At 68.1% G+C, this 102,340-nt stretch carries 99 protein-coding genes; 46 read left to right on the top strand and 53 right to left on the bottom strand.

The window, feature by feature from the left end:
- The coding region (locus HMPREF0591_RS18855) for an aldehyde dehydrogenase family protein (protein ID WP_007170243.1) at positions 1–380 on the top strand (380 nt) is incomplete at its 5' end.
- On the opposite strand, the gene HMPREF0591_RS18850 is transcribed toward HMPREF0591_RS18855, so the two are convergent.
- The gene (locus HMPREF0591_RS18850) at positions 381–1,994 is read right to left on the bottom strand and encodes a PPE family protein (protein WP_007170242.1); all 1,614 of its coding nucleotides are present in this window, start codon (positions 1,992–1,994) and stop codon (positions 381–383) included.
- Between the two features lie 305 nt (positions 1,995–2,299).
- On the opposite strand from HMPREF0591_RS18850, the gene HMPREF0591_RS18845 reads away from it, so the two are divergent.
- The 3 genes from HMPREF0591_RS18845 to HMPREF0591_RS18835 all read left to right on the top strand — a co-directional run bounded on the left by HMPREF0591_RS18845 (position 2,300) and on the right by HMPREF0591_RS18835 (position 4,634).
- The gene (locus HMPREF0591_RS18845; RefSeq protein ID WP_007170241.1) at positions 2,300–3,322 is read left to right on the top strand and encodes a CobW family GTP-binding protein; all 1,023 of its coding nucleotides are present in this window, start codon (positions 2,300–2,302) and stop codon (positions 3,320–3,322) included.
- A gap of 23 nt (positions 3,323–3,345) precedes the next feature.
- Positions 3,346–4,182 carry an acyl-CoA thioesterase gene (locus HMPREF0591_RS18840; RefSeq protein ID WP_040623103.1) on the top strand — a complete coding sequence of 279 codons (837 nt, stop codon included), beginning with the start codon at positions 3,346–3,348 and terminating at the stop codon, positions 4,180–4,182.
- 221 nt (positions 4,183–4,403) lie between these two features.
- On the top strand, positions 4,404–4,634 hold the full coding sequence (locus HMPREF0591_RS18835) for a DUF6400 family protein (RefSeq protein WP_244268956.1): 231 nt from the start codon (positions 4,404–4,406) through the stop codon (positions 4,632–4,634).
- A 606-nt stretch (positions 4,635–5,240) separates the two neighbouring features.
- Here HMPREF0591_RS18835 and HMPREF0591_RS18830 read toward each other — a convergent pair.
- From HMPREF0591_RS18830 to HMPREF0591_RS18820, 3 genes are all read right to left on the bottom strand, one after another.
- On the bottom strand, positions 5,241–5,621 hold the full coding sequence (locus HMPREF0591_RS18830; protein WP_040623363.1) for a type II toxin-antitoxin system VapC family toxin: 381 nt from the start codon (positions 5,619–5,621) through the stop codon (positions 5,241–5,243).
- Entirely contained in the window at positions 5,618–5,875 is a 258-nt protein-coding gene (locus HMPREF0591_RS18825; RefSeq protein WP_040623102.1) for a ribbon-helix-helix domain-containing protein, read from the bottom strand. The genes HMPREF0591_RS18830 and HMPREF0591_RS18825 overlap by 4 nt, the downstream gene beginning before the upstream one ends.
- Before the next feature lie 700 nt (positions 5,876–6,575).
- Positions 6,576–7,190: an LGFP repeat-containing protein gene (locus HMPREF0591_RS18820; protein ID WP_040623101.1), complete on the bottom strand. Its 615-nt coding sequence runs from the start codon at positions 7,188–7,190 to the stop codon at positions 6,576–6,578.
- A 266-nt stretch (positions 7,191–7,456) separates the two neighbouring features.
- Here HMPREF0591_RS18820 and HMPREF0591_RS18815 point away from each other — a divergent pair, with 266 nt between their 5' ends.
- Positions 7,457–7,846: a TA system antitoxin ParD family protein gene (locus HMPREF0591_RS18815; RefSeq protein ID WP_007170234.1), complete on the top strand. Its 390-nt coding sequence runs from the start codon at positions 7,457–7,459 to the stop codon at positions 7,844–7,846.
- A gap of 22 nt (positions 7,847–7,868) precedes the next feature.
- Entirely contained in the window at positions 7,869–8,447 is a 579-nt protein-coding gene (locus tag HMPREF0591_RS18810) for an ATPase (protein WP_007170233.1), read from the top strand.
- Positions 8,448–8,519: 72 nt separating this feature from the next.
- Here HMPREF0591_RS18810 and HMPREF0591_RS18805 read toward each other — a convergent pair whose 3' ends face one another.
- Positions 8,520–8,807, bottom strand: a complete 288-nt coding sequence (locus HMPREF0591_RS18805; protein WP_244268954.1) for a YgaP family membrane protein — start codon at positions 8,805–8,807, stop codon at positions 8,520–8,522.
- 227 nt (positions 8,808–9,034) lie between these two features.
- Here HMPREF0591_RS18805 and HMPREF0591_RS18800 point away from each other — a divergent pair, with 227 nt between their 5' ends.
- Both HMPREF0591_RS18800 and HMPREF0591_RS18795 read left to right on the top strand, forming a co-directional pair.
- Positions 9,035–9,463, top strand: coding sequence for an MmpS family transport accessory protein (locus tag HMPREF0591_RS18800; RefSeq protein ID WP_007170231.1), 429 nt, complete (start codon positions 9,035–9,037; stop codon positions 9,461–9,463).
- The gene (locus HMPREF0591_RS18795; RefSeq protein ID WP_007170230.1) at positions 9,460–12,369 is read left to right on the top strand and encodes an MMPL/RND family transporter; all 2,910 of its coding nucleotides are present in this window, start codon (positions 9,460–9,462) and stop codon (positions 12,367–12,369) included. Before HMPREF0591_RS18800 ends, HMPREF0591_RS18795 begins: the two co-directional genes overlap by 4 nt.
- 141 nt (positions 12,370–12,510) lie before the next feature.
- On the opposite strand, the gene HMPREF0591_RS18790 is transcribed toward HMPREF0591_RS18795, so the two are convergent.
- Positions 12,511–14,787, bottom strand: a complete 2,277-nt coding sequence (locus tag HMPREF0591_RS18790) for a putative bifunctional diguanylate cyclase/phosphodiesterase (RefSeq protein WP_040623099.1) — start codon at positions 14,785–14,787, stop codon at positions 12,511–12,513.
- Positions 14,788–14,998: 211 nt separating this feature from the next.
- Between HMPREF0591_RS18790 and HMPREF0591_RS18785 the strand changes: the two genes are divergently transcribed.
- Entirely contained in the window at positions 14,999–15,493 is a 495-nt protein-coding gene (locus HMPREF0591_RS18785) for a hypothetical protein (RefSeq protein ID WP_244268952.1), read from the top strand.
- A gap of 23 nt (positions 15,494–15,516) precedes the next feature.
- On the opposite strand, the gene HMPREF0591_RS18780 is transcribed toward HMPREF0591_RS18785, so the two are convergent.
- Both HMPREF0591_RS18780 and HMPREF0591_RS18775 read right to left on the bottom strand, forming a co-directional pair.
- Entirely contained in the window at positions 15,517–16,452 is a 936-nt protein-coding gene (locus tag HMPREF0591_RS18780) for an SAM-dependent methyltransferase (RefSeq protein ID WP_007170227.1), read from the bottom strand.
- A gap of 136 nt (positions 16,453–16,588) precedes the next feature.
- Entirely contained in the window at positions 16,589–17,674 is a 1,086-nt protein-coding gene (locus tag HMPREF0591_RS18775) for a methyltransferase (RefSeq protein WP_007170226.1), read from the bottom strand.
- 555 nt (positions 17,675–18,229) lie between these two features.
- Between HMPREF0591_RS18775 and HMPREF0591_RS18770 the strand changes: the two genes are divergently transcribed.
- Positions 18,230–18,529, top strand: a complete 300-nt coding sequence (locus HMPREF0591_RS18770; protein WP_007170225.1) for a hypothetical protein — start codon at positions 18,230–18,232, stop codon at positions 18,527–18,529.
- 95 nt (positions 18,530–18,624) lie between these two features.
- On the opposite strand, the gene HMPREF0591_RS18765 is transcribed toward HMPREF0591_RS18770, so the two are convergent.
- From HMPREF0591_RS18765 to HMPREF0591_RS31080, 3 genes are all read right to left on the bottom strand, one after another.
- Positions 18,625–19,434 carry a PPOX class F420-dependent oxidoreductase gene (locus tag HMPREF0591_RS18765; protein ID WP_040623359.1) on the bottom strand — a complete coding sequence of 270 codons (810 nt, stop codon included), beginning with the start codon at positions 19,432–19,434 and terminating at the stop codon, positions 18,625–18,627.
- Positions 19,435–19,559: 125 nt separating this feature from the next.
- Positions 19,560–19,793, bottom strand: a complete 234-nt coding sequence (locus HMPREF0591_RS18760; protein ID WP_007170223.1) for a DUF167 domain-containing protein — start codon at positions 19,791–19,793, stop codon at positions 19,560–19,562.
- 328 nt (positions 19,794–20,121) lie between these two features.
- The gene (locus HMPREF0591_RS31080) at positions 20,122–20,442 is read right to left on the bottom strand and encodes a hypothetical protein (protein ID WP_083212430.1); all 321 of its coding nucleotides are present in this window, start codon (positions 20,440–20,442) and stop codon (positions 20,122–20,124) included.
- 169 nt (positions 20,443–20,611) lie between these two features.
- On the opposite strand from HMPREF0591_RS31080, the gene HMPREF0591_RS18755 reads away from it, so the two are divergent.
- The gene (locus tag HMPREF0591_RS18755) at positions 20,612–21,322 is read left to right on the top strand and encodes a DUF899 domain-containing protein (protein WP_040623357.1); all 711 of its coding nucleotides are present in this window, start codon (positions 20,612–20,614) and stop codon (positions 21,320–21,322) included.
- A gap of 9 nt (positions 21,323–21,331) precedes the next feature.
- On the opposite strand, the gene HMPREF0591_RS18750 is transcribed toward HMPREF0591_RS18755, so the two are convergent.
- The gene (locus HMPREF0591_RS18750; protein WP_208857781.1) at positions 21,332–23,596 is read right to left on the bottom strand and encodes a putative bifunctional diguanylate cyclase/phosphodiesterase; all 2,265 of its coding nucleotides are present in this window, start codon (positions 23,594–23,596) and stop codon (positions 21,332–21,334) included.
- A 189-nt stretch (positions 23,597–23,785) separates the two neighbouring features.
- Between HMPREF0591_RS18750 and HMPREF0591_RS30365 the strand changes: the two genes are divergently transcribed.
- The gene (locus HMPREF0591_RS30365; protein ID WP_157137517.1) at positions 23,786–24,286 is read left to right on the top strand and encodes a hypothetical protein; all 501 of its coding nucleotides are present in this window, start codon (positions 23,786–23,788) and stop codon (positions 24,284–24,286) included.
- A gap of 63 nt (positions 24,287–24,349) precedes the next feature.
- Here the strand turns inward: HMPREF0591_RS30365 and HMPREF0591_RS18740 are convergent, their stop codons facing one another.
- Positions 24,350–24,661, bottom strand: coding sequence for a DUF732 domain-containing protein (locus HMPREF0591_RS18740; RefSeq protein WP_050790087.1), 312 nt, complete (start codon positions 24,659–24,661; stop codon positions 24,350–24,352).
- 387 nt (positions 24,662–25,048) lie between these two features.
- On the opposite strand from HMPREF0591_RS18740, the gene HMPREF0591_RS18735 reads away from it, so the two are divergent.
- On the top strand, positions 25,049–25,609 hold the full coding sequence (locus HMPREF0591_RS18735) for an FKBP-type peptidyl-prolyl cis-trans isomerase (RefSeq protein ID WP_007170218.1): 561 nt from the start codon (positions 25,049–25,051) through the stop codon (positions 25,607–25,609).
- A 48-nt stretch (positions 25,610–25,657) separates the two neighbouring features.
- Here HMPREF0591_RS18735 and HMPREF0591_RS18730 read toward each other — a convergent pair whose 3' ends face one another.
- Complete coding sequence (locus HMPREF0591_RS18730; protein ID WP_244268950.1) at positions 25,658–27,946, bottom strand: SpoIIE family protein phosphatase; 2,289 nt, start codon at positions 27,944–27,946, stop codon at positions 25,658–25,660.
- Positions 27,947–28,231: 285 nt separating this feature from the next.
- Between HMPREF0591_RS18730 and HMPREF0591_RS18725 the strand changes: the two genes are divergently transcribed.
- A complete protein-coding gene (locus HMPREF0591_RS18725) occupies positions 28,232–28,882 on the top strand; it encodes a biliverdin-producing heme oxygenase (RefSeq protein ID WP_007170216.1) in 651 nt (216 codons plus the stop codon).
- Between the two features lie 142 nt (positions 28,883–29,024).
- Here HMPREF0591_RS18725 and HMPREF0591_RS18720 read toward each other — a convergent pair whose 3' ends face one another.
- A complete protein-coding gene (locus HMPREF0591_RS18720) occupies positions 29,025–30,458 on the bottom strand; it encodes an FAD-dependent oxidoreductase (RefSeq protein ID WP_007170215.1) in 1,434 nt (477 codons plus the stop codon).
- A gap of 241 nt (positions 30,459–30,699) precedes the next feature.
- On the opposite strand from HMPREF0591_RS18720, the gene HMPREF0591_RS18715 reads away from it, so the two are divergent.
- Entirely contained in the window at positions 30,700–31,383 is a 684-nt protein-coding gene (locus tag HMPREF0591_RS18715) for a GAP family protein (protein ID WP_007170214.1), read from the top strand.
- Between the two features lie 136 nt (positions 31,384–31,519).
- Here HMPREF0591_RS18715 and HMPREF0591_RS18710 read toward each other — a convergent pair whose 3' ends face one another.
- Positions 31,520–32,755: an osmoprotectant NAGGN system M42 family peptidase gene (locus tag HMPREF0591_RS18710; protein WP_007170213.1), complete on the bottom strand. Its 1,236-nt coding sequence runs from the start codon at positions 32,753–32,755 to the stop codon at positions 31,520–31,522.
- Positions 32,756–33,371: 616 nt separating this feature from the next.
- On the opposite strand from HMPREF0591_RS18710, the gene HMPREF0591_RS18705 reads away from it, so the two are divergent.
- A complete protein-coding gene (locus HMPREF0591_RS18705; RefSeq protein ID WP_007170212.1) occupies positions 33,372–34,118 on the top strand; it encodes a sensor domain-containing protein in 747 nt (248 codons plus the stop codon).
- Positions 34,119–34,127: 9 nt separating this feature from the next.
- Here the strand turns inward: HMPREF0591_RS18705 and HMPREF0591_RS18700 are convergent, their stop codons facing one another.
- Positions 34,128–35,009 carry an HpcH/HpaI aldolase/citrate lyase family protein gene (locus HMPREF0591_RS18700; protein WP_007170211.1) on the bottom strand — a complete coding sequence of 294 codons (882 nt, stop codon included), beginning with the start codon at positions 35,007–35,009 and terminating at the stop codon, positions 34,128–34,130.
- Positions 35,010–35,140: 131 nt separating this feature from the next.
- Here HMPREF0591_RS18700 and HMPREF0591_RS18695 point away from each other — a divergent pair, with 131 nt between their 5' ends.
- Positions 35,141–36,064 (top strand): class I SAM-dependent methyltransferase, encoded by a 924-nt coding sequence (locus tag HMPREF0591_RS18695; protein WP_007170210.1) that lies wholly within the window; start codon positions 35,141–35,143, stop codon positions 36,062–36,064.
- 9 nt (positions 36,065–36,073) lie between these two features.
- On the opposite strand, the gene zwf is transcribed toward HMPREF0591_RS18695, so the two are convergent.
- On the bottom strand, positions 36,074–37,579 hold the full coding sequence (gene zwf / locus HMPREF0591_RS18690; protein WP_007170209.1) for a glucose-6-phosphate dehydrogenase: 1,506 nt from the start codon (positions 37,577–37,579) through the stop codon (positions 36,074–36,076).
- A gap of 172 nt (positions 37,580–37,751) precedes the next feature.
- On the opposite strand from zwf, the gene HMPREF0591_RS33160 reads away from it, so the two are divergent.
- Complete coding sequence (locus HMPREF0591_RS33160; RefSeq protein ID WP_007170208.1) at positions 37,752–37,922, top strand: hypothetical protein; 171 nt, start codon at positions 37,752–37,754, stop codon at positions 37,920–37,922.
- On the opposite strand, the gene HMPREF0591_RS18685 is transcribed toward HMPREF0591_RS33160, so the two are convergent.
- The gene (locus HMPREF0591_RS18685; protein WP_007170207.1) at positions 37,919–39,418 is read right to left on the bottom strand and encodes an FAD-dependent monooxygenase; all 1,500 of its coding nucleotides are present in this window, start codon (positions 39,416–39,418) and stop codon (positions 37,919–37,921) included. The two genes, HMPREF0591_RS33160 and HMPREF0591_RS18685, sit on opposite strands and share 4 nt — an antisense overlap.
- 112 nt (positions 39,419–39,530) lie before the next feature.
- Complete coding sequence (gene hrpA / locus HMPREF0591_RS18680; protein WP_007170206.1) at positions 39,531–43,439, bottom strand: ATP-dependent RNA helicase HrpA; 3,909 nt, start codon at positions 43,437–43,439, stop codon at positions 39,531–39,533.
- A gap of 116 nt (positions 43,440–43,555) precedes the next feature.
- Here hrpA and HMPREF0591_RS18675 point away from each other — a divergent pair, with 116 nt between their 5' ends.
- From HMPREF0591_RS18675 to HMPREF0591_RS18665, 3 genes are all read left to right on the top strand, one after another.
- Complete coding sequence (locus HMPREF0591_RS18675; protein WP_007170204.1) at positions 43,556–44,329, top strand: enoyl-CoA hydratase/isomerase family protein; 774 nt, start codon at positions 43,556–43,558, stop codon at positions 44,327–44,329.
- On the top strand, positions 44,314–44,679 hold the full coding sequence (locus HMPREF0591_RS18670) for a DUF3253 domain-containing protein (RefSeq protein ID WP_007170203.1): 366 nt from the start codon (positions 44,314–44,316) through the stop codon (positions 44,677–44,679). The genes HMPREF0591_RS18675 and HMPREF0591_RS18670 overlap by 16 nt, the downstream gene beginning before the upstream one ends.
- Before the next feature lie 105 nt (positions 44,680–44,784).
- On the top strand, positions 44,785–45,462 hold the full coding sequence (locus tag HMPREF0591_RS18665) for a cutinase family protein (protein ID WP_007170202.1): 678 nt from the start codon (positions 44,785–44,787) through the stop codon (positions 45,460–45,462).
- A gap of 4 nt (positions 45,463–45,466) precedes the next feature.
- On the opposite strand, the gene HMPREF0591_RS18660 is transcribed toward HMPREF0591_RS18665, so the two are convergent.
- Positions 45,467–46,141, bottom strand: a complete 675-nt coding sequence (locus HMPREF0591_RS18660) for a hypothetical protein (RefSeq protein ID WP_007170201.1) — start codon at positions 46,139–46,141, stop codon at positions 45,467–45,469.
- Positions 46,142–46,167: 26 nt separating this feature from the next.
- Positions 46,168–46,725, bottom strand: a complete 558-nt coding sequence (locus HMPREF0591_RS18655; RefSeq protein ID WP_007170200.1) for a CsbD family protein — start codon at positions 46,723–46,725, stop codon at positions 46,168–46,170.
- A gap of 231 nt (positions 46,726–46,956) precedes the next feature.
- On the opposite strand from HMPREF0591_RS18655, the gene HMPREF0591_RS18650 reads away from it, so the two are divergent.
- The 5 genes from HMPREF0591_RS18650 (at position 46,957) to HMPREF0591_RS18630 (ending at position 49,643) form a co-directional block, all read left to right on the top strand.
- Entirely contained in the window at positions 46,957–47,211 is a 255-nt protein-coding gene (locus tag HMPREF0591_RS18650) for a hypothetical protein (protein ID WP_007170199.1), read from the top strand.
- A 163-nt stretch (positions 47,212–47,374) separates the two neighbouring features.
- Entirely contained in the window at positions 47,375–47,869 is a 495-nt protein-coding gene (locus tag HMPREF0591_RS18645; RefSeq protein WP_040623092.1) for an SRPBCC family protein, read from the top strand.
- 17 nt (positions 47,870–47,886) lie between these two features.
- Entirely contained in the window at positions 47,887–49,107 is a 1,221-nt protein-coding gene (locus HMPREF0591_RS18640; RefSeq protein ID WP_007170197.1) for a zinc-dependent alcohol dehydrogenase, read from the top strand.
- Complete coding sequence (locus tag HMPREF0591_RS18635; RefSeq protein ID WP_007170196.1) at positions 49,104–49,346, top strand: DUF6480 family protein; 243 nt, start codon at positions 49,104–49,106, stop codon at positions 49,344–49,346. The genes HMPREF0591_RS18640 and HMPREF0591_RS18635 overlap by 4 nt, the downstream gene beginning before the upstream one ends.
- 45 nt (positions 49,347–49,391) lie before the next feature.
- Entirely contained in the window at positions 49,392–49,643 is a 252-nt protein-coding gene (locus HMPREF0591_RS18630) for a hypothetical protein (RefSeq protein WP_007170195.1), read from the top strand.
- A 21-nt stretch (positions 49,644–49,664) separates the two neighbouring features.
- Here the strand turns inward: HMPREF0591_RS18630 and HMPREF0591_RS18625 are convergent, their stop codons facing one another.
- The 4 genes from HMPREF0591_RS18625 to HMPREF0591_RS18610 form a co-directional block, all read right to left on the bottom strand.
- Positions 49,665–50,465, bottom strand: coding sequence for an MOSC domain-containing protein (locus tag HMPREF0591_RS18625; RefSeq protein WP_170826164.1), 801 nt, complete (start codon positions 50,463–50,465; stop codon positions 49,665–49,667).
- 117 nt (positions 50,466–50,582) lie between these two features.
- The gene (locus tag HMPREF0591_RS18620; RefSeq protein ID WP_040623090.1) at positions 50,583–51,755 is read right to left on the bottom strand and encodes a glycosyltransferase; all 1,173 of its coding nucleotides are present in this window, start codon (positions 51,753–51,755) and stop codon (positions 50,583–50,585) included.
- A 79-nt stretch (positions 51,756–51,834) separates the two neighbouring features.
- Positions 51,835–53,217: a PPE family protein gene (locus HMPREF0591_RS18615; protein ID WP_007170192.1), complete on the bottom strand. Its 1,383-nt coding sequence runs from the start codon at positions 53,215–53,217 to the stop codon at positions 51,835–51,837.
- A 47-nt stretch (positions 53,218–53,264) separates the two neighbouring features.
- A complete protein-coding gene (locus HMPREF0591_RS18610) occupies positions 53,265–54,680 on the bottom strand; it encodes a PPE family protein, SVP subgroup (protein ID WP_007170191.1) in 1,416 nt (471 codons plus the stop codon).
- 1,051 nt (positions 54,681–55,731) lie between these two features.
- On the opposite strand from HMPREF0591_RS18610, the gene HMPREF0591_RS31075 reads away from it, so the two are divergent.
- On the top strand, positions 55,732–55,899 hold the full coding sequence (locus tag HMPREF0591_RS31075; RefSeq protein WP_007170190.1) for a hypothetical protein: 168 nt from the start codon (positions 55,732–55,734) through the stop codon (positions 55,897–55,899).
- Between the two features lie 75 nt (positions 55,900–55,974).
- Positions 55,975–56,982, top strand: coding sequence for a class I SAM-dependent methyltransferase (locus HMPREF0591_RS18600; RefSeq protein WP_007170189.1), 1,008 nt, complete (start codon positions 55,975–55,977; stop codon positions 56,980–56,982).
- Between the two features lie 16 nt (positions 56,983–56,998).
- Here the strand turns inward: HMPREF0591_RS18600 and HMPREF0591_RS18595 are convergent, their stop codons facing one another.
- The gene (locus HMPREF0591_RS18595; protein WP_040623085.1) at positions 56,999–58,504 is read right to left on the bottom strand and encodes an FAD-dependent oxidoreductase; all 1,506 of its coding nucleotides are present in this window, start codon (positions 58,502–58,504) and stop codon (positions 56,999–57,001) included.
- A gap of 46 nt (positions 58,505–58,550) precedes the next feature.
- Entirely contained in the window at positions 58,551–59,393 is an 843-nt protein-coding gene (locus HMPREF0591_RS18590; RefSeq protein WP_007170187.1) for a hypothetical protein, read from the bottom strand.
- A gap of 123 nt (positions 59,394–59,516) precedes the next feature.
- On the opposite strand from HMPREF0591_RS18590, the gene HMPREF0591_RS18585 reads away from it, so the two are divergent.
- The 3 genes from HMPREF0591_RS18585 (at position 59,517) to katG (ending at position 63,602) form a co-directional block, all read left to right on the top strand.
- Positions 59,517–60,803, top strand: a complete 1,287-nt coding sequence (locus HMPREF0591_RS18585; protein ID WP_007170186.1) for a L,D-transpeptidase — start codon at positions 59,517–59,519, stop codon at positions 60,801–60,803.
- An 84-nt stretch (positions 60,804–60,887) separates the two neighbouring features.
- The gene (locus tag HMPREF0591_RS18580; RefSeq protein ID WP_007170185.1) at positions 60,888–61,328 is read left to right on the top strand and encodes a Fur family transcriptional regulator; all 441 of its coding nucleotides are present in this window, start codon (positions 60,888–60,890) and stop codon (positions 61,326–61,328) included.
- A 33-nt stretch (positions 61,329–61,361) separates the two neighbouring features.
- Complete coding sequence (gene katG / locus HMPREF0591_RS18575; RefSeq protein ID WP_007170184.1) at positions 61,362–63,602, top strand: catalase/peroxidase HPI; 2,241 nt, start codon at positions 61,362–61,364, stop codon at positions 63,600–63,602.
- Positions 63,603–63,772: 170 nt separating this feature from the next.
- On the opposite strand, the gene HMPREF0591_RS18570 is transcribed toward katG, so the two are convergent.
- Complete coding sequence (locus tag HMPREF0591_RS18570) at positions 63,773–64,432, bottom strand: DUF1906 domain-containing protein (RefSeq protein ID WP_244268989.1); 660 nt, start codon at positions 64,430–64,432, stop codon at positions 63,773–63,775.
- A gap of 123 nt (positions 64,433–64,555) precedes the next feature.
- Positions 64,556–66,109, bottom strand: coding sequence for a GMC family oxidoreductase (locus HMPREF0591_RS18565; RefSeq protein ID WP_007170182.1), 1,554 nt, complete (start codon positions 66,107–66,109; stop codon positions 64,556–64,558).
- Between the two features lie 292 nt (positions 66,110–66,401).
- On the opposite strand from HMPREF0591_RS18565, the gene manT reads away from it, so the two are divergent.
- The 3 genes from manT to mmpH are packed head-to-tail and all read left to right on the top strand — an operon-like array spanning position 66,402 to position 69,482.
- Positions 66,402–67,667, top strand: coding sequence for an MMP alpha-(1->4)-mannosyltransferase (gene manT, locus HMPREF0591_RS18560; RefSeq protein WP_007170180.1), 1,266 nt, complete (start codon positions 66,402–66,404; stop codon positions 67,665–67,667).
- Positions 67,661–68,419: a class I SAM-dependent methyltransferase gene (locus HMPREF0591_RS18555; RefSeq protein ID WP_007170179.1), complete on the top strand. Its 759-nt coding sequence runs from the start codon at positions 67,661–67,663 to the stop codon at positions 68,417–68,419. Before manT ends, HMPREF0591_RS18555 begins: the two co-directional genes overlap by 7 nt.
- The gene (mmpH, locus tag HMPREF0591_RS18550; protein ID WP_040623084.1) at positions 68,406–69,482 is read left to right on the top strand and encodes an MMP endo-(1,4)-3-O-methyl-alpha-D-mannosidase; all 1,077 of its coding nucleotides are present in this window, start codon (positions 68,406–68,408) and stop codon (positions 69,480–69,482) included. The genes HMPREF0591_RS18555 and mmpH overlap by 14 nt, the downstream gene beginning before the upstream one ends.
- A gap of 33 nt (positions 69,483–69,515) precedes the next feature.
- Here the strand turns inward: mmpH and HMPREF0591_RS18545 are convergent, their stop codons facing one another.
- The gene (locus tag HMPREF0591_RS18545) at positions 69,516–70,196 is read right to left on the bottom strand and encodes a class I SAM-dependent methyltransferase (RefSeq protein ID WP_007170177.1); all 681 of its coding nucleotides are present in this window, start codon (positions 70,194–70,196) and stop codon (positions 69,516–69,518) included.
- A 174-nt stretch (positions 70,197–70,370) separates the two neighbouring features.
- On the opposite strand from HMPREF0591_RS18545, the gene HMPREF0591_RS18540 reads away from it, so the two are divergent.
- Positions 70,371–70,988 carry a cutinase family protein gene (locus tag HMPREF0591_RS18540; protein WP_083212431.1) on the top strand — a complete coding sequence of 206 codons (618 nt, stop codon included), beginning with the start codon at positions 70,371–70,373 and terminating at the stop codon, positions 70,986–70,988.
- Position 70,989: 1 nt separating this feature from the next.
- Here HMPREF0591_RS18540 and HMPREF0591_RS18535 read toward each other — a convergent pair whose 3' ends face one another.
- Positions 70,990–73,434, bottom strand: a complete 2,445-nt coding sequence (locus HMPREF0591_RS18535) for a plasma-membrane proton-efflux P-type ATPase (RefSeq protein WP_050790085.1) — start codon at positions 73,432–73,434, stop codon at positions 70,990–70,992.
- A gap of 335 nt (positions 73,435–73,769) precedes the next feature.
- Positions 73,770–73,976, bottom strand: a complete 207-nt coding sequence (locus HMPREF0591_RS18530) for a hypothetical protein (protein WP_139093922.1) — start codon at positions 73,974–73,976, stop codon at positions 73,770–73,772.
- Positions 73,977–74,236: 260 nt separating this feature from the next.
- Between HMPREF0591_RS18530 and HMPREF0591_RS18525 the strand changes: the two genes are divergently transcribed.
- Positions 74,237–75,085 (top strand): glycoside hydrolase family 16 protein, encoded by an 849-nt coding sequence (locus HMPREF0591_RS18525; RefSeq protein ID WP_007170173.1) that lies wholly within the window; start codon positions 74,237–74,239, stop codon positions 75,083–75,085.
- Between the two features lie 9 nt (positions 75,086–75,094).
- Here the strand turns inward: HMPREF0591_RS18525 and HMPREF0591_RS18520 are convergent, their stop codons facing one another.
- A complete protein-coding gene (locus HMPREF0591_RS18520) occupies positions 75,095–75,943 on the bottom strand; it encodes a class I SAM-dependent methyltransferase (RefSeq protein ID WP_007170172.1) in 849 nt (282 codons plus the stop codon).
- Between the two features lie 29 nt (positions 75,944–75,972).
- On the bottom strand, positions 75,973–76,647 hold the full coding sequence (locus HMPREF0591_RS18515) for a hypothetical protein (RefSeq protein ID WP_007170171.1): 675 nt from the start codon (positions 76,645–76,647) through the stop codon (positions 75,973–75,975).
- Positions 76,648–76,699: 52 nt separating this feature from the next.
- Between HMPREF0591_RS18515 and HMPREF0591_RS18510 the strand changes: the two genes are divergently transcribed.
- On the top strand, positions 76,700–77,710 hold the full coding sequence (locus HMPREF0591_RS18510; RefSeq protein ID WP_040623082.1) for an NADP-dependent oxidoreductase: 1,011 nt from the start codon (positions 76,700–76,702) through the stop codon (positions 77,708–77,710).
- On the opposite strand, the gene HMPREF0591_RS18505 is transcribed toward HMPREF0591_RS18510, so the two are convergent.
- Genes HMPREF0591_RS18505 through HMPREF0591_RS18495 form a run of 3 tightly spaced genes read right to left on the bottom strand, consistent with a single transcriptional unit; the run spans position 77,697 to position 79,479 of the window.
- Positions 77,697–78,548 carry a class I SAM-dependent methyltransferase gene (locus HMPREF0591_RS18505; RefSeq protein WP_007170169.1) on the bottom strand — a complete coding sequence of 284 codons (852 nt, stop codon included), beginning with the start codon at positions 78,546–78,548 and terminating at the stop codon, positions 77,697–77,699. The two genes, HMPREF0591_RS18510 and HMPREF0591_RS18505, sit on opposite strands and share 14 nt — an antisense overlap.
- Positions 78,549–78,597: 49 nt before the next feature.
- Positions 78,598–78,822, bottom strand: coding sequence for a DUF2905 domain-containing protein (locus HMPREF0591_RS18500; RefSeq protein ID WP_007170168.1), 225 nt, complete (start codon positions 78,820–78,822; stop codon positions 78,598–78,600).
- A 9-nt stretch (positions 78,823–78,831) separates the two neighbouring features.
- Entirely contained in the window at positions 78,832–79,479 is a 648-nt protein-coding gene (locus HMPREF0591_RS18495) for an SOUL family heme-binding protein (RefSeq protein WP_007170167.1), read from the bottom strand.
- A gap of 253 nt (positions 79,480–79,732) precedes the next feature.
- Between HMPREF0591_RS18495 and HMPREF0591_RS18490 the strand changes: the two genes are divergently transcribed.
- Positions 79,733–79,987, top strand: a complete 255-nt coding sequence (locus HMPREF0591_RS18490) for a hypothetical protein (RefSeq protein ID WP_007170166.1) — start codon at positions 79,733–79,735, stop codon at positions 79,985–79,987.
- Between the two features lie 67 nt (positions 79,988–80,054).
- On the opposite strand, the gene HMPREF0591_RS18485 is transcribed toward HMPREF0591_RS18490, so the two are convergent.
- The 4 genes from HMPREF0591_RS18485 to HMPREF0591_RS18470 all read right to left on the bottom strand — a co-directional run bounded on the left by HMPREF0591_RS18485 (position 80,055) and on the right by HMPREF0591_RS18470 (position 83,462).
- Positions 80,055–81,509, bottom strand: coding sequence for an aldehyde dehydrogenase family protein (locus HMPREF0591_RS18485; protein WP_007170165.1), 1,455 nt, complete (start codon positions 81,507–81,509; stop codon positions 80,055–80,057).
- Between the two features lie 168 nt (positions 81,510–81,677).
- Entirely contained in the window at positions 81,678–82,088 is a 411-nt protein-coding gene (locus HMPREF0591_RS18480; RefSeq protein WP_007170164.1) for a VOC family protein, read from the bottom strand.
- A gap of 4 nt (positions 82,089–82,092) precedes the next feature.
- A complete protein-coding gene (locus tag HMPREF0591_RS18475; protein ID WP_007170163.1) occupies positions 82,093–82,539 on the bottom strand; it encodes a helix-turn-helix transcriptional regulator in 447 nt (148 codons plus the stop codon).
- 20 nt (positions 82,540–82,559) lie between these two features.
- Positions 82,560–83,462 carry an NAD-dependent epimerase/dehydratase family protein gene (locus tag HMPREF0591_RS18470; protein ID WP_040623080.1) on the bottom strand — a complete coding sequence of 301 codons (903 nt, stop codon included), beginning with the start codon at positions 83,460–83,462 and terminating at the stop codon, positions 82,560–82,562.
- Between the two features lie 197 nt (positions 83,463–83,659).
- Here HMPREF0591_RS18470 and HMPREF0591_RS31070 point away from each other — a divergent pair, with 197 nt between their 5' ends.
- Positions 83,660–84,373 carry a PE family protein gene (locus HMPREF0591_RS31070; RefSeq protein ID WP_007170161.1) on the top strand — a complete coding sequence of 238 codons (714 nt, stop codon included), beginning with the start codon at positions 83,660–83,662 and terminating at the stop codon, positions 84,371–84,373.
- Positions 84,374–84,390: 17 nt separating this feature from the next.
- Here HMPREF0591_RS31070 and HMPREF0591_RS18460 read toward each other — a convergent pair whose 3' ends face one another.
- Positions 84,391–85,575: an acyl-CoA dehydrogenase family protein gene (locus HMPREF0591_RS18460; RefSeq protein WP_007170160.1), complete on the bottom strand. Its 1,185-nt coding sequence runs from the start codon at positions 85,573–85,575 to the stop codon at positions 84,391–84,393.
- Positions 85,576–85,716: 141 nt separating this feature from the next.
- On the opposite strand from HMPREF0591_RS18460, the gene HMPREF0591_RS18455 reads away from it, so the two are divergent.
- Positions 85,717–86,097 carry an NYN domain-containing protein gene (locus tag HMPREF0591_RS18455; protein ID WP_040623341.1) on the top strand — a complete coding sequence of 127 codons (381 nt, stop codon included), beginning with the start codon at positions 85,717–85,719 and terminating at the stop codon, positions 86,095–86,097.
- Positions 86,094–87,050, top strand: coding sequence for an NAD(P)H-dependent flavin oxidoreductase (locus HMPREF0591_RS18450; protein WP_007170158.1), 957 nt, complete (start codon positions 86,094–86,096; stop codon positions 87,048–87,050). Before HMPREF0591_RS18455 ends, HMPREF0591_RS18450 begins: the two co-directional genes overlap by 4 nt.
- A gap of 174 nt (positions 87,051–87,224) precedes the next feature.
- Here HMPREF0591_RS18450 and tpx read toward each other — a convergent pair whose 3' ends face one another.
- On the bottom strand, positions 87,225–87,719 hold the full coding sequence (gene tpx, locus HMPREF0591_RS18445) for a thiol peroxidase (RefSeq protein WP_007170157.1): 495 nt from the start codon (positions 87,717–87,719) through the stop codon (positions 87,225–87,227).
- A gap of 109 nt (positions 87,720–87,828) precedes the next feature.
- Here tpx and HMPREF0591_RS18440 point away from each other — a divergent pair, with 109 nt between their 5' ends.
- Both HMPREF0591_RS18440 and HMPREF0591_RS18435 read left to right on the top strand, forming a co-directional pair.
- Positions 87,829–88,788, top strand: a complete 960-nt coding sequence (locus tag HMPREF0591_RS18440; protein WP_007170156.1) for a GlxA family transcriptional regulator — start codon at positions 87,829–87,831, stop codon at positions 88,786–88,788.
- Positions 88,789–88,807: 19 nt separating this feature from the next.
- The gene (locus HMPREF0591_RS18435) at positions 88,808–89,551 is read left to right on the top strand and encodes a DJ-1/PfpI family protein (RefSeq protein WP_007170155.1); all 744 of its coding nucleotides are present in this window, start codon (positions 88,808–88,810) and stop codon (positions 89,549–89,551) included.
- 18 nt (positions 89,552–89,569) lie between these two features.
- Here HMPREF0591_RS18435 and HMPREF0591_RS18430 read toward each other — a convergent pair whose 3' ends face one another.
- The gene (locus tag HMPREF0591_RS18430) at positions 89,570–90,046 is read right to left on the bottom strand and encodes a nuclear transport factor 2 family protein (protein ID WP_040623078.1); all 477 of its coding nucleotides are present in this window, start codon (positions 90,044–90,046) and stop codon (positions 89,570–89,572) included.
- Between the two features lie 54 nt (positions 90,047–90,100).
- Between HMPREF0591_RS18430 and HMPREF0591_RS18425 the strand changes: the two genes are divergently transcribed.
- Entirely contained in the window at positions 90,101–90,871 is a 771-nt protein-coding gene (locus HMPREF0591_RS18425) for an SDR family oxidoreductase (protein WP_007170153.1), read from the top strand.
- Here HMPREF0591_RS18425 and HMPREF0591_RS18420 read toward each other — a convergent pair whose 3' ends face one another.
- The 3 genes from HMPREF0591_RS18420 to HMPREF0591_RS18410 form a co-directional block, all read right to left on the bottom strand.
- Positions 90,872–91,645, bottom strand: a complete 774-nt coding sequence (locus HMPREF0591_RS18420; RefSeq protein WP_007170152.1) for a YqjF family protein — start codon at positions 91,643–91,645, stop codon at positions 90,872–90,874. It lies immediately after the preceding gene.
- 139 nt (positions 91,646–91,784) lie between these two features.
- Positions 91,785–92,150: a SpoIIAA family protein gene (locus HMPREF0591_RS18415; RefSeq protein ID WP_007170151.1), complete on the bottom strand. Its 366-nt coding sequence runs from the start codon at positions 92,148–92,150 to the stop codon at positions 91,785–91,787.
- 129 nt (positions 92,151–92,279) lie between these two features.
- A complete protein-coding gene (locus tag HMPREF0591_RS18410) occupies positions 92,280–92,936 on the bottom strand; it encodes a hypothetical protein (RefSeq protein WP_007170150.1) in 657 nt (218 codons plus the stop codon).
- Positions 92,937–93,042: 106 nt separating this feature from the next.
- Between HMPREF0591_RS18410 and HMPREF0591_RS18405 the strand changes: the two genes are divergently transcribed.
- Entirely contained in the window at positions 93,043–93,894 is an 852-nt protein-coding gene (locus HMPREF0591_RS18405; RefSeq protein ID WP_244268981.1) for a bile acid:sodium symporter family protein, read from the top strand.
- Between the two features lie 14 nt (positions 93,895–93,908).
- On the opposite strand, the gene HMPREF0591_RS18400 is transcribed toward HMPREF0591_RS18405, so the two are convergent.
- The 4 genes from HMPREF0591_RS18400 to HMPREF0591_RS18385 form a co-directional block, all read right to left on the bottom strand.
- On the bottom strand, positions 93,909–94,589 hold the full coding sequence (locus HMPREF0591_RS18400) for a GAP family protein (RefSeq protein ID WP_007170148.1): 681 nt from the start codon (positions 94,587–94,589) through the stop codon (positions 93,909–93,911).
- Positions 94,590–96,914: an arylsulfatase gene (locus HMPREF0591_RS18395; RefSeq protein WP_007170147.1), complete on the bottom strand. Its 2,325-nt coding sequence runs from the start codon at positions 96,912–96,914 to the stop codon at positions 94,590–94,592.
- Between the two features lie 90 nt (positions 96,915–97,004).
- Positions 97,005–98,237: an EstA family serine hydrolase gene (locus tag HMPREF0591_RS18390; protein ID WP_007170146.1), complete on the bottom strand. Its 1,233-nt coding sequence runs from the start codon at positions 98,235–98,237 to the stop codon at positions 97,005–97,007.
- A gap of 77 nt (positions 98,238–98,314) precedes the next feature.
- Positions 98,315–100,150, bottom strand: coding sequence for a fatty acyl-AMP ligase (locus tag HMPREF0591_RS18385; RefSeq protein ID WP_007170145.1), 1,836 nt, complete (start codon positions 100,148–100,150; stop codon positions 98,315–98,317).
- A 243-nt stretch (positions 100,151–100,393) separates the two neighbouring features.
- On the opposite strand from HMPREF0591_RS18385, the gene HMPREF0591_RS18380 reads away from it, so the two are divergent.
- Entirely contained in the window at positions 100,394–100,861 is a 468-nt protein-coding gene (locus HMPREF0591_RS18380; RefSeq protein WP_007170144.1) for an SRPBCC family protein, read from the top strand.
- 53 nt (positions 100,862–100,914) lie between these two features.
- On the opposite strand, the gene HMPREF0591_RS18375 is transcribed toward HMPREF0591_RS18380, so the two are convergent.
- The gene (locus HMPREF0591_RS18375; RefSeq protein WP_007170143.1) at positions 100,915–102,078 is read right to left on the bottom strand and encodes an LLM class flavin-dependent oxidoreductase; all 1,164 of its coding nucleotides are present in this window, start codon (positions 102,076–102,078) and stop codon (positions 100,915–100,917) included.
- Positions 102,079–102,340 lie beyond the last annotated feature (262 nt).

Below are 102,340 nucleotides of genomic sequence, written 5' to 3'. Positions count from 1 at the left end.
AGCAAGCCGGTCCCGGCTCGTTCTATCCGCCCACCGTGTTGACCGACTGCACCCCCGACATGCTGGTCATGCGCGAAGAGACGTTCGGTCCGATCGCGCCGGTGCGGGTGGTCCCGGATTTCGCCGCCGCGGTGGCCGAAGCCGCCGACGACCGCTACGGGCTGGCCGCCACCGTGCTGACCGCCAACATGGCCCATGCCCAGGAGGCGTGGCGCAGCCTTCCGGTGGGGACCGTGAAGATCAACGCCGTCTTCGGCGGCGCACCCGGCGGAGCCTCCGAACCCCGGCGGGCCAGCGGCACGGGCTTTGGCTTCGGGCCCGAACTGCTCGACGAGATGACCGCCATGAAGGTGGTGCACTGGTCGGCGCCCGGCGGCTGATCAGCGCTCACGCGAGGCTGGCCCACCGGGCAGCATCGGGACCGTCGGTCCGCCGCCGAATCCGCCGCCGGCCAGCCTGGTCAGTCCGGCAGCGCTCCGTGTGGCCGCAGTGCCCGCGGAGCCCAGCGGCCCCGCCCCCCGGTCGGAGACCGTCGCGGAAGCTAGAGGCATGTCACTCGGGGCGCCGAATTCCGGCTCCCCGTCCAGGAATTCGTAGCGATAACCCCGGTGTGTGCGGCCGGGTACCGCCCCGCGGCCACGTCGGGACTGCCGGATCTGGGCGACCGGCGCCGGCGCGGTGGCCTCGGCGCCGGCGGCGGCCAGGGTCGTTTTTCGCGCCTTCTGGGCAACGCTGGACTCCGACCCAGCGCCAAGCGCCCCCACCAGGTACGGCGACACGACATTCTGGGCGGCCATGGCGCTTTCGGGCCCGACGACGGTGGGCGGCGGGGCGGGCGGCGCCACGGGACTGGCGGCGGCGGCCGGCGCGGGCGCCGGTACTGGGGTGGCCGCGTGCAACGGAACGGCGCTGACCGTCGGTGCCGCGGAGACCGCGGGAATCGGCGGGGCCTGGGCGAGCGGAATCGTCGCGGGCGGCAACGGGATCGGCGCCGCGGCGGGGACCGGCGTCGCCGCCGTAAGGCCGGCCAGCCCCGCCAAGCCGCCCGCCGCTCCGGCGGGAACCGCCAGCACCGGGGTGACCAGGCTGAGGGCGTAGACGGGATTGCTCAGAAAGAAACTCAGCAGACCGGCCGGATTGAACAGCAGCAGGTTGATCAGCACGAGCGTTCGGTGAATCACGAACTGCAGCGCCAGCATCACGATCGTCTCGAATAGCTGCGCGGGGTTGTGCGCGTACATGGGAATCAGGGTCTCCGCCCGCGAGAGGAACATCGACAAACTCGGGTGCATCGACCAGCCCTGCGGCGAAAAGGGATTGAAGGGGAACAGCGCCTGAAGCCACTCTTGGAGGTTTTGGGGTAGTGAGGTGCCCATGATGTAGGGGTTGCCGCCGCTCATCCCGGAGCCACCGTTCATTCCCGAACCCGACCCCATGCCGCTCGTGCCCATATCGGCTTTCATGATTGGCGGCGTCGCCGTGGCGGGCGGTGCCGCGGCGACCGCCGTAGTCGACACGGCCTGATAGGTGCTCATCGTCGTGGCGGCCTGGACCCACATGCGCGAGTAATCGGCCTCGTTCAGCGCGATCGGAATCGTGTTGATGCCAAAGAAGTTGGTAGCCACCAGCACCGCATGCGTCGCGTGGTTGGCGGCAAGCTCGGCAAGCGTCGGCATCGCGGCCAACGCCGTCGTGTACGCGCCCGCCGCCACCTCCTGCTGGGCGGCCATTGCTGCGCTGGCCGCGCTGGACCGCGTCAGCCAGTCGAGATACGGCGCGTGGGCGCCAAGGTACGCGGCCGCGCTCGGCCCGTCCCAAGACCCGGCCGAAACCTCACCGAGCAGCGAGGTGAGTTCGCCGGCGACCGCGGCGTACTCGGTGCTCAGTGCGTTCCACGCACCCGCCGCGGCCAACAACGGTCCAGGCCCCGGCCCGCTGGACAACAGCATCGAATGGACCTCCGGCGGAAACGCCATCCAGATCGGCGCCGTCATCGTCGGCCCGTCCGCGCGGGGCGGCGCCGCACCCGCGTCTCGCCGTCGAGGCAAAGCACCGCTGGCTCCTTCCGACTCAATTAGCCGCCGAATAGGAGTCTACGGTCATTTCCAGCCGCATATACGGAGTTATTGCTGACAATTGACTGTATATACGGACTACAGATGCGAGGGTGCGCGCCGACGGCGTCATCGAGCAGGGTCGATCCGGGCGTTGTACGGCACCGAACACCCCGGGCGGCAGGTCGTGCATCCCGCGCCGGTTAGCATTCGGGAGGTCCGGATGGCGATGTGGAGGGTGCGGCTTGACTGCGATACCCGTCATCGCGCTCACTGGTCATCTCGGGGCCGGCAAGACGACGTTGCTCAACCACCTCTTACGCCAACCTGGCACGCGAATCGGCGTGGTGGTCAACGACTTCGGCGACATCAACGTCGACGCCGGTTTGGTGGCCGGCCAGGTCGACGAGCCGGCCTCGATCGCCGGAGGCTGCATCTGTTGCCTGCCCGACGGTGGTGGGCTCGACGAGGCACTCATCAAGCTCGCCGACCCGGTTCGCCGCCTCGACGCGATCATCGTCGAGGCCAGCGGTCTTGCCGATCCGGTCGCAATCGCGCGGCTCATCGCCTTCGGTGAGATTCGCGGAGTTCGACCGGGCGGGCTCATCGACGTCGTCGATGCCGTGAATCATTTCGACACCGTCGACTGCGGCGCACTGTCCCCGGTCCGCTACGGCGCGGCGTCGCTGATCGTCGTCAACAAGCTCGACCAGGTGCCTGAGGGGGAGCGGTCGGCAGTGGTGCGACGCGTCACACAGCGTGCGACGCAACGCAACCCGCGCGTACACGTCGTGGGCACGACGGGTGGCCGGATAGACCGAGGGCTGCTATTCGACGCGTCCGCGGCGTCCGAAGTGGTAGGGCAGCTTTCGTTTCTGGATCTGGCGTACGAGCGCGACGATGACCACGTCCATGACCATGCCCATGCGGATGCCGTTACCGTCAGTAGCCGTGGTTGCGTCGACCCCGATGCCCTGTTCGACCTTCTCGAAGACCCGCCGGCGCGGGTGTTCAGGCTGAAAGGCGTCGTGGCGGTGCGGCATCGCACGGCCGTCCACGAGTACGTCGTCAACATGGTGGGGAGCGCAAGCCATATCGGCAAGGCACCGCGGGGCACCATGGCCAACTGCCTGGTGGCGATCGGGATGGATCTCGACATCGACGGTGTCCGCGCGCGACTTGACCACGCGCTGCAGCCCGCGTCGGGGCGGGCGTCGGCGCAGGGTCTCCGGCGGCTCGCGCGGTACCGGCGCCTCAGCGCGGGATGATCGATCCGGCAAGATACGAATCGATGTCATCTTCGCTCGGCGACGTGCTCGCCACATTGGAGCTCGAGAGGGTCGGCCGATGGCTCTTCGTCGGGCAGCAGTTGCCCGCGCCCGCCAACCACATTCTCGGCGGGCATATTTCGGCTCAGGCCTTGTTGGCGGCAAGCCACACCGCGCCGGGTCGCCTACCGCACAGCGTCCACACGTACTTTCTCCGCCCCGGCGATTCACGCCGACCCGTGGACTTCGAGGTTGTCGACCTCCAAGAGGGCCGGACGTTCTCGGCGCGACGGGTCACCGCGCGCCAAGACGGCAAGGTCCTGATGGAAGCGATGTCCTCGTTCAAAGCCGCCGACTCTTCGCCCGCTCAGGTCGTTTACCAACCGCCCATGCCAGAGGTTCCCGGCCCGGAGTCCCTGCCGTGGGTAGCGCCACACCTGGCCGAGTCCGACGAGAGCTCTCAAGGGCGGTGGGCGAGCCTGCGCTGGTTCGAGCGCCGGATCATCGACACCGAGGTCGCTCCACCCGCGCGAGCGCGCATGTGGTGGCGACCCGAAGGGCAGGTTCCCGATGATCCGGTGCTGACCGCCAGCCTGGTGGCCTATCTGTCGGCGGTGACGTTGACCGAGCCGGCATACGCGGCACGCGGTGGTGTCGGGGCCTCAGCTCAACGTGATCATTCGGTGTGGTTCCACGGTTCGGCGGTGTTGTCGGACTGGCTTCTTTACGATCGGTCGTCGCCGAGCAGCGCTGGTCCGCTGGCGCTGGCCAGTGGGACGATGTTCAACCGCAGCGGCGCGCTGGTGTGCACGGTGGAACAAGAGATGTACTTTCCGCCGCGGGTGGCCGTGTCGGGCTAGGCGGGCGATCTGTAGGTGCTTCGCCAATAACCCTGCAGCGCAGCATTATTCGTCACAGTGACGTATTGCCTGGTTGGTGGTTGGCCGAAGGCGAACGGGGGACAGGGGCCCCTGTGTGACGAACGTCAACCGAAGACAGTGACACGGGTCATAGCCCGATCGGCGCCGAACGGGTCATGCTGGCCATTCGTTTGCTTATCTATCTAATGGCTGGGAGCGCGATGGCCGACCTCGACTTCGCCTATGACCTGACACTCGACGAGGCGCGCAGACGCAGCGCGATGTTCGCGGCGATCGGTGACGACTATGACCCGATCGCTGTACTCGGCGCGGAACAGCAGGCCTACGAAATGCTGTACTCGAATCTGGACGAGGAGCAGCAACGGGTCTATGACGAGTTGGTCCGCGCCGGCGTGCTGCCCGAACGGACGACAGCTCGTGTTACCGATTGATCCGACCGCCGACCGTGGCCGCCGCGCATGGCTGCCCTGTCCGCGCTGCGATCACGGCGCCAAATGTGGTGTGTGCCGAAGTAGTCGCAACTGCGACACGCACTGGCAATACCTCCTGAGCAACAAGGGCACCCTGGTGCACTTGCAGTGCTCGGATTGCGGCCACCTCTGGTCGACGGACACGCATCGCCGCACGCGCCCCAAGCGCTGGGGGCACAAGCTGAACTAAAGCGTGGCCGCCCGCATCCAAATAGTCCTGCGCCGCACTGCAATTCGTCACGGTGACGTATTGATGGCGATGGGCGGGGAGGAGAGGGCCGGTGCCGGTATAGACCGGTGCCCGGCCGCGGACAAGGTAAACGCCCCGCGCCCGGGTCATTGCCTTGATCGTTGACGCCAACCATCACGACGGTCGCGCTGGCGGGGCGTGGTCACGTGGGTGGAGAACTCGCCGGCGTCCCAAATCGCCTGGTGAGCCGCTCGATCTGGGCGGCTGGCAGTGCGTTCGCGCGAACGCGGTGGTCCGCGTTGTGCCGATAAGCGACATTATGTCAGGTAACGTCCACGGTATTGCATTGCTGGTCAACGACTTTCAATCGCTCCTCCTCAGAGGGCGAATGGCGGCCGCAGGTTCTTGAACATCGGGAAATGCTTCACGTTCAACGTCGCCGCTTGATAGCCCTTCACGTCGGCAGTCGCGGCGAGCAGATAGTCACCCAGGCCAATGCTTGAATGACTCGCCCGGTATCGCCGCCTGAAGTCGCCGGCCCGGCGCGCGATGATCTCGGTGGCTGGTTCGGTGCGAAACGACGCCAGCAGCCGCCACACTTCTCGTCGCTCGGCGCTTCGCATCCCACCGACGAGCTCCGCGATTGACACCACGCTGATAGCTAAAGGCCCCTCCTGTCGAGCTTGGACGAGCCAATGCCGTGCCGCGTCCAGGCCGCGAAGGTGAGCGATGAGGATGTCCGAGTCGACCAGGATCACGAGGTGCGGCGCCACATTCGGTCGAGGTGCTCCTCGCGGCCGCCGGGACGGCGATCGGGCGATTCCACATCACGAAGCGCGCCGAACGACTCTTCAATCGCATTCAGGTCAGATTCGAGATTGTCGTCGGAGTTGTTGAGAGCCGTGCCTAGCAATTGGCGGATGAGCTCGGCACGCGAAACGCCCTGTTGCTCGGCCAACTTGTCGAGATTGGCCGCCTGCTCCTCATCAAGGTAGATGTTGGTGCGCTTCATACACCAGATCATACACCACATTCAGCCAAGAGTAGCGCCCTAACGCTACCCTTCAGCAAACCTACCGGTCGGTGAACCACGCCCGATCATCTCGAGCGGCCCACCCCGGGCTCCGCGGTGGTGGGTTCGCGGTGAATACCGGAGGATGAAAAGTCCTACTGTTCGGCTAGTGCGATCCGCGGCAGCAGAGTGCCGTCGGCTTCGGGAGGAGAGGAGTCCAACGTGAAGGCGAGAGTATTGATAACCACTGTCGGTGGTCTAGCAGCAGCCTTGACCGCCGGTGTCGTGTGGGCCGCACCATCGGCCCCAGCTAGCGACTTTTGCGATTCGCTTGGCAATCCCGCGCAAGTTCACGATTGCAACTGCGGTGCCGATAACGTCCCGGGTAGTCCGGAATACCAGCAGTGCCTGCACGGAACTGCGGCTTTGCCCGGGACGGCCAAGTCCCCGGCGCCCGCGCCATCCCCCTGATCCCTACCGCGCCCGGCTCGCCACCGGTGCGGTGACCCGCGAGCGCCCATCCCACCTCCGGAGGCTCGGGGAGAATATGCACGAATCAAATATGGAGGGTTACCGGTAGCGGTCGCCGTATCCGTAGTCGCCTTATGCGCCAATTGATTTCGTAGCGCGATCGAGCGCCGATAATTTTGCGATTCGTACTTCGGCGAGCCTGCCGCCGACACATTCACCGGGTTCGTGACTACAGCCCCGACGGCACGGCCTTGCCGTTGACCGTCACCTCGACCTGGCCAGTCTTGAGGTCGTACTCGATCTTGCCGTGCTCGAAGTTGGCCAGGAGCTGACCGTCGACGGCGTTCACGTCGCTGGTCGGAAAGCCCAGCGGACCTGCCGAACCGTTAGTGCCGGTGGTGATCGCGGGCACGCCGTTCGGGTCGCGCGGGACATTCCATGCTTCCCGGATCCTGCCCGTGGTGATAAACGCAGGCGTGCCCGGCTCGTCGTTCTTCGCAGTGATCACGCCGCCTTGGAACTGCTGGAATACCAAGCCACTTGCCCGTTTTCCCGCATTGCGGTCACCTGTCAGCGGCTTGCCGAGAGCATTCTTCTGATCCTCGGTTGCCGACGAGTACTTGGCGGCGATCGGGCCGGTCAGGGCCACCTCGACGCCGCCCTCCCCGATGAGCTTGACCTCGGTGGGCCGCGCCGGGGCTTGAGACGTGGAGATGGCATGCGCACCGACCTGAGGTGGTGCCGACCCGTCGACGCTCTTGCCATTGCTGCAGGCCACAGCGATGAGCGCGACGACGGCGGCCAGGCCGACCACTGCCGGGTGGCGACATGCGATCGTTCTCATGGGCTCCTCCCCGCGTCGTCCTGTGGTGTGGGTCGAGTTTGCCGCTGACCTACGCGCCCGGGCCGGACCATGACCGAACCGCTCGAGTTGGCGCGGGTGGCCGCGGTGGCTCCCAACGAACTTACGCCGCGGTGATCGACGGCACGCCAGCGCACCCGGGGAAGGATTGCCGGTGCAAGCTTCTCGCCGGCAGGCGCCCGAGGGCCCAGGGACTAACCTTGTAGCATTCCGCTACAAGGCGTAGCATTCTGCTACAGGAGGTATATATGACCAACGTCGCCGACCGCGTCACCCGGGTTGCCGCCGACCTGGTGGACAGCGCGGCCGCCGAGGGTGCTCGCCAAAGTCGTTCGGCCAAGCAGCAACTCGATCACTGGGCTCGGGTAGGCCGGGCGGTGTCGAGCCATCAGACCGCCTCGCGTCGCCGCATCGAGGCCGCGCTGGCCGGTGATCTGGACACCGGCCAGCTGTCCGACGATGAGGGGCTCGTCTTCAACGCAGAGATCTCGGCCGCTATCGAGGAGTCGCTCGCGACCGCCCATTACGGTGACATGCTGTCGGCGCGTGGCATCACGACAGTGGCGCTCAACGACGACGGCGAAATCGTCGAATACCGGCCCGACGGCACTACCTCGGTTGTGCACGTCGACGGATGAGCCGTGACTTCGCGAGGCGGCGGTGAAGCGGCTCGACCTCGTCGTCGGCCCGAACGGCGCTGGTAAGTCGACGTTTATCGCGTTCACGTTGGCCCCGTTGTTGCCACGCAGCGTATTCGTCAACGCCGACGAGATCGCCAAGCAGCGTTGGCCCGACGAGCCGGCTGGGCACGCCTACGACGCGGCGCGGATCGCTGCCGACACCCGCGCCAAGCTGATCGATGCCGGCGTCTCGTTCATCGCCGAGACCGTCTTCTCCCATCCGTCGAAGCTGCAGCTGATCCGCTCCGCTCACGATGCGGGCTACGTCACCGTCCTGCACGTGATGCTGATCCCCGAGGAGCTCGCCGTCGAACGCGTGCGGCGGCGCGTCCGCCACGGCGGTCACGACGTTCCCGAGGGCAAGATCCGCGAACGGCACCGCCGACTATGGCACTTGGTGGCCGATGCGATCGAGATCGCCGACACGGCAACGGTCTACGACAACTCACGCGTGAGTGGGCCCCGAATCGTCGCGCAACTGACCGCCGGCACCGTCATCGGCGCACCGACGTGGCCGGCATGGGCGTCCGAGGAGCTATGCCAACGCTGGCCGGGCTAACTGCGCTTGGCTCAAGCCGTCCACGATCAGCTCCCTTCTCCCCCGCGCGGTTATTGCATCGGTGTCTGTCGATCACGCCGCGCATGAGCGATCCTGCGCACGCTCGGCCTCCGTGGGAATGCCCAGGCGATGCAATAGCAGACTGGTTGGACACCATCCGATGGCGGCGTCCAACAGCAGGTTGGCACCGACGAACCCCGTCAGCGCGCGCCACCGGCGCGACCGCTCCCGCCCCAGCAGCAAACTGGTGAGCACCACGGTTCCCGCTAGCAGGTTCACGACGCGCTCGAGAGTCCATCCCTGCGGCTTGGGCATCCCGACCGCTCCGTAGTCCATTTCCGGCCGGTTCCGATGGTTCATCACTGTCTCCTCCTGTCGGCCGCCGCGCGGCCGTGCGATCTGGCAAGCCCGTACCCGTGCCCGCATGGCTGAAACGTTGGTGTCGACATTTGTTCCGCGGTCCCAGGTTTGGGGAACGATTTCGGGGGCAAGCTGCGGCTGGCACGCCGCGCACCGAGTTCCAAAGAACCCGGCCTCCCGGATAGCACGACCGCGGGTGCCAATGATGATGGCAAAAAGGGGTTTCGATGGTAGGGCTACTCAAGCGAGCATGGGTGCCGCTGGCCGTAGCGCTAGTTCTTGGGTTTGCCGGCCTTTCGGTCTCGCACCTGCGCGGCATGTTCGGCTCGCACCAGAAAAGCTCGGCCGGCGATGTCGCAGCCGTGATCGAGCCCGTGATCCACAAACAGGTGACCTACGAGATCTATGGCTCGCCAACCACTCTGGCAAGCATCAATTATCTGGATGCGGGCGCCGCGCCCCGCGACGTCGAGGTCCGGAGTCTGCCGTGGTCGTACACGATAACCACGCGGCTCCCGGCCGTCTTCGCCAACGTGGTGGCGCAAGGCGACGGTGACCGCATCGGCTGCCGGATCATTGTGAATGGCGAGGTCCGAGACCAGCAGTCCACGAACGGCAAGCACGCCCTGGCGTCCTGTCTGGTGAAGGCGGCGTGAGCGCCGACGGGGGCGGGCGCCGGCGGCTGGCGCGGATTGTCCGCCGATTCGCGATCCCCATCATCTTGTTCTGGGTCGCCATCACGGCGCTGCTGAACCTCGCCGTCCCGCAGTTGGAAGTCGTCGGGCGCGAGCATGCGGTCGCGCTCAGCACCAAAGACGCGCCCTCGACGCAGGCCATGAAGCGCATCGGCAAAACCTTCCACGAATACACCTCCGACAACGTGGCGATGCTTGTCCTGGAAGGCGAAAAACCGCTCGCAGCCGACGCGCACCGCTACTACAACGACGTCATCAAGGAACTGTCCCGGGACAAGAAAGACGTACAGCACGTTCAGGACCTGTGGGGAGATCCGGCCACAGCGGCCGGTGTTCAGAGCCGTGATGGCAAGGCCGCATACGTTCAGTTGAACCTTGCCGGCAATCAAGGCGGAACCGCGGCCAACGAAGCCCTCACCGGCGTCCGCAAGGTCGTGGCGCGCATCCCGCCGCCAAACGGGGTCAAGGCCTACGTCACCGGATCGGGAGCGCTGAGCGCCGATCTGCTCGACGCCGGAGACAAAAGCATGATCATGATGACGACAATCAGCATCGTCGTCATCGCGATTATGATGTTCATCGTCTACCGTTCGCTGTCCACCGTTTTGATTCTGCTTGCGCTCATGGGAATCGGCGTGGGCGCGGCACGCGGACTGGTTGCCCTCCTCGCCGACCAAAACGTGTTGGGGCTGACGTTCTTTGCAACCAATCTGCTGACGACCCTCGCGATCGCGGCCGGGACGGACTATGGCATCTTCTTCATCGGCCGCTACCAGGAGGCCCGCCAGGCGGGCGAGGACCGAGAGACGGCCTACTACACCACTTTCCGTAGTGTGTCGCCAATCGTCTTGGGCTCGGGCCTGACCATCGCCGGTGCGATCTCGTGCCTGAGCCTGACGCGACTCAATTACTTCAACAGCCTGGGGATTCCGGCGGGAATCGGCCTGGCCGTTGCCGTCCTGGTCGCGCTCACCCTGGCGCCGGCCGTTCTCAGTGTAGCGAGTCGCCGCGGTTTGCTCGACGCCAAACGCACGATCAGCACCCGTCGGTGGCGGCGGATCGGCACCGCGGTCGTTCGTTGGCCCGGGGCCGTGCTGGCCGCGGCTCTCGCGGTGTCACTGGTCGGCCTGCTGGTATTGCCGAGTTACAAGACCAGTTACGACGACCGCCATTACATCCCGACCAGTACGCCGGCCGACCAGGGAATCCAAGCCGCCGACCGCCATTTTGCGGTGGGCCGGCTGAATCCGGATATGTTGCTGGTCCAAACCGATCACGATATGCGCAATCCGACCGACATGCTGGTGTTGGACCGGATCGCCAAGAGGATCATCCGGGTGGCCGGCATTGCCCGGGTGCAAGGGATAACCCGCCCGCTGGGGGCACCGATCGAGCACAGTTCCCTGGCCTTTCAGATAAGCGCGCAAAGCAGCAGCATGGTCGAGAACCTCGGCTATCTCAAAGACCGGTTGGCCGATATGTTGAAGATGGCCGATGAGCTCGGCGGAATGATCAGCACCGTCGAACGCATGCAGGTCCTGATGCAACAGCTGTCCGGCACGACTCACCGCATGGTCGGTGAAATGGCGGAACTGAAAAACACTACCGACCAAATACGGGATCATATCGCCGATTTCGATGACTTCGCCCGACCGCTGCGCAGGTACCTCTACACGGAACGACACTGTTACGACATTCCGGTCTGTTGGGCGGTGCGGTCGGCGTTCGACGCCACGGACGGGGTGGACGAGCTAAGCGAAAACCTGCACAAGTTCCTCGCGGACGCGCGCGACTTCGACAAGATCATGCCGCAAACGGTGGCGTTGCTGCCGCCGATGATCACCACCATGCGAGACCTTCGGGCACTGCTACTGATACTGCACAGCACCCTGTCGGGATTGGTCGCCCAGCTGCAGGCGATGAGCGATAACGCCGCGGCCATGGGCAAAGCGTTTGACGGCGCAAAAAACGACGACACCTTCTATCTACCCCCTGATGTGTTCAGCAACAGCGACTTTCAGAAGGGCCTGAAGCTGCATTTGTCGCCGGACGGCACGGCTGCTCGCTACATCATCACCCAAAAGGGTGATCCCGCGACGCCGAAAGGCATCGCGCCCGTTGGTCCCATAAAGCGGGCGGCGCAGGACGCCGTGAAGCAAAGTCCCTTGGCGACCGCCGACATCTACCTGGCCGGCACCGCGTCGACGTACAAGGACATGCAAGACGGCGCCAAATACGACCTCATGATCGCCGTATTGGCAGCGCTCGGCCTGATCACGGCGATCATGCTGACCCTGACCCGAAGTCTGGTCGCCGCACTCGTCATCATGGGCACCGTCGCGCTGTCGCTGGGCGCGTCTTTCGGCCTATCCGTGCTCATCTGGCAGCACCTGCTCGGGCTGGAACTGCACTGGCTGGTACTGGCTTTCACCCTCATCGTGCTGTTAGCGGTCGGCTCGGACTACAACCTGCTGTTGGTTTCGCGCTTCGAAGAGGAGATCGGCGCGGGGATCAAGACGGGGATCATCCGGTCGATGGGCAGTACGGGCGGGGTGGTGACGGCGGCCGGACTGGTGTTCGCCTTCACCCTTGGCGCCATGGCCAGCAGCGACGTGCGTGTCGTCGGCCAGATTGGTACCAGCATCGCCATTGGCCTGCTCTTCGACACCCTGGTCGTGCGATCGTTCCTGATGCCGTCCATCGCGGCCCTGCTGGGGCGCTGGTTCTGGTGGCCGCAGATCGTGCGCTCCCGCCCCGCCAGCCAGCTCCTGCGGCCCTTCGGCCCCCGCGCCGCGGTGCGCTCCTTGTTGTTGCCGAATGCCGAGCGGGCGGCGGCCGCCCACACCGCTGACGGGCATACTTCCTGAGCCCGCCCTATTGCCATTTCACGTCGTCGCCGACGGGTTGGGCCGCCCTTCGCGTTGAGGGCCATATTCCTATCATGCTGTCGAGCAATATCATTGCCCCGGGTGGACACACCTCCCGCCGGATGGAGCGCCCCGCGATCCTCACCTACTCCCCTTCGCCGACGAGACGATGTCGGTCAGCCCGGAGGCTGCCCCGAACAAGTGGCCTTGCGCCAATCCGCAGCCGGCCTGAAAGACCGTCTGCGCCTGCTCGGCGGTTTCGATCCCTTCTGCGATCACCTTGAGCCGCAGCGCTTCGCATAAGCCGATGACCGATCGATACAGCGTGAGGTTCCGTCCCGGTTGGACGCCTGCGGCCAGGCCACGGTCGAGCTTGACGACTTGCACGGGCAGCTCGTGCAGGTAGGTCAGCGAGTTGAAACCCGTGCCGAAATCGTCCAGGGCCACCCTGATGCCCAGTTCGTTCAAACGCCTGATGGCGGCCGCTCCCTCGACGAGATCGACGATGGGAACTGTTTCGGTGATCTCCAGGACGAGCCGTTGCGGTGACAATCCGTGCCGCGCCAGGGTGCGGCTGACGGCATGTTCGAAATCAATGCTGCCGAGCCGCGCGGCGCCGATGTTGACGTGAAGGTCCAGATCGAGGCCCGCGTGCTGGATCTGCGCACAAGCCTGATCGAGCACCAGCGCGTCGAGCTGTGCCCCCATGCCGTTGGCTTCGGCAAGCGAGACGAAGGTTTGAGGAGGAATCTGCACCCCGCTCGGCGCCCGCCACCGCGCAAGTGCCTCCACCGCGACCGGCGTCCCGTCTGGCAGGGCCACCACGGGCTGATACTTGAGCTGAAAGCCCTGCGGGACAGCGCCATTCGCGAGCCGCAGCGCCGTCGTGAAGTCTTCGGAAGCGCTGAACGCCGGGCGGTACACCACGGCGGTGTCTTTGCCCAGCCGCTTCCCCGTGTACATCGAGATGTCGGCCTGCCGGAGCAGATCGTCGGAGGTCGGCGGGCCGTCGTGGTGACCGGGACTGACCAGGCCCATGCTCGCACGCACCCGCACCGACGTCCCATGCACCGAGAACGGACTTCGCAGGGCCACCCGGAGTTGGTCGGCGACCATCTCCGGTGCGTCGACAGCACCGGCCGTGAGGATGGCGAACTCGTCTCCCCCGATCCGCGCCAGCGTGTCGGACTGGCCGAGGCACTCTTGCAGACGTGCACTGATCGCGCAGAGCAACTCGTCGCCGGCGGCATGCCCGAAGCGGTCGTTGACCTCTTTGAAGTCGTCGATGTCGACGAAGATCAAGACGAACGGGCCGCCGCGGATGGCTTCGTCCAGCCGCTCGGCCAACAGCAATCGATTCGGTAGGCCGGTCAGTGCATCGTGGTGGGCCTGATAGGCAAGCCGGCGCTTGGCGGCGACAAGCTGTTCGGTCAGCATGCGCTGCACCCGCATCGCCACCACGTAGCGGGTCGCGACAAGCAACGCCAACGCCAAGTAGGTGCTCGCGAAGAGCGGGTCGATCCCTCGACCGACCAGCACCTGAAACGTGAGTAGGGCCGTGCTGCCCATGAACCCCACATAGGGCAGGGTCAACCGTGCCCAGTTGGTTGGCTGCTCGTCGTCGTGGGGGCGGGGCCGCGGAGGCAGGACGAGCAGACTCCATGCGATCAACAGCGGGGACAGGACGAACCCGACGCCGACCCACAGATTCAGCGTCGTCACACCGACGCTCCGCAGGTAGGCGAGCAGCCTGTCGGAGGACGTCAGGGTGATCACCGCGGCCGCCAGAAGCATGTAGTTCGCCCGGCCCGGCCGGTACGGCGGATACCACATCGCAAGGAGAACCGCGCCCACCACCGTGACGAGCTCCACCGCGGCGATCCCCCAAACGACCGCGGAATTGGTCGACCGCGGCAGCGCGGCGCCGTCCATGGCTCCCAAGCGGGCGACGTACACCAGGTGGAAGAACGCCAGCGAGCTCACCAGTCCGTCGAGAACGGTCGTGACGACCCCCGGCCACACGCGCACCGGGGTGCGGACGTCGTGATCGCGGCCCGCGCGCACCAGCAACAGCATCGCGACGACGAACAAGAGGCCAGCGACGAAGTAGCCGATGACCGCGGGCACCGGGGCCGTCTTGCCGGTGCCGGCGGTACCGCGAAGCCGTGAGAGAGACTCGGCGGCCAAAAACGTGGAAATCGCCGCCAGAAGGGCGACGCGCCACCACCGGGAGAGGCCTGCCACCCGCACCGCGACCACAAGCCCGACGAGCAATGCGCCGACACACAGCGTCGCTTCGAGGACAAACTGCACGTGTTGCGCGGTCGCCGCTCCCCAGGGGGCGAGCGCGTTCAACACCGCCGCAGCGACGGCGACGATAGATAGCCCGAAACTCAGGCGGTGACTCTGAAACGACAACGCTTCCCCTCCGGCCCCGGCGTTGACGCTCAATCCTTGCAGATCAGGTCTTTCGCTGGACCGTTATCGCTTACCTAGGCGACCCCCGACGTTCAATCGCAAAGCTTCTGGCTTGGACCACTTGGTCACGGTGCTCGGGACTGCTGGGTCGGGGCGGCCGATCGCCGGCGAGCCGGTGCCGCGCGGCGCGACCACCGATTAGGTTGGTCGCGTGGCCGCGAACAGTCTCCGTACGCGCAGGACCGCCCGGCGGTTGCTGACGATCGTGTGCGCGGCCGTGGCCGCCGCGGGTCTGGTCGTCGCGTGGCGCATCGACGAGCGCGCACAACCTTGTTGGAGTGTGCGGCAATTCATCGATTTCAACCGCGACATGCAGGCCTCGTTGAAGGCGAAGACGCGGTTCGCGCCGCCGGGCTCCTACGAACAGGACTCGCTACCCGCTGAGGCCGATTACCAGGCATGGCTGGACGGCCTGCAGCAGCGCGCCGACCGGGTGACCGCGCCTGGCCTGGCGCCCCACGCCCAACGAGCCGCGGCGCTGGCGCGAGAATTCATGAAAGATGCCAAGCAGGTCAACGACGACCTGGGCAAACAAGACCCGCTGAAGGTGGAACTGCCGCCATCGGCGAAAGCCGCGGGCCGGGTCAACCGCGAGTTCGGCGACGAAATGGCAACTCTGGCACGCGCCTGCCCCAGTGGGCGCTGAACGCCGCCTCCCGACCGGCGCCCCTAAAGGCGATTACCCAGCGTCGACGTGTAGTAGGTGACGCCGTTCATCGTCCGCCGATCGTCGTCGGCCCGCGCGATCGCTTCCAACCCGTGTCCGGCGAGCAACTCGGCCATTGGCGTTGCGACCGATGTCCAGCCGCACGCCTCGAGGTACGAGCCGACGTCGTGTCGCTCGCCTTCGAACGCGATCACGTCGAAGTCGAGTTCGAAGCCGTACTCGCGCCACTTCGCCGTCGCCTCACGCATGCGGTCGCGCGCTGCGCCGGGATCCATGTCGGCCGTATTCGGCACGGCCTCGCTCGCGAGGCGGCTCCCTGGGGCGCTGAGCGCAGTGACGGCATCGAGCAGCCGATCCTGAGCCTCGGGCGCCAGATAGCCGAACAGACCCTCGGCGATCCAGGCCGTGGCCTTGGTGGTGTCCAGGCCCGCCTTCGCCACTGCCGTCGACCAGTCCTCGCGCAGATCGGTCGCGACCGCGCGCACATCGACCTTCGGTTCGGCGCCAAGCGCGGCCAGCGTTGCGGATTTGAACTCGATGACGGCCGGCTGATCGAGCTCGAACACCGTCGTCCCCTTCGGCCAGTGGAGTCGATAGGCACGAGTATCCAGGCCCGAAGCGAGGATGACGGCCTGGCGGATGCCCGCCGCGGTGGCATCGGCACAGAATTCGTCGAAGTACCGCGTGCGGGCCGCAATCGATGTAGGCATTTGCGCCAAACCCCATGGGCTGCCCTCGGTGTCGAGGTCCGAGGCGACCAGCTCGCCGCTAGCCCAGCGAGTCAGAAACGTCACACCAACCGCGCGCACCAACGGCTCGGCGAATTCGTCGTTGATGATCCCGTCCCTGGTGGCGACGGCCCTTGCCGCCGCCGCCAGTGTGGCCGTGGTTCCGACGCCGGTGGCCGGACTCCAGACGTCGTCGTTGGGTTGTGTCATCGCAAACCTCCGAAAGTCGCCTGGATACCATACAACTGGCTGTCCGGGCGCTCCGCGTGCAGCGGCGCGAAGTCGAACTATGTTGCGGCGCAGGCGGGCTCGACAAAACGTGGCCAGCTGCGCAGGCGCCAACTGCCTACACCGCGATCCCCTCGATGATGCTGAGCGGCGAAACGGTGTCGACAACCCGGTTCAGCCGGAACCCGGCTTGGTCGAACAACGAGCGGTACTCCTCGGCGGTGCGTTCGCGGGCGCCGGCGACCACCAGCATCTCGATGTCCACCCACTTGCCGTGGAAGTCGCGGTCATGCTCGGGAATGACGAACTCGCAGAGCAGCAGTCGCGCGCCGGTGGGAGCCGCGGCGCGAACGTTCTTCAGGATGCGGACCGCGTCCTCGGCCGGCCAGTCGTGGATGACGTTCTTGAGCACATACGCGTCGCCACCCTCCGGCGCGGATTCGAAGAATGAGCCCTCGTCGACGCGGACGCGGTCCTCGACACCGTATTTGCGAAGCAGCTCCGGGGCGCACGCCACGACGTCCGGAAGATCGAACAGGACGCCGCGCGAATTGGGGGCCGTCTCCAGGATCGCCGCCAGCAGCCGACCGTGGCCGCCGCCGACGTCGACGATCGTGCCGAACGCGCTGAAGTCGTAGGCCGCGGTCAAGGGCGCGATCGCGAACTCGGACACATTGGTCATGGCGGAGTCGAAGACCCTGGCCAGCTCCCCCTCGTCGGCCAGGTATTCGAAGATCGGCTTGCCGCGAAGCTTTGGGACGACCGGATTCCCGGTGCGGATCGCGTCGCTGAGGTGGCTCCAGTGTTCGCGGTGTTGAGCCGACCCGACCCACCGCGCCATCCCGGCCATCGACACGGGCGCGTCGGTGCGCAGTGTCGCCGCGACCGGGGTCAGCGCGTAACGCCCGTCGCTGCCCCGGCGGAAAACACCGATACCGATCAACGCTCGCATGAGTCGCCCCAGGGCGTCGGCGTCCGCGCCGACCCGTTCTGCCAGTGCCTCGCCGGACAGAGGGCCATCCGCCAGGGCATCGGCCACGCCGAGGTCCGCCGCGGCCGCGATGGCCTGAGCCACCCACGCGTTCAGGATCAATTCCATCATCACCGCCGCGGGCGGAGCGGAACGTTGGCGCAGCCGCGACAACTGGTGGCGGGCCCGCTCAACGGCCCGTGCCACCTTGGTCGGCGGAACCTTAGACGTCACGTCACTCCCCTACTCGTTCGCATTCCCATCATGGCCGCGCGTTGGGCGGGCGACGCCCACCGAGCCTAGAGTGCAGCCGCTATGCACGCCCTGGGTACCCTGCCCGACCGATCGATCCGTCCGCACAGGACTATGCCCGCAAACCGCCGCGATTTCAATAACTGTTGAAATAAACGCGCGATCCGGTTAAAGTTCTGACAAGGGGGCCGGATGAGCGGAGTCGCCATGTCACGTCTAGTCACAAAGGTCATCGTTGCGGCGATCCTCGCGCTTGCCGCGGTAACGGCGACCGGATGCGTTCCCACCGCCACGAGCGTGGTCACGCCACCCGACGGGGTCGCAGCGGGCTAACGCTGCATTCGCGCCGAATGCCAAGCGGCACTAGGTATACGCAGGCCCAGTGCGCGGCGCCCCAGTCGTCTGGGCGTGTTGTGCCCGGTCGACAAACAAATGAACTGTGGCCGGTGTCTGGCGTCGTGCGCGAGCGCGGAGATACAGTAGATCCGTTGGTCGCACCAGGCGCGAATCCAGTTTCGGTATGGGCGGTGAGAGACAATGACCGGCACACTGCACAACGAGCATCTCCAGCACGAGCACGTCCATGGCGCGGGCTGCGGTCACGTCGCGATCCCCCATGGGGATCACGTCGACTACGTGCACGACGGTCATGTTCACCGGCAGCACGAGAACCACTACGACGAATGTGAGCCCGCCGGCCACGAGGTGCACGAGCCGCACGACCATCGGCACGGCGACGGGTGTGGTCACGTCGCGATCCCGCACGGGGATCACGTCGACTACGTTCATGACGGCTGTCGGCACGCCGCTCACGACGAACACTACGACGAGCACTGACGCCCGAGCTTGAGGGGACTCAGTCCTCTCTGCCGTGCGCCCCTTTGCCGCGTTCCGCTGTGAGTGCGCCGAAGTCGAATATCGAAAGTTGTTGTCTAACTCTGAGAATCATCAAGCGGGGTCAGCTCCGCGTGAATCGTGCGGCCGAACTTGGGCCGCAAGAGCCGGTGCGCCGAGGGCACCAGCACACCATGCAGGAACGGATATTTCCGCCGCAGCAGGCGGGCCGCCTTCTGATACTCGGCCCCCTCGAGCAGGCGCACGCGTGCAGGCAGCGCGGACCCCGTGGGCTTGCCCGATGCCGTCGCCGGGGCGATTTCGACGTTCGGGTTGCGGCGCATCCGGCGCACCTTGACCGCTCGCTCGAAGCTGCGGAAGTAGGCTCGGTCTCCGTCCACCGCGATGCTGACCGGGCTGGCGCCTGGGCGGCCGTCCTTGCGAAAGGTGGTGAGGCTGATGGTCTTTTGGCGGACGAACGGTGCCAGCGAGGGGTTGGCCGCGGTGCTCACCGACCCCAGAACATAGCCGAGTTGACGCAACCGCAGTACGAATGCCAGGACCAGTGCGACCGAGACGCCGCCGAGAGCCCACGCTTGGGCGACGGATCCGCCCACCTCGAGGTCGATGACGTGGTTCACCGTATGCACCGTGTTCGCCACGACGAACCCGGCCAGGGCGGTGGCCAGGGCGTCGGCCCAGATCAGGGCGAGTAGCAGGGTGACGCCCAGCCCCAGCTGGAATGCGCCCACGTCATGCAGGAAGTGCCGGTGCGCATCGAATTCGACGGCTTCGGCGAAAGAATTCGGATCGACGAGACACCACGCCCCGATCGCAGCGGTGACCGCCCCCACTGCCACCGTCACCGTGATCAGGTATACGCGCGCCGGCATACTCAAGCGATTCATCGTGCCGTCCTTTCGCCACTCCGTCCCCACCCTCTGATCGCTAGACGGAATGCGGCATCGATGTGTGACGCGACGAGCGACGCCCCCCGGAGTGCCGGCTACCCGGGCGTCGGGCGGGGCGGCACTCAACCGCTCACGCGGAAACGCTTCAGCCGTGAGGTCCTGCCGGATATCAATTCGACCCGGCTTCTTGGCAATTCGAGGTGGGCCGCCAGTAGCCCGGTAACGGCGTCGTTGGCCTTGCCGTCAACGGCCCGTTCTCGAACGTATATGGTCAGCTCGCCGTTAGGGCCCTCCTCGACGAGCGGGCCCTTGCGACTGCCGGGTTTGACCCTGACCGCGACGACGGAGTCCTGCATGGCGCGTAACGCTACCGGCGGGACTGGTGCGCAGGGCCGCTCTGCCGCCGGATCACGGCGGCGACTCCTATCGCGGACGAACGAACGTGTGCGGCTCTGGCCTGGGTCGCTCGACGGGCTGGGTTCGCGGACGTTGTCGCGCCCACCAGGCGCGCAAGGTCCGAGCGTCGATGGGCGCGGTCGGTTCGTCGAAGGGCGATGGTGCGGTGTACATAGTGCCTTCGTTCCCAGAGGCGGAGTAGACGCTCTCGTCCACTATTGGCTGTGAGCATACTATGCATCGCGAATGAACGCTATCGTCTACTAAAATTCTGTGGGACCATCGCCCCTAGTCCGCCGGCGGCCCAACTGGGGGGCGGCATTCATTGGCGCCGGGATCCCACCACCAGCCGTTGTCGCACGCAAGCGGTTGCGGCCCGACGCCGAGGGGCCGGCATACGTTGGCCGTCGGGTCCCACCACTGGCCCGGGTCGCAGGCCAGGGGTTGTGGCCCCACCCCCAGCGGTCGGCAGACCTTTCCCGTGGGGTCCCACCACTCGCCGTCCCCGCAATCGGCCGAACTCACCGCCGGCGTCGCGATTGCCGCGGCGGTCATCGACGCGAACGCCATCATGGCGACGACCACGAGGTGACGAACCAACGTCCTCATGGTGGGCCTCCGCTCTCGCTAGCCACCATCGAACCGAGTCCGGGCATGCAGGTCAAGACGTTTGCCGCGGGCGCCGGGACATTCGGGACAGCGACACCCCCCGATGAATTCCGGACGCTTGGCCAGTCAGACCTTCCAGACGAACGAACCGAAAGCGAAGGTCGAACCCATGTCCTCACAGAACACGGCATTGCCACCCGTCGTCGATCAGCAGACCTGGCGCGCCGCGCTCGACGAGCTGCGGAAACGTGAGAAGGCCGCCACTCGCGAACTGGATGCGATCGCCGCCCAGCGCCGCCGCCTGCCGATGGTCCGGTTGCCCGACTATACCTTGGTCGGCGCCGACGGGCCCATCCGCCTGGTCGATGTGTTCGGCGGCCGCTCGCAACTGATCGTCTATCACCACATGTGGTCCGACGGCGCGGAGTGGCAGTGCAGCGGCTGCACGGGCTTTACGTCGCAATTCACCCGGCTGGAGTTCCTGGACAACTACGACGCACGGTTCGTCATCGTCACCAACGGACCGATCGACGAAGCCCTCGCCTACCGGCACAAGGTCGGCAACCGCATGGAGTGGTATTCGTCGTCGCAGAGCCAGTTCGCCGCGGACATGGACGCACCGGCCGGCGGCGGCTTCGGGGTCAACGTGTTCCTGCGCGACGGCGATACCGTGTACCGCACGTGGCACACCAACGGGCGAGGCACCGAGCAGCTCAGTCACACGTTTGCCCTGATCGACCTCCTGCCGTGGGGGCGCCAAGAGGAATGGCTCGATTCGCCCGCAGGTTGGCCCTCGCGGCCCACCTATTCGGGGTGGGCAGGCTCCCCCGAGATCGCCGCCGCCTACGGACTCAAGCATCTCGATGACGCCGGCAACTGAACCCGGCGACTACTGCGTCGCGAGAACCGAATTCGCGGGGACTCGCGGGATTTTGGAAGCGGGCAACGGGCGGCAGAAGAAGTTCCCTTGCACGGCGTCGCACCCATACTCCTTGAGCCGCTGCGCCGTTGCCCGATCTTCGACACCTTCGGCAACGGTGGCGATGCCGAACGTGGATGCCAACTCGATGACGGAGCGTGCGATGGTCGCGGCGCGGTCGTCGTGCAGGATCGGGGCGATGAATTCACGGCCGAGTTTGATCTCGTCGGCCGGTAGCTCGCGAAGATACGTCAGCGTGGCGTAGCCGCTGCCGAAGTCGTCGATCGCGACCTGGATGCCGTTGTCCCGAAGACGATTGAGCACGGTGCGGGCCTTGGCCAGGTCGGCCACCACCAGGTCCTCCGTTATCTCGATCGTGAGGGAACTGGGAGACATCCCATATCTGTTCAGCACGGACATGATGCGGTCGGGCAGCGCATCCTGGTCGAGGGACGGCGCCGCCAGGTTGACCGCGACGGGGATCGGGGCATCCGCGTCCTGCCACGCGGCCGCGTCAGCGATCGCCTGGGAGAGCACCAGATCGGTGAGCGCATCCATCAACCCGTGTTCGCGGACGAGCGGCAAGAACTGGGCAGGTTCCAGCACGCCGAATCGCGGGTGCTGCCATCGGACCAGCGCCTCTGCCCCGCGCACGGAACCGGTCCACATGCTGAACTTCGGCTGGTAGAGCAGGGTCAACGAGCGGCTGTCGATCGCCCGCCGTAGCTCTCCGAGCAGTTGCAACCGAGCCATGGCACTGTCGAACGCCGGCGCCTCGCCCAGCTGGACGACCATTTCGGGGGTGTACGTCTGCACATTGGTCGATCCCGCCAGGTGGGCATAGAAACGTGCGGCATCGGCCTGCTTGATGAGATTACCCGGCGACGGGGCGGTGACGATGGCCGAATCGGCCGACGCCACACCGATACTCACGCGAACATCGAGGCGGTGATCGTCGATGTCGACGGGCTCTTCGAAGGATCGGGCCAGCCCGTTGGCAAGGTGTATCGCGACACCGGGACGGTCTTCGACCAGGATGGCGAATTCGTCCCCACCCATCCGCGCAACGGTGTGGCTTTCGTCGACGTTGGCCTGGATCCGCTCGCCGACGCCGCGCAGAAGCTTGTCGCCCACGTCATAACCCAGCGTGTCATTCACCAGCCTGAAATCGTCCACCCCGACGGTCAGTACGCTGACCGGCACGCTGTGGTGGACGTGCAATCGCAGCGCATGGGCCAGGCGATCATCGAATAGCCGCTGATTTGCCAACCCGGTCAGCGGGTCCCTCAGGGTGGCGTCGGATACGGCGACAAGCAATCGTTGCTTTCGTTCGAGAAGCAGGATGTGGCGGGCCAGCGTGGTGAGGAACAGCACCACACAAACGGCGAAGATGAACGCCTCGCCCCGGTCTGCGGGCCAAAAGTGCACAGCACCAACGACAATGGCCAGTAAAACCGGCAGGTACGGCAGCCACAGCGACGCCCGCGACGACGGTTGCGAAAAACCGAGGTCGGGTTCCGGTCCCGGTCGAGAAGTGAGCCCGGATAGCGCGAAGAAGTACATTCCGCCGGCACCCCCAAGAATGACGAGGTCGTCGGGCGCTCGCGCGGCGTGATTGTTGAAGACGTTGACCACACCGGCCGCCGCGATCACGGCCCACCCGAGCATCATCAGCGACGGTGAAAGTTTGCGGCCCGCTTCGGCCTTCATCACAACGATGAAGGCCAAGGCGAACAGTCCCACGTACACTCCCGCTGCGGTGGCCACTAAGATTCGTGGAACACTCAGCGCCTGCGCTATGTGCGCCGAGCGGCCGAGCGGCAGAACCACGAAAACGACCAGGAGCGACGCGGCGACGAGAATGCCGTCCAGCAGCAGGCCTATTCCGAAGCGGGAGTCGTCCCGACTGGGAATCACGATTGCTCCGGCCAACGCGCAGAACGGCAAGATCAGATAGCCCAGGTTGGTCGCCGACATACTGGCGACCGGAAGACCGCCACCGAGCACGACGTGGCACCACACCGCTTCACCGGTAGTCCAGCCCACCAATCCGGCCGACATGGCCGTCCACGCGAGGCGTTGGCGGCCTCGGGACCGCCGGGCGGCCCTGACCGAACAGGCGGTCGCGAATACGCCCGCAATCACCGAGCCCACCGGGGCGACTGCCGCTCTTCCCGGAGCGCCGTGCGAGCTGACCAACATCGCCGCGAACACGAGTAGCGCGACCGTCGCCAACACGATCACCGCTTGTCGGCTTCGGGTCAGTGACAACTTTTCCCTTACTCTGCCGGGTGCGGGTCGCAAGAAGGATAATTCACACCGCAAAAGTGGGGTCGCAGATTTACTTACCTGTTTCTCGGTAATTACGGGCCGGAACGCGCGCTGAACGTCACATTAGTCGGGGTGTGCGCCGCGGACCCGCGTTTGAACGACGCGCCGTTGTGCGTTCAGATGTCAGCGATGGACACGGTCGCTCCGGTATCCACTGAGGTCATGATCAACACCGTGACGACCGTCGTCGTCGCACTGCTGGGCGTGCACATCATCGCGAAGTTCTTCTTCTTCGCACTGCCCTACGCCAAACGACGCCGCGCGCTCGACGCGAGCTACGGCGACCGCCCGTCCGCCACCTCCACTGCGGACTGGGTCCTGCTGATTTTCACCATCCTGCTGTGCGCCCTGCTGCTGTGGCGCGGAGTCGAAGCCGTAAGTTTCCTCGGCGGCTTGTGGATCGGTGCCACCCTGATCCAGTTGTATTTTCACCGCTTTCACGATCCGGTGCCCGCCGAGCGCGCGGCGCCGCCACCGGCCTCTCCGCTCAAGGAGATGTCGTATGCGATTCAATCGTGGCCCTGGCGTGCGTGGCCGCAAATGGCGGTGCTCGCGGTGCTCGTCGCCTGGAACTTGACGCTGATATTGCACTGACGGGCGCGACACAGAACGCGGATCGCCCGACGTCGGTGGGTCATGCGGGTCGGCCGAATGGGGTTACGTGCACAGGGTAGGGGCGTCGCACACGTTGCCGGGGCAATAGATCGAATGCGCGGCGTCGACCATGGTTCCGACGTCCAACAACGTGACTCCCCTGGCGTCCAGGTGGGCGTGGACGTCGTCGGCGATCTGTTGCGGCGTCCAACCCCAGGTGAGGTCGTAGCAGATGAGGTGCGCCTCCCCGATGAGTGCCTCTTCCGTCCTGGGTGGCCAACTGAGACCGACGGCGCGCAGCTGCGCGAGGTAGGCGTCATCTTGGGGGGTATTCGCGCTCGCAACCGCGGCGCTACCCAGGAAGGCGGCGGCCATCACGGGAATGGTAAGTCCGGCCAACCGGCGGGGTGAGGGCATCGATTCGCTCCCTTTCTGCGAGGCCGCCAGCAGCTCGCGGGTCCACAGCAGAATAACCAAACTTCGCAAAGGTGGCTCGTCGTGATTCTCGCGACGAGCCCCTATCCATTCGGTGACGCAGGGGCGAACAATATTGCCCCGGCGCGCCGCTCACCCGCATGGAACTGACCATCTGTCTGCCATCGCTTTTCGAGCGATTCCCGCAATTGGCCCTGGCGGCGCTGACCGGCTGAAGACGGAAATGGCGAACGACAAAACACCACCGAGTACGCGCGCGACGCCCCGCCTTCGCGCGTGACGGCCACGGCGGGGGCACGAGCAACGGACTGACTGGCCGGCTGTAGCGTGACGGCCGTGAAGTCCTCCCTGGTGTATTCCTCCGTCGCGGCCTGTGTCGCGGCGACCGTCCTGGCGATCGCCGCGTCGGACAACGCAACCGCGGCCGGCTCGTGCCCGACCGCGGTACCGCAGAGCGGCGGAACGCCCGATTGGACGTTGACCGGGACCACCGGCAGCGTCGCGGTCACCGGATCGACGGATACGACGGCCCCGCGCATCGACGTGACGGCGCCGTTCAGCGTGACCCAGACCCAGGTGCACACGCTGCACGCGGGAGACGGACCGGTAGTCCCCACCACCGCCCGGGTTTCCGTCTGCTACATGGGTGTCGACGGACGCGACGGGTCGGTGTTCGACAACAGCTACGAACGGGGCGCCCCGGTCGACTTTCCGCTCAACGGAGTCGTGCCCGGCTTCCAGAAGGCGATCGCGGGGCAAAAGGTGGGGTCCACGGTCGCCGTCGCGATGACCTCCGCGGACGGCTACCCCAACGGTCAGCCCAGCGCGGGAATCCGGCCCGGTGACTCGCTCGTCTTTGCGATCAAGATTCTCAGCGCCTCGGGCTAGCCCCGCACGTCAAACGCCGTGTCGCGCAACGGCTCCGGCCGAGCGACATCAGGGACGGCGCAGGGTGATGATGGTGACGTCGTCTTCGATATGGCCCGACGCCATCGCCGTCCAGATTCGGGACGCGGGCGTCTCGCCCGCGCGCCCAAGGGTTTCCGCCAACCGGTCGAGCCCGTCGTCGATCGCCTCGCCGCGACGCTCGACCAGGCCGTCGGAGTACAGCACCATCCCCTGGCCGGGCTCCACGGTGAAAGTGTTGGGCGCGTAGGTCACGCCTTTGATCCCGATGGGCGGTGAAAGCCGGATCGGCGCGGGGACGGCTGTGCGGAGCGTGCCGGTGAGGAACGGCATCAAGTGGCCGGCGGAGGCGGCCTCCACGTGGCCCGAGGCCAGGTCGACCCGTGCGGCGATGACGGTGGCGAAGGCGCCCGGCAGCATGTGCAGACAGAACTCGTTGAGATGGTCCAGCGCCTCGGCGGGCGCCGCCCCGACGAACAACTGAGCGCGCAGGGCGTTGCGCAGCGCCGCCATGATGCCCGCGGCGGCGATGCCGTGCCCGGCGACGTCGCCGATCAGCACGATCAGCCGGCCATCGCGCAGCTCGAACGCGTCGTACCAGTCGCCGCCGACGTTATCGCCGGCGGCCGGCTCGTAATGCGCCGACAGCTGCCAGCTTTCGAGCGTCGGTATCACGTCGGGCAGCAGGCTGCGCTGGAGCGTCTCGGCGACCCGCAGCGCGCCGCGCGTGCGCCGGTACAGCGACTCCACCAGGTGGCGGCGCAACGCCCCGGCGGACTCCGTGTCGCTCAGCGTCCATGGCTCGCTGCGCCGGCGAACGACCTCGCGCCATCGGTCGAATGACTTGCGGGGGCTGAGCCGGACCGCTCGACCATCCCGGCCCTCGCTGACCGCGATCGACTTGTTGTGCGGATCGCCTCCCCAATCCACCGAGCGCAGCACCTCCCGCCGGAACCAGACGGCGTACTGCCCGTCGGGCAGGTTGATCGCGACCGCGCCGGCGGCCAGTTCGGGGTCGAGGCCGAGCTCGGGCAGCTCGAGTGACAGGCATTCGGTGATGGCGATTTCGTCGTCGGCGTCGCGCGCCCACTCCATGACCGCGGCGACGACCTCTGGCGGCGGAACCGACCCGCGCACCCGCCGGTCCCCCTGGATGTCGACGACGACGCCGTCGGCGGGCACCAGATCGAGCAAATCGGGCGCCCCGAGCAGCGACCCCGTCAGCGGTTCGCTGTCGTTCAGCGTGGCGGCGGTGAGCTTGCCCAGCACCGCCTGTGCGGCCAACCGCTTGTGCAGCTGCTCATCCTCGAAGCGGTCGACGAGCCGCAGCGACAGGGTCGAGCCGAGGAACTCGGCCGCCGCCCGGGTGCCGAACGGCGGCAGGTGCGGACCGGCGTAATGGTGACAGGCGATGAGGCCCCACAACCGGCCCTGCCGCAGCAACGAGATCGACATCGAGGCGTGCACGCCCATGTTCTGCAGGTACTCGATGTGAATCGGCGAGACGCTGCGCAGCGTGGCGAAGGTGAGGTCCAGCGGCGTGCCGCTCGCCGGGTCGACGCCCGGCACCAGCGGCGCCGGTGTGTAGTCGACGTCGGAGATCAGGCGGATCCAGTTCTTCTCGTACAGCGCGCGCGCCTGCGCGGGGATGTCGGTGGACGGGTAGTGCAGACCGAGGAACGAGTTCAGGTCGTGGCGCTTGGATTCGGCGACGACCTCGCCGTTGTACTCCTCGTCGTAGCGGTACACCATCACGCGGTCGAAGCCGGTCAGTTCGCGGACCGCACGCGCCGCGGTTTCGTACAGCTCGGGCAGCGTGGAGGCCCGGTTCAGCTCCTCCACCGCGCCCCGCACCGCCTGGTAGGTGTTCGGGAACGAGAACGGCCGCTCCCCGTAGGCGATTTCGAGTTCCACCAGCAGCACACCGCCGGGGTCGCGGTGCATGATGGCGTCGAAGGCCCGCGGCTCGCCGGCAACGTCGATCGCGCATTCGATCGGGTTGTGTTGGCGGAGATCGCGGGAGGTCCGCGCCGTCCGCTCGAGGCGGGCGGCCTGTTCCGCGCCGACGAGTGCCGACAGGTGCCGGCCGACGACGGCGTCGGCGGGCCGGCCGAGCAGCTGGGTGACGTTCGCGCTGACCTGACGGACCTCGAAGTCGCCCTCGCGCACCACCGCGAGCACACCGCGCGGCTGGATGCTTCCCGGAATGTGGATCGGTTCGCGGGCGCAGTTGTCGAGGTCGATGGGCGTGCCGACGGGGACGAGGTCGTCGATCGGTTGCCTCTCCACCGGTGTCGGGACGTGTGCCGGGCCCTTCACGCAGTCCGCTCGGTCGGCTCGCTGACGGGCAACAGCATCGGCCAGTGAGGTGTCAAAACCGAATCCCTAACGCGCCCACGCCGTCTCCCCTTTTGCCGCATCCACCCGCGATGGGATGGGCATGTGCACCGGCGGCGGCTTCCCGCCGGTCACCATGCCGGTTTGACCGCCCCACCGACTCTGCGATCCTCTGGTTGCATTCATGTCAATTACGTCGAGCCTAGGCGTTGCGGTGTCCCGCCGTCACCTCGCTCGCAGCAATCACCAATGTAATCTGAGCAGGACATGCGCCAGATCGACATTCCAACACGCCGCCGCTTGTCGGTTGCGATGAAGGAGGGATCAGCGGCGGAACACGTCGCCGCCGAACAGAGCGTATTCATCTCGGAATTGCTGGCCGGCCGGGTCACCGCTCGCGGCTATTCCGAATACCTGCTTCGGCTGCGGGTGGTCTATGCCGCGCTCGAAGACGCCATGGAGGCCCGCCGCGACGACCCGATGGTCGCCGCCGTGTACGACCCGGCGCTGGAGCGCGTGACGGCCATCGACGCCGACCTGCGGCACTGGCGCCCCGACGGCACGCGCGACGTCGACTCCCCCGCCGCGACGGCATACGGCGAGCGGCTCGCCGCGCTGACGTGGGGCGGTGCGCTGGTGGCCCATCACTACACGCGCTATCTCGGAGACCTTTCCGGCGGCCGGGTCATTCATCAGGCCCTCAGTCGCCGATTCGGCCTTCGGGGCGACGGGCTTGCATTCTATGAATTCCCGATGCGGGTCAAGCTGTACAAGGACTCCTATCGGGCCCGCCTTGACGCGCTCCGCCCCGGCGCGGACGAAACCGAACGCATCGTCGACGAAGTCAAACTGGCCTTCGGCCTGAATCGCGCCTTACTCGACGAGCTCGCCGACCACGTCCCCGCCCGTCGGGGTTGACGCTCGTTTGGCGGCCGCGCCCACCTACATCGGTCCGGGCGGACGTCGTCGTCCATCGCGACGCTGTCGCGATCCAGCGTCACCTTCACCGCATCGGCCATGCCGGGGATCATGGCCCGACGTCAGACGCGCGCGCCACTCACTAGAAGTTCAGTCCCGAGAACATGATCCGGCTCGGATCGTACTTCTGGCGCACGGCGGTGAGCCGGGACAGGTTCGAGCTGAAGTACCGCGACGCGGGTTGGTTCGCTTCGATGTAGTTGACGTAACCGCCGACCGAATACGGTTGCACCGCTTGGTGTGCGGTGTTGAGCCAGTTGGTAGCGGCCGCTACATCACCGGTTTCGACGTACCACTGCACGAGCGCGTACTGGCGTCGCCACGGGAACGCGGTTGCTCCGGGCGCCACGTCGGCGAGGGCGCCGTCGAGCGCGTGCATGATCGCCAACATGCGGCCCGCTCCGCGGGGGAATGCGTCGACCGCCTTTGCGATCCCCTGAGCAGTGGCCGCGTTGACCACTGGCAGCACATCGGATCCGCCGACATATCCCAGTGGTGACGGGTTGAGATTGCCGACGGCGAGGTAGTTCACCAGGTCGAGATAGTTGAAGGTGTGATTCTCGGTCCCGGTCGGTTGGACCCCAACGGCTTTGGTGATGGCCGACCCGACGCTGCTCCCCGACCCCACCGGGCACGTCGCCATGATGCGGCAGTGCGTCCCCATCGGATCCACGGTGGCGTCGGCCAGTGCCCAGCTGTTCCGGTCGGCGGTGCGTAACCAGTTCTGCCAACCGACCAGAACCTGCGCGAACGCCTCCGGCGGGAAGTTCAGGTTGACCACGTCGAGGTCCGTGGTGGGGAACGTGGCGAAAGTCAGCGAGGTGGTGACGCCGAAGTTGCCGCCGCCCCCGCCGCGCAGCGCCCAGAACAGGTCGGGATTGCTCGCGTTCGACGCGGTCACCGCCTGGCCGCCGGGCAGGACCACCGACGCCGACACCAGCTGGTCCGAAAGCAGGCCCGCGTGGCGGGAATTGGCGCCCAGTCCCCCGCCGAGCGCGTGCCCGGAGGCACCGACCGACGGGCAGGTGCCCGTCGGGATACCCCGCCCGGCGCCGGCCAGCGTCTGGTGCATCGCATGCAGGCTCGTCGCGGGCGTCACCGTGACGTGCCCGGTGCCGGCGTCGTAGTCCACCCCACCGGGCAGTTGCCGCAGGTCCAGCACCATGACCCCGTTCGCCGTGGACGCACCGATGTAGGAATGGCCGCCGCTGCGCGGGGCCACCTTCAGGTTGTGGGCCGCGGCGAAGGCCATCGCCTTCTGCACGTCCGCCGGCGATGACGGGGTGACAATCGCGGCGGGCGTCAGGCCGTTGTAGTTGGTGTTGAACACCTGCTTGGCCGCCCCGAAGCCGCCGCTGTCCGGCAGCAGCACCTGCCCGCCGATGGCCGTCGACAGACCCTCCCAACCGGTGGGGTTGGGAGCGGCGGTGGCCCGTGCCGAGCCGAACACCGTGCGCGCGGCCAGCGCTCCGGCGGCTCCCCGCAGAAGCGTCTGGCGTGAGAATTCACGCGCCACCGTCGGGCTCCCGCGTCTGCCTCATGTCCCGCATTGTCGAACGGCCGCCCACGAAACCCGCGGTCCCCCATGCCGTGTGACCGGATCGAAACCCATACGAGCTGCCCCGGTGACGTGCCCCCGCGCGGGTCGGGACCGCCTCAGACAGACACGCCGCCCCGTGGCTCGTATTCTCTGCACCATGATCGCCGCTTCGACGCTCGCGCCCGGCAAAGCCGGTCGGTAGGCGGAGTTCGGGCGCGTGGGTGCTCTCGTGCTGGCGCTTGGCGGCCTGGCATTGCTCGATTCGCTGAACGTCCTCAACGTGGGGGTGGTCTCGGCGGTCATTTTCGACAGCCGGTTGAGTCGCCGGTCCCCGATCCCCGGCGCCCTCAGCTTCATCGCGGGCGTGTTCGCCGTGACGACGACGTTCGGGCTGTGCACCGTTCTGGGCCTGAGCTTTTTGACCCATGGCGTCGGATTCCACGTGACACCGGCCATCCGTTTTCGCGGCGAGCTGCTGCTCGGCCTGCTGCTGACCGGCCTGGCCTACTTCCCGTTGACCGCCCAATCAGCGGCTCCGGGCTGGGCGTTGGCCGCAATGCGCCAACGCCCCTGGCTGCTCGGCTTTCTCGGGCTGGCGGTGGGTAGCGGCCAAGCTCCCACCGCCATCCCGTATCTCACCGGCTTGGCCATGCTCGTCGCGCTGCATCCGCGGCCCCCACTGTGGCCGCTGATCATCACCGCCTACTGGGCGGTCGCGCTCTCTCCCCCGTTGCTGATCCTTGCGCTGTCGATGAGGCGAACCGTGCGGGCCAAGCGCATTCAGCGTCGCCTGGTCCGTGCCCTCACCCGCTACGGCCCGATATCGGTGCGAGCGTTGTTCCTCGTGTTCGGAATCGGACTGGTGGCTGACGCGCTCGTCAATCACAGTGCGCTGTGGTGACCACGATTCCATGCTCACGCCTTGCATGGGGAGCCGAATTACGTTGGCGGGTATGGCCGATCGGCACCAACGCGCGACGTCCCGGCGCTGGCGCGCCGACCGAATCCCCCGCGGCTGACCGACGGGGCATAGTGTCTCAGGCCTGCGGACCTTCCGACGGCGGCCAGACCGAGCCCGGCGAGACCTCGCCAGGCGAATCGTGTTCCCCGCGGGCCAGTGGCACCCACCGCTCGCTGGGCGCGGGCTGCTTGGACGACGGGAAGTCGCGCAGCTTGCCCGAGGGCTTGGCGTCCCATTTGGCGAACGTCAGCGGCGTCTGCAGCCAGGCATGCAGCAGGCAGTACGCCGCCTGCAGCGAATCCAGGTGCGTCCGCTCCCAGCCGTGGCTGCCGTCGAGCCCAAACCCGACGAGGGCGGCGCGCGTCCCCGCGCCCGCCTCGATCGCCGCGGCTGCGTCGGAGCGGTAGAACCGGAACACATCTCGCGCGCACGGGACGCCCAGCTCCTCGGCGAGCTTGCACAGCTTGCGGGTCAGGTGATAGTCGAACGGCCCGTGCAGATCGGCCATCGGGATCGTCACGCCGTCCTCGATGGAGTGCTGGCCCGGTGCGCACACCGCGTTGTCCACCGAGATCAGCTCGGCGACGTCGGCGGGCAATCCGTGGCTTGCGCCGTGGCCGACCTCCTCGGTGATGGTGATCATGAGCATGGTTCGGTGCGGCAGCACCACCTTGTTCTCGGCGAAGTGCTTGGCCAGCGCGAGCGCGATCGCGACGCCCGCCTTTCCGTCGAGGTGACGGGAAACGATGTAGCCGTCGGCGGTGAGTTCCGGGCTTGCGATGAAGGCGACGAAGTCGCCGACCTGCAGGCCGAGCCGGATGAGGTCCTCCCGCGAGGACACCTTGCGGTCGACACGGACCTCGACGTGTTCCCAGTCGGTTGGCTGTAGGTCGATCTCGTCACCGAAGGCGTGGCCGCTGGCCTTCAGCGGCAGGACCGTGCCGGTGATGAATTCGTCGGGGTCGTCGGAGAAGATGCGTACCCGGGCACCGGCCGCGAAACGGGCCGAGAAGGTGCCGACCGGAATCACCTCGAGACGGCCGTTGTCCTTGAGTCGACGCACCATGCAACCGATGGTGTCGGCGTGCACCACGAGCGCGCGGTCGGTGGTCGCCGACTCTCCCGGGAGTTCGGCGGTCAGTGCCCCGCGCCGAGTCAGCTCGAACGGCACGCCGAAGCCATCGAAGATGTCGCCGATGAGCTGCATCACCGCGTCAGTCCGGCCAGCCGGACTGGGCGTCTGCAGCAGCGCGAGCAGCGTGTCGACCATCCACGTGCGATCGGCCTCGGCCATGGCCGCGGTGTGACGCACCGTGTCTCCTCTCGAGTCGTCCGGAACCGCGTTCAACCTACCGCGTGGTCACCGTTGACTCACCGGCCCGGGCTGCGCGACCCGCGCCGCAAGGGGGCACCCGTCCCCCGCTGCATCACGGTAGAGCACTTCGGATCCGGGCGCCCGATGGCCCGATCGGATCCGGCCGCGCAAAGACACCGGGCTTAGCCGATCGAGCGGTAGACAGGCATCATCGGCGTCAAGGGTTCACATGTTTGCTGCATGCACCCTATCAGTCGCACATATCGGATCGAAGCGATTGGGGCCCTATCCACCTCATCGACACATTCCACGACGAGGGGAAGGGCCATAAACCGCCCTTTTGTTGCCGTCGGAAACCCTTGATCTGCGAAAGCTTTCGTTCTATGCGGCGCATGCGGGCCCTGCGCCGGAGTGAAATTGTCCTGTTCCAGCGTCGGTCGACCCGGAATGTCGCAACCGGGGAGGGTTTGGACCAATGAACACTTTACGATGAATCACGCAATTTGCTGCCGAAGCGGTTAGGCTTTCGTCCACTCCCCGCTTTTGGACAGTGGGAGCGCTGGCCGCGCGGAGGCTCGACGGCGCAACGCGAGCACGAAGGACGAACAGCCACATGCGCCGACTATCAGCCGCCGTCTCCGCCGCCGCGATCGGAATCCTGGTTGCAGGGTGCGGCGGCAGCAACGGCGGCACTCCCGGCTCGTCGACCACAACGTCCACCCCGCCCCCGGTCGCGCAGGCCGCGCTGCCCGGCTTGCTGCTCACGTCCGCGGATCTCGACAGCGCCCTGGGTGCCACCGGATCGAGGAGCAAGGAAAAGAACGACAAGCTGAAGGACGACGCCGCGAAGCAGCCGTGGCCCGCGGGCTGGCAATTCCCGGACGACTGCGTCTACGCCATCGGCCCCGGGCAAGCTCCCGTATATGCCGGCAGCGGCTACAGCGCGGTCAGCGGCGACGACGAAGTTGCCTCCCTGCCCCCGAATTCCGACGAACCCGACCCCGAGGTGGAGCAGGTGCTGGTGCTGTTCCCGACCGCCAAGGAAGCCAACGCCTTCTACACCACCTCGGTCCAGCGCTGGCCGGCCTGCGCCAACCGCCAATTCACCACTCCGGCCGGGCAGGACACCCCCGAGACGGGGTGGCAGGTGGGGCCGGTCTCCAACGCCAATGGGATGTTGAGCACGACCCTGACGATGACAATTCGCGATAACGGCAACGTCGTGCTGACCATGACGTGCCAGCGCGCGCTGACGGTCCGCAACAACGTCGCGATTGATGTCAGCGCGGTCCGCAAGGACCCGGCGGACCTGGCCGTCAAGCTAGCCGGTCAGATCGCCGGCAGAGTTGACAAGCGATAAGCAGAACGCCTACGAGGCGGACGCCAACTCCGCGATGAGGTCCGCGAGGGCGAGGAGCCGCTCAGCGTTGCGGACGTGCAAGCTCTCGATCATCCGACCATCCACCGTGATGACACTGGCGCCCGTAGCCCGCGCCTCCTCGTAGGCCGCGACAACCTTGCGGGCGTCGGCGAGTTCCTCCTGCGACGGCCCGAACACGTCGTTGGCCGGGCCGATCTGGGCGGGATGGATCAAAGTCTTGCCGTCGAAACCCATTTCGCGGCCCTGCCGGGCCTCGGCCCGAAACCCGTCTTCGTCGGTGATGTCGTTGAAGACGCCGTCCAGGATCACCTTTCCCGCCGCCCGGGCGCCCAGCACCGCCAACCCCAACGCGGGCACGACCGGCGCGCGTCCGGGCACATGTAATCCGTGCAGGTCGTTCACCAGGTCGTTGGTGCCGATCACCAGCGCGGCCAATCGATCGCTGGCCGAGGCGATCTCCTCGGCCCTCAGGAACGAACGCGGCGTCTCCATCATCACCCAGAGCCGCAACCCCTCCGGCGCGCCCAGCCCGTCCAGCGTGGCCGCCAGCGTTCGCACCTGGTCACCCGACTCGACTTTCGGCACCAACACCCCGTCGGCGGCGGAACCGGCCACGGCCGCCAAGTCCTCGTCGTGCCATTCGGTGTCCAAACCGTTGATGCGCACCACGACCTCCCGCCGGCCGTAGCTGTCCGACGAGATCGCCTCGCACACCGTGGCCCTCGAATCGGCTTTGGCATCGGGCCCCACGGCATCCTCGAGGTCGAAGATGACCACGTCGGCGGGCAGCGATTTGCCTTTCTCCAAGGCGCGAGGCTTGTTGCCCGGCAGGTAGAGGGCGGAGCGCCGGGGGCGCAGCGTCGGTGCCATCGAGTGATTCGCCTCCTGTCGACGGGCTCAGCGGGTGCGTGGTGAGCGCGGCATAGGCAGAAAGTACCCTTCGCACTCAGGAGGTTTGTCGCGCAGCCCGGCGGCGGCCGAGGTCCAGGAGGGAGCGGCGAGTGTCATCATTTGGTTCGGCGCGCACAGACGGCGACAGTTGGGATTTGGCTTCCAGCGTCGGGGCGACCGCGACGATGGTCGCCGCGTCCCGGGCATTGGCCTCCCGCGAGCCGGATCCCCTGCTCGACGACCGGTTCGCCGAGCCTTTGGTGCGCGCGGTCGGTCACCCGTTCTTCGTCCGAATGCTCGACGGCCAAATCCCGCTCGACAGCGACGAAATGCCCCTGACGTTGCAGCAGCGTCGCGAGCAGATCGCCGCGCGCACCAGGTTTTTCGACGACTTCCTGACGGTGGCGACGAGCGGCGGGATCCGTCAGGCCGTCATCCTGGCCGCCGGGCTTGACGCCCGGGCCTACCGGTTGCCGTGGTCGGCGGGCACGGTGGTTTACGAGGTGGACCAGCCCGAGGTCATCGCCTTCAAGAGCGACGCGCTGGCCCGGATCGGTGCCGAACCGACCGCCGAACGCCGGACCGTGGGTATCGACCTGCGCGATGATTGGCCAAAGGTGCTGCGCGACAGTGGCTTTGACGTGACCGCGCCCACGGCGTGGATCGCCGAAGGCCTGCTCCCCTACTTGCCGCCGCAGGCCCAGGATCGTCTGCTGGACAACATCACGGCGCTCAGCGCGCCGGGCAGCAAGCTGGCCACCGAAAACATCACCGACATGGCCGTCTTCACCGACGAGCGCGCCCGCGCCATGCGCAGTGCCTGGCGCAAACACGGACTCGATATCGATGTCGCCGAACTGGTCTGGCAGGGGGAACGCCAACCCGCCGGCCAGCACCTGGCCGCCGCCGGGTGGGCCGTCACTGCGCATCCCACCGAGCAGTTATACGCCGACTACGGCTTCACCCTTCCCGACAACGAGCTGCTCAGGCAGTTCCGGCACGCCATCACCTACATCAGCGCCGAACGGAGCTGACCCCTACGCTCAGCACTCCGGCCTGGCATCGCGCCATTCCCGCTCGAACGGCAACCGCCACGCGTTGGGTGCGATCAACTGATGAATGGCGTTGGGGCCCCAGGTGCCCGGCTGGTACATCTTCGCCGGCGGTGGGTCGTCGAGCAGCTCCTGCGAACGCTCCCACAATGATTCGATGCCCTCGGCGGTGTTGAACAACGTGTGATCGCCGCGCATCGCGTCCAGGATGAGCCGTTCGTAGGCCTCGAGCACATCCACGACGGTGTCGATCTCCTGCGAGGAAAACTGCATGGACAGCTTGTCCAGCTTCATGCCCGGACCTGGCCGCTTGCCGTAGAACGACAGCGACACCTTCGAGTTGTCGGCGAGGTCGAACGTGAGGTGATCGGGGCCCTGGGTCCCGACGCCCGAGCCGGGCGGAAACATCGTCCGCGGCGCCTCCCTGAACGCGATCGAGATGATGCGGATGCCCTCGGCCATCTTCTTGCCGGTACGCAGATAGATGGGCACACCGGCCCAGCGCCAGTTGTCGATGCCGACCTTGAGGGCGATGAACGTCTCGGTGTCGGAATCCTTGGCCACGCCTTCCTCGTCGCGGTATCCGTTGTACTGGCCGCGCACCACGTTGGACGGCTTGACCGGCAGCATCGACCGGAACACCTTGTTCTTTTCTTCGCTGATGGCAAAGGGTTCGAGCGCCGTCGGCGGCTCCATGACCACGAACGCCATCACCTGGAACAGGTGCGTCACCACCATGTCCTTGTACGCGCCCGTCTCCTCGTAGAAGCTCGCCCGCTGATCCAGGCCAAGGGCTTCGGGGATGTCGATCTGAATGTGGTCGATGAAGTTGCGGTTCCAGATCGGCTCGAACAGCCCGTTGGCAAAGCGGAACGCGAGGATGTTCTGGGCCGCCTCCTTGCCGAGGAAGTGGTCGATCCGAAAGATCTGGGATTCCTCGAACGTTTCGTGCACGAAGTCGTTGAGCGCGACCGCGCTGGCCAAATCGGTCCCGAACGGCTTTTCCATCACCACCCGCGAGCGGTCGACGAGCTTCGCCTCCCGCAACACGGAGATGACTTCCCGCGCGGCTTTCGGCGGCACGGACAGGTAGTGCAGCCGCCTGACCTTGGGACCCAGGTTGGCTTCGGCCTCGGCGACGGCCTCGGCCAGAGCTTCCGGCCCGCGTCCCTGCGGAACATAGGTGACGATCTTGGCGAAGTTGGCCCACTGTTCGTCCGAGAGCTTGTGGCTGCCGAACGAATCGACCGCTTCCTTCGCGAGCTCCCGAAACCCGTCGTCGGTGAGGTCTTCCAAAGACGTCGCGACGATCTGGATGTCGGGTGCGAGCTCGGACTGGTCAAGGTAGGCCAGCCCCGGGATCAGCTTGCGTTTCGCCAGATCCCCCGTCGCGCCGAACAGGACGATGACATGGGGGTCGAGCGGCTCGGTTTCGTGACGGCGCGGACGCCCGCCGGCCGCCGGGTACGAGATGGTCTGCGGTTTCTTGTCGGCCACTCTTGCGATACTTCCACCGCCACGGCCGGATGTCGCGTCCGTCACCGCTAGCTCGGCCGACGGCCGCCGCGACCGCGATAGGAGGATCACAGCGCCCGCCCGGTTACCGCCCGGCGGACGGGGTATTGAATAGCGACAGGTCGGTAGCCGGCCACAGTCGACGGAAAGCGATATGACGAAACCCGACAAAGACTTGCGCGGTCACTCTCAGAAGCTGGAAGACATCGTCGACCAGCTCGAGGAGAAGGTCGCCGACGACCGGGAGGCCGAAGGTGTCGCCGGCAAGCCCAGCGACCGCGAAAGCGCTCCCACCCTCGGCTCGGAGAACGAGCCCCCGGATTAAGGCGCAGCCCCCGATGGGGTGCCGAACCAGGTTGTGAGCGCTTCCTGAAGCCGGGAATCGCCTCGGTCCCCCACCCAGGCGACGTGTCCGTCTGGCCGAATCAACACCGCGTCGGGGCCCTGCACGGCGCCGACCGCCGGGAGCTCCCAATCGCCGGCGTATACCGCGTCGACGACCCGGACCCACCCGGCGCGGGACGCGCCGTCGAATCGGCCGGCTCCGCCGAGGTTGAGCAGCACCGGGCGGGCCGCGTGTAACAGGGTGAACACGCGCCGCGGGCCGGTCGCGGTGACCAGGTCGAGATCGGGCATGCGGCGCCCGAGCAGCGGGTGTCCGTCACCCAGGTCATAGCGGATGTCCAGGCCGGACATCATGGCGGCGAACCGTCTGCGGGGTTCATCCGTGCCGAGCAGGTCGGCCACGACACCGCGCAGCGCCTTGGTGCGGTCGTCCGGACGAAGCAGCGCCATCTGCGCGATTGCGTTACGCAATACCCGCGCGGCGACGGGATGCCGTTCGGCGTGGTAGGTGTCCAGCAGGCTGGCGGGCGTCGCCCCGTTGGCCACCTGCCCCAACTTCCAGCCCAGGTTGACGGCGTCCTGCACGCCGGTGTTCAGGCCTTGCCCGCCCACCGGGTGATGGACGTGCGCGGCATCACCGGCCAGCAGCACGCGCCCGCTGCGGTAGGTGGCCGCCTGCCGCGCCATGTCAGTGAATCTGGAAAGCCAAGCGGGACTGCGGATCCCGTAGTCCGTTCCGTAGACGGCGATGAGCCCTTCCCTCAGATCGGCCAGTGTCGGTTCGCCGCTGGATCCCAGGAGCCGTTCGGTGACCATGACGCGCACCAGCCCCCGGTCCCCCGAGGGGGCGAGGGAATGGACGCCGAGGGCGTCGTGCCGGATGCCCCACTCCGGCGCCTCGCCGGTGCCTGGGTCGATTTCGGCCTCCGCGAGTAGGTAGCTGGTGGTCGGCTCCCATCCCGGGAACTCGATGCCGGCGCCTTTGCGCACCACGCTGCGTCCGCCGTCGCAGCCGACAAGGTACCCCGCGCGCAGCGATCGGCCGTCGGACAACGCGACGTCCACGCCGGTCCCGTCTTGCGCGATGCCCGCCACCTCACGTCCGCGATAGAACCGCACCCCGAGCTCGTTCACCCAGTCGGCGAGTATGCGTTCGATCTCGTTCTGCCACAACGCGAGTCCGTACGGATGCCGGGTGGGAAAGTCGCTGATGTCGAGACGGATCTGCGAGAAGCCCGCGACTTGGGCGACCTCGCCCCGGGCGAGAAACCGGTCGGCGATTCCCCGCTGATCGAGGACCTCGATGGTGCGCGCATGCAGGCCGCCGGCCCGTGCGCCGATCAGATCCTGACTCTCGCGCCGTTCCACTATCGCCACATCGATGCCCGCCAAAGCCAATTCACCGGCCAACATCAGCCCCGTCGGTCCTCCCCCGGCGACCAGCACCGCATGGTCTACGCAATCGTCGGTCGGCATTCTTTACCCCCTGTAAGCCAAAAGCGTTTTCGCCCAGCGATTGTGCGGCAGCACCCCGGCCTTGCCGCAAGCCCACCGGTACGCTATAGGTTGAGAGTGGGAGGGCGTTGATTCACGATCCGTCCCGCAGCGCGTCGATGGCGCGGTAGATCCGTTGCTCGCTCACCGGCCGTGGTGTTCCCAGCTGTTGGGCCCACAGGCTCACCCGCAATTCCTCGATCTGCCGTGCGACGTCGCGGACGTCCGCCGCCGTCCGCCGGGCGGTTGGCAGCGAGTGCGCCAACTCGTCGTACGCGCGCTGCACGGCATGCACGCGCTGCATCCGCTGCCGGTCGGCGTCGAGGCCGTGCGGCAGCCGGTCGAGGCGCCGGCGGATGGCGGTCAGGTAGCGGGTGAGGTCGGCGAGGTGGGCGCGCCCGGTGGCGCTGACGAATCCCGCCGGCAGCAGCCGATCCAGCTGAGTGCGCACGTCGGCGATCGCGTCGGCCTGCGGGGGTGGTGGCCGCCCGGGCAGCAGGAGTTGCACCTCCTGCGCGGCGGCCAAGACCTGTTCCACGCGGCCCACCACGTCGGTGGTCGCTGATGCCAGCGAATTGGCCACCCGATCGCGCAACGCGGCGAACTCGTCGCGGGTCCACACCGGCTCGGGTATCAACGCGTCCGCCGCGGCGTCGGCACAGTCTTCGAGCAACGCGGTCAGGGACCCGTCGGGATTCGCACCGAGCACCAGGCGTGTACGTGGGCTCAGTTGCCGCTCAACCGCTTTGACGGGCGACGCCACGCTCAGCCGAACCAATCGGCGCATGCCCGCCGGCAGCGCGCTGTCCCGCTCCGCCGACGTCGCGAACACCCGCAGGTCGACGGCGCCGCCCGCGTCGATGAATCCGGGAAAGCCGCGCACCGCGCGTCCGCCGACCGTTCGCTCGACGACCCGCGGCAGCGCGTCGAGCCCGTCGGGCCAGCCGCGCAGGGCCGTCCGTTCCAGCTCGCCGGCGACCACCTGGGCCACGGCCCGGCGCGCGCTGGCGGCCAGCCGCTGTTGCAGCGCCGCGAGGTCCTTACCGCGGGCGAGTTCGCTACCGTCGGCGGATTCGACGGCGAAGGTCACCCGCAGATGCGCGGGCAGCTTGTCCAGATCGAACGCGTCGACCGGCACCACAATGCCGGTGCGGCGACGGAGTTCGCGCTGCAGCGCCGCCAGCAGCGGCTCGTTCCCCGGGTCGATTCCGGCCAGCACGGCACGCGCGGTGTCGGGGGCGGGAACGAAGTTGCGGCGCAGGTCTTTTGGCAGCGAGCGGATGAGCGCGGTCACCAGCTCTTCGCGCAGCGCGGGCACCTGCCAGGCGAACTCGTCGCCGCCCAACCGCGCGAGCACGTCGATCGGCACGTGCACCGTGACGCCGTCGTCCACCGCGCCCGGCTCGAACCGGTAGGTCAGGGGCAGCGTGACGCCGCCGGTATGCCAGGCGGTCGGTCGCTCGGCGTCGCCGGTTTCGCCGGTGCGCATCAGGTCGTCGCGCGTGAACGTCAGCAGGTCCGGCGTCTTGAGCCGCTGCTTGCGCCACCACGCGTCGAAGTGCCGCGCGGAGAGGACGTTTGGCGGGATGCGCGCGTCGTAGAGCGCGTAGACCTCGTCATCGCCGACCAGCAGGTCGCGGCGGCGCGCCCGCTCCTCCAACTCCTCGAGCTCGGCGCGCAGGCGGGCGTTGTCGCGGAAGAAGTGGTGACGGGTGTGCCAGTCGCCCTCCACCAGCGCGCGCCGGATGAACAACTCGCGGGCCTGGGCCGGCTCGATCCGGGCGAGCCCGACGCGGCGGCGGGCAACCAGCGGCAGGCCGTAGAGCGTCACCCGCTCATAGGCCATCACCTCACCGCGCTGGGCGTCCCAATGCGGTTCGCTGTGAGTGCGCTGCACCAGGTCGCCGGCGACCCGCTCGACCGCCTCCGGCTGGATTCGCGCGGCGGTCCGCCCGTACAGGCGGCTGGTTTCGACCAGTTCGGCGACCACCACCCAGCGCGGCGGCCGCTTGGTGAGCACCGAGCCCGGCGCGAGGACGAAGCGCGAGTTGCGTGCGCCCAGGTACTCGCGCCCGTCCTCACGGCGCAACCCCACGTGCGAGAGCAACCCGGCCAGCAGCGCCGCGTGCACCTGCCCGGGATCGGCGGGCGCCCGCGCGTCAGAGGACTCCACGATGCCCAGGTCGCGGGCGATGCCGCGCAGCTGCCCGACCAGGTCCTGCCATTCGCGGATGCGCAGATAGTGCAGGAACTCGTCTCGGCACATGCGTCGAAAGCCGCTGCCGGACAACGCGCTGCGTCGCTCGCGGAGGTAACGCCACAGGTTGAGGTAGGACATGAAGTCGGAGGTCTCGTCGGCGAAGCGGGCGTGCTTCTGACGGGCGGCCTCCTCGCGGTCGGCGGGCCGCTCCCGCGGGTCGTGAATGGTCAGCGCCGCGGCAAGCACCAGCACCTCCCGTACGCAGCCCTCGGTTTCGGCCTGCAGGATCATCCGGCCCAGCCGGGGGTCGACCGGCAGCCGCGCCAGGCGACGGCCGAGCTCGGTGATGGCGCCGTGGGTGTCGAACGCCCCCAACTCCTGCAGCAGTTGCACGCCGTCGCGGACACTCCGCCGATCCGGCGGGTCGAGGAATCCGAAGTCTTCGACGTCTCCGAGTTGCAGTGCCGCCATCTGCAGCAGTACCGCGGCGAGGTTGGTGCGCAGGATCTCGGGATCGGTGTAGCGCGGCCGGGCGTCGAAGTCCTGTTCGGAGTACAGCCGGATGCACACCCCCGGTGCTACCCGGCCGCACCGGCCGGCCCGCTGCTGTGCGGATGCCTGCGAGATCGGTTCGATGGGCAGCCGCTGTACCTTCAGGCGGCGGCTGTAGCGCGAGATGCGGGCATTGCCCGGGTCGACGACGTAGCGGATGCCGGGCACGGTCAGCGACGTCTCGGCCACGTTGGTCGCCAGCACGACGCGCCGTCCGGTGTGGGGCGCGAACACCTTCTGCTGTTCGGCGGTCGGCAGCCGGGCGTACAGCGGCAGCACCTCCGTATGCCGGAGACCGGTCAAAGCCTCTGCGGTATCGCGGATTTCGCGTTCCCCGGACAGAAAGACCAGGACGTCGCCGGGCGGTTCGGCGTCCAGCTCGCCGATCGCGTCGACGATCGCCTCGATCTCGTCGCGGGTCTCGGTGCGCACGATCTCGTGGTCCGGGTCGTCGGGATCGTCGCCGTCCCCCGACGGCACGGCGAGCTCCAGCGGCCGGTACCGGATTTCCACCGGATAGGTGCGCCCGGACACCTCGACGATCGGCGCGCCGCCGAAGTGGTCGGCGAACCGCTGCGGTTCGATGGTCGCCGAGGTGACGATCAGCTTCAGGTCGGGACGGCGCGGCAGCAGCTCGCGCAGGTATCCCAGCAGGAAGTCGATGTTCAGGCTGCGCTCGTGGGCCTCGTCGAGGATCAGCGTGTCATAGCGCAGCAGGCGGCGGTCGCGCTGGATCTCGGCGAGCAGGATGCCGTCGGTCATCAGCTTGACCAACGTGCGGTCGCTGACTTGATCGGTGAAACGCACGCTGTAGCCGACCGCCTCACCCAGGGGGCTGCCCAGTTCGTCGGCGATGCGCTGCGCGACCGTGCGGGCGGCCAGCCGCCGGGGCTGGGTGTGCCCGATGGTGCCGCGGACACCCCGCCCGGCTTCGAGGCAGATCTTGGGCAGTTGGGTCGTCTTGCCCGAGCCCGTTTCGCCGGCGACGACGACGACCTGGTTGGCCCGCACCGCGTCCGCGATCTCCCGGCGCCGCTCGCTGACCGGCAGGTCGGGGTAGACGATCGTGGGCACCGCGGCCTGCCGCGAGGCCACCAGCGCTTCGGCCCGCGCGAGCTGCTCGGCGAGCTGCCGCAGCTGCTCGGGTTTGCCGCCGCGCAGATTCTTCAAACGGCGTCCGAGGCGCGCGGCGTCGCGGGTGGTCAAACCGTCGAGGCGGGCGCGCAGTTCCGCGGGGGACAGTTCGGCCACTTGGGCCAGGATAGGCGCGCCGCCGGTTCCGTTCGCCGCCGAGCGCGGCGCCGGGGACGAGTCCGAGCGCCCGTTCCCCGACGAAGGCCCACCCTTCGCCGCCCTAGGGTGAAGCCATGAGCCTCGTCACGTATGAGCTGGACGACCACGTCGCCACCATCACCCTCAACCGCCCCGAGGCCCGCAACGCCATCAACGGCGCCCTGCGCCAGGACTTGAACGCGGCCTGGGAACGGTTCCGCGACGACTTGGACGCGTGGGTCGCCATCCTGACCGCCAACGGCGACGTCTACTGCGCGGGAGGGGACCTCAAGGACGGCGAGGGCTCGGTCGGCACCTTCGGCGGCACCTTCTGGGAGAAGCCCACGATCAATTCCTTCGAAAGCGGGATGGAGCTGTTCAAGCCCACCATCGCCGCCGTGCACGGGCCGTGCATCGGCTACGGGCTCACCGGGGTGCTGTTCTGCGATTTCGTCATCGCCAGCACCGAGGCCACGTTCTGCTACCCCGAGGTGGCGATCGGCGTGCCGACCATCGTCGGGGCCATCCGCCTGCCCCAGCGGGTCGGCTGGGCCAACGCCATGGAGCTGCTGTTGACCGGCAAGCCGATGAGCGCCGCACGGGCCAAGGAGATCGGCCTGGTGTGGAAACTGGTGGAGCCGGCGGACCTGCAGGAAGAGGCCAGATCGTGGGCCCGGACCCTCACCGAGGCCGCTCCCCTGGCCCAGCGCGCGACCAAAGAGGTGGCGTGGCGGACGGCGGACATGGGCTGGATCGAGTCGGTCCGGTTCGGCGAGACCATGCGCAAGGTGGCCGGCGCGACCGAGGACGTCGCCGAGGGGCTCCGGGCATGGGCCGAGAAGCGCAAGCCCGAATGGCGCGGCCGCTGACTGCTCCAGCGGGTGACCGATTACGCGCCGAGCTGGCCCGGGTCCTCGACGGCGGCGGCCGCGGCGCCCGCGACGCCGGGATCGCGCTGGGGAACGGGCCCGTTGCGCAGCGGCTGGAATCCGCGATCCGCGCGTTAGCCGGGCGTCGCGGGCGGCGGAGCAGCATCTGCCCCTCGGACGCCGCGCGGGCGGTGGGCGGCGGGAGTTGGCGCGCACTGATGGCCGACGCCCGGGAGGCCGCCCGGCGGCTGGCCAGAGCGGGCGAGGTGGAGATCACGCAGCGCGGCGACGTCGTCGATCCCGATGGTGACTGGACCGGCCCCATCCGCATCCGGCCGACCGCGCGCTGACCACATCCGTTGCGCCGCAACGCGACTGGTTCGAACGAGATCACATCCGCACCCCGGCGCGAACCGCCGGCGTAGCGGCGGTCGGTGGTGTGACAGGATTCCGGCATGAGTGCACGCAGATTTGCTCGCATCGTCGGGGTCCCGGTCGTCACGACGTGGGCGGCGCTGACCATCCCGGTCGGGGAACCGACGGGCCTGCCCGCCGCCTCCGCCGACGCCTGCTCCGACGTCTCCGTCGTCTTCGCTCGCGGCACTCACCAGGAGCCCGGTCTGGGCAACATCGGCCAGGCCTTCGTGGACTCGCTCACCTCCCAGCTCGGGGGGAAGTCCGTCGACGTCTACGCGGTCAACTACCCGGCCAACGACGACTACCACAACAGTGCGAACGCCGGTTCCAACGATGCCAGCGCGCACATCCAGGACACCGTCGCCAGCTGCCCGAACTCCAAGATCGTGCTGGGCGGCTACTCCCAGGGCTCGACCGTGATCGACCTGGCCACCAACGCGATGCCGGCCTCGGTCGCCGACCACGTCGCCGCCGTCGCCCTGTTCGGCGAGCCCAGCAGCGGCTTCTCCACGATGCTGTGGGGCGGCCAACCGCTGCCGACCATCAACCCGGCGTACGGGTCCAAGACCATCAGCCTGTGCGCCCCCGACGATCCGATCTGCTCAGGGGGCGGCAACATCATGGCGCACGTCTCCTACATCGACGCCGGGATGACCGCCCAGGCCGCGACGTTCGCGGCCAACAAGATCAACCAGGGTCCGGCGCCGCGCGCCTGACGCGTCAGTCGTTCGCGCGCTCCTCTTGCCGCTGCCGCCTTTCGGCGGCCGCCAGCTGCGCCACGCGGTCCGCCTCGGTGCGCTTCTCGGCGGCCTCGCCCAGCTTGTCCTCGGCTTCGTCGATCTTCGCCGCCGCGGCCTTGGACGCGGCCTTCTCGGCCGCCTGAGTCCTGGTCTCGACCTGCCGTTTGGCCGATTCCACCGTCCGCTTCTGCCGGTCCGCCGCCTCGTCGGCGCGGCGTTTCGCCGCGGCGCTCTGCTGCTGGGCCGACTGGGCCGCTTCGCGTTTGCGTTGCTCGGCGGTCTTGCGGGCGTCCTGGATCTCCTGCTGCGTCGCCGCCTGGGCTTCCCGCCGGTCCTCGATCGCCTCGTCCCGGGCGCCCTTGAGCTTCGCGTCGGCCCGTTCCTTGCGGGTTGCGGCCTTCGCGTCCAGCTCGGCCGCGCGGCCCAGCGCGTCGCTGCGGTCCACCAGCGCCGTCCCGCGTTCGACCAGCGTCGGGTCGTCGAGCACATTGCCGACCGTGGTGTCCAGCATTCCGAGCGAGCGCTCGAAGAGCAGCCGCGCGGGAGCCTCGGTCGGGATTCGGGTGACGACCCGGTCCTCGATCAACTGCAACGGGAAGCGGGCCAGCTGGTAGTGGAACCGCAGAACGGCGAACGGGACTTCGGATATCTTCATCAACTTCTCCTGTGTGTGGACCGCCGTCAGGGCAGGTCGGCTTCGTCGGTCGCGTTCCGAGCCTGGCGCCGGAGGCGGTCGGCCTCGGACTCTTCGTGCCGGGCGACCTGCACCGACGTCTGGTGCTCGGCGACGGCGTCGACGATGTCCTCCGACGCTTCCCTGATCTCGGCGCGCTCTTCCGCCTTCGCGCGCTGCACTTGCTGCTGCGCGTCCAGCTCGGCCCGGGACTTCTCGGCGGTCGCCCGCTGCAGTGCGGCCTGATCGGCAGCTCGCTTCTCGGCCGCCTCGCGCGCCTCGATCGATTCCTCGGTGGCGACGGCCTGCGCGTTGGCGGCCACCCGCTGTTGGGCGCCTTCCACCCGGGCTTCGGCGGCCCGGTCCTGTGCCCGGTTGGCCTGGGCCTCCGCGACGGCCTCCGTCGCGTTCGCCTCCTTGCGCTCGTGGGCCTGGCTCTGTTCGAGTTGCCCCTCGGCGGTCAGCGATTCGTTGCCGGTAACAGCCCCGAAGACCTCTTTGGCTTTGCCCTTCACCGAATCGATCAGGCCCCGACGCGCTTCGTCGGCTTTGTTCTGTTCGCTCATTCGACAGTCTCCTTGCGGCGTTAGCCAAGAACTCAGTTCGTTCGTGCGTGCCACAGTCAGGCATTCCACCGATGCCGCCGATCAAACATGCGTGTGACCTGGGTCACCCACCCGCGCGAGGCCAGGGTAAGGGGCCCGGTGTGAACGAAATATGCAGGGCCGCAATATGTTTGGCCGCCTGGGGCGCGGTCCCGAACGGGTCCCGATCCTGAATCCGCTACCGTCGACGGTATGTCCGAAGTCTCCGGTAACGACCTCATCGACGACGTCTCCCCTGGCGACATCATTGCCGTCGACCGCGGCTCTGGTGAACGGCCCTACAAGGTGGTGTTCAAAGACTCCACCGAGGGCGGCTACGTCGTCACCTTCGAGGACGACGACGGGGAGACCTTCCAGCTCGACATGGCCGCGGGTACCACCGTGACGAGGTCGCTCGAATCGAAGTGGGAGTCTGCGCAAAGCCCAACCCCGCACGCGGAGGCGTAGCTGCCGGCCGCGACGCCGCCTGAATAGCGTTCATCTGCAACGCGATAGCCGACGCCCTCGCGGCGGGCGGCTTCGCCCTTCGAACAGTAATTCCGTCTCCCGTTTGGGCGCGTTCTGGGCGGGAATGCAACGCCGCGACGGAGGCCGCGACGGAGGGAGTGGCGTGAACTACGTGAATTTCGCCAAAGACCAGGTGCTGGGGGCGGTGAAGAAGGTCACCGCCATGCAGCCCCGCCCCTCGGGGGGCCAGACGGTCACGATCGCGTGCCCCGTCGAGCGGATCGAGCAGTTCTGGCACGATCCCGAGCAGATGTCGATAGTGCTCGGCGACATCGCCGAGGTCGAGCTTCGAGGCCCGGACCGTTATCGCTGGCGGTTGCTCGCGGGGCCGAAAACGGTATGGGATTCGGAGCTGATCCCGGAACCGGAGGGGCTTCGATTCGTCGGTACGGGCGACGCGAAGCAGATCACGGTGACCTATCGCCCCGCGCCGGGGCAGTTGGGTACCGAGGTGACCTTGCGGGCCACTACACCGGCACCGGACCTGTTGGCCGGCGCCGCGGCGTTCAAGGTCCTCTACCGGCTGCGTGCGCTGATGCAAACCGGCGAGGTGCCGACCGTCCGAACGAACCCGAGCGCGCGAAAGTCCGCGCGGTAAGCGAAAGGCGGCGAGGCATGCGCGCGCTGTGCTGGAACGGGGTCAACGACCTGTCGGTGGAGACGGTCGACGACCCGAAAATCCTGAATCCCCATGACGCGATCGTCGAAGTCCGGCTCACCACCACGTGTGGGTCGGATCTGCATTTCATCGACGGCTACCTGCCGGGGATGAGGGAAGGTGACGTCTTCGGCCACGAGTTCATGGGCGTCGTCGTGGAGACGGGTCCCGAGGTGCGGGAGACCCGGGTGCGCGACCGGGTGGTGGTGCCCTCGTTCATCGCCTGCAACCAGTGCTGGTATTGCGACCACGAGATGTACTCGTGCTGCGACACCACCAACCCCAACGCCGAACTGCAGCAGCCCCTGCTCGGCTACCCCTCCGGGGGGATCTACGGCTACACCCATCCGTTCGGCGGCTACGCGGGCTCGCATGCCCAATACGTGCGGGTGCCGTTCGCCGACGCGAATTGCTTTGCCATTCCCGGTGACATCAGCGACGAGCAGGCGCTCTTCCTGTCGGACGCGGTGCCCACCGGTTTCATGGGCGCCGATTTCTGCGACATCGCCGGCGGGGACACGGTGGCAGTCTGGGGTGCCGGCGGCGTGGGTCTGATGGCCGCCCGCAGCGCCTTGCTGCTCGGCGCCGAACGCGCGATTGTCATCGACCGGATTCCGGAGCGCCTGGCCCTGGCGCACAGCGAATTCGGGCTGGAGACGGTCGACTACACCGCGGTCGACAGCGTCCACGAGACGCTGCGCGAGATGACCGGCGGCCGCGGGCCGGACGCCTGCATCGACGCCGTCGGCATGGAGGGCCATGGCACCGGCCTACAGCAGCTCTACGACCGCGCCAAGCAATTCCTGCGAATGGAGACCGACCGCGCCACCGCGCTGCGTCAGGCGATCCTGGCGTGCCGCAAAGGCGGGGTGGTGTCGGTGCTCGGGGTATACGGGCTGACCGACAAGTTTCCGACCGGCGTGCTGACGAACAAAGGGCTGACCCTGAAGACCGCTCAGCAGCACGGTCAGCGGTACATGTCGCGGTTGTTCGACTACGTCGAGCAGGGGGATCTCAACCCCGCCAAGCTCATCACCCACGACCTGTCGCTCGAGGAAGGCGTGCTCGCCTACGACCTGTTCAAGAACAAGAAAGACGATTGCGTTCGGGTGGCGATACGGCCCGGGGCGAAAGCCGGCGCGTCCCACGCCGAGCATTCCGGAAAGGACCAGCGATGACCGCCCATCCGCCGAACCCCGATCCGGTTCGCACGCCCGGGCTGCAGCCGGGCGGCGGCGTGCCGCCGGGGACCACGCCCCCCGCCGCGCCGCAGACCTCGGGCGTCGCCCAGCATCAACCGCCCGCGACCCGGCGGTTCACCCCGGGTTCGGTGCTCACCGTGCTCGGCGTTGGCATCTTCGCCGTGGTGTTCCTCGCGGTCGCGGTACTGCTCGTGATGAAAATGGTTGGGGCTTAACGTGAAAGGATTTCGTGCGATGCGAACCGGCACGAGGGGGCAGGCATGACCGTCAGCGCTGATGACGTCCGGCGCCTGCTGGACTCGCACGACGAACGGGCCGTTCTGGTCGCGATCGAGGGCCGCGTCGACGTCGCCTCGCCGGCGGAGTTGGACACCGCGGATTACCGTGGCGCCCTGCAGATCGCGACGCGCCAGGAGGTGCTGGAGCGGGCCGGAGGCGCGCAGCTTTCGGAACGCGAGCTGGCCGAGCAGGCCGAGGAGCTCGACACCGCGCTTCGCAACCTCGGTGCCTGACTCCGCGGCAGGCACGGCTGATCACCCGATGGCGACGCGGTCGCCGACGCGGATCACACCCGCCGCCAGCGCGGCGAGGTAAGCCCCTGCGCACGGCTGGGCGCCGTGACCGCCTGTGTCCCAACGGTTCTCGGCCGCGGGGGTGCGCAGTGCCTGCGGAGCGCGTGGCAATGGGCCGTGTTCGAGCGTCGGCACGACGCACCGTGAGGTGGCCGTCAGTGCCCGCACCCGCGCAGCGCCGATGGCGATGTCCCGACCGACCCAGTCGTTTTCGGCATAGGGCCGGTAGTCCGGTGGCGTGGTGATCACCACGTTCGGCCGGTAGCGCAATGCCTCGACGCCGATGTGCTCCAACGTTGCCGTGGTGATCGCGTGCAGCGGGGCTTCGTCGGTGAAGGCGTCGCCCGGGGTCGCCTGGGCGATCCGAAGAATCCGGCCGCCGACCTCGGCGTCCAGGCCCAACTCGAGCAACTTCTCCGGGTCCGGGCGCACCAACGTGGCGCCCTCGGGGCGCTGGGCGATCAATCGGACCGGCCGCCCCAACAGCCGTGACAGCCGGTCGTCGACGCCGGGGTCGTCGGCCGCCACGCTGGTTCCATCGGGCAGGCCGATGGTCACACGGCCGGCGTCCGCGGTCGCGGTGCACCTCAGCAGCCCCCGCCACAACCGGGCGTTCTTGGCGCTGGCCACGTGCCCGGTGTCGGCGTCGAGCAGCGCGAGGCGCCGGTCCCCGTCGGCGCCGTGCTCATCGACGAAGAGGGTCGCGACCGCTTCACCGAGCATCGACTTCACGGGGTAGCGGAGCAGGGCGTGCACGTACATGCCGTCCGCGACCAGACCTGACGAGGCCGTCGAATCCTCCACTGCGCATCCCTACCCGGCGAGACCCAGAACCTTCTACACGACCCGGCCGCTTCGCACCACTGAACGTCGGGGCGATCAGCCCGCGCGCGCCGCGTCTTCCAAGAGGTCGGCGGCCCGGGCGACGCTCTCGGCGGGCTTGGTCATCTGGGCCGCCACCTCGCGGGCCCGTGTGACGAGATCCGCGGCGAGCAGGGAGCGCAGGTCCGCGACCACCGAATCGTAGGTCGATTCCGCGAATGGTCTGGCAAGCCCCACCTCCAACCGGCTGACCGCGGACGCCCAGATCGGCTGGTCGAGCCAGAGCCAGAGCAACAACATGGGAACCCCGGCGCGCATGCCCGCGGCCGTGGTGCCGGCGCCCCCGTGGTGCACGATCGCGCGGCATGCCGGAAAAACGGCCGCGTGGTTGACCGCGTCCACGATCTTGGTGTGGGCCGCCGGCTCGAGCTGGGTGAAATCGTTGGGGCCGCTGCAAATCAACGCGCGTTCGCCCACCTGCTCGCAAGCCGCGGTGATCACCGCGACCGTCTCGGGCGGCGAGCTGACCGGTGTGCTGCCGAAGCCGAAGTAGATCGGCGGCGGTCCCTCGGCAATCCACGACAACATTTCGTCATCGCCATCGGTCGCCATTTCCAGCGTCAGCGACCCGACGAACGGCCGCCGATGTGCCGATTCGCCCCACTCGGCGCGCAGATCGGGCAGGCAGAACTCCTCGTAGGCCTGGATCTCCAGCACTTCTCGGGCCGACGGCCGGGCTTTGTCGGGCAAGCCGAGGGCTTCGCGTTGCGCGCCCTCGGCCACCGTCGTGACGGGTTCCTGGAACCCGCCGAGCTCCAGCGCCCGCGCGGGGAAGAAATGCAGCGCCGCGAACGGCATGGTGTGGAGCTCCGCGACATTGGCGGCGAGCCGCTGCTCGTTCGTCCCGGCGACCAGTAGGTCGGCACCTTCGGCCAACGACGCCAGCGCCGTACCCTTCTCCGCCCACACCCTGGTGACGCGCTCCATGACTTTCGGCAGGGCGCTGATCGGATCCTGAACGCGCTGAACGAAATCCGTGGCCGTGGTGATCTGCTCTCGCGTGTCCGGCCCATAAGCGGCGGCGGTCAGCCCGGCGGATTCGACGAAGCCGATCCTGTCCGGCGGGACGGCCATGAGCACGTCGTGACCCCGGCGGAGCAGCTCGCGCCCGACGGCGGCGCACGGCTCGACGTCGCCGCGGCTCCCGTAGCTTGCCAGCACAATTCTCATGGGTGAGACCTCATCAGTCATTAGTCGCGGTCATGCTACCGACCCCGGCTACTGCCGGCCTGCGCGAGGCCGAACAGCTTCAACGCCCGAGCAGCTCGTTCTTCAGCTTCTGGTATTCCTCGGTGTTCAAGTGTCCCTCGTCGCGGAGTTTGGTGATCTCGCGGATCCTGGCGGCGACTCCGGTCACCACCACCCGGGGCTTGACGGGCGGTGCCTGGCCATCGCTGCCGGGCACCGCGCCGCCGAAGCGAGCAACCACGCGCTGGCCGGTCACCTTGCCGCCGTCGCCGCCGCCGCTCGGGCCCCCGGCCATAGCGCGCCCGGTCATCCCCGCCACCCCCATGTCGCCAAGCATGTCGCTCGAGCCGACTTCCAGGGGCGCCACCATGGCGCTGTCGAGGCTGCTAAGCGGCGACGCCAACGCGGCAGGGCGCAGTTCCGACGCGGCGACGGTCCATGCCTGCGGCACGGACAATCCCCCAACCGCCTTGGCCTCGGCCAGGCCGGCCGACAACGTCGGCACCGCACCCGGGCTCAGGTTCGTCAGGGTCGCCGGAAAATTCCAGACGGGTGCGGGCCCGTACCCCGGCCAAACCTCTTCGCCGTTCCACCCGCTAACGATGTCGTCGGTGTGGAAACCGATGAGGGTGCCGAGGGCGGCGATGGGGAGATCGACCGGGCCGGCGATGACCACGAGCGGGAGGATTGCCGCGAAAGTGAGCAAGCTGGACGGCGCGCTGACGAAGATTGTGACCAGGTCGGCCAACGTCGAAAGCGGGTCCGACGCGGCTGCCGGCGCCGCGGTCGCCAGGCTTTGGAGCGCGGCGGGCACCGCGGAAAATGTATGGCCGACGTCGGACACGACGCCTAGTGCATCGCCGGCGGGCGCACTGACCGCCTGGCTGACCGCAGCTGCCTGGCGGGCCGGGCCGGCCGGATCGGTGTTCTGCCCTGGCGAGGTCAACGGCGTCAACGCGGTCGCGGCCGCCGAGGAACCGGCGTAGGTGTACATCGCGGCGGCGTCCTGGGCCCACATTTCGGCGTACTCCGCCTCGGTGGCGGCGATCGCCGCAGTGTTCTGTCCGAAGAAGTTGGTCGCCACCAACGCCGCCAACAGGCTGCGGTTGGCCGCGATGATCGGTGGCGGGACCGTGGCCGCGAACGCCGCGTCGTAGGCGGCGACCGCGGATGTCGCTAGGGCGGCGGTCTCCTCCGCCAGCGCAGCCATGCCGCTGAGCCATTCCAGATAGGGCGCCGCCGCAGCCGCCATCGACGCCGACGTGGGGCCCGCCCACGGTCCGGCGGTCAACTCCGCCACCACCGTTCCAAACCTGCCGGCCGCTGCGTAGAGTTCGTCGGCCAGTTGCGCCCAGGCCTGTGCCGCGGCCGACAACGGCGCCGCACCGGGACCGGCATACATCCGACCGGAGTTGAACTCCGGCGGAAACATCCCAAAATCCATTGCAGCGCATCCCTTTTCGGATAATCGCGATGTCGGCGAACGGCGGCTCAGCGACCGAGCAGTCGGTTTTTCTGTTCGGTGTACTCTTCCTCGGTCAGAATTCCCTCGTCGCGCAGCTTTGCGAATTCGCGTAGCTCGGCCGCCACTCCCGTCACCACCGCCCGAGGCGGCGTTTCCGGCGCCGCGGCTTCACCGTCCTCCGGCGCTCCCGGCGCGGTGTTGGCCTCACCCGCGGGGGCCGGCACGCGTTCGACTCCCGGCCCGTTACCGCCACCCTTACCGCCACCGGCGCCCATGGTGCCCGCGATCGCTCGCCCGGCCAGGCCCGCCAATGCCATCTGGCCAAAGGTGCTCGAGCCCGGTGCGGACGCTTCCTCGACCACACCGGCGGCGGCGGCGGTGGGCAACGCGGGCAGGGTGTAGGAGACGGGACGTACCAACGGCGTGGCGATGGTCCACGTCGCCGGCACCGACAAGTTCCCGACCGTGTTGGCCTCGCCGACACCTGCGGAGACCGTCGACGGCGGGATCGTGCCGGGGCGCAGGTTCAACAGCGGCGCAGGGAAGGGCTTGACGGGCGCTGGTCCACTGCCGGGCCAACTCTGTTCTCCGTTCCAGCCACTGACGATGTCATCGGTGTGGACACCGGTGTAATAACCGCCGATGTCGAAGGGAAGAGCCACCAGGCCAAGGGTGCTCAGCGGGACGTCGACAAAAATGCTCGCAAGTCCGGCCGGCAGGTCGACGAAGATCGAGACCAGGTCGGCCAATGTATTCAGCGGGCTCGTGGCGGTAGGGGCTGCGACCGCGAAACCCTGCAACGCGTTTGGCACCGCGGAGAAGCTTTGCTGGAGCGACGAAACGGCGTTTTGCGCCTCGCCGATCGAGGTGCCGGCGGCCCGGCTGACGGCAGCCGTTTGCCCGACCGACCCGCTCGGGTCGGTGTTCTGTTGCGCGGCGACGAACGGTGTCAATGTCGTCGCGGCTGCCGACGCACCCGCGTATCCGTACATCGCTGCGGCGTCCTGGGCCCACATCTCGACGTACTGCGTCTCGGTGGTCGCGATCGCGGAGGTGTTCTGTCCGAACAGGTTGTTCGCCACCAGCCTCGCGAACAGAGCGCGGTTCGCGGCGACCAATTGCGGCGGAACGGTCGATGCGAACGCTTCGTCGTAGGCCGCCACCGCGGCCCTGGCCCGCATGGCGGTTTCCTCTGCCTGCATGGCAGCGCTACTGAGCCAACCGACGTAGGACGCGGCCGCTGCCGCCATCGACGCGGACGACGGACCCAGCCACGGGCCGGCGGTCAGCCCTGAGATCACCGACTGATAGGCATTGGCAGCCGTGTGCAGCTCGGACGCCAGCCCCTCCCACGCTTCTGCCGCGGCCACCATCGATTCCGATCCGGCGCCGATATACATCCGGCCAGAGTTGACCTCCGGGGGGAAGATCGCGAAATCCATGTCGGTCCCTTAACTGAGTTCGAGCCGAAAAACCACGGCGGTGGATGCATCCCGACGGGCGCAGGTGCACATGGCGCCCCGGATCTCACCGCCGGCGCCGGGAAGCGCCCGAAACGGGCCTAACGCATTTGCTGCACCCACCCGACAACCAAGTCCCTTCCCGTTGCTGACTCGTTCCAGTTTGCCGCCGGGAGAATCGCCGCCCAAAGCGCTGCGGCGCCTCTTGCGTGATACAGCGGACGGCCCGACCAATTCTGGGACAGTCGGCGCAAATACGCTGCCCACCAGCGCAAAGACCTTACCCCCTCCCTGGCCCATTATGCAGCGCCGGCCAGCTTCTGGCGATCCGAAGTCGATTGCCAAGGGTCGCAATGCTAAACCAAAGGACGGTACCGAGGAAGTTGTGTCACCGGTTATCTATTTCCCGTGTCCGGGGACGTGCGGCCAGTGCCAGATTGCTACTGCACGAGCGGGCTAGCCCGACCGCAAGCACTGCGACTGCGATGGCCGGCGGGGCGGCTCGGACATCGTCGCCAGAAGGCAAGCGCTGACCGCATGGCCGGCGTCTGCTCCCGCACTGAGGTCAAGCGAATCCGCGAGCGCGTCTTTGTCCGGGGTATCAAATGCGTCCAATATCGACAGATGCCGCAGGCAATTGTTTCGCATGGATTTTGTGTGATGATGCGTCGTTTCCGTGCAGAGGGCGAATCGCTGCATTGACGGGTGCCTAGTTCCTTACGCACCGCTGGGCATTGGTTGCCAAGCATTTGCGCACCCGCGAATCGCCTGACCCTCATCGCGGGCGGGCTTGCACGACTCGCAGCCGCGTCAGCACGGCCATCGCTCGCTTCGGCGCTGCCGGCGGGGAGCCAATGCGAACGCCTCGTATCTCCCGATCACTTTGCTCTGTAAGGTCCGCGGCAATTTTCCTACATTTAATAACCGCGGCAGCGGCCCACTCATATACTGGCCGAACCTGGACACCGACAACAAAAAAGAAGGGCATCCAATGCTTCCACCGGGTTGGCTGGCCAGACCGACAACTCCCGTCATGGTTGACGCTGCCCGCACCGCAAGCACCGCGGTCGCGTCGGGCGACAGCACGGACGAGGCATACGTCGCGAAGCTGCACAACCTCGGATTCACGTGGCCCTGGTCGAGCGACGCCGACAAGACCGGCTGGGTGAGTGCGGCCGAATCCACCTACTACCCGGGCTGATCGCCCTCCCCGCACACCTTGAGCGACACAGTTGGCGCGGTGGAAGATCCACGGCCGAGCTCGTTAGAGCCGTCGATGCTGCACGAAGCGATGATCAGGCGGTTGTATCGCCGGTCGGTGGCCGAAGGCCAGATCAGGGTGCCGGCGGTGCCCGGTCTGATCGACGAATACGTCCAGATCTGCGGCAACATCTGCGCAACCCTGGGCGTCTGGCACACGGCCGAACAGTCTTCTCAGCTCAGGACCGTCCTGGAGGCGGAGCTGGCGAAGGGGTTCAAGGCCTCCCCCCGTTCGGACGTCGTCATCTCGTTCCACGCGCCCTTCGGGACCGGAGTGAACTTCCGCGTGCAAGCCGAGTGGCGGACGCTCGATGCCGATTACGACGAATGGGTGGTGCTGCGTTCGCCGCCGCTGTTCGGCACCGAGGCGGACGCGCGGGTGTTGGCCCTGGCCGCCGAGGCCGCCGACCCGGCGACCTACCGCGTGCTCGATGTCGGAGCGGGGACCGGGCGCAACGCCCTGGCGCTGGCCCGCCGGGGTCACCCGGTGGACGCGGTCGAAATGGCGGCGAAGCTCGCGGAGGTCATGCGCGCGGAGGCGGAGATTGAATCGCTTGGCGTGCAAGTGATCCAGAGCGATGTCTTCACCGCGATGGAAGGCGTCCGCGGGGAATACCAGCTGATGGTGGTCTCGGAGGTGGTGCCCGACTTCCGGACCACCCACGAGTTGCGCGGCCTGTTCGAACTCGCCGCCGACTGCCTGGCTCCCGACGGGCGTTTGGTGTTCAACGCCTTCTTGCCCCGCGAGGGCTATGTTCCCGATGCCGCGGCGCTGCAACTCGGTCAGCAGTGCAACACCATGATCTTCACCCACGGCGAGATGGCCCGAGCGGTCGCAGGGCTTCCCCTCGAACTGGACGCCGACGATTCCGCCTACGAGTACGAGAAGGCCCACCTCCCCGAAGGGGGCTGGCCGCCGACGGGCTGGTTCGAGGGATGGGCCAACGGCCTGGACGTGTTCGACGTCGAGCCCGGGGATTCGCCGATCGAGTTGCGCTGGCTGGTCTACCGCAAGGCGGAGTGAGTCCTTCGCACCGGCCTCAGGCCGTCAAGTCGCGGGTCGCGGGCCCCTCCAGCAGGGTGCCATCTGGGGCGAACCGCGACCCGTGCAGCGGGCATTCCCACGCCTCGTCGGCGTCATTCCAGTTCACGATCCCACCGAGGTGCGGGCAGACCGGCGACACCCGGTGCTCGGTGCCGCCGACGCGGCAGCGCGCCTCCAGGTGCCACGGCGGGCCGCTCACCACGCCGCCCTCGTCCGCGCCGGGGCTGCGGCGGCCGGTGCGGAGCAGCGGGGTGAGCCAGCCCTTGGCCAGGTCGAAGCCCACCTCGAGGTTGGCCTGCAGTGCCGTCGGCAGGCCCGACAGCTCGTGCGGGCTCCAGCTGGCGAACGCCCTGGCCCAGTCCATTCGCCCACCAAGCATGCGGCTCGACAAAGCCAACGCCGCGGCGGCGCCGTTCGTCATCCCCCACTTGTTGAATCCCGTTGCCACAAAGATGGTTTCGGTTCCCGGCAGGATGGGTCCGACGTAGGGCAGCTGGTCGATGGGCGTGTAATCCTGCGCCGACCAGAAGTGAGTCTGCTCGGCACCCGGATAGTGCTTGCGGGCCCACGACGCCAGTTCCTCGAGGGCCTTCGACGGGCTCTTCTCGCGGCCCACGGTGTGGCCCGCCCCGCCGACGATCAGGCGCTCCCCGTCCGCGACGGGCGCATACCGCACCGAACGGGTGGGCGAGTCGGTGGAAATCATCATCGGCCGGGTGATGTCGCCGGGGACCTTGAACGCCAAGCAGTAGGACCGGCTCGGCTTCACGCGAGCGAAATAGCCGCCGCGGTCCAGGATGGGGATGCCGGTCGCGAGGACCAGCTGCCCGGCTCCGAGCTCGACGTCGCGCTGGTCGGCGTCGTTGACGTGCACCCGCACGCGGTCGCCGCGGGTGGACACCCGCCGGACCCGGGTGTGCTCGACGAGCCGGCCGCCGCGGCCGAGGAGCTCCGTGGCCAGCGCGTCCAGGAACGGCATGGGATCGAACTGCGCCTGATCGGGCAGCCGCACCCCGCCGTGGTACGGGAACGGCACGTCGGCGTCGTCGTCCCAGACGGCGGGCAACCCGACCGCTTGGCACGCCTTCAACTCCAGGCGGGCGGACGGCACGCCCGTGGCGGACTGGGCGTAGCTGTAGGCGTCCTCGCGCTGCACCGAGATGTCATGGGACCGGCAGTAATCGATCACCCAGTCCTGGCCCTCCCGGTTGCCCTCCAGGTAGGCGCGGGCCAGTTCCCTGCCGTGCCGGGGCAGGATCTTCGAGAGGTGGGTGCCTTGCAGCAGGCTGATCTTGGCGGTGGTGTTCCCGGTGGCGCAGGCGCCGACGGTGCGCGCCTCGAGCACCAGCACGCCCTTGCCGGCGCGGGCCAGCAGAACCGCGGTCATCAGCCCGGTGATGCCGGCGCCCACGACGATGACATCGGCGGATCGGGGGCCGTCGTCAAGCTTGCTTGCGGCCCAAGGTTGTTCGGCTCGGTCGGCCAACCATAAAGACGTCACGCGTGGCCTGATACCCGGGTTGGCCCCGGGGAAACACCGTCCCGGCCTACGCGCGCCTCAGCTGCGCTTTCGCCTCCTTGACCGCTTCCTCCGCGGCGCGAGCGGCTTGCTCGGCCCGGTCGTAACCCTGCTCGACACGTTCGAGTTCGCGCTCGGCGGTGCGCAGAGCCGCGAGCGCCTCGTCGCGACGCTGGCGCGCCGCGGTGCGCTGCGCTCGGCGCTCCGAGAGGGCGGCGTCAGCGTCCGCTTTGTCCCGCTCGGCGGCCGTCATGGCCGCGGTCAGCTTCTCGCGCCGTCGTTGCCCGGCGGTGTCCCGTGCGGTTTTCTTCCTTGACTGCGCCCGGGCCTGCGTCGACGGCCCTTTCGCCTTTCCGGTCACCTTTGCGGTCACCTTTACGGTCCGCGCGGACGTCACCGGCGCGGTGGCCCCGAAGTCGCCGAAACCCGACCACTGCTCGGGCCGGGTCAGCCGGCCGAGCCGCTCCCTGACCTCCGGGTCGGCGACGGCCGCCTGCAGCGTGCTGGTGACGTTGTCGCGCACCGCCGAGGACGGATTGCCGACCCCGGCCGCCTCCAGCGCCGCCCGCGTGAGCTCGACGATGAGCCGATGCTGCTCGGCCGACAGGTCCCGGATGAGGGCGCCGTCCATCTCGGCATGGGCGGCGCGCAGCCGGTCTCCCAGTTCCGCCAGGCGGTGTTTGGTGTCGGTGTCGCGCAGCGCGAGCCGGTTCACGATCCAGGCCGCCGTGGTCGGCTTGTTGGCCGCCGAAATCCGCTTGGCGCCGGCGTCGTCCCCGCGGCGCTTGGCCGCGGCCGTGAGCTTGGTGCGCTGCGCGGTGAAATCCTTGAGTGGCGCCCAGTAGAGACTGTCGAGCTCGTCGCCGGTCATGACGCCATCATCCCGCGCCCGCCGGTTTAAAAACCCCACGTCCGTGGCATCTGATGTGCAACATCGTCGCGCTGGGCAGCGACTTCGACCAACCCCGACACAACGCAAGGATCCGACAGCTCAATGATGTCCAAGACCAGTGACGGGCCGCTTCGCCGGATTCTCGGCAATCCCAAATCCCGCCGATTGCTGGTGGCCGTGTCGGCGATCGTCGCAGTCGTGGGCGCCGTCGTGATCGCGGCGTCGCTTGATTGCTTCGGCGGTGGCTGCGGTCGCCACGGCGCCTCCTCGAAGGCACCGGGTCCGGCGCAAATCACGATCACGCCCGGCCCCGACGCCCGCGACGTCGATCCGGTCGCACACGTGCTGGTCAAGGCCGACGCCGGGACGCTGACCGGCGTCCAGATGGTCAACGAGACCGGCAAGTCGGTGCAGGGCGTCATGACGCCGGACAACACCGTCTGGAAGCCCACGGTCCCCCTGGGCTACGGCCGCACCTATACCCTGACGGTCACCGGCCGGGGCTCCAACGGCGTTGAATCGAAACAGGTTTCGTCGTTTTCGACGTTGAAACCGTCCAACCAGACCAAGGTCTCGTTCACCACCACGTCGGAGGCCGCACTCAAGGATGGCGGTACCTACGGCGTCGGGACGGTGATCGTGGCCCACTTCGACGAGCAGATCGCGAACCGCGCCGAAGCCGAGCGGCGCCTGGCGGTGACCACCGACCCCAAGGTCGAGGGTTCCTGGTACTGGGTGGACGACCAAACCGCCCACTGGCGGCCGGAGCACTACTACGCGCCGGGCACCACCGTCACCGCGGAGGCCAAGATCTACGGGATCGCCTTGGGCGACGGGCTGTTCGGACAGGACGACAACAAGGTGTCGTTCCGGATCGGTGACGCGCACGTCTCCGTTGCCGACGACGCCACCAAACAAGTCAGCGTCTTCGACAACGGAGCGCTGGTTCGCACCATGCCCACCTCGATGGGGATGGGCGGCACGGAAAACGTCGGCGGCAAGAGCATCTCGCTGTGGACGCCGTCGGGCGTCTACACCGTGCTCGACAAAGGCAACCCCGTCGTCATGGACTCCTCGACGTTCGGGCTGCCCAAGAACTCCCGGCTGGGTTATCGCGAAACGATCAACTACGCCACCCGGATCAGCACCGACGGCATCTACCTGCACGAGCTCGACGCCACGGTGTGGGCCCAGGGGCATCAGGACACCTCACACGGATGCCTGAACCTCAACGCAGACAACGCGAAATGGTTCTACGACTTTTCGGTCCCCGGCGATGTGGTCGAGGTCCGCAATAGCGGCGGTCCGCCCTTGACCCTGGCGCAAAACGGCGACTGGACGATCAGCTGGGCCGATTGGCGCAAAGGTAGCGCCCTGAAGCCGACGTGACGTGGCTCATTCGACACCCACAGTTGTGCGCTATTTCACAGTAAAGTCTTGACTCGTTCCAGATAAGTGCGTCATATTGGTGCGGTGTCGTCGACGGCCGATTACGCGGAACGATTGCGGATGGCCGACCTGCGCGTGACCCGCCCCAGGGTGGCGGTGCTGGAGGCGGTGGACGCCCACCCGCACTCCGACACCGAGACCATCTTTTCGGCGGTCCGCGAAGGCCTGCCCGACGTGTCCCGCCAGGCCGTATACGACGTCCTCAACGCGCTGAGCACGGTGGGTTTGGTCCGCCGGATCCAGCCCTCCGGGTCGGTCGCCCGCTACGAGTCGCGCGTCGGCGACAACCACCACCACGTCGTGTGCCGGTCCTGCGGCGTCATTGCCGACATCGACTGCGCGGTCGGTGCCGCGCCGTGCCTCACCCCGTCTGACGAGAACGAAGTTCTCGACGGCTTCGTCCTGGACGAGGCCGAGGTCATCTATTGGGGTGTGTGCCCCGACTGTTCGACCGCAGGTTCCTAGCTCGCAGCCCATCACCCCTAAGAAAGGAATGCTGTGTCCAGCGATATCTCCCAGAGCCGGCCGCCCCACGAGGACAGCAAAACGGCCAGCACCAGCGAGAGCGAAAACCCCGCAATCCCCTCCCCCAAGCCGAAATCCAATGCGCCGCTGACCAACCGGGACTGGTGGCCGGACCAGGTCGACCCGTCGATGCTGCAGCCGCACAACCCGCGGTCCAACCCGCTCGGCGATGACTTCGACTACGCCACCGAGTTCGCCAAGCTCGACGTCGAGGCGCTCAAGGCCGACGTGATGTCGGTGATGACCAACTCCCAGGACTGGTGGCCCGCCGACTACGGCACCTACGGCGGGCTGTTCATCCGGATGAGCTGGCACTCGGCCGGCACCTACCGCATTCACGACGGACGCGGCGGCGGCGGCCAGGGCATGCAGCGCTTCGCCCCGATCAACAGCTGGCCGGACAACGTCAGCCTGGACAAGGCCCGCCGGCTGCTGTGGCCCGTCAAGAAGAAGTACGGCAACAAGATCTCCTGGGCCGACCTGATCATCTTCGCCGGTAACTGCGCCCTGGAGTCGTTCGGGTTCAAGACCTTCGGCTTCGCCTTCGGCCGCGAAGACGTCTGGGAGCCCGAGGAGATCCTCTGGGGCGAAGAGGACGAATGGCTGGGCACCGACAAGCGCTACTCCGGCAAGCGCGACCTGGCCGAGCCGTACGGCGCGACCACGATGGGGCTCATCTACGTCAATCCGGAGGGTCCCGAGGGCAAGCCGGATCCCATCGCCGCCGCGATCGACATCCGCGAGACGTTCGGCCGCATGGCGATGAACGACGAGGAGACCGCCGCGCTCATCGTCGGTGGGCACAGCTTCGGCAAGACCCACGGCGCCGGCAGCGGCGACCTGGTGGGTCCCGAGCCCGAGGCCGCCCCGATCGAGCAGCAGGGGCTGGGCTGGAAGAGCTCGTACGGGACGGGCGTGGGCAAGGACGCCATCACCAGCGGCCTGGAGGTCGTCTGGACGCCCACCCCGACCAAGTGGGACAACACCTTCCTGGAGACGCTCTACGGGTACGAATGGGAGCTCACCAAGAGCCCGGGCGACGCCTGGCAGTTCGTCGCCAAGGACGGCGCCGGAGCAGGCACCATCCCCGACCCGTTCGGCGGTCCGGGTCGCGCGCCGACGATGCTGGTCACCGACATCTCGATGCGTGAGTCCCCGATCTACCGCGACATCACGCGGCGTTGGCTCGACCACCCCGAAGAGCTGACCGAGGCGTTCGCCAAGGCCTGGTACAAGTTGCTGCACCGCGACATGGGGCCGATCAGCCGCTACCTCGGGCCGTGGATTGCCGAGCCGCAGCTCTGGCAGGACCCGGTACCGGACGTCGACCACGAGCTGGTCGACGAAAACGACGTCGCCGCGCTGAAGAGCAAGGTGCTCGGGTCCGGCCTGTCGGTTCCCCAGCTGGTCAAGACCGCCTGGTCGGCGGCCGGCAGCTACCGCAACACCGACAAGCGCGGTGGTGCCAACGGCGGACGGCTGCGCCTCGAGCCGCAACGCAACTGGGAGTGCAACGAGCCCTCCGAGCTGGACAAGGTGTTGCCCGTGCTGGAGAAGATCCAACAGGACTTCAACGGCTCAGCATCGGGTGGCAAGAAGATCTCGCTGGCCGACCTGATCGTGCTGGCGGGTTCCGCGGCGGTGGAGAAGGCGGCGAAGGACGCCGGCTACGAGATCGCCGTGCACTTCGCGCCCGGGCGCACCGACGCCTCCCAGGAGAACACCGACGTCGAGTCGTTCGCGGTGCTCGAACCGCGGGCGGACGGCTTCCGCAACTACGTGCGCCCCGGCGAGAAGGCGCCACTCGAGCACCTGTTGATCGAGCGGGCGTATCTGCTCGGCGTGACCGCACCGGAGATGACGGTACTCGTCGGCGGCCTGCGTGCCCTCGGTGCCAATCACGGCGGCTCCAAGCACGGGGTGTTCACCGACCGGCCCGGCGCGTTGACCAACGACTTCTTCGTCAACCTGGTCGACATGGGCAACGAGTGGAAGACGTCGGAGTCGGTGGAGAACGTCTACGAGGTCGTCGATCGGGCCTCGGGCGCGGTCAAGTGGACCGCGACCGCGAATGACCTTGTCTTCGGGTCGAACTCGGTGCTGCGCGCGCTGTCCGAGGTCTACGCCCAGGACGACAACCAGGGGAAGTTCGTGGAGGACTTCGTCGCGGCCTGGGTCAAGGTCATGAACAGCGACCGGTTCGACCTCAAGTAGCTGCCGGATACCAGGCGGCGCCCCGCGGGCCATCGGCTCGCGGGGCGCCGTGCGTCAGGTCGGCGCGGGCTCCAGGTCGTTTCGCGCCACATAACCTACGTACACGACACGCCGCAAACGGTCGCACTGGTTTATGTCTGGTGAGCCGGGCGGCGCGGGCACGCGGGCGGTCAGCGCGCGAAGTCCCACTGGCCGTAGTCGGGCGCGAGGACGTCATCGATGTCGACGTTGATCCCGCCCAGCAGCGGGCTCGGGTTCGACGGGCTGTTGACCACGGCCTGATAGAGCACCGCCGCAGGCTCGCGATCACCGTGTGACCAAGACTTCGTCTGCCACGCCCAGCGGTGGCCCGGGCTGCTCGAGTTTCCGATGACGCCGTCGCGGATCGCCCAGCCGCAGGCCTGGGCGTGGCCATAGATTCCGGTCCGGCCCACTCCCAGCACCGAGTTGATGCCCCGAAACCATTGCACGCCAGAGGTATTCCAGAAGTTCTGGTCGATGTCGTCGTCGATGCTGAAGAAGATCGGCGCCGAACCCGGTCCCCCGGCCGCGGAGTGCAGCCGCTGCGCCGTCCGGGCGTCGGCGACCCCGCCGTCGTAGCCGCGGGTGGAGTCCGAGGGATCGGGCCAACCGGGCTTGCCGTACTGGAAGTTGCTGACGATCTGAAGACCGGCGGCGCGCAGCGCGTCCGCGTACTCGCGCGTGATGGGCTTCGCCTCGAAGTTCGCGCCCGGACGTGACTCGGACACGTAGTTCACCACCCCGGCGTAGCCGGCCCCTTTGATCTCGTCCGGTGCGATGCGCCGCTCGGCGAAATCGATCAGTCGCATGTCGGCGGCCCGCGCCTCGTTGCCGGGCGCGGCCGTCGCGCCCAGGCCCAGGAGAACCGGTGCGGCGAATTTGAGTACGTCGCGCCGTGAGACCGATCGCACGGCGCGATGGTAACAAACAGCTCAGAGCCGATGCTCGGCCTTGATGAACCGGGCGGCGCGCTCTCCGATGACGACACAGGGAGCCATGGTGTTGCCACTCGTGATTCGCGGCATTACCGATGCGTCGGCGACGCGCAGGTTCGCGATGCCGTACACCTTCAGGCGCCCGTCGACCACCGACATGGGGTCGCGACCCATCTTCGCCGTCCCCGATTCATGCCAATAAGTGGTGACCGCATTGCGCAGATATGTTTCCAATTCGGCGCCCGAGAGATCACCGGGCATGACCTCGCGGGCGACGAAGGGCCGCAGTTCGGCGGAATTGCCGATTTCGCGCAGAGTTTCGACGCAGGCGATGGCGGTTTTCAGATCTTCGGGGTCCGACAGCGCGTTCGCTTCGATGCGAATCGGGTCGGCCGCATGAGGGCCCGACAACCGCAGGCGACCGCGGCTCTTGGGGTGTGTCGGTGAGCCGAACAAGATCCAACTGTTGGTCGGCAGGCCATATCTCGCGATGTTCTCGGGGGTTGCCTTGGGAAATGGGCCCAAGCAGGCGAAGAGATCGGGGCCCTGAACGTCGGCCGCCCCCGAGTCCCAGAACATCGCCGCCCCCACCTGGGTACCGCCCTGCACTTTCTCGGGAAACTCCCACACGCAGTCGAACCCGAAGTGATCCTGAAAGTTGCGGCCGACCCCGGGCAAATGCCGGCGGACTGAAATTCCGGCGCGCCGCAGTTCCTCCTCGTCACCCACCCCGGACTGCATCAGCACTTTGGGCGTGTGGATCGCGCCGAGTGACAACACGACCTCCACGTCGGCCGTCACCCGATGAAGCGCGCCGTCATGCAGGACTTCGACGCCCGTGGCCCGGTCGCCCTCGAAGGTCACGCGCGTGACCAGCGCGTGTGGCAGCACGGTCAGGTTCGGCTGGGCCACTGACGAGTCGACGTAGGTGCGAAATACGGACTCCCGCCTGCCCTTGCGGCTGCGCAGGTCGGCGATGGCGGCGCCCCGCGCATTTTCCATCAAGCGGCCGTTCGGACTCTGGTAGGTGGGGATGTCGTGAGCCCGCGCCGCGTCCAACACCGCCGCTGCGAGCGGATGCCCGTCGGATGCCGGCTCGACGAACACCCGCCCTCCCCTGCCCCGATGATCCGACTCGCCGGTGCCCTGCCAGTCCTCAATTTGCCGATACAACTTCAATACCGGCTCATACCCCCAGGCCGGCTCGCCTGATTCAGCCGCGAAGTGGTCCCAGTCGCCGCGGTGCCCGCGCGCCCACACCATCAAATTGATGCTTGACCCGCCGCCCAGCACTTTGCCCATCGAGAACGGGATGGAGCGGCCGTTTAGCCGCGGGTCGGGCTCCGACGCGAAACCCCAGTCGCGGTCGCTGCCCAGATTGGACGACCATTGATTCGCCTCGGTCACGCCGGGATGGTCGTCCGAGCCCCCCGCTTCCAGCAGCAGCACCTTTACGCCGGGATTTTCCGCCAGCCGTGCGGCGACCACCGACCCTGACGACCCGGCGCCACACACGATGACGTCGTAACGCGGCTCCAGAACAGCACCCACGAATGCTCCTCACACGATGGCTGGGTATAGCTTCCTATACCGTGTTGCACGGGGAGGGAAGATGAACGGTTCAATCCGTTTCAATGCCGGATGGCATGATCTTTTGCGTGCCGGACTTCCGTCAGAGCGATTACGCCGCAGCCCGTGACGTTCGAGCTCGTTGCGCTCGATTAGGTGATCGAACTATAGTCTGGACACATGTCCAGTTTGCTGTCACGGAGTTCGGGAGTCCGTTGACCGCGATGGATTCGGCGCTGTTCCGCGGTCGTTCACCAGCAAAGAAGAGTTGAGTATGCGAATTGCCCTGCTGTCCTACCGTAGTAAAACCCATTGCGGCGGACAGGGCGTCTACGTGCGCCATCTCAGCCACGGTCTGGTCGAGCTCGGTCACGACGTCGAGGTGTTCTCGGGCCAGCCCTATCCCGACCTCCTCGACCCGCGGGTGCGGCTGACCAAGGTGCCGAGCCTCGATCTCTACCGCGAGCCGGACCCGTTCCGCGTGCCGCGGCCCAGCGAGATCCGCGACTCGATCGACCTATTGGAACTGCTCACCACGTGGACCGCCGGCTTCCCCGAGCCGCGGACGTTCACCCTGCGCGCCGCCCGCTTACTGGCCGAGCGGACGGCCGACTTCGACGTGGTTCACGACAACCAGAGCCTGGGCACCGGACTGCTCACGATCGCCGGCGCGGGACTGCCGGTGGTGGCCACCGTGCACCATCCCATCACCCGAGACCGGGTGCTGGATCTGGCCGCCGCGCGTTGGTGGCGAAAGCCGTTGGTGCAGCGTTGGTATGGGTTCCTGGCGATGCAGCAGCAGGTGGCGCGCCAGATCCCCGACCTGCTGACGGTCTCGTCATCGTCGGCGGCGGACATCGTCGACGACTTCGGCGTGGCGCCAGACCAGCTGCACGTGGTGCCGTTGGGCGTGAACACCGAGCTGTTCAAGCCGGGATCGCTTCCCCGCCAACCCGGCCGGGTGATCGCGATCGCGAGCGCCGACACCCCGCTGAAGGGAGTGCGCACCCTGCTGCAGGCGGTTGCCCGGCTGCGCACGAGCAGGGATCTCGAGTTGCGGCTCGTCGCCAAGGTGGAACCCAACGGCCCCACCCACAAACTCATCGCCGAGCTCGGTATCTCCGACATCGTGCACATCACCAGCGGGCTTTCCGACGCCGAGCTGGCCGCGCTGTTCGCCTCGGCCGAAGTGGCCTGCATTCCTTCGCTCTACGAAGGGTTTTCGCTGCCCGCGGTGGAGGCCATGGCCAGCGGCACACCGATCGTGGCGAGCCGGGTGGGTGCGCTTCCAGAAGTCCTTGGCACCGACGGCGCCTGCGCCGAGCTGGTGCCGCCCGCCGACGTCGACGCGCTGACCCGCGCGCTCGGTGACCTGCTGGACTCCCCGGAGAAGCGGCGGAGGCTCGGCAAGGCGGGACGAACCCGCGCCGTCAACGTGTTCAGCTGGGAAGCCGTGGCCGCGCAAACCGTGCGCGTCTACGAGCGGGCGATCGCGCGCAACGCCGCCCCGGCCGCCGCCGATGGCGAAGCCCAATGCTGACAGTCGATTTCGACCGGCTCGGGATTGGGCCGGCCACCAAGGTGATCGACGTGGGGTGCGGTGCCGGCCGGCACGCATTCGAAGCGTATCGCCGCGGCGCCGACGTGGTGGCATTCGACCGCGATGCGGACGAATTGCGTGCGGTGGACACCATCCTGCGGGCGATGGCCGACACGGGCGAGGCGCCCGCCGGAGCGTCGGCGACGGCGGTGCTCGGCGACGCGCTCCAATTGCCTTACGCCGACGGCACGTTCGACTGCGTGATCGCGTCGGAAATCCTCGAGCACATACCGCACGACGACGCGGCCATCGCCGAACTGGTCAGGGTGCTCAAGGTCGGCGGAACCCTGGCGGTCAGCGTGCCCCGGTGGCTTCCGGAGCGGGTGTGCTGGCTGCTGTCCGACGAGTACCACAGCAACGAGGGCGGGCACGTCCGCATCTACCGGGCCAGCGAGCTGCGCGCGAAAATTCTCGACGGCGGGATGGAACTGACGCATACCCACCATGCCCACGCATTGCACTCCCCGTTCTGGTGGCTGAAATGCGCGGTGGGCGTGTCGAACACCGATCACCGTGCCGTGACCGCCTACCACAAACTGCTGGTGTGGGACTTGATGCAGCGGCCGAAGGTGACGCAGCTGGCGGAATCGGTGCTCAATCCGTTGGTCGGCAAGAGCGTCGCGATGTATTTCGTCAAGCAGCCGGCGGCCGAACGGCAAGCGACCGTGGGGTATTCCGTTGCGTCGGTCTAATCCGCCATCGGTCCCGGGCGTCCTCTCCCCCGAGCAATGCCGTCAAACCGCGCAATCCATCGCAGCCACCCAGGAACCTTCGGGCGCCATTCCGTGGTCTGAGGGCGGCCACACCGATCCGTGGGATCACGTGGAGTGCGCGATGGCGCTCACCACCGCCGGGCTGCTGGAACCGGCGCGCGCCGCGTTTGACTGGAGCCGCCGCACCCAACGGCCCGACGGTTCGTGGCCCATCCAGGTCCGTGCGGGGGTCGTCGAAGATGCCAACAGCGACAGCAACTTCTGCGCCTACATCGCCACCGGCGTATGGCACCACGTGCTCGTCACCGGCGACCGGCGCTTCGCCGCCCGGATGTGGCCGGTGGTGCGCAAGGCGATCGACTTCGTCATCGATCTGCAGGTCGGCTACGGCGAGATCTGCTGGGCCCGAAGCGAAGCCGGCCCCCTGCGGGAAGCGCTGCTGACCGGCTGCGCGAGCGTGTTCCACAGCATTCGGTGCGCGTTGGCGCTCGCCGCCCTGGTCGACGAGCAGCAGCCGGAATGGGAGCTGGCGCTGGGCCGGCTCGGACACGCCATCGCCGCCCACCCCGAGGCGTTCACCGAGAAGGACCGCTACTCGATGGACTGGTACTACCCGATCCTCGGCAGTGCCCTGCGCGGGCCCGAGGCGGCTGCGCGGATCAAGCGGCGCTGGGACGACTTCGTGGTCGGCGGCCTGGGCATCCGCTGTGTGGCCGACCGGCCGTGGGTGACCGGCGCCGAGACGTGTGAACTGGTGCTGGCGCTCGATGCCATCGGCGAGCGGGCGGCCGCCCACCGACAGTTCGGCGCGATGCAGCACCTGCGCGAGGCCGACGGCTCGTACTGGACGGGGCTGGTGTTCGCGGACGGGAAACGGTGGCCCGAGGAGCGCACCACCTGGACGGGCGCGGCGATGATCCTCGCCGCGGACGCGCTGTCGAACACCACTGCCGGGGCGGGGATTTTTCGCGGCGATGGGCTGCCGATGGGCCTGCAGACCGACTTCGACTGCGAATGCGTCACCGCCGGCCCCGGTTGGTGAGCCATGGGCGGCGCGGCTTCGGCGCGGACCGCCTCAGCCTGGCGGTGGACCCGGAATCGGCTCCCCCGGCTGGCCGCTGACCCGTTCGAGAACCCGGAGCGACCCGGTGGCCGAAACCTCTTGGAATTGGCCGGAATCGAGCGCGCGACGGTAGATGTAGTACGGGGGCCGGCCGCCGTCCTTGGGGTCGGGGAACACGTCGTGGATGGCCAGCGCGCCGCCGACGGCCACCCATTTCGCCCATCCCTCGAAGTCCTCGTTCGCGGCGGCCTCGCTGTGCCCGCCGTCGATGAACAAGAACCGCAGCGGTGCCCGCCACCCGGAGGCCACGACGGGCGATTTACCCACGACGGCAACGACGTGGTCGTCGAGCCCCGCGGCGTCGAGCGTGCGGCGGAACGTCGGCAGCGTGTCGAACAGGCCGGTCACCTCGTCGACCAGCGAGGCATCGTGGTACTCCCAGCCGGGCTGGTGCTCCTCGGAGCCGTGGTGGTGGTCGATCGTGTAGAGCACCCCGGCCGTTTGTTGGGCCGCGGCGCCGAGCAACAACGTGGATTTGCCGCAGTATGTGCCGATCTCGACCCCGACGCCGCCGTCGAGGTACCGCAGCGCGGCGTCGTAGAGGGCGCGGCCCTCGTCGGCAGGCAGGAATCCCTGGACCCGTTCGGCCAGCGCGAACAGGCGCTCGGGTGCACCGGCGTCGACGTGACTCATGAGCCGAACCTATCGTCCCCGTCGACCACGTCGGCACGGTGGTCGAGGCATCGCCGCAATCGGGTTGGGCCGCTCCACCTAAGCCCAGCGGCCGGGGCGCGACCGCTCTACCATCGTGCTGTGCTCGCTCGCAGACTCGGTGACATCGGCCTGGCGGTGATCTTCACCGCGGCCATGCTGGTGGTGCCCGCCGCGCTCCCGTCGTTCGGGATGCCGAGCGCCGCCGCGGCGGGCTGCCCGCCGGTGCAGGTGGTGTTCGCACGCGGGCGGATGGAGACGCCCGGGCCAGGAGCGCTGGGCAACGCGTTCATCAGTTCGCTGCGATCCAAAGTCAACAAGACCGTCGGCGTGTACGCCGTGAACTACCCCGCCGACACCGAGGTCGCCCAGGGGGCCAACGACATGAGCCGCCACGTCCAGAACATGATCACCAACTGCCCCAACACCCGGCTGGTGCTGGGCGGTTACTCGCTGGGGGCGGCCGTCACCGACGTCGTGCTCGCGGCGCCCATCAGCGCGTTCGGTTTCGACAGCCCCTTGCCGCCCGGCGCCGATCAGCACATCGCGGCCGTGGCGCTGTTCGGCAACGGCAGCCAGTGGGTGGGTCCGATCACCAACTTCAGTCCGGTCTACAACGACCGGACCATCGAGCTGTGCCACGGCGCCGATCCCATCTGCAATCCGGCGGACCCGAACACCTGGAAGGCGAACTGGCCACAACACCTCGCCGGCGCGTACATCGACGCCGGCATGGCCAATCAGGCCGCCGACTTCGTCGCCGGCAAGCTGTAGTTCAGAGCCCGCCCGCCCGTGGTGGCGAATCAGCCACGGGCAAGGGGTCGCTCGGGTGCTCGCGGCGCGGATGGTGGTCGAGCCAGTGGTAAGCGCCGAGCTTGACCCGGTCTTCTATGAGGAACCAGAACAGGGCGTAGGCCCACACGATGCCGGCCCAGCGCCACCCTAGCGGGGTCATCGCCATGCCATAGACGGCGATCAGCGTTGCGATGACCTGGGTCCCGATGACGGCGGCCAGCAGGATGCGTGCTGGTGCGGGCCGTGACCAGAACGGGTGACGGGTCCGGGTCACGAATACGGTCAGATGGCCCGAGACCGACAGCTTCAGGTAAATCAGGGTGCGGATCAGGTCGTGGTTCAGCTGAAAAGTGTTGTCGGCGAGGGCAAACAACAGAAATGTCTCGGCGACCCCCATGGTGCCGAGCGCGGTGGCGATTGTCAGTACGCTGCGCATGTCCCACGACGCGGGTTTGGCCGAACCGCGGACGTGGTCGTAGGCGATCGCCAGGATCGCGCCGTCGTTGAGTAGGGCCAGGAACACGATCATCACGGCGGTGACCGGAAAGAAGTTCATGAATACGATCGCCAGGGTGATCAGCAGCAGTACCCGGATGGTTTCGGCGATGCGGTAGGTGGCGTAACTGGTCATGCGGGCAAAGATTTCGCGGGCCTGGCGGATAGCCGCCACGATCACCGACAGCCCAGGAGCCAGCAGGACTACGTCCGCGGCCGCTCGGGCCGCATCGGTGGCCCCGGATACCGCGATGCCGGCGTCGGCCTGCTTGAGGGCCGGCGCGTCGTTGACTCCGTCGCCGGTCATCCCGACGATGTGCCCGCGGGCCTGCAACAGCCGCACGATGTGGTACTTGTGCTCGGGAAACACCTGCGCGAACCCATCGGTCGCTTCCACGTGGGCGCCCAGATCGTCCTCGTCAGCCGCGGTGTCCAGGACCGCGGCGTCCAGGATCTGCTCGCCCAGGCCGACCTGGCGGGCGATCTCGCGGCCGATGGCGACCTGATCGCCGGTGACCATCTTGACGTCGATGCCGAGTTCCTTGGCGGCGGCGATGGTCGCGGCGGAGTCGTCGCGGGGCGGGTCGGCCAACGCCAGCACGCCCATCAGACGCCAGGAGCCGTCACCGTCCGTCTTGGCCACACCGAGCGACCGGTGCCCGCGCGTTGCGAACCGTTCCACCACGTCGTTGATCTCGTTGGCCGCGGCGTCGCCGTCACACAGGGCGGCGATGACCTGCGGTGCGCCCTTGCTGACCCGGAACGTCTGACCGTCGGAGTGGCGCACCATCGCCTCGGTGCGTTTGGTGACGGGGTCAAAGGGCACGAACTGGTCCACCCGCGCCGCGGGCAGTTGGCCCGCGGCGGCCATCACCGCCAGGTCGATGAGGTCGTTGTCTTCGGCGCGCGAGGCCAGTGCGGCGACCTCGAGCAGTTCGTCGTCGCTGACGGCGGCGGCGGTCCAGCGGTCGGCGACCGCGAGGCGGTTCTGGGTCAGGGTGCCCGTCTTGTCAGAACACAGCAGGTCGATGCCGCCGAGTTCCTCGACCGCCGGCAGGTGGCTCACCACGGCCTGCTGGCGCGCCAGTTGGCGGGCGCCGATCGCCATGGTCACCGACAGCACCGCCGGTAGCGCCACCGGGATCGAGGCGATGGTGACCACCAGCGCGAACTCCAGGGTCTGCAGCACGGGATTGCCCCGGACCAGCGAGACCACGACCGCCAACGTCACGAGTGCCACCGCGATCAAGATGAGGTAGTTGCCGATGCGCAGCACCGCGCGCTGGAAGTGGCTGACCGTGCCCGCGCTCTCTACGAGCGCGGTGGTCTTGCCCATGTAGGACGATGCCCCGGTGGCGCAGACCAGGGCGTCGGCCTCCCCCCGCACCAGCACCGAGCCCGAAAACAGGTCCTGCCCGCGCCCGCGGCTGACGGCGAGCGACTCGCCGGTCAGGGCGGACTGGTCCACCTCGAGGGTGGCGTCGTCGAGTACCCGCAGATCCGCCGGCATCACGTCGCCGAGGCGTACCCGCACGACGTCGCCGGGCACCAGCTCGCGCACCGGCACGGTCACCCAGGCGCCGTCGCGCAGCGCCCGCGCCGAGGTCGCCAGCCGCTGCTTGAGCGCGGCGATCGCGTTGGCCGCCTGGTGTTCCTCGAAGAACGCCACCAGCCCGTTCATCGCCAGCAACACCCCGATGATCGCCGCGTCCGTCCAGTGCCGCGCGGCCACCGACAGCGCCAGAGCGACTTCGATCATCCACGGTATCGGCGCCCAGAAGTAGCCGAGGAATTCCAATACCGGGTTGCGATGCCGCTCGGCTATCTCGTTGGGGCCGTAGCGCTGCAGTCGTTGCTGCGCCTCTGCGGTCGTCAAACCCGTTGAGGTTCCTGTGAATTCGCTGGCGTGTGTCAACCCGTCTCCCCGGATGTGGCGATGTTCGGCGTCCACCTTGGCACCTCCACCCGGCGCCGAGTAGGGCCGAACGGCCCGCGATCTCGCGCGGCTTGTCCGCACCTTTACGTAGCAGCGCGGCGCGGCCCATTTCGTGATGGTTGCGCGCGGGCGGGCGGGGTAAGCGGGGGCGCCGCATTTGTGGGGGAATCCGGATGCGGCGGGGCCTCCGCCGGGGCCACCACGGACGGTCGAGAAGCGGAGCGCTTCCCGACCAGACGCGGAGTTATCGGATCGTTTTCAGGACAGGATCAGCTTCCCCCGAGAAGCGGCTGCTGCCGGCGCCGCTGCGCAATTTGCCGAGGAGTTATTCAGGCCGGGGTGTTCGTGCTCGGGTAGAGCTTGAAATCGCGGATAAGGGGGATGATCTCGCCCCCGGATGCCGCCACGCGCTGACGGGCGCGGAAGGCGGGATGGCGCCGCATCGCCTCGTTGCGCTCGCGTTCGTGCCGCTGGGCCGCCGTCCATAGCGGATGGGACTGAAGGAAAATTACCGTCGCTCCCGTTGTATTAGCCACGACCGTTAACTCCTCCCGCTCCAACCCGCAAAATCCAGCACTCGTGGTTATCGGCTTGTGATCTCAGAATGCCCGGCCGATCCTGAGACCAAACCACCCACGAAGTTGAGAATTGGCCATGAATTCTTCGACCAATCCTCGAGCCGCTTCCGCGCCGCCCTCCGGGGCTGAACCGGGCGGCGATCGGAAACGTTAGCGGCGGGCACCGACACATTTCCCGTTTCGGCTCGGCGCGCACCGGCTGCTAGGGTCCCTTGCGTATGCCCAAGATGGATCGCCGCCGCATGATGCTGACGACCGGGATCGGCGTGCTCGCGGCCGCGCTGCCTGCGCCGCAGGCCGGCGCCCACCCCTCGGGAAGGGACCGGTCAGCAGGTCGCCCGCCCGCCCCGGCCGCGCCCAGCGGCCAAACCGGCGCCTACGTTTTCCACGACGAATTCGACGGTGCCGCCGGTTCGGCGCCCGACTCGTCGAAGTGGGCGGTGGCCAAGGCCCGCGAGACGATCAAAGACCCCACGTATTGGGAGCAGCCCGAACACATCGGCCAGTACCGCGACGATCGTCGCAATGTCTTCCTCGATGGCAACTCCAACCTCGTGCTGCGCGCCGCCAAGGACGGCCCCACATACTTCAGCGGCAAGGTGCAAAGCCTCTGGCGCGGCGGCGTCGGCCACACCTGGGAAGCGCGCATCAAACTCAACTGTCTGACCGCCGGCGCCTGGCCCGCCTATTGGCTGGGCAACGAGGACCAGGGCGAGATCGACGTCATGGAGTGGTACGGCAACGGCAGCTGGCCCTCGGCGACCACCGTCCACGCGAAAGCCAACGGCGGCGAATGGAAGACCCACAACATCGCGATGGACAGCGGCTGGCACACCTGGCGCACCCAGTGGGACGAGGCCGGGATCCGATTCTGGAAGGACTACGCCGACGGCGCGCAACCCTACTTCGACGTCCCGGCGAGCTCACTGCCGGACTGGCCGTTCAACGGCCCGGGTTACACGGTCTATCCGGTGTTCAACCTGGCGGTGGCCGGGTCCGGCGGCGGCGACCCGGGTCCGGGCAGCTACCCCGCCGACATGCTGATCGACTGGATTCGGGTCTGGTAGAAGCCGCCGTCAGTGGGTCAGCAGGGCGACCGCACTCGAGGATCTTCTGCGGCCCGGACGGCGCAAATCCGGTCGAGGCAGCCAGGCAAGCGGGCGCATCCAGATCGGTAGGCGGTGCAATCGGTGGGCGGCCACCAGCACCGATTCCGCCTCGACGGTCCGCCAGCCGAGGTCTTCGAAAAAGGCCAGCCCGTTGTCGGGTGCGAATTTGAACGGCGCGTTCTCCGAGATTCCGGCGACGTTCTTGTTGATTCGCGTCTTCAGCCCGGGAAAGGCGAAATCGAGCATCCACCACGCGACTTCGGGCCGCTTGATCGCACCCGAAAGCCCGGCGATGGCGGTGGGTTCGAGATACATCGACAGACCCTCAGTCAGCACGAAGGCCTTCGACGCACCCTCGAGCGCGTCGTTGAAGAACGCGTCTCGGGCCTGCGGGTCGGCGAGGTCAACCGCCATGCGGCGGAGTCGGCAGCGCGGGGTCTGATCGGCGAGTACTTGCGTCTTCTCCTCGAGCAGCTCGGGCAGATCGGCCTCGATCCAGGTGAGATCGGCTGGGAGGTCTAAGCGGTAGGGCCGGGTGTCCAGGCCGGCGGCCAGGTTCAGCACCCGGTCGCAGCCGTTCGCGAGCGCTTCGGCGATGGCGTCATCGATGAGCTTGGTGCGGGCGACCAGCCAGAAACCGCTGCGATCCGTCCAGCGAACGTTCTCGACGATCGCGCGACCGTGTTCGCCGGCCAGGCGTTCGGCGAGCGGGTCGCGGAACAGCGCGTCGGGACGGGCGGTTTCGGTCGCCCGGTGCAGCGCGGTCCAGCGCGCGGTGTCCGAGACATGGGTGATCGTGTGCCTGGGGGCTGACATACGTGGGTTATAGCAGCACCCGCGCCGGCCTATTGACCGGCCTTGCCTCCCGCGAACCACGCTTCCGCCACCGCCCGCGTTTGGGGCGGCGGCAGGCCGGCCTCCCCCGTGCCGAGCTGACCGACCTTGACGGTCCACGCCGCCGACGAGCGGTCGATGCAGCTTCCGGCGCCCTGGCTGGGCAGCCACAGAACCGAAAGGTTCGCGTGCGGGTCGCCGCACCAGTAGGCGCCCTCGTAGCCGTCGGCGCGCCAGCCCCAGGCCCCGCCATTCCGGAGCCGGCAGCGGGTGCCGTCGTCGAGTGTCAGCGCAAACGGGTCCGGGGTGGCGGGCGCGGTCACGGGCGGAAGCGGGCGGTCATACGTCACGCGATGCATGCTCCTGTCCCAGGGATCGTCCACGCACAGCAGCGATCCGGGCGTCGAGGGCCAACAGGTGCCCGCGCCGGCCGCGCTCGGCGAGCACGAGTACACGTTGTCGGCCACCGCCGACGGCGACGGCGTGCTGCAGTCGCTGGCCTGGCCGACGTTGCCCGGTCCGGGGGCGACTCGGTAACCGTTGATCGGTTGGCCATCGGGGCCGACGGCCATGACGGTGATCTGCTGGGTGGGCGGCGGGTCCGCGGCGGCCGATCCGGGCGGCGATAGGGCCGCAAGGGTCAGCGCGGCGATGGGGACAGCGACGATTCGCGACATCACGTTCACCGCGCAAAACCCTTCGTTCGGCGGGCCCCTTGTTGAAGGGTACGGTGCGCATATGGCCGATCGAAACCGTCGTTTCCTGCTTCGCCAACGCCCCACCGGACGCATCGGCCCGGACACCTTCGAACTGAACGAGGAGGCGATTCCGGAGCTCGCCGACGGCGAGGCGCTCGCGCGTGTCGACTGGATCTCGCTCGACCCCACCAACCGCATGTGGATCAACGACACGCCGTCGTACCTGCCGCCGGTGGGGATCGGTGAGGTCATGCGCGCGGGCGGGCTCGGTGAGATCGTCGCGTCGAAGACTCCGAGGTTCACGGTCGGCCAGAAAGTGCAGGGCCTGCTCGGCTGGCAGGAGTACGCCGTCCTGTCGGACACGGCGATGGTGAACCCGGTCGACGTGGCCGAAGGCATCTCGCCGAGTGCCTACCTGGGTGCGCTGGGGATGACGGGTCTCACCGCCTGGATCGGGATCCGCGACATCGGCAAGCCGCAGCCGGGTGAGACGGTCGTCGTCTCCGCAGCGGCGGGCGCGGTCGGCTCGGTCGCCGGCCAGCTCGCCAAGGCCGACGGGGCTCGCGTCGTAGGGATCGCCGGTGGGCCCGAGAAATGCGCGCTGCTCACCGAGCAGCTCGGCTTCGACGCGGCCGTGGACCACCGCGCCGACGACTGGGCCGCACAGCTGGCGGCGGCGACGCCGAACGGCATCGACGTCGACTTCGAAAACGTCGGCGGCGATCTGATGGACGCGATCTTCGCGCGCCTCAACATCGGTGCGCGCGTGGCGCTGTGCGGCCTGATTTCCGGCTACAACGCGGCCGATCCCCCGCCGGGCCCGCGGGCGTTCGGAAATCTGCTCATCCAGCGCGCCACGCTGCGGGGCTTCATCGTGCTCGACCACTTCGGGCGCGCGCCGGAAGCGATGACGGAGATCGCCGGTCTGATCGAGGCCGGAAAGCTCACGCCGCTCGAAACGGTCGTCGAGGGCTTCGAGCAATTGCCGACGGCGATCAACATGCTCTTCGACGGCAAGAACGTCGGCAAGCTGGTGGTCAAGGTCGGCTGACTGAGCCGAATTCGAGTAGGGCGAAGACGCCGCGATACGGCTTCACCGGTGGGAAACGCCAGAACGCGGGGTACAGCGTTCCGAAGAACAGGCCCCGTCCCGCGGGCATCGGTACATCGTGCACCGCCCGGATCCCGGGCACGGTGTCGGCCAGCTTCGCCAGTTGCCGCACCGAGAGGCTGAACGGCATCGGCGGCACCCGGTAGCGCTTGGACGAACGCAGTCCCCTTCGCGCGACCTTCTTGACGATCGTCGGCGGTAGGTCGAAGAACATCTGGCCCCCGGGAAACCGCTTGGCGCACTGGGCGATCAGCCCCAACGCCTGGGCGGGTTGCAGGTACATCAGCAGCCCTTCGGCGGTGACGAACACGCCGTCGCCCGCGTCGACCTGATCGATCCAGCTGTAGTCGAGGGCGGACTGCGCGAGATCCGTGATCCGCGGGGATCGCGGCAGCAGGCGCCGCCGCAGGTCGACGACGGGCGGCAAATCCACCGAGAGCCAGCGGAATTGTGCGTCGGGCAGGGCGCGGCCAAGGCGCCAGAAGGACGTCTGGAGGCCTTCGGCGAGCGCGACGACGGTCGCCCTGGGGTGCGCGGCGAGGTAGTCGATCGCGCACCGGTCGACGGCCAGCGAGCGCAGCGCCATCTCCTGGCCCCTGCGCCCGAACTTTTCGAAGTCGAAGTCGAGGGCCTGCACCAGGCTGACGGCCATCGGATCGTCGATGATCGGATCCGGCCGTCCGGCCTGGTATGCCCTGCCGTAGAGCGTGAGCAGCGCCGTCTCCGAGACACCGGTCAACAGCCCGGCGTCCACTTTCCCGTCGTCGCGATGATTCATCACGCCAAACCGTAACCGGCGACGCACCGGACGCGCGCCGCGGCGCGGCTCAGCGCCGAAACAGGAAACGCACGAGCGACAGCACGAGCGTCGCCGCGACCGACACCAGCAGCATCGAGACCACCGGGACGAAGACGCGCACGTTACCGTGTTCGATCCTGATGTCACCCGGCAGGCGACCGAACCATGACAGCCCACCGGCCCACACCAGGATGCCCAGCAACACAAGGAATATCCCCGCGGCGACGACGAACGGACCGATAGTGCGATCCATGCCGGGTCCCTAGGCCGGCGCGGACGCGGGATCGATCGGAACCGCGACCTCGTTGCGCCGCCGCATAGGCAGCGTCCAGGGCGGGTCGTAGAACCAGGCCTCGGCCTTCCCGGTAACCTGGATTCCCTTGTCCCGTAACAGTTTCAAGAGCTCTTCGGTGCGCGACGCGACCGCCCGGGGGCTGCGATCGCCGCTGAATCGCAGCACGGCCACCGTCACCGGCGGCACGGTGACCAGGCGGACCTGATCGTCGTCGGGCGCGGGCAGGGTCTCCATCGTCCACTTCTCCGGCATGAAAAACCTGATCGCGTAGCCGTTCTCGGCGTCGGCCGACTGGGCGACGGGTGCGGTCATGGCGATCTGCTCACCGCCTCCGGTCGACCGCTGGCCGACGGGTGCCGTCATCGAGATCGATTCGTCGCTCCGGTTACCGCCGAAGATGTAGCGGGCCAGTCGTCGGAACCCGACGTCGCGCGCGCGGTTCTCGTCGGCGTCGACCAGCGTCTCCGCGGCGATCCGCGGTCCGTAGCTGCGGATCTCGACGCTGCCGGCCAGTGGGCGGTGGGTGTACTTGGGCTCCTCGGTGCCCACCCGGATGCCGCCCACGGCCAGGACCGCTTCGGCGACCTGCTCGGCGAGCTTGATCGGATTCATCATCAGGTCATTCCCCTTCGTTGCACTGACCGGCCGTCGCGGCCCCACCGCGGGTACCCGCGCGAACGGAGCGGTACGCGCGGCGGCCCCCTGAATTGACCCACCTGCGTCCCGGCGCCGCAAGGGAGGTGACGGCCCACCCGGGGTGCCACGCCTTCGCCGCGGCGGTGGGTTGGGATCGGTAGCCGATTCAGCGGTCTGTACTGGGCGCAACGACGACGCCAGTCCGGCGGCGCCACACGAAAGGAAGTCAGAAATGAAGATCGTCCCGGCCAGCATCGAAGAACAGATCAATCGGGTCGACCGTCAGCGCAGCCTCTACATCGGACTCAGCGCCGGCGCGGTCGCGCTGTGGAGCGCCTTCCGGCTGATCTGGGCCCTTTACATCGGGATGACCTTCGGCTGGCTCTTCGGGTCGATGGTGTTCCAGTTGGTGCTGTGGGGAGTGATCGGCGCGGTCGCGGCGGTCGCGGCCTTCGGGTTCCTGACCCGGTACGCCAAGGGATCTTGACTCCGCCCCGGTAGCGCGAAAGTTCCGGACCCGCCGCGGGTTCGGGACTTTCGCGCCTTGGCGGCCGCTAGAGCTGTGCCCAGACCGACTTTGTCTTCAGGTAAGCCTCGATGCCCTCGCGCCCGAACTCGTGGCCCCAGCCGGACTGTTTGTAACCGCCGAACGGCACATCGTGGTCGAACACCAACTGGCAGTTGACCTGGACGCTGCCGGCCTGCAGCCGCTTGACGATCCGGTGCGCGCGGCCGAGGTTCTCGGTCCACGCGGTGGCGGCCAAGCCGTAGGTGGTGTCGTTGGCCATGGCCACGGCCTCGTCTTCGTCGTCGAACGGCAGGACGCTGACCACCGGCCCGAAGATCTCCTGCTGATACAGCCGCATGCCGGGGTCGACGTTGGTGAGCACGGTCGGGTGAACGAAGTAGCCCTTGCGGTCCAGGCGGTACCCGCCGGTGACCACTTCGACGCCGTCGCTGCGGCCCTCGTCGATGAAGCCCATCACACGGTTCAGCTGCTTCTGGCTGATCAACGGGCCGCTGACGCAGCCCTCCTCGTCCGGCGCGCCCAGCTTGAAGGTGTTCGCCATCATCGCGATGCCTTCCACCACCCGGTCGTAGACGCCGCGCTGCACGAAAATCCTTGAGCCGCAGACGCATCCCTGCCCGGAGTGCACGAAGATGCCCAGCGAGGCCATCATGATGGCCTTGTCCAGGTCGGCGTCGTCGAAGATCAGCACCGGCGACTTCCCGCCGAGTTCGAGCATGACCTTCTTGAGATTGCCGGCCGAGGCGCGCACGATCTCCTTGCCGACCTCGGTCGAGCCGGTGAACGCCACCTTCTCGACGTCGGGATGCGCGGTGATGGCGGCACCGGCGGTGTGGCCGTAGCCGGTGAGCAGGTTGACCACACCCTCGGGAACGCCGGCCTGGTGGACCAGCCTGTCCAGCAACAGCGCCGACAGCGGGGTCTCCTCGGCGGGCTTGACCAGCATGCTGCAGCCGGCCGCGAGCGCGGGCGCGAGCTTTGCGCTGGCATTGAAGATCGGCCCGTTCCACGGGAAGATCAGCCCCACCACGCCGAAGGGCTCCTTGAGGGTGTAGGCGTGCATGCTGACGAAGGCGTCGGTCGCGATGCCGTCGGTCTTCACGTCGTAGGCGACGCCGTTGAGCTTGGAACACCAGCCCGCGTAGTAGCGGAAGAACTCCGAGCAGGTGGACATCTGCAACTGCGCCTGCAGCAACGGCATGCCGGTGTTGAGCGAATCGAGGTGGGCGAACTCGTCGGCGTGTTCGTCGATCAGATCGGCGATGCGCCACATCACCTTGGCCCGCTCGCGGCCCGGGAGCTGGGACCAGACGCCCGCCTCGAAGGAAGCCCTCGCCCGCGCGGCGGCGTCGTCGACCGCCGCTTCGCCGCAATCGGTGAACTCGGTGATCGTCTCCTCGGTGGCGGGGTCGATCACCGCGATGACGTCACCCGTTCCCGGTCGCCTTCGGAGGTCGTCCAATACCGTCTGCAGCGCCATCTGGCCCCTCTCATCTCGCGGGCCGTCGGGGCCCGCGCCACTGTCGCTCTGATGCTGAGCACTTGCTTAGCATTGGGCGTGCGGCGCGGTCAAGGGCCGCGTTCACGGATGGGACCCCGGCCGGTGGGCGCGGAAACGGCTAGGCGCCGGCGATCACCCGGCCGGCGTTCAGCGCAGCTGTTGGATCCGGATCAGGTTGCCGGCGGGATCGCGGACGGCGCAATCGCGCAATCCGTACGGCTGTTCCGTCGGTTCCTGAACGATGTCGACGTCGTTGGCCTGCAGTTGCCCGAAGGTGCGGTCGAGGTCTTTGGTCGCCAACAGCAACATGGCGTAGCTCCCCTTGGCCATCATCTCGGCGATCGTGCGCCGCTCGTCGTCGGTAAGGCCCGGGTTGGCGGCCGGCGGGTTCAGCACGACGGACGTGTCGGGCTGGTTCGGGGGTCCGACGGTGATCCAGCGCATTTCGCCCTTGCCGACGTCCAGGCGGACCTCGAAGCCGAGGATGTCGCGATAGAAGGCGAGCGAGGATTCGGGGTCGTCGTGCGGCAGGAAGCTCGAGTGAATGGTGATGTCCATGGCGTCAGGCTAGGTGCGGCCCGGCGACCGGTGCTTCTCGATTCCTGACCGGTCTGGTCACCTGTTTGGCCACGCAAGGCGGCATCCCCGCCAACGGGTCCACCGCGCGGCGCCGGTAGGCGCTCGGTGACACGCCGGCCAGTTCGGTGAACCGAGTGCTGAAGGTGCCCAACGACGAGCACCCCACCGCGAAACACACGTCGGTGATGCTGAGGTTGCCGCGCCGCAGCAGCGCCATTGCGCGCTCGATGCGCCGCGTCATCAGGTAGGAGTAGGGCGATTCGCCGTACGCCCGGCGGAACTCGCGACTCAGGTGGCCCGCGGACATGTGCACGTCACGGGCGAGCGCCTCCACGTCCAGCGGCCGCGCGTACTCGCGGTCGATCCGGTCGCGAACGCGTCGGAGCAGCGCCAGATTGCGCAGGCGCTGACGGTCGGATCCGCGGCGCACCGGTAAGGCCTAGGTGTTTCCTAGGCGCCGACCAGCTCTGGATGGAACTTGGCCGCCATCCGGCGCAGGCCGTCACGCCAGTCGATGCTGGTGCCGCCGATCAGTTCGTGCATCCGGTCGCTGCTCGTCGGATTGCCGCGCAGCGCTTGCCCGCTGACTTCGAAGACCGGCTCCTTGCCCACCAGCGAACCGAGATAGCCACACCACTCCTGGATGCTGACCGTCTGGTCACCGCACCAGTTCACCGTCGTGGCCGGAACCGATGCCACCTCCAGCAGCTTCGGGATGGTCGCGATGATGTCGTCCTCGTGGATCGGGTTGTAGCGGGCGGCCTCACCGGGTGGGACCGGGATCGGGATGCCCGCCAACATCATCTCCATGTGGTAGAACGGCCACCCGCCGTTGTCGCCGTAGGGAACGTTGAGCCGGGCGACGGTGGTGGGCACCCCGAGGGCCCGCGCCATCGATCGGGCGACGACCTCGCCGGCGATCTTGGAGATGGAGTAAGTGGGAAACAGGCACTTGTGGTTGTCGCCCAGGGCGGCGTCCTCGGCTCGCGGGTCGTCGTCCGGCGGGTCGTAGACGGCGGCGGAAGAACAGTGCAGGAACGCCTTCGCGCCGCGGCAGTGCGCCATGAGCAGGCCCACCGACTCGGCGTTGGCGGCGAGATCCTTGTCCCAGTTTCCGCTCTTGGCCACCGCCAGGTTGAGGACGTACTCGAAATCGTTTGGCAGGTCGGCGAACTCGCCGGCCGCCAGGTTGACCGTCTGGCAGCGGACACCCGACTTCTCCAGGTTCTCGCGCGCCGCCGCGTCGGTGAAGCGGGCGATGCCCCACACCTCGTTGTCGGCCGCGAGCGCCCGTGCGATGGGGGTCGCGATTTGACCGGTCGGGCCGGTGATCAGGATTTTGGAGCCGCGCATGGGCTGATAGTAGGGGACGACCGACGGTGGGCGACGATTTCGGTCTTTTGCACCCACGCTCCCACGGGACGGCGCCGGGATGCTCCGCGAGAAAGTGTGGGCGGCACGCCGCCGGCGCCCTTAGACTTGATGCACCGCCCAGCGCAGCTGGCCCCCGACGTGCCGGCGCTCGACGCTCGCACAGGAGCAGCACGCACATGGAACCCATGACACATGACCCGGCCGCCGGCGCCATCGGGCTGCAGGTGGTCGAAATCGCAACCCAGGGTTTGGCTTCCGGCGCCGCCGCGTCGGTGGCGGTGACCGCGCTGGCTCCGGCTGGAGCCGACGAGGTCTCGATTCAGGCCGTGGCGGCCTTCGCCGCGGAGGGCGCCGCGATGCTGGCGCTGAACACCGCGGCCCAGGAGGAGATGGCCCGCACCGGGGTCGCCTTGACCGACATCGCCCGCATGTACGCCCAGGTCGACGGGGAGACGGCGGGCACGTTGGATTCGGCAGGCGCCCGCATCGCCGGCCAGACCTTCGTCGGGCCCACGGGCGGCGGTGGACTGCTGCGCGCGGAGGTGCTGCCCGGGGCGGGCGGCTCGGCTCCCCGCACGCAGCCCCTCGCCAACCTGGTCGAGGGAGGGCCGGTCGCCGGCCCGGCACCGACGGTGCCGAGCACTTCGCCGACGGTGCCGACCACTTCCCCGATGGTGCCGGGTCCGGCCGCGATGCCCGCCGCCGCCAGCGCCGCTTCGACGTTGCTGGGCGCCGGTGCCGCCCCGTTGAGTTCGCTGGGCTCGCTGGCCCAGGGCGCGTCGGCCGGCGGCGCCGCCGGGCCGGGTCTCGCCTCGTCGCTGACGGGGCAGAACGACGAGCCCGAGCGCGACGACTCCGGCGTCGAGCTCCCGGGCCAACGCCTGGTGTAGCCGGCGGCGTCAGCGCCTCACAGACCCGGCTGGTCGTCGATGATCCCGAGCCAGATCTGCGCGACGTCGATGGCCACCTTCTCGCTGATGAAGGCGTGCTGCGTGCCGGTGTAGATGTCGCGGAAAGCGCGCTCCAGGCGGCTGCCCTCCCGGATCGAGCTGGTGCCCGCGACCAGATGCGCCCACTCGGCGCAGGCGCGGGCCGTGTCGGTCGCGTAGACCGCCGCCACCCGCATGTCCGCGCGCAGCGCGGGTGTCAGGTCCACCCCCGACGCGACCGCGGCCTCGGCGGTGGTGAACGCGTCGAGCACCAGCAGGCGAGCGGCGCGCCAGGCCGCACGGTGGTGCGCCAGCCCCTTCTGAAAGGTGGGCCGGCTGGCGAGCGACGCCATGTCGCTCATCCGGAACTTCGTCGCCGCCAGCTCCTGGACGTCGTCGAGCATGCTCTTGGCCACCCCCAGCGCCCAGGACGCGTGGCCGGCCGCGGTGACCGGCATCAGCCCCATCCGGGCGGCCGGCGACGAGCCGCGATACGGCTGCCGCGTGAACAGCTCGAAGGTGCGGCTCGCCGGCACGAACACCTCTTGGGCGCTGTAGTCATACGACCCGGTTCCCTTGAGCCCCTGCACGAACCAGCCGTCGTTGAAGCTGATCTGATCGCGGGGAATCACCGCGACCCGCATCTCGGGAAAGCCTTCACTGATCCAACGCATCTCGCCGTCGTCCATGGGCAGGAAGCCGGCCGCGATGTATTGCGAGTGACCGGTGCCCGAGCCGAAGCTCCACGACCCGCTCACCAGGTAACCGCCGTCGACCGCGGATCCTTGTCCGTTGGGGAAGAATTGGCCGCCCATCGTGACGCGGTTGTCGTGCGCGGTGAACACCTCGGCGAAGCCTTCGTCGGGCAGATACGCTGCGGCGGCGAACGAGGACGGCAGGTTGGCGATGCCGACCCAACCGAAAGACCCGTCCTGCCAAGCCATTTCGATCCACGTCTCGATCATCTCGGTGAACGACGGCTCCACACCGCCGGCCGCGGCCGGGTTGAAGGCCGACATCAGCCCGCTGGCCCACATCTGGTCGACGATCGCCGGCGTCAGGGTGCGCGCCCGCTCGGAATCGGCGGCCTCGGCGCGCACCAGCTCGCGCATGCCGCGAGCCAGCGAGACGACCCGGTCATCGGTGTCGGCTATCAACGTCATTCACCTGTCCCAACTGTGCGACCGCATCCGCGGAAACTGACATCGGTGACCGTACCAACGACTTGAGGTCGAAAAGAATGAAATCGCCGCTGAACGCGGGGTGGTGGTTTGCACGGCGAAACGCCGCCCTACCGTAAGGGCGTGCGGTGGATCGTGGACGGCATGAATGTGATCGGGAGCCGCCCGGACGGTTGGTGGAAGGACCGCGGCCGCGCCATGGTCGTGCTGGTGGACCGCCTCGACCGATGGGCTGCCACCCAGTCAGACTCCGTGACGGTCGTGTTCGAGCGGCCGCCGTCGACCGCCATCACCGCGTCGGTGATCGAGGTCGCCTATGCGCCCCAAGCGGCTGCGAACTCGGCCGACGACGAGATCGTCCGTCGCGTCCAAGCCGATCCCCGCCCACACGACATTCGGGTGGTGACGTCGGACAGGGGGCTCACCGACCGCGTGGTCGGCCTGGGCGCGGCGGTTCACCCCGCCGCGGGCTTCCGCGACCTCATCGATCCGCGGGGTTCATGATTACGGGCACCGCACCCAACCGGGTCTGCGAACTCGCGCGGATCGACATCCCGATCATCCAGGCGCCGATGACCTACATCGCCGGCGCCCAGCTGGCCGCGGCCGTGTCCAACGCCGGCGCGCTGGGCATCATCGAGACCACCTCCGAGCAGGGCCGGGCCGATCTCCGGCGGGTCCGGGATCTCACCGACCGGCCGGTGGGCGCCAACATCGCGCTGATCATGAACCGCGACCCGGCCACGGTGGATCTTCTTGTCGCCAACGACATTCGGTTCGTCACCACCTCCGCCGGTGATCCGGCGCTGTTCACCGCCCGCCTCCACGATGCCGGCATCACCGTCTTCCACGTGGTCGGCACCCTTGCGGCGGCGCGCAAAGCGATCGACGCCGGGGTGGACGGGCTCGTGGTGGAGGGCGTCGAAGGTGGCGGGTTCAAGAACCGATTCGGTGCGTCGACCATGGTGTTGCTGCCGTTGGTCGCCGCGCACGCCGGCGTACCGATCGTGGCCGCGGGAGGAATCTGCGACGCGCGGTCGATGGCCGCCGCCCTGGTGCTCGGCGCCGAGGGCGTGCAAATGGGCACGCGGCTGCTCGCATCGGCCGATTCCCCGGTGCACGGCAACCTCAAGAGCGCGGTGGTCGCGGCCGACGAGACGTCCACCGTGCTGCTCCCCCTCGACGGCACACGCATGATGCGGGTCATCCGGACGGCCGCCGCCGAGAGGCTGGACGCCGCAGCGTCTTCCGGCGACGGTGCCGCTGCGCTGCAACGGGTGCAGCGACTTTATTTCGACGGGGACTTGGACGCCAGCGTCGCGAACACCGGGCAGGTGGCCGGGCGGATCCAGGACCTCCCGCCGGCCGCCGACATCATCGAGGGGATGTGGGCGGGGTGCCGCGAAGCGCTGGCGGGGGCCGCGGATCGACTCGGACCTAGCTCGGGCGGCTCCTGACGTCGAGACGACCTTGTCAGTCCTTGACTTTGCCGCCGGCCCGATCACCCCCGAGCGGTGGAAGGGTCAGGCTGACACGCGTCCGGCGCGTTGGGACAGCCCAAGATGGCGGACGCCGGTACGTCGCGACGCACGCCCGACGGCCGCTCTCTACGCGGGGCCGATTAGCCGAGGTCAGCCCGCCGCGGCCAGCGCCGCGTCGTAGTTGGGCTCCTGGGCGATCTCCGGGACCAGCTCCGTGTAGGTGACCTTGCCGTCGGGGCCGACCACCACGATCGCCCGGGCGAGCAGCCCGGCCATCGGGCCGTCCTTGAGGGTGACGCCGTAGTCCTCGCCGAAGCTGCTGCGGAACGCCGACGCCGTCGTGACGTTCTCGATGCCCTCCGCCCCGCAGAACCGCGCGAACGCGAACGGCAGGTCCTTCGACACGCACACCACCGTGGCGCCGCCGGCGGCGGCGCGCTCGTTGAAGATCCGGACGCTCGCCGCGCAGACCGGCGTGTCCACGGACGGGAAGATGTTGAGCACCACGGCTTTACCGTCGAGCTGGTCGCTACTGACCGCCCCCAGATCGCCGCCCGTCAGGGTGAAGGCCGGCGCCGAAGATCCGACGGCAGGCAGCTCGCCGACGGTGTTGATCGGATTTCCACGCAACGTTATCTGTGCCATGCCGACAGTCTGCCAAGCCCGTCGCGGCCGCCATGGGCCAGGTCCCATGTCCTAATTGGTGGGTTGCATGGCGTAGACGACACGCCTGCGGTGCCGAACACTTGAGTCCATGGCTCGCAAGGTGGTCATCGCCGGTTTCCCCGGCGTGCAGGGGCTCGACGTGGTGGGACCGCACGACGTCTTCACCGGCGCGGCGCTCCTCACCGGGGGCGGCTACGACGTCGTCGTGGCCTCGGTCGGCGGCCGGCCCGTGGCGACGCCGACCGGCCTGGCCTTCGTCGCGGCGCCGCTGCCGGAACCCGGGGACCCCAGTGAGAAGATTGACACGGTCGTGCTGCCCGGCGGCGGGGGCGTCGACGCGGCGCGGTCGGATGCCGAGCTGATCGGCTGGATCAAAGCCGTCGCGGGAGCGGCCCGCCGCGTGGTCACGGTCTGCACCGGCGCATTCCTGGCCGCCGAGGCGGGGCTGCTGGACGGGCGCCGGGTGACCACGCACTGGGCGTTCGCCGACCGGCTGGCCCGCGAGTTCCCGGCGATCGACGTCGACGCCGATCCGATCTTCGTCCGGAGCTCGGATGCCGTGTGGACGGCCGCGGGCGTCACCGCGGGGATCGACCTGGCGCTCTCGCTGGTCGAGGACGACCATGGCACCGAGGTCGCACAGACCGTCGCCCGCTGGCTGGTGCTGTACCTGCGCCGCCCCGGCGGGCAGACGCAGTTCGCGGCGCCGGTGTGGATGCCGCGCGCCAAACGGAATTCGATCCGCGCGGTGCAGGAGGCGATCGAGGCGGAACCCGGCAGCGAGCACAGCATCGACGAGCTGGCCCGCCGGGCGGCGATGAGCCCGCGCCACTTCACCCGCGTGTTCACCGCCGAGGTCGGCGAGGCGCCCGGCCAATACGTCGAGCGGATCCGCACCGAGGCCGCGCGCCGGCAGTTGGAGGAGACCGACGACACCGTCGTCGCGATCGCTACCCGCTGCGGCTTCGGTACGGCGGAAACGATGCGGCGCAACTTCCTTCGCCGGGTCGGCATCCCGCCCGACCAATACCGCAAAGCCTTCGCCTGACCAGAAAGGACGGCACCCAATGACGCAGATCGCGATCGTGACGTATCCGGGATTCACCGCGCTCGACATGATCGGCCCGTACGAGGTGCTGCGCAACCTGCCGGACGCCGAGGTGCGGTTCGTCTGGCACCAGACGGGGCCGATCACCGCGGACTCGGGCGTGCTGGTCATCGGGGCCACCCACTCGCTGGCCGAAACCCCTTCGCCCGACGTGATTCTCGTGCCGGGCGGCCCGTCGACGCCGGTGCATGCCCGGGACGAGGCGCTGCTGGACTGGCTGCGGCGGGCCCATCGGACCGCCCGATGGACGACGTCGGTGTGCTCGGGTTCGGTGATCCTGGCCGCCGCCGGCCTGCTCGACGGGCGGCGGGCGACGTCGCACTGGCTGACCATTCCCGCGCTGAAGGCGTTCGGCGCTGTCCCGGTGGCCGACGAGCGCGTGGTGCATGAAGACGACATCGTCACCAGCGCGGGCGTTTCCGCGGGACTCGACCTCGCCTTCTGGCTGGCCGGGCAAATCGGCGGCGAAAACCGCGCCAAGGCAATCCAACTCGCGCTCGAATACGATCCGCAGCCGCCGTTCGACTCCGGCCACATGTCGAAGGCGTCGGCCACCACGAAGGCGGCGGCAACCGCGCTGCTGTCCAAGGAGAGTGTGAAGCCGGCCAACCTGAAGGCCGCCACGCTGCTGGCGTGGGAACAGGCGCTGGCGGCCGTGCGGTCGCGGCGCCGCGGGCGGCAGCCGGACCTGTCGTCCGCCTAGGCACCAGGTGGCGACCGCTCAGGCGCCCGGCTGCAGGATCTCCTCGGACTCGAGCCGGCCGCCGGCCTGTAGCCAGGCGGCCACCACACCGGGGGCGTCCCGGTTCGGGTTGTAGATGTCCTCCTCGCTGGAGAACAAACCGTCCCCGGCGTAGACCAGCCGGGTCCAGTTCGGGAACCAAAAAGGTTCCCCCTGGGGATCCGTCGGGTGGTCGAGCAGATTCTTGATCATCACGACGACGGCGTCGTTGTCCTCGTCATAGGCGGTCCAATCGGACGGAAATCGCATGTGCGGGAACGGCGCCATGACGGCGACGATCCAGTCCCGCACGGCCTCGCGGCCGTGAAACACCCCGTAGTGATGTTCGGTGTAGACAACATCCTCGGTGAAGAGATCCGCGAAGGGTCGCCAGTCGCCCGAGGCGCTGCACCCCTCCACCACCCGCGTGTAGTTTTCGACGGCTTGCTCGATTTCGGCCCTGGTGAATTTGCCCATGGCGGACACACTAGAACGTGTTTCCGTTACGGCTCGTCTGAATAGGGATATCGCATGAACGTCTTGAAGTTGTTCGATCTGCGCGGCAAGCGCGCCCTGATAACGGGGGCCTCCAGCGGCATCGGCAAGGAGGTGGCGCAGGCCTACCTGCAAGCGGGTGCCGACGTGGCCATCGCCGCGCGGCGCGCCGACGGTCTGGAGCGGGTGGCCCGCGAGATCGCGGCGGACGGCGAGGGCAAGGTGGTGCCGATCGTCTGCGACGTGACGCAACCCGACCAGGTGACCGACATGCTCGAGCGGGTCACCGGGGAGCTGGGCGGCGTCGACATCGCGGTCTGCAACGCCGGCGGCATCACCGTGAACGGGATGCTCGACATGTCGCTCGACGAGTTCGAGGGCATCCAGAAAACCAATGTCACAGGCGTTTTCCTCACCGCGCAAGCGGCCGCCAGGTCGATGGTCCGGCAGGGTCACGGCGGCGCCATCATCACCACGGCCTCGATGTCGGGTCACATCATCAACGTCCCGCAGCAAGTGGGTCACTACTGCGCGTCCAAAGCGGCCGTGATCCACCTGACCAAGGCCATGGCCGTCGAATTCGCGCCGCACAACATCCGGGTCAACAGCGTCAGCCCGGGCTACATTCTCACCGAACTCGTGGAGCCGTTGACCGAATACCACCGCCTGTGGGAGCCGAAGATACCGCTCGGGCGGATCGGCCGCCCCGAGGAACTCACCGGCCTGTACCTCTACCTCGCCAGCGAGGCCTCCAGCTACATGACCGGCTCCGACATCGTGATCGACGGCGGATACACCTGCCCGTAGCTATGCGACGCGGCTCGGGCGGCCGAAGCGCGTTCGCACGCCGGGCGAAAAGAGCGCGCGCAGCCGCTCGCCGGCGGGCCGCACCGACGCGGCCGCCACCAGCTCGTCGTCCAGCTCGACGATGTCGGCCGCCCGCAACGGCCAGGTTTCGTGCTCGTTCGGTATCCACCAGGTCCGGCCGGCCTTGCGGGTGTGCGCGCCCCATCGGGCGGTGAGCCACACTTCCAGCGGCGTCGGTTCCACGGGGGCGCCGACGGCGACCTCGATGCGGCAGCGCACGCCGCGGCGGGGCCAGCGGCGCACGCTGGCATACGCGACGCGGTCGCCGTGCCGGGTCGCCCGCATCGCCGCCCAGGTGTACGGGACGCCGAGGACGGCCCGGGCGACCGGCACGACGGCCAGCCGCGCCGTCTCCAGCGACCGGAACAGCACACCGTGCCGGCCGGAGCCGTCGACGGAGTAGAGCCGGACGTTGGTCTCGGGGAAGCTGCCGAAGTACGGAAGCCGAAGCGAGGAGCCGACTTTGGTGCTGTCCATGACAAACGGGACCAAACCGACGTACGTCATTCCGTCGGCGAAGACGTCGGGCCGGGTGCCCGGTGGGTACATGGTTTCGACGGTGGCGGGCCGCACCGGCCAGTGCAGAAAGGTCAGATCGCGCCAGCGCTGGTCGAACGTAACGGGCCCGCGCAGCGGTGGCGGCGTGATCGGAAATCCCGCGAGGCCCTCGCATCCGCCGGGTCCGGCCAAAGGCGGGTCGGGAGTCGCGGTCATCGGAGCATCGTGACACGCGCCGCGGTCAGGGGCGGCCGGCTGGCGGAACCGCCGCGACCCGTGCCATCGTCGCCTCGTCGAAGAACTCGCCCGCCGGTCGCGTCGCTTCGCGCCCCGAGTTGAGCCCAGCCGCAAGCGATCAGGAGCCGTTGATCCACTGTCGCGCCCGATCGATTTGACCGGCGGGAAAGTGCCGGATTTCGGCCGCCACGAAGTGTGCGGTCAGATGTTCGGCGACGTCCCCCAGCGGCGAGTCGGTGACCACCGCGATCTTCTTGATGTGCTTTTGGTGGTCGCGAATGAAGCGTAAGTGAGTGACCATCGCCCCGAAGCTGTCCCAGCCGGGGAACGACGCCGCGCTGATGATGAGGCCGGCGAGGTCGCCCTTCGCCGCGATCTGAGGATCGACGGCCTTGGCGAGTTCGTCGAAATCGCTCTTGTCGAGCGCGGCCTTCGGTCGCACTTCCAGGATCGAATGCTCGGTGTCCAGGTCGTATTCGATCATGGCGTGCTCCTAGCGGCTCGCTGGTCTTCCGGGTGGCGTACGCGGCCATGGTGCCGCCACCGGCACACAACGGGTAAGAGGCGAAGGTCATCGCTACCGGTCATCGGCTACCGGCCGCGGTCCGGCGGCCTAACTCTCTAGCTCGCCGGAAATCCCGCGCTCGAGGCGCGCCTGCGTCGTGGCGGGTAGCACGACCAGCCCCTCGAGTTCTCTGCGGGCGAAGTCGTAGGCGTGCCGACGTTCCTGTGCGGTCGCGGCGGTGTCCGACGCCACCCGTAGCAGGTTTTCGGCCCGCGCGATGCGCTGTTGGTCCGGCCGGGAGAAGTCGCTGCGGCGCCGGCGCCGCGCTTCCGTCTCGGCGGCGTTGAAGGCGGTCACGTAGTCCTCGACGGCCGCCCGGTATTGCGCGGCGGATTCGCGATCGTCGAGGAGGTCTTCGGCCTTGACGGGCCGCAAGAAGTCGGCTCGGAGCTTGGCCTTGTGGAACGCGATCGTGAGCGGGTCGCGCATGTCCGTCATGAGCGGGAAGTCGAGCAGCTTGGCCACGTCGAGTTCGTACTCGAGCCAGCGCCCGTCGGTGCGGCTGTGCTCCTCGATGACCCGGCGCAGGGAGGCCCATTGTGCGACGTGATGGTCTCCGGTCGGCGGGGCTTCGGCCCGGTCGGCACGCGGCTGCGGCGCGGGCCGGCGGCGATTGGCGCCGAACGCGCGCACCGCGGCGACGGTGGCACCGGCCAGGGGCAGGATCACGATCAACAGCTCGGCCAACCGGATGAGTAAACCCACACGGCCAGGATGCCACCAGCGGATGGCCGGCTTGCACGTCGAGCGTGGGACCCCGGCCATCTGCGTCCCCTTCTCAGCCGGGCATGGCAGGCTGGCCCCTGTGACCATGGCCGATGCGGCGCGGCTGGCCTTTCAAATCAGCCTCTTCGTGGTGATTCTGGGGTACGGGCTGACCGCGCGGTTCGCCGATGTCACCTACGTGCTGCGACTGCCGGATCTGCTGACCCGTTCGTTGCTTTCCGTGCTCCTCGTCGCGCCGGTGATCGCCGCGGTTCTGGTCAGCGCGCTGAGTCTGCGGCCCACGGTGGCCATCGCGCTGGTCACGCTGGCGATCTCACCGCTGCCGCCGCTGCTGCCGCGGCGGGGAGAGAAGGCCGGTGGGCGGGAGCAATACGGGCTCGGCCTCGTCGTCGTGCTCGCCGTCCTCGCCGTCCCGGTGATCTCCGTGGCGGCGCCGCTGGTGGGACGGGTGTTCGGGCATCAGTACGTCGCAAGCCCCTGGGCCATCGCGCAACTGATGCTGATGTCGGTGCTGGCGCCGCTCGCCGCGGGCGTGGCGATCCGTACGCGCTGGCCGGCACTCGCGGACCGCATAGAACGCCCGATCGATCGCGTGCAGCGGTGGGCGTTGCCCGCGGCCATGGTCGTTCTGTTGATCGCCGCGGCGCCGAGCATGTGGAAGCTCCTGGGCGAATCGACATTGGTGGCGATGGTGTTGTTCGTGGGCAGCACGCTCGCCGTCGGGCACGTGCTGGGCGGGCCCGAACGTCAGTCGTCGGCGGTGCTGGCCTTCGCCAGCAGCTGCCGCCACCCCGCAACGGCACTGACCATCGCGTCGGCGAACTTCCCCAACGCGGACGAACACGGCGCCGTTGCGCTCTACGGTCTCGTCACCGCCGTCATCGGAGCGCTCTACACCTTCTGGATGCGCCGCCGCCCGGCCGCGCCGCCCTCGTGACCGCGGTGGTGGTCTCACAGAATCCCCAAGCCGCGAAGGGCTTTGGCTCCGAACCAGACTCCGAAAATCAAGCCCACCACGATCACGAGGTACCGGTCATGCTCCTGCAGCCAGCGCAGGACGCGGTCCAGCAGCGAGCGTGATCGGCTGGGGAAGATCGCGGCGACACCGACGATGAGCAGGTTCGCGCTTGCGGCCAGCGCCACGAAAACGACGTACGAGCCGACGTTGGCGGGCCGGCTCAAATTCGCGTCGCCGATCACTCCGATCGCCGCGAGCGTGAAAACCCAGGCCTTGACCGAGACGGTGATGACGCCGGCGCCGATCAGGAAGGCCTTGGCGGGGGTGGCCGACGTCAGCATGGTCATCCACTTCGACGGTGGCGCGTTGGGATCGTCGTCGGTGAACAGCGCCCGCGCCGCCGTGACGAGAAACAGCACGGCCACCACCAACAGCACGGCGGAAACCACCCAGTGGTGCTGGCGACTCGAGTCGGCATTGCGGGATCCCCAATGCAGGATCGAGCCGAAGACGAGGCCTTGCAGCAGGCGCGTGCTGAGGTGCCCGGCGACCCAGGCGCCCGCGGCTCGCACCCGCGACGGGGTGCCCAGCAGCATGATCGTGATGACGATCTCGACCGGTTCCAGCGCGCTGCCGAGGATCAACGGAATGAGGTCGCCCCAGACGGCGAGCATTTATTGCGCTGCCTGAGCCGCGCGCAGCTCCGCCTCGGCGATCGCCGCGGCCAGATCGGCCGGCTGCGGAAACACGGTGGCGTCGATCCGGTCGATCCGGCCCGTGAACCGGACGTCGTGCCCGTACGGCACAACCGGGGAGCCGGTGTCGGTGCCGACATCCAAGGTTTCGCCGCTCATCGAGAACCGGAAGGGCACCGTGCGGTCGACGCGGCCGCTGGCCACCTCGGTGTCCCCGGCACGCAGCGACACCGAGGCGCCTTTGCCGAGCCCGCCGCCGTCGTAGTCGAACGAAAGCCGCAGCGCGACTGGGCCTTCCGATAGCGGCCCGGTGGCTGCGACAGTGGTGAGCTCGCGGCCGAAGTAGTTGTAGACGAAGTGCGGAACGCCGTCGCTGAGGTACAGACTCCATCCGGCCATCGCGCCACCGATGCTCATGATCACCCCCTGGGCGCCGCCGGGCGGTATGAACAGATGCGCCATCAGCTCGAACGAGGTGCTGGTATAGCCCAGCGTCACCGGTTCGGGGATGCGCACCTGCCCGGGGTAGTAGGTGACCGAGGTGCGCCCGGCCAGCGGGCTTGGCCGGTTGGCGGGCAGCGCGCGCGCCAGCGTCGCGTCGCTGAGTGGGTAGACGTCGTATTTTCTTGCCTCCGCGTCGAATACCGCCTGAAGATCGGCGAGCTTGTCGGGGTGTTGGGCGGCAAGGTCGACGCCCTGGCTGAAGTCCTCGGTCAGGTGGTAGAGCTCCCAGCGTTCGGTGTCGCCGAACGGTGTCGCGCGCTGGGCGCGTACCCAGGGCAGCCGGCCGTGAAAACACGCGGCGATCCAACCGTCTTGGTACACAGCGCGATTGCCGAAGATCTCGAAATATTGGGTGGTGCGCCGACTGGCCGCGGCGGCGTCGTCGAACGAGTACCTCATGCTGACGCCCTCGACCGGCTTTTGTTCGACACCATTGACGCGTGCCGGCATTTCGACGCCGGCGGCTTCGAGGATGGTCGGAGCGATGTCGATGACATGGTGGAATTGGCCGCGCTGCTCCCCCGCCGCCGTCATGCCGCGCGGCCACGAGATCGCCAGCCCGTTACGGGTTCCGCCGAAATGCGATGCCACCTGCTTCATCCACTGGAACGGGGCGTCGAGCGCCCACGCCCAGCCGACGTTGTAATGGTTCTCGCATCGTCGCGTGCCGAAGTCGGACATGTGCGCCAGCAGCCATTCGGGGTCTTCGGGCATCCCGTTCTGGAAAGCCGGTGAACTCCAGGCGCCGTGCAGCGTTCCTTCCCCCGACGCGCCGTTGTCGCCGCACAGGTAGATGAAAAGCGTGTCGTCCCATTGCCCCAACTCGTCGAGCGCGTCGACGATCCGCCCGATCTGGGCGTCGGTGTGGGCCAAAAACCCGGCGTAGACCTCCATCAGTCGCCGGGCCACCGGCTTGTAGCGGTCGTCGTAGTCGGCCCAGGCCGGTATCTGCTCGGGGCGCGGCGTCAGCCGTGTCCCAGAGGGGATGATGCCCATCTCGAGCTGGCGCGCATGTGTGCGTTCCCGCAACGCATCCCAGCCGTCGTCGAAATGACCGGCGAATCGGTCCGACCATTCCGGCCACACGTGGTGGGGGCTGTGGGTGGCGCCGGGCGCGAAGTAGACGAAGAACGGCTTGTCCGGCGCCGACGTCTGCTGCAGCCGGATCCACTCGATCGCCCGGTCGGCGAGATCCTCCGTCAGGTGGTAGTCGTCGCGTCCGGCGTACGGCTCAATCGGTGTGATCTGGTCGTAGAGCGCGGGTTCGTACTGGGACGTGTCCCCACCCAGGAAACCGTAGAAGCGTTCGAATCCCAGACCGGTCGGCCAGCGGTCGAACGGGCCGGCGGGGCCGGTCTCCCACGTCGGGGTGAAATGCGCCTTGCCGAACAGCGCCGTGCTGTAGCCGTTCAACCGCAACACCTCTGCGACCGTGGCGGTGCTTTGCGGTATCACGCTGTCGTACCCGGGCAGCCCGTACGCGATCTCGCAGATGGTGCCCATGTGCGCGCTGTGATGGTTGCGTCCGGTCAGCAGCGCGGCGCGCGTCGGAGAACACAACGCGGTCGTGTGGAATTGGTTGTAGCGCAACCCCGCGCCGGCGACCCGGTCCAGCGCCGGTGTCGGCACCGGCCCACCGAAAGTCGATGCGGCCCCGAATCCGACGTCGTCGAGCAGTGCCACGACGACGTTGGGAGCGCCCGCGGGCGGATACACGATCGACGGCCGGACCGGGGTGGAGCGGTCCGGCGAGTCGGTGCGGCCGGCGAGCCGTTCCTCGTCGGGGGGCGGGTCGACCATCGCGCCTCCTGGTGCTGATGTTGCGGATCCCCCGGCGATCCCCCATGCGATCTCGGCACCGTCACCCCGGCGGGCGCGCTCCCGCCGGCCTCATGTCTGTGGCCGCACGCCGAGCACATCGCGAAACAGCGCCTGCCGCAACGCGAGCTCGCGCGGGTCGCTCCACAGGTGGAAACCCAGCCGGTTCATCACGTAGGCGAAGCCGACGCCGGTGTCCGGGTCCGCGCAGCCGAACGACCCACCGAAGCCCGGAGTTCCGAAGGCCCGGTCGGAGGAGCCGAAGGCGAAGTGCGGCACGGGTTTACAGAAGCCGAGCGAATATGCGACGTCCACGTCCATCACCTTGTCGCGAATGCCCCGGCTCGGCGCCTGCCCCGGTGCGGCCAGCGCCTCGAGGATGTCCCCGGCCAGGCCGAGCCCGGCCCCGCCGGTGGCCGCGCTGCCGTACATGCGCGCCACCGACCGGGCGGTGCCGATGCCGTTGGCCGACGGGATCTCGACCGCCCGCACGTCGTCGCGGTTGTAGTCGCCGTTGAACGCGTTGACGCCACGCGGGACGGCGATGGTGCGCGCCGTCAGGCCGACCGGGTTGAGCGAGGCACCCACGAATCCCGGCGGCATCACCTTGAGATGCAGCAGCGTTTCGGCGCGCACCCAATTGTGGACGTGCGCAACCCGCTCCCGGTCGACCGAATCCGGCAAGCCGATGTGCATGTCGAGACCCAGCGGCCGGACGATCTCGTCGGCCAGGAAGCGGCCCAGCGTGCGGCCCGCCGGGTCGGTCCGGCGGATCAGTTCGGACTCGTACCAGCCGAGCGTGATCGCGTGGTAGCCGTGCCGGGTGCCCGGTCGCCACGCCGGTACCTGGCCCGCCAGAATCGGTGCGAGCCTGTCCGGGTCGGCGACGTCGGACAGCGCCGGCTTGGGCTTGAGCGCGCACAGGCCGGCCTGATGTCCCAGCAGCTGGCGGACCGTCACATCGCCCTTGCCCGCCTGCGCGAACTCCGGCCAGTAGTCGGCGACCCGGGCGTCATAGGAGAACAGTCCGCGGGACACCGCGACGGCCATGACCAGGGCGGCGACCCCCTTGGTCGTGGAGAACATGTTCACCATCGTGTCGGGCTGCCAGGGTTGTCTGGCCACCCCGTTGCGGTAGCCGCCCCACAGGTCGACCACTTTGACCCCGTCGCGGTAGACGGCGACCGCCGCCCCCACCTCCGCGCCGTCGCGGAAGCTGGCGCGGAAGGCGTCGGCGACCTTCCCGTAGCCGGTATCCACGTCGCCGTGAATCTGGTCCGCCGATACCGCAATCTTGAGCACCATCGTCGCTCCTCCGAGTGGAGACTAGGACAGCGGCGCCGGTGGGCAGCGCGTTTTCGCCGGTTCCGCGCCGCCGGACGTCAGTGGACGACCGGGCCGCCGCTCAGGTACTGCGCGCGGCACGCCCGGCGCGCCAGTTTGCCGCTGGTGGTGCGGGGAATGGCGCCGGCCGGCAGGAACCGCACGTCGGCGACGGGCAGCCCATGGCGGCGCGAGACCGCGGCCCGGATGGCGTCGACGGCCGGTCGTGGGTCGGCGCGGCTGGTGCCGGCCGCCCGTTCGGCGACGATCACCAGTTGTTGTCCGGCGTCCCCGGCGGGCACCGCGAACGCGGTGACGTATCCCCGCCGGACGAGGGGCGACGCCTCGGCGACGGTCGCCTCGATGTGCTGGGGGTAGTGGTTGCGGCCGCCGACGGTGACCATGTCGGCGATCCGGCCGGTGACGTAGAGCTCGCCGTCGAGGTAGGTGCCCAGGTCGCCGGTCCGCAGCCACGCCCGGTCGGCCGTCGAACCCTCGGCGTGGCTGCCCTCGTCGAGCCGCGATCGCAAGCGGGCGCCGAACGCGCGCCGGGTGTCGTCGGGCAGCCCCCAGTAGCCCCGGCCGACGTTGTTGCCCTGCAGCCAGATCTCGCCGACGCGACCGTCGGCCAGCTCCGTCCCGGTGTCAGGGTCGACGATGACGGCCCATTCGCTGCGGCCCACCTGGCCGCAGGACACCTGCGCCACCGCTGTCGGGGCGTCCGGCGCGACCCGCACCGCGCGGCCGGCGCCCAGCTCCTCGCGGTCGAAGTACGCGGGCGTCGCCTCGGCGTCGGGCGCGATGGTCGCGACGAACAGCGTGGCTTCCGCGATGCCATAGGAAGGCTTGAACGCCGTCGGCCGCAGCCCGTACGGGGCGAAGGCCTTGTTGAAGGCGTTGATCGCCTCGATGCTGACCGGTTCCGACCCGATGATCAGCACCACGTTGCTCAGGTCGACATCGTCGCCGGGCGCGGGCACCCCCCGCTGGGCGGCCCATTCGTAGGCGAAGTTCGGCGCCGCGGTGACGGCGCGCCCCGCCTGGGCCGACAGGGCCTTGATCCAGCGTTGCGGGCGGCGGACGAAGGCGGCCGGCGACATCAGCGTGGAGTGTCCCCCGTACACCGCCGGGAAGCCGATCATCGACAGGCCCATGTCGTGGTAGAGCGGCAACCAGCTCACGCCGTGGGTGTTGCGGTCCAGCAGGTCGATCGACAGGATCATCTGCACGAGGTTGGTGCCGACCGCACGATGGGTGATCTCGACGCCGACCGGGGGCCGCGTGGAGCCCGACGTGTACTGCAGGTGGGAGACGTCGTCGTGGCGCAGCTCGGTGGGCGCGAACGACGCGCGCGCCGAGTCTGGGATCTCGTCGATGACGACGACCCGCGGCCGCTGCGATTGCGGCAGGGTGCTCAGAAAACCCTCGACCGCACCCCGCGCGGCCGACGTGGTCAGCACCGCCGTCGGGCGCGAATCGCGCAGGGCCGTGTCGAGACGTTCGGCGTGGCCCGGCAGTTCGGGCGCGAACAGCGGCACCGCGATGGTTCCGGCCTTGATCGCCGCATAGAAACCCATCACGTAATCGAGGCTCTGCGGCGCCAGGACCGCGACCCGCTCGCCGCGCCCGGCGACCTGTTGGACGCGCGCGCCGATGGCCTCCAGCCGGACCCCGAACCGGTCCCACGTCACCTCTTCGACGGCCCCGTCGGGCGAACGGTTGTAGTCCAGGAAGCGGTACGCCACGGCGTCGCCGACGTTGGCGATGTTGCGGTCGATCAGCGAGATCAGCGTGACGTCCGGCGGCGGCATGATGTTGCCGTCGGCGTCCAGGCAGTCCTCGATCCTGAGCAGCCCGGGGACGCCCTCGGTGTGCTGCCGGAAACCGGATTCCATGACCCCACTGTAGGCAAGGCGACCGCGGCGACCACCCGGTTGTGAAGGTGATGGTCGGCACGCCGCGGGCGAAGGCCGTTCGGTGGGAACCGAATTCGGGCATCAGGCCCCGCGCGCCGTAAGCGGCCGCGCTCGCGCGCCACTGCCTCCCGCGGACGGCCGGGGAAGACCCGCCGGGCGTGGGCGGTAGCCTACGCGCGAGCGGCACGCAGGGTCGTCGACGATTGCACCGGGAGTTGGGTCATGTCAGGCAGGACGTATTCATTCGAGATCAACCGGACCAGCAGCGCGCCCGCCGCGACGCTGTTCCGGCTGGTGACCGACGGCGCCAACTGGTCGAAGTGGGCCAAGCCCATCGTCGTCCACTCGAGCTGGGCGCGGCAGGGCGATCCCGCACCCGGCGGCATCGGCGCGGTGCGCAAGGTGGGCATGTGGCCGGTCCTGGTGCAGGAGGAGACCGTCGAATACGAGCAGGACCGCCGGCACGCCTACAAACTCGTCGGTCCGCCGACCCCCGCCAAGGACTACTCGGGCGAGGTGGTCTTCACGCCGAACCCGTTGGGCGGCACCGACATCCGCTGGACCGGATCGTTCACCGAGGGGGTGCGCGGCACCGGTCCGGTGATGCGGGCCGCCATGGGCGGGGCGGTCCGCTTCTTCGCCGGCCGGCTGGTCAAGGCGGCCGAGCGGGAATCGAACGGCGGTCGGTAGACAAGGCGCGTGACGGCCGCACCGTCGCGCCGGCACGCTTTCGGGCGGGAGCGCTACTTCGAGTCGACCTCGTCCTGATACTTCTTGGTCATGTGCGCGACGGCGTCCAACTGGGATTGCGCGAATGTCTCGCGGGCCTGCCCGGCACGCGCGGCGGCGTCCAGCGTCGGCTGCGCCTGGCCCTGGAAATGCGGCATCACCTCGGCGGCGAACAACTCGGCGGAGCGTTTGGTGGCGGCCGGGTTGGCCCACTCGTGGCCCATCTGCAGCATGCAGCCGAAGCCGCCGGACTGATCCCACAGCCGCTGCACCTGCTCGCGCGCCCGCTCGGGCGTGCCGATCACGCCCGCGCCGTTGTCGTTGATGACGTCGATCATCTCGTCGAGCTGCTCGCCGGGCATCGTCATCTGCGGGAAGGCGGCCACCTTCTGGAAGTAGCGGAACCACGGCTCGATGCCGAACTTGACCTCCTCGCGGGCCTGCTTTTCGGTTTCGGCGAGGTGGAACAACCCGACCAGGCTCCAGTTCTTGCGGTCGACCCGGGTGTCGAAGGCCGCCGCGCGCTCCTCGACGATGCCCCAGTGATAGGAGAGCGCGTTGAAGCCCTCGACGGTCAGCGTCGCCCCGATGGACAGCAGGCCGATGCCATGCTTGCCGGCCAGCCGCGCGCCCGTCGGCGACGCGACCGCGGCGACGGACAGCGGGATGCCGCCGTCGGAATAGGGGGCGAGCTGCAACTTGGCGTCGAACAGCTGATGCGTGGCCGTCTTGGCGCTCACGGTCTCCCCCGCCAGCAGCCGGACGACGATGTCGAGGTTCGTTTCGAGCAGCTCGCGCGTGTCGGTCGGGGTGAGTCCGATCATGGACGAGTCGCTGGGCAGGGAGCCCGGTCCCACGCCGCCGATGATCCGGCCGTGGGTGAGGTGATCCAGCAACATCAGCCGGTCGGCGACCCAGAGCGGGTTGTGGTACGACAGCGAAATGACGCCGGTGCCAAAGCGAATCCGCTTGGCGCGCTCGGCCGCCGCGGCGATGAACACCTCCGGCGAGCTGATGATCTCGCTGCCGGCCGAATGGTGCTCGCCCATCCACACTTCGTCGAAGCCGAGGGCGTCGAGGTGCTCGATGAACTCGAGGTCGCGCTGCAACGCGAGGGTCGGGTTCGTCCCCGCCCGATGGAACGGGGCGATGAAGTATCCAAACCTGAGCTTCGCCATCGAGGTCCCCTTGCATCCGAGTTGGGCAGAACCATAACGCGAATGGGGGGCCCGGCCTAGGTGATCGGGCCAGAACGCTCGGCGGCGGTCAGGTTTTCAGCCGGCGGGGCCAGGTGATCCCAGCCCCGCCGACTACGGGAGCAAGTCCATGTCGCGGCGCGTCAGCGCCGGCTCGGCGAGCTATCAGTAACCGCCGCAGACGTTGCCGACGCAACCGCCGCCGCCGCCCGGGCCGCCGCCGCCACCCCCGACGCCGGGAATG

This window comes from Mycobacterium parascrofulaceum ATCC BAA-614 (genome assembly GCF_000164135.1).
Lineage (GTDB): Bacteria > Actinomycetota > Actinomycetes > Mycobacteriales > Mycobacteriaceae > Mycobacterium > Mycobacterium parascrofulaceum.
This window is presented reverse-complemented; position numbering and strand designations above follow the sequence as displayed.

Coding starts and splice junctions, on each gene's coding strand:
- HMPREF0591_RS18805 (WP_244268954.1), bottom strand. CDS start 8,807: ATGAACCATCGGAACCGGCCGGAAATGGACTACGGAGCGGTCGGGATG.
- HMPREF0591_RS18495 (WP_007170167.1), bottom strand. CDS start 79,479: ATGATGAATCCGATCAAGCTCGCCGAGCAGGTCGCCGAAGCGGTCCTG.
- HMPREF0591_RS18450 (WP_007170158.1), top strand. CDS start 86,094: ATGATTACGGGCACCGCACCCAACCGGGTCTGCGAACTCGCGCGGATC.
- HMPREF0591_RS18585 (WP_007170186.1), top strand. CDS start 59,517: ATGATGTCCAAGACCAGTGACGGGCCGCTTCGCCGGATTCTCGGCAAT.
- HMPREF0591_RS18520 (WP_007170172.1), bottom strand. CDS start 75,943: ATGTCAGCCCCCAGGCACACGATCACCCATGTCTCGGACACCGCGCGC.
- HMPREF0591_RS18820 (WP_040623101.1), bottom strand. CDS start 7,190: ATGAGAACGATCGCATGTCGCCACCCGGCAGTGGTCGGCCTGGCCGCC.
- HMPREF0591_RS18655 (WP_007170200.1), bottom strand. CDS start 46,725: ATGAGCGAACAGAACAAAGCCGACGAAGCGCGTCGGGGCCTGATCGAT.
- HMPREF0591_RS18725 (WP_007170216.1), top strand. CDS start 28,232: ATGCGCCAGATCGACATTCCAACACGCCGCCGCTTGTCGGTTGCGATG.
- HMPREF0591_RS18420 (WP_007170152.1), bottom strand. CDS start 91,645: ATGACCGCGACTCCCGACCCGCCTTTGGCCGGACCCGGCGGATGCGAG.
- HMPREF0591_RS18545 (WP_007170177.1), bottom strand. CDS start 70,196: ATGAGTCACGTCGACGCCGGTGCACCCGAGCGCCTGTTCGCGCTGGCC.
- HMPREF0591_RS18620 (WP_040623090.1), bottom strand. CDS start 51,755: ATGAGAATTGTGCTGGCAAGCTACGGGAGCCGCGGCGACGTCGAGCCG.
- HMPREF0591_RS18460 (WP_007170160.1), bottom strand. CDS start 85,575: ATGACGTTGATAGCCGACACCGATGACCGGGTCGTCTCGCTGGCTCGC.
- HMPREF0591_RS18705 (WP_007170212.1), top strand. CDS start 33,372: ATGCGCCGACTATCAGCCGCCGTCTCCGCCGCCGCGATCGGAATCCTG.
- HMPREF0591_RS31070 (WP_007170161.1), top strand. CDS start 83,660: ATGGAACCCATGACACATGACCCGGCCGCCGGCGCCATCGGGCTGCAG.
- HMPREF0591_RS18635 (WP_007170196.1), top strand. CDS start 49,104: ATGACCGCCCATCCGCCGAACCCCGATCCGGTTCGCACGCCCGGGCTG.
- HMPREF0591_RS18405 (WP_244268981.1), top strand. CDS start 93,043: ATGGCCGATGCGGCGCGGCTGGCCTTTCAAATCAGCCTCTTCGTGGTG.
- HMPREF0591_RS18740 (WP_050790087.1), bottom strand. CDS start 24,661: ATGGCCGCCGCCTTCCTGGGTAGCGCCGCGGTTGCGAGCGCGAATACC.
- HMPREF0591_RS18500 (WP_007170168.1), bottom strand. CDS start 78,822: ATGGATCGCACTATCGGTCCGTTCGTCGTCGCCGCGGGGATATTCCTT.
- HMPREF0591_RS18665 (WP_007170202.1), top strand. CDS start 44,785: ATGAGTGCACGCAGATTTGCTCGCATCGTCGGGGTCCCGGTCGTCACG.
- HMPREF0591_RS18685 (WP_007170207.1), bottom strand. CDS start 39,418: ATGCCGACCGACGATTGCGTAGACCATGCGGTGCTGGTCGCCGGGGGA.
- HMPREF0591_RS31075 (WP_007170190.1), top strand. CDS start 55,732: ATGGTTGACGCTGCCCGCACCGCAAGCACCGCGGTCGCGTCGGGCGAC.
- tpx (WP_007170157.1), bottom strand. CDS start 87,719: ATGGCACAGATAACGTTGCGTGGAAATCCGATCAACACCGTCGGCGAG.
- HMPREF0591_RS18375 (WP_007170143.1), bottom strand. CDS start 102,078: ATGGCGAAGCTCAGGTTTGGATACTTCATCGCCCCGTTCCATCGGGCG.
- HMPREF0591_RS18485 (WP_007170165.1), bottom strand. CDS start 81,509: ATGGCGCTGCAGACGGTATTGGACGACCTCCGAAGGCGACCGGGAACG.
- HMPREF0591_RS18765 (WP_040623359.1), bottom strand. CDS start 19,434: ATGAATCGCTTGAGTATGCCGGCGCGCGTATACCTGATCACGGTGACG.
- HMPREF0591_RS18425 (WP_007170153.1), top strand. CDS start 90,101: ATGAACGTCTTGAAGTTGTTCGATCTGCGCGGCAAGCGCGCCCTGATA.
- HMPREF0591_RS18395 (WP_007170147.1), bottom strand. CDS start 96,914: ATGGTCGACCCGCCCCCCGACGAGGAACGGCTCGCCGGCCGCACCGAC.
- HMPREF0591_RS31080 (WP_083212430.1), bottom strand. CDS start 20,442: ATGAGGACGTTGGTTCGTCACCTCGTGGTCGTCGCCATGATGGCGTTC.
- HMPREF0591_RS18640 (WP_007170197.1), top strand. CDS start 47,887: ATGCGCGCGCTGTGCTGGAACGGGGTCAACGACCTGTCGGTGGAGACG.
- HMPREF0591_RS18415 (WP_007170151.1), bottom strand. CDS start 92,150: ATGATCGAATACGACCTGGACACCGAGCATTCGATCCTGGAAGTGCGA.
- HMPREF0591_RS18780 (WP_007170227.1), bottom strand. CDS start 16,452: ATGACACAACCCAACGACGACGTCTGGAGTCCGGCCACCGGCGTCGGA.
- HMPREF0591_RS18835 (WP_244268956.1), top strand. CDS start 4,404: ATGGCCGACCTCGACTTCGCCTATGACCTGACACTCGACGAGGCGCGC.
- HMPREF0591_RS33160 (WP_007170208.1), top strand. CDS start 37,752: ATGACGAAACCCGACAAAGACTTGCGCGGTCACTCTCAGAAGCTGGAA.
- HMPREF0591_RS18625 (WP_170826164.1), bottom strand. CDS start 50,465: ATGTACGTGCACGCCCTGCTCCGCTACCCCGTGAAGTCGATGCTCGGT.
- HMPREF0591_RS18850 (WP_007170242.1), bottom strand. CDS start 1,994: ATGACGGCGCCGATCTGGATGGCGTTTCCGCCGGAGGTCCATTCGATG.
- HMPREF0591_RS18840 (WP_040623103.1), top strand. CDS start 3,346: ATGTCATCTTCGCTCGGCGACGTGCTCGCCACATTGGAGCTCGAGAGG.
- HMPREF0591_RS18385 (WP_007170145.1), bottom strand. CDS start 100,150: ATGGAATCCGGTTTCCGGCAGCACACCGAGGGCGTCCCCGGGCTGCTC.
- HMPREF0591_RS18630 (WP_007170195.1), top strand. CDS start 49,392: ATGACCGTCAGCGCTGATGACGTCCGGCGCCTGCTGGACTCGCACGAC.
- HMPREF0591_RS18570 (WP_244268989.1), bottom strand. CDS start 64,432: ATGCGACTGATCGATTTCGCCGAGCGGCGCATCGCACCGGACGAGATC.
- HMPREF0591_RS18380 (WP_007170144.1), top strand. CDS start 100,394: ATGTCAGGCAGGACGTATTCATTCGAGATCAACCGGACCAGCAGCGCG.
- HMPREF0591_RS18435 (WP_007170155.1), top strand. CDS start 88,808: ATGACGCAGATCGCGATCGTGACGTATCCGGGATTCACCGCGCTCGAC.
- HMPREF0591_RS18825 (WP_040623102.1), bottom strand. CDS start 5,875: ATGAAGCGCACCAACATCTACCTTGATGAGGAGCAGGCGGCCAATCTC.
- HMPREF0591_RS18555 (WP_007170179.1), top strand. CDS start 67,661: ATGCTGACAGTCGATTTCGACCGGCTCGGGATTGGGCCGGCCACCAAG.
- HMPREF0591_RS18590 (WP_007170187.1), bottom strand. CDS start 59,393: ATGACCGGCGACGAGCTCGACAGTCTCTACTGGGCGCCACTCAAGGAT.
- HMPREF0591_RS18510 (WP_040623082.1), top strand. CDS start 76,700: ATGGCCGATCGAAACCGTCGTTTCCTGCTTCGCCAACGCCCCACCGGA.
- HMPREF0591_RS18490 (WP_007170166.1), top strand. CDS start 79,733: ATGAAGATCGTCCCGGCCAGCATCGAAGAACAGATCAATCGGGTCGAC.
- HMPREF0591_RS18440 (WP_007170156.1), top strand. CDS start 87,829: ATGGCTCGCAAGGTGGTCATCGCCGGTTTCCCCGGCGTGCAGGGGCTC.
- HMPREF0591_RS18430 (WP_040623078.1), bottom strand. CDS start 90,046: ATGGGCAAATTCACCAGGGCCGAAATCGAGCAAGCCGTCGAAAACTAC.
- HMPREF0591_RS18390 (WP_007170146.1), bottom strand. CDS start 98,237: ATGGTGCTCAAGATTGCGGTATCGGCGGACCAGATTCACGGCGACGTG.
- HMPREF0591_RS18650 (WP_007170199.1), top strand. CDS start 46,957: ATGTCCGAAGTCTCCGGTAACGACCTCATCGACGACGTCTCCCCTGGC.
- HMPREF0591_RS18755 (WP_040623357.1), top strand. CDS start 20,612: ATGTCCTCACAGAACACGGCATTGCCACCCGTCGTCGATCAGCAGACC.
- HMPREF0591_RS18525 (WP_007170173.1), top strand. CDS start 74,237: ATGCCCAAGATGGATCGCCGCCGCATGATGCTGACGACCGGGATCGGC.
- HMPREF0591_RS18470 (WP_040623080.1), bottom strand. CDS start 83,462: ATGCGCGGCTCCAAAATCCTGATCACCGGCCCGACCGGTCAAATCGCG.
- HMPREF0591_RS18700 (WP_007170211.1), bottom strand. CDS start 35,009: ATGGCACCGACGCTGCGCCCCCGGCGCTCCGCCCTCTACCTGCCGGGC.
- manT (WP_007170180.1), top strand. CDS start 66,402: ATGCGAATTGCCCTGCTGTCCTACCGTAGTAAAACCCATTGCGGCGGA.
- HMPREF0591_RS18770 (WP_007170225.1), top strand. CDS start 18,230: ATGACCGGCACACTGCACAACGAGCATCTCCAGCACGAGCACGTCCAT.
- HMPREF0591_RS18600 (WP_007170189.1), top strand. CDS start 55,975: ATGCTGCACGAAGCGATGATCAGGCGGTTGTATCGCCGGTCGGTGGCC.
- HMPREF0591_RS18760 (WP_007170223.1), bottom strand. CDS start 19,793: ATGCAGGACTCCGTCGTCGCGGTCAGGGTCAAACCCGGCAGTCGCAAG.
- HMPREF0591_RS18660 (WP_007170201.1), bottom strand. CDS start 46,141: ATGAAGATATCCGAAGTCCCGTTCGCCGTTCTGCGGTTCCACTACCAG.
- HMPREF0591_RS18800 (WP_007170231.1), top strand. CDS start 9,035: ATGGTAGGGCTACTCAAGCGAGCATGGGTGCCGCTGGCCGTAGCGCTA.
- HMPREF0591_RS18675 (WP_007170204.1), top strand. CDS start 43,556: ATGAGCCTCGTCACGTATGAGCTGGACGACCACGTCGCCACCATCACC.
- HMPREF0591_RS18505 (WP_007170169.1), bottom strand. CDS start 78,548: ATGAATCATCGCGACGACGGGAAAGTGGACGCCGGGCTGTTGACCGGT.
- HMPREF0591_RS18400 (WP_007170148.1), bottom strand. CDS start 94,589: ATGCTCGCCGTCTGGGGCGACCTCATTCCGTTGATCCTCGGCAGCGCG.
- HMPREF0591_RS18480 (WP_007170164.1), bottom strand. CDS start 82,088: ATGGACATCACCATTCACTCGAGCTTCCTGCCGCACGACGACCCCGAA.
- HMPREF0591_RS18615 (WP_007170192.1), bottom strand. CDS start 53,217: ATGGATTTTGGGATGTTTCCGCCGGAGTTCAACTCCGGTCGGATGTAT.
- HMPREF0591_RS18670 (WP_007170203.1), top strand. CDS start 44,314: ATGGCGCGGCCGCTGACTGCTCCAGCGGGTGACCGATTACGCGCCGAG.
- HMPREF0591_RS18610 (WP_007170191.1), bottom strand. CDS start 54,680: ATGGATTTCGCGATCTTCCCCCCGGAGGTCAACTCTGGCCGGATGTAT.
- HMPREF0591_RS18815 (WP_007170234.1), top strand. CDS start 7,457: ATGACCAACGTCGCCGACCGCGTCACCCGGGTTGCCGCCGACCTGGTG.
- HMPREF0591_RS18540 (WP_083212431.1), top strand. CDS start 70,371: ATGCTGGTGGTGCCCGCCGCGCTCCCGTCGTTCGGGATGCCGAGCGCC.